Here is a 101,708-nt window from a genome sequence, read left to right as displayed (position 1 = left end):
TGCGTTTCCGACTCTATCAGACCGTTTCCCGATCCGATTTCCTCGGTGCTTTCCAGGTTTCCGCTTTCGCGTTTCCCTTTCCGGCGACTCCGACTTTATCAGAGATTCTGAGTCGGAATTTCCGCCCCGCTCGGGGTGGTCCCTGGCACACGGTCGTACCGGGTTCCCGTTCAGGCGGAGCCGTAAACGTACTGGAGCGGGGCGCCCCGATGCAAATCGAGGGGCCCCGCTCCGGAGTTGGCGCGTGCGAGGGGTCAGACCTCGACGACGACCGGCAGGATCATCGGGCGGCGGCGGTAGTTGTCCGAGACCCACTTGCCCAGCGTGCGGCGGATGAGTTGCTGCATCTGGTGGGGCTCGACCACGCCGTCCTGGGCCGAACGCTCCAGGACCTCCGTGACCTTCGGGATGACGTCCGCGAAGGCGGAGTCGTCGATACCCGAACCACGCGCGTGGACGTGCGGGCCGGCGGTGATCTTGCCCGTACTCGAGTCGATCACCACGAAGACCGAGATGATGCCCTCGTCCCCGAGGATCTTGCGGTCCTTGAGCGCCGGCTCGCCCACATCACCGACCGAGAGGCCGTCGACGTACACGTAACCCGCCTGGACCTTGCCGGAGATCTTCGCCTTGCCCTCGATGAGGTCGACGACGATTCCGTCCTCGGCGATCACGATGCGGTCGTGCGGGACGCCGGTGAGGGCGCCGAGCTCGGCGTTGGCGCGCAGATGGCGCCATTCGCCGTGGACCGGCATCAGGTTCCGCGGCTTGCAGATGTTGTAGAAGTACAGCAGCTCGCCCGCGGAGGCGTGGCCGGAGACGTGCACCTTGGCGTTGCCCTTGTGGACGACGTTGGCGCCCCAGCGGGTGAGGCCGTTGATGACGCGGTAGACCGCGTTCTCGTTGCCCGGGATGAGCGACGAGGCCAGAATCACCGTGTCGCCCTGGACGATCCGGATCTGGTGGTCCCGGTTGGCCATCCTCGACAGGGCCGCCATCGGCTCGCCCTGCGAGCCCGTGCAGACGAGAACGATCTCGTGGTCCGGGAGGTCGTCGAGCGTCTTGACGTCCACCACGAGGCCCGGCGGGACCTTCAGATAGCCCAGGTCGCGTGCGATGCCCATGTTGCGGACCATCGAGCGGCCGACGAAGGCGACCCGGCGGCCGTACTCGTGGGCCGCGTCCAGGATCTGCTGGATGCGGTGGACGTGACTGGCGAAGCTCGCCACGATGATCCGCTTGCGGGCGCTCGCGAAGACCGTGCGCAGTGCGTTCGAGATGTCGCGCTCGGGCGGGACGAAGCCCGGGACCTCGGCGTTCGTGGAGTCGGAGAGGAGAAGGTCGATACCTTCTTCGCTCAGACGTGCGAACGCGTGCAGGTCGGTGAGGCGATTGTCCAGCGGGAGCTGGTCCATCTTGAAGTCGCCGGTGTGGACGACCATGCCCGCGGGGGTGCGGATGGCGACCGCGAGGGCGTCCGGGATGGAGTGGTTGACCGCCACGAACTCGCAGTCGAAGGGGCCGATGCGCTCGCGGTGGCCCTCCGCGACTTCGAGGGTGTACGGGCGGATGCGGTGCTCCTGGAGCTTCGCCTCGATGAGAGCGAGGGTCAGCTTGGAGCCGATCAGCGGGATGTCCGGCTTCTCGCGCAGGAGGAACGGGACAGCGCCGATGTGGTCCTCGTGGCCATGGGTGAGGACGATGCCCTCGATGTCGTCGAGGCGGTCCCTGATGGACGTGAAGTCCGGCAGGATCAGGTCGATTCCGGGCTGCTCCTCCTCGGGGAAGAGCACTCCGCAGTCGACGATCAGCAGTCGGCCGTCGTACTCGAAGACCGTCATGTTCCGGCCGATTTCGCCAAGGCCACCGAGCGGGGTGACCCGCAGGCCTCCCTTGGGGAGCTTCGGCGGCGGGCCAAGTTCAGGATGCGGATGACTCAAAAGACTCTCCTCACCACACGCGCCACGTACCTGGCAAGGCACGTGGCGCGCATGACGTTCGTGCAGTAGCAGTTGTCTGTGTGGGGTGCAGGCCCCTGGCCTGCGTTGTCGTGCATATTCAGTTGTGAAGTCTGTATTTAGAGTTCTACCCCGCCGGCAGCAAGATCGATCTTGAGCTGGGCGGTCTCCTCGGGCGACAGCTCGACCATCGGGGCGCGCAGCGGCCCGGCGGGCAGGCCCTGGAGGGCGAGCGCGGCCTTGGTCGTCATGACGCCCTGGGTGCGGAACATGCCGGTGAAGACGGGGAGCAGCTTCTGGTGGATCTCGGTGGCCTTCTGTACGTCGCCCGAGACGTACGCGTCCAGCATGGCGCGCAGCTCCGGGGTGACGACGTGGCCGACGACGGAGACGAAGCCGACCGCGCCCACGGAGAGCAGCGGCAGGTTCAGCATGTCGTCGCCGGAGTACCAGGCGAGTCCGGAGCGGGCGATGGCCCAGCTGGCTCGGCCGAGGTCTCCCTTGGCGTCCTTGTTCGCGACGATACGCGGGTGCTCGGCCAGCCGCACGAGGGTTTCGGTGCTGATCGGTACGCCGCTGCGGCCCGGGATGTCGTACAGCATCACCGGCAGCTCGGTCGCGTCGGCGATGGCCGAGAAGTGACGGTACAGGCCCTCCTGCGGGGGCTTGTTGTAGTACGGCGTCACGGTCAGCAGACCGTGCGCGCCGGCCTTCTCGGCGGCGCGGGCGAGCTCGATGCTGTGGTGGGTGTCGTTCGTGCCGACGCCCGCGACGATGTGGGCGCGGTCGCCGACCGCCTCGAGTACGGCTCGTACGAGATCCGATTTCTCCACGTCACTGGTGGTCGGTGACTCACCGGTGGTGCCGTTGATGATCAGGCCGTCGTTGCCTGCGTCCACCAGGTGGGTGGCGAGCCGCTGTGCGCCGTCGAGGTCGAGTGCGCCGTCCGCCGTGAAGGGCGTGACCATGGCGGTGAGGACCCGCCCGAAGGGGGTCTGCGGAGTGGAGGTCGGAGCCATGGGTAACACGCTACTCGCTGCTCAAGGCGTGGTCTGCCCTCGGGAGACACGACAAAGCGTGACAAATGCGGAGCCCGGCACTGCCTGCTCGGGGGTTCAAGCAGTGCCGGGTCCGTTTGATCAGGCTAGATGAACTTCTCGAAATGCCGCAATACGGACACCTCGCTCGGTTGATCCGCACATCTGTGCCGAGCGGCGCGCGGGAGCGCGTTACGGCGCCACGCGCCCGTTGGCATTGAAGGCCGCGTAGGTGAGCGGCATGAGCTTGGCCCACTCCGCCTCCATCTTCTCGCCGACCATCTCGATCTCCCGCTGCGGGAAGGACGGGACCTTGGCGAGCTCGTGCTGGGTGCGCAGACCGAGGAAGTGCATCAGGGAGCGTGCGTTGCAGGTGGCGTACATCGAGGAGAAGAGGCCGACGGGGAGGACGGCGCGGGCCACCTCGCGGGCCACACCGGCGGCCAGCATCTCCTGGTACGCCTCGTACGCCTGTCGGTAGGAATCCTCCATCACACGGCCTGTGAGCTCCTGCTGCGCCTGGGTGCCCTCGACGAAGACGTACTTGCCGGGGCGGCCCTCCTGGACCAGCTTGCGGGACTCGTCCGGGACGTAGAAGACCGGCTCGAGCTCCCTGTATCTGCCCGACTCCTCGTTGTACGACCAGCCCACACGGTGCCGCATGAACTCGCGGAAGACGAAGATCGGGGCGCTGATGAAGAAGGTCATCGAGTTGTGCTCGAAGGGGCTGCCGTGCCGGTCCCGCATCAGGTAGTTCAACAGGCCCTTGGAGCGCTCCGGGTCCTTCTGGAGCTCGTCGAGGGACTGCTCACCGAGGGTCGAGACGCGGGCGGCGAACAGCACGTCCGAGTCGGACGCGGTGTGCTTGACCAGCTCGACGGTGACATCGCTGCGGAAACTGGGCTTGAGGTCGTCGGCGGGGGTGTCGGTCACGGTGCGCAGGGTCCTTCCCATCACATCTCTCGGGCGGCGCCCACTCTACGGCCCGCCACTGACAACGGGGCGTTCGGTGCCGTGCCGAGACATTCGTCGGCGAACTTCAGCGAATTCGGTGATTCCGGGCACCTCTTGGGGCATTCGCTCGTCTGTATTGGTGACAGTGATCCGTTCGAGCCTCCAGAGGAGAAGCAACCCCCATGTTCCGTCGGCGCGAGCCCGTACCGTTCGCCTTCATCGCAGAAGCCGACCAGTTCCGCAGCAATGTCGCTCCCCCACCCCGCCGACGCTCGTCGGCCGGCGAGATATTCGGCCGCTGGCTCCTGGGCCTCACCGTGGTCGCCGGGCTGGTGGGCGCGCTGATCGTCGGGATGCCGGCCCTGTCGCTCGACCAGTCGTCCGCGACGACCCAGCATTCCGAAGCCTCCGACGGCCGCTGACCCTCCCCCGCTGCCCAAAGGGCGTGAGGGCACCCCCATGGCCCCCCAAGGGTGGTGAGCCGGGACCCCGCTCGATAGCCTCACCGGGCACAGCCCATGCGTGGATTGAGTGAGGATCAGTCGTGCCCCTGCCCTTCCTGACGGCGGACCGTGACTTTGACGAGGTGGCGGACGAGCTCGCCCTGCCCTTCGACGACCGCGGCCGCTGGCGGCGCCCCTACCGGCCCGGGCCGTGGCGGGTGGCCCTCGCCGCGCTCGTGCTGCTGCTCGCCTCCTACGTGCTCGTCGCGGCCGTGCTCGTCGCGCTCACGGGGAGCCGCTCCGCCGCCCTGCTCTGCTTCGGTGGGTCCGTGCTCGTCATCCTGTGCGCGTTGCGGCTGCTGCGGATGGGCGTCTGGGTGAGTGCGCGGGGGCTGCGCCGCGTGGGCTTCCTGAACACGAGTACGGCGTCCTGGGAGCAGGTCGTCGCCGTACGCACCGTCCAGCAGCCGGTGCGCTGGCTCGGGCTGCCGCGCACCGTGCAGGGACAGGCGCTGATCCTCGTACGCAAGGGCCGCGCGTCGGACACCCTGCCGCCGCTGCTCACCTCGCACAACTCCGACTTCCTGGCGCGCGCGGAGGCCTTCGACCGTGCGGCGGACGCCGTCGAGGTGTGGGCCGACGAGTACCGGCGGGATTGAGCCCCACCGGTCGTGGCGAGGCTACGTAGTATGGCGTCGCAGCCGGGCATCTCGTAGCAGGGCGAAGGGGCCGGTCCGCACTCCGCGGGCCGGCCCCTTCGACGTCCTTGTCGCCGTGCCGTCGTCGCACTTCTCGTGTGCGCCGTGGCTCTCAGACCTCGGCGGGGGGCCTGCCCTCGCGCAGGGCGATCGCCCGCTGCATCGCCTTGCGGGCGCGCGGCGTGTCGCGGGCGTCGTGGTAGGCGACCGCGAGGCGGAACCAGCTGCGCCAGTCGTCCGGGGCGTCCTCGGTCTCGGCCTTGCGCCTGGTGAAGACCTCGTCGGCCGAGTCACGGTCGATACGGCCGCCCGGGGTGCGCTTCAACTCGTCGACGGGCAGGCCGCCCTCGGCGTCGAGCTCGGCGGCGAGCCGGTTGGCCTTGCGGACGAACTGGGTGTTCTTCCACAGGAACCAGATGCCGATGACCGGCAGGATCAGCACCGCCACACCGAAGGTGACGGTGATCAGGGTGCCGTTCTCGATGAGCAGCACGCCTCGGCTGCCGACCAGGACGAAATAGACGACCAGGACGGCTGCCGTGACGGCGTAGGTGATCTTCGCACGCATGTCTGCCGGCTATCTGTTGTGCGTCCCTCGGCTCAGCCGAGGTCCAGGAAGTGTTCCAGGCCGAAGGTGAGGCCGGGGGCGCTCACCACACGGCGGACGCCGAGCAGGATGCCCGGCATGAAGCTGCTGTGGTGGAGGGAGTCGTGGCGGATGGTGAGGGTCTCGCCCTCGCCGCCGAGCAGGACCTCCTGGTGGGCGAGGAGCCCGCGCAGTCGGACCGCGTGCACCGGGACGCCGTCGACGTTCGCGCCCCGGGCGCCGTCCAGGGCGGTCGCCGTGGCGTCGGGCTGCGGGGCGCTGCCCGCGCGCTCCCGGGCCGCGGCGATGAGCTGGGCGGTGCGCGTGGCGGTGCCGCTGGGGGCGTCCACCTTCTTCGGGTGGTGCAGCTCGACGACCTCGACGGACTCGAAGTACGGCGCGGCGACCTCGGCGAACTTCATGGTCAGTACGGCCCCGATGGAGAAGTTGGGCGCGATGAGCACACCCGTCTCCGGGGACGCGGCCAGCGAGGTGTTGAGCTGCGCGAGGCGCTCGTCGGTCCAGCCGGTCGTGCCGACCACGGCGTGGATGCCGTGCCGGACGCAGAAGTCGAGGTTGCTCATCACCGAGTCCGGGGTCGTCAGCTCGACCACGACCTGGGTGCCGGTGGCGACCAGCGCTTCCAGCTGGTCGCCGCGGCTCAGCGCGGCCACCAGCTCCAGGTCCTCGGCGGCCTCGACGGCTCGTACCGCCTCGGCCCCGATCCGGCCCTTGGCACCGAGGACCGCCACGCGCAGCTTGCTCATTGCTTCGTTCCTTACCGAGACGGGAATTACGCGACCGCGTCGTGCAGACGGGAGGCCTGCTTGTCCTTGAGCGGGCCGATGACCGACAGCGAGGGCCGCTGTCCCAGGATGTCGCGGGCGACCGAACGGACCTCGTCCGGGGTGACCGACGCTATCCGGACCAGCATGTCGTCGACGGACATCTGCTCGCCCCAGCACAGCTCGCTCTTGCCGATACGGTTCATCAGCGCGCCGGTGTCCTCCAGGCCGAGGACGGTGGAGCCCTGGAGCTGACCGACGGCGCGGCCGATCTCGTCGTCCGAGAGGCCGTGCTCGGCGACGTGGTCGAGCTCGTCGCGGCAGATCTTGAGCACGTCGTGGACCTGGCTCGGCCTGCAGCCCGCGTACACGCCGAAGAGGCCGCAGTCGGCGAAGCCCGAGGTGTACGAGTACACGCTGTACGCCAGGCCGCGCTTCTCGCGGACCTCCTGGAAGAGGCGGGAGGACATGCCACCGCCCAGAGCGGTGTTCAGGACGCCCAGGGCCCAGCGGCGCTCGTCGGTGCGGGCGAGGCCCGGCATGCCGAGGACGACATGGGCCTGCTCGGTCTTGCGTCCGAGGAGCTCGACGCGGCCCGCGGTGCGGATGGCGCGGCGGCCGTCGCGCGGGGCGATCGGCTCGACGGCGCTCTCCTTGAGGGCGCCGGCCTTCTCGAAGGCGGCGCGGACCTGGCGTACGACCTTGTTGTGGTCGACGTTGCCCGCGCAGGCGACCACGAGGTGCGTCGGGTCGTAGTGCTTCTTGTAGAAGCGGCGGATGCGGTCGGCGCTGAGGGCGTTGACCGTGTCGACCGTGCCGAGGACCGGGCGGCCGAGGGGGGTGTCACCGAGCATGGTGTGCGCGAACAGGTCGTGCACGCAGTCGCCCGGGTCGTCCTCGGTCATCGCGATCTCTTCGAGGATCACGCCGCGCTCGGCGTCCACGTCGCCCTGCTCGATCAGCGAGCCGGTGAGCATGTCGCACACGACGTCGATGGCGAGCGGGAGGTCGGTGTCGAGCACACGCGCGTAGTAGCACGTGTACTCCTTGGCCGTGAACGCGTTCATCTCGCCGCCGACCGCGTCGATGGCGGAGGAGATGTCCAGGGCGCTGCGCCGGGAGGTGCCCTTGAAGAGCAGGTGCTCCAGGTAGTGCGTGGCGCCGTTCAGCGTCGGCGTCTCATCGCGGGAGCCGACGTGCGCCCAGATCCCGAAGGTGGCCGAGCGTACGGAGGGGAGGGTTTCGGTGACGATGCGCAGGCCGCCGGGGAGGGTGGTCTTACGGACCGTACCGATGCCGTTCTCGCCCTTGATGAGGGTTTGGGTACGGGCGACGGCCCGCGCCTCCGAAGAGGTGCGGGCCGTCGCCGTGGAGCTACGAGACGTCACTGGTCGGTGTCGTCCTTCTTGTCGTCGTCGCCTTCGCCCTCGATCACGGGGATCAGGGAGAGCTTGCCGCGGGAGTCGATCTCGGCGATCTCGACCTGGACCTTCTGGCCCACACCGAGGACGTCCTCGACGTTCTCCACGCGCTTGCCGCCGGCGAGCTTGCGGATCTGCGAGATGTGCAGCAGACCGTCCTTGCCCGGGAGCAGCGACACGAACGCGCCGAAGGTCGTCGTCTTCACGACGGTGCCCAGGTAGCGCTCGCCGACCTCCGGCATGGTCGGGTTGGCGATGCCGTTGATCGTGGCGCGGGCGGCCTCGGCGGCCGGGCCGTCGGCGGCACCGATGTAGATGGTGCCGTCGTCCTCGATCGTGATCTCGGCGCCGGTGTCCTCCTGGATCTGGTTGATCATCTTGCCCTTGGGGCCGATGACCTCACCGATCTTGTCCACGGGGATCTTGACGGTGATGATCCGCGGGGCGTTCGGGGACATCTCGTCCGGCGTGTCGATCGCTTCCATCATCACGTCGAGGATGTGGAGGCGGGCGTCGCGAGCCTGCTTGAGGGCCGCGGCCAGGACGGAGGCCGGGATGCCGTCCAGCTTGGTGTCGAGCTGGAGGGCGGTCACGAACTCCTTGGTGCCGGCGACCTTGAAGTCCATGTCGCCGAAGGCGTCCTCCGCACCGAGGATGTCGGTGAGGGCGACGTAGTGCGTCTGGCCGTCGATCTCCTGGGAGATCAGACCCATGGCGATGCCGGCGACGGGGGCCTTCAGCGGCACACCGGCGTTCAGCAGCGACATGGTGGAGGCGCAGACCGAGCCCATGGAGGTCGAGCCGTTGGAGCCGAGGGCCTCGGACACCTGACGGATCGCGTAGGGGAACTCCTCGCGGGTCGGCAGGACCGGCACGAGCGCGCGCTCGGCGAGGGCGCCGTGGCCGATCTCGCGGCGCTTCGGGGAGCCCACACGGCCCGTCTCACCGACGGAGTACGGCGGGAAGTTGTAGTTGTGCATGTAGCGCTTGCGGGTCACCGGGGAGAGGGTGTCCAGCTGCTGCTCCATGCGGAGCATGTTGAGGGTGGTGACGCCCAGGATCTGGGTCTCGCCACGCTCGAACAGCGCCGAGCCGTGCACGCGCGGGATGGCCTCGACCTCGGCGGCGAGCGTACGGATGTCCGTGACGCCGCGGCCGTCGATGCGGACCTTGTCCTTGATGACACGCTCGCGGACCAGCTTCTTGGTCAGCGCGCGGTACGCGGCCGAGATCTCCTTCTCGCGACCCTCGAACTGCGGGAGCAGCTTCTCGGCGGCGATCTCCTTGACGCGGTCCAGCTCGGCCTCGCGGTCCTGCTTGCCGGCGATGGTGAGCGCCTGGGCGAGCTCGCTCTTGACCGCGGCGGTCAGGGCCTCGAGGACGTCGTCCTCGTAGTCGAGGAAGATCGGGAACTCGGCGGTCGGCTTGGCGGCCTTCGCGGCGAGGTCCGACTGCGCCTTGCACAGGACCTTGATGAAGGGCTTCGCGGCGTCGAGGCCGGAAGCGACGACCTCCTCGGTCGGCGCCTCGGCGCCGCCCTTGACCAGCTGGATGGTCTTCTCGGTGGCCTCGGCCTCGACCATCATGATCGCGACGTCGCCGTCCTCCAGGACGCGACCGGCGACGACCATGTCGAAGACGGCGTCCTCGAGCTCGGTGTGCGTCGGGAACGCGACCCACTGGCCGTTGATCAGCGCGACGCGGACGCCGCCGACCGGGCCGGAGAAGGGCAGACCGGCCAGCTGCGTGGACGCGGAGGCGGCGTTGATCGCCACGACGTCGTACAGGTGGTCGGGGTTGAGGGCCATGATCGTGGCGACGACCTGGATCTCGTTGCGCAGGCCCTTCTTGAAGGACGGGCGCAGCGGGCGGTCGATCAGACGACAGGTGAGGACGGCGTCCTCGGAGGGACGACCCTCGCGGCGGAAGAAGCTGCCGGGGATCTTGCCTGCGGCGTACATCCGCTCCTCGACGTCCACCGTGAGGGGGAAGAAGTCGAGGTTGTCCTTGGGCTTCTTGGAAGCACTGGTGGCCGACAGCACCATGGTGTCGTCGTCCAGGTACGCCACGGCGGAGCCGGCGGCCTGCTTGGCCAGGCGGCCCGTCTCGAAGCGGATGGTGCGGGTGCCGAAGGAACCGTTGTCGATAACGGCCTCGGCGTAGTGGGTCTCGTTCTCCACTAGCGTTTTCTCCTCGTCTTCGTCCCGTCCTGCCCGTGTGGCAGGGGGACGGTGGCGGAGAGGCGCTCCGTCTGGTGCGGGCCGGTCTTCGATCGAAGCACCCGGGATCTCATTCCCCCGGGGGCCACTACCGAGGACCGGCGGCGGTGCGGTGCGCGTCTCCTCGTTCGTTGACGTGACGGTCCCTACCCGGCGGGTACGGAGCCATCACGCTGTGTCGTACGTGCTGTGTCCTGCGTATTGCGTTGTGCTACCACACTACAAAGCGTCGGTGACACTCCGCACGTACAGAGACGTACGGCAGTGCGTACGGCAATGCTCACGGCAGCGGCACGTACAGCAAAAGGAGCGGCTCCCAAGAGGTGGGAACCGCTCCCTTCACGGCGTCTTACTTGGCGCCCGCCGCACCGCGGCGGATGCCCAGGCGGTCGACCAGCGCACGGAAGCGCTGGATGTCCTTCTTGGCCAGGTACTGCAGCAGCCGGCGGCGCTGACCGACCAGGATCAGCAGACCACGACGGGAGTGGTGGTCGTGCTTGTGGGTCTTGAGGTGCTCGGTCAGGTCCGAGATGCGGCGCGAGAGCATGGCGACCTGGACCTCGGGGGAGCCGGTGTCGCCCTCCTTCTGACCGAACTCGCTGATGATCTGCTTCTTCGTAGCGGCGTCGAGCGACACGCGTACTCCTCGTAGTCTCTGAGTTGCCACCGAGTGCCCCTGGTCCACATCTCAGGGGAGCTTCCGTTACTCGGGAGGCGGGGATCCGCTGGGCGCGGCCTCCAGAGCGATGGGCTCCGGGGGTGCGTACACAAACGGCCGTCACACAGCGTACCAGCCTGGCCGGATGCGTCTGTCCGGGTCTTCGAACCTTCCTGGTGACGCGGGCCTGGCCACTAGGGTGACCGCACAGGTCATTCGTACGTGGGGAAGGGGCCGCTTGAACATGGCCGAGGCAGCGGACGCAGAGGGCGTAGCGGACGAGGACATCGCGGCGGAGACGGACGCCGACGTCAAGGCGCGCAAGGAGCGGGAGAAGGACGAGCTCTACGCCCTGGACATCTCCGACGTCGAATGGCACAGCGCGCCGGGCACGGAGGAGCACGAGGAGCGGGTCGAGATCGCGTACCTGCCCGAGGGCGCGGTGGCCATGCGTTCCTCCCTCGACTCGGACACGGTCCTGCGGTACACGGAGGCGGAGTGGCGGGCCTTTGTGCTGGGGGCGCGGGACGGGGAGTTCGATCTGGAGCCGGCGCCGCACCATGGGGGGCCGGCAGCAGGGTAGGCGACGTGCTGAGGGACAGAGACGGGGAGGGCGGTCGGCTGGTGAGCCGACCGCCCTCCCCGTTCTCGGCTCGGTGATCAGCTGGTCATGGACCGGGCCGCGCCGTACACGTCGAAGACCGCGAGGGCCAGCGGAATCAGGGTGAGCAGTACGAAGCCTTCGGCGACTTCCAGGAAGCGGCCCCAGAACGGGGTGAGGCCGCCGCGCGGCAGGATCAGGCCGAGCGCGGTGACCAGCGCTGCCGCCGCCCCGATCGCCGCGACGAGCCAGATCGTGCGGATGTCGAGGTCCGCACGGTCGCCGGTGAGGGCGTCGCGCATCAGAGCGTGCGGCGGGTTGAGCGCCAGACCGAGACCGAGCAGGACGAGAGCGCCGAGGCCCGCGGCCAGGACGGGCGCGACCTGCGTGGTGTAGCGGAAGAGGTGGGCGCGCATCAGCATGGCGACGCCGGTGGCGAAGGCGAGCAGCTGTCCCCAGACGTTGTCGGAGAAGCCGAGCACCACCGAGGCGCCGACGGCGAGCAGCGCGCAGCCGCCCACGAGCCCGACGAGGAGTTCGTGGCCGCGGCGGGCCTGCGCCTCGATGCGTTCGGCGTCGACCGGCTCCGGCGGGGCGGGATCGGCGGAGTACGCGCTGCGCGGAGTGGCGTTCGGCGGGTCGAAGCCGATCGGCAGGCGGGCGAAGCGCATGGACATGCCCGGCAGGAACGCCAGTGCCCCCACGGCGACGGGCGCGCACAGCGCGGCGATCTCGGTGGGTGTCCAGTGCACGAGCAGTGCCACGAACACCACGACCAGGGCGACGGCAGAGGCGAACACGAAGGCGACCAACGGGCCGTCGCCGCGCGGCGAGCACAGGGTGAGCACCACCGAGGCCACCAGCACCGCGGCGCAGGCGAGCAGGAACTGCAGCTTGCCGATGCCCTCGCCGCTCGCCAGTGAAAGCAGCCCGGAGCCCGCCACGCCCACGTTCGGGAGCGCGCCGAGTCCCAGCGCGACGGCGGAGGCCCGGTCGTCGTAGATCCGTGCGCGGATCGCGGCGAGGACGACAAGAAGTACCCCGGTGACGCCCGCGAGGATGCCGGGAAGGCTGTGCATGTCGTGGCGCGGATCGGCGGTCCAGGCGACGAAGGCGAGCAGCGTCGGCAGGACGCCGCCGCCGACGAGCCCCGCGGCGCGCGTCAGGTCGCCACTCCACAGGGTGCGTTCACGGGTGACCGCGGATGCGACCGCCTCTGACACGTCGTCGAAGACGGCGGGGGGCAGCGACTCGGAGAAAGGGCGCAGGGTGAGGAGTTCGCCGTCGAGAATCCGCTGCGCGGCGAAGGAGCGCGAGCTGTCGAGGACAGCGCCGTCGCGGCGTACGAGGTGGTAACCGACCGGAGCGCCCTGGGCGGGACTCTGCTGAGAGAGCCTGAGGATCTCCGGATAGATGTCGGCGACCGGGATGTCGTCGGGCAGCGCCACGTCGATCCGGCTGTCGGGCGCGACGATGGTGACCCGGCAGAAGCCGAGGCCCGTGCCTGCCCCGTGAGGGGCTCCGGGTCCCGGCCCTCCGGCTCCGGTGGTTGTCGCGGAGGCCGTCATGCTCACCTGCTGCTCCCCCTCAATGATGGTCCTGCGTCTGCGATCTCGGTCATGCTCGTGTGTCTGCGTCGGTTGCGCGGACGTGATGGCGCCGCGGCTGCGGTGGTTCTGCGGCCACGATGTGAAGGTCCTGCGTCTCTTTGTCCGGACCACCCGGCCGACGGTGCGGCAAGGCGGCGGAAAGAGGTCTGTGCGGCCGGTTCTTGGGTTCCGCACACCACCACATCGCGCGGAATGCCCTGTTTTTCCGGCCTCGTTCGCGTGTGCTCACGCGAACATCCGGCACCCTACCGCCCACCCGTCCCCCATGAAGTCAGTAGTAAGTCAGTAGGATCACGCGGCGGCCTGCGTCCGCCTGACACGGGGCGGCGGGCGGAAGACCCTGGGGCCGGCAAGGGAATTGGTGAGCAGTGAGCCAAATCATCGTCAAGCGCCCACCTCGGGCGCTGCCGTCCGAAGTGCCCACGGAAGAGGTCGTCCTGCAGCCGCCGCCGGAGCTTCCGCGCGGGCACCAGGAGGGCGTCCTCATGCAGTTGCTGCCGACGCTCGGCATGGGCGGCTCGGTGGTCTTCTTCTTCACGAACGGGCAACCGTTCATGAAGATCATGGGCATGGTCATGATCGCGTCGACGGTGGCCATGTCCGTCGCGATGATCGTCCGCTTCCGTCGCGGCTCCCAGGGCCAGCTCGCGGACATGCGCCGCGACTATCTGAGCTATCTGTCGCAGACCCGACGCACGGCCCTGGACACGGGGAAGGCGCAGCGCGACGCCCAGTACTACCTGCACCCTTCTCCCGAGCAGTTGTGGGCGCTGGTCGCCGAGGGCAGCCGGGTGTGGGAACGGCGGCCTGGGGACGAGGACTTCGCCCAGGTGCGCATCGGCCTCGGTCCGCAGTCGCTGGCCACCCCGTTGGTCTCCCCCGAGACAGGTCCGGTCGACCAGCTGGAGCCGCTGACCGCGGGCGCGATGCAGCGTTTCGTGGCCACCCACGGCGTCCTGGACGCGCTGCCGATGGCCGTCTCGCTGCGCGCCTTCTACCACGTCACGGTCAGCGGCGATCCTCAGTCCGTACGTGCCTCCGCGCGCGCTTTGGCCGGTTCGCTGGCCTCGCTGCACTCGCCCGAGGACCTGCTGATCGTGGTCGCGGCCGGGCGTGAGGAACTCTCGCACTGGGAGTGGGCCAAGTGGCTGCCGCACGTGCAGGTCTCCGACACGGTGGACGGCGCGGGCAGCCGCCGGCTGATCGGCAGCGACTCTCGCGAGCTGGAACAACTGCTGGCCACCCGGCTGACGGGGCGCCCACGCTTCCACCCGAACTCCACCCCGCTCCCGGACGAACCGCACATCGTCGTCGTACTCGATGGCCTGTCGCTGCCACCGGACTCCGTCCTGGCCACCCCCGAGGGACTCCAGGGGGTGACGATCGTCGAGGTCGTCCCCGAGGACTTGTCCGGAGCCCGCGGTGACCTCTCCATCGTCGTGCAACCGCACGCGCTGCACCTGGAGTCCGGGCACGGCATCGTCTACGAGGGCACACCCGACGCTCTCTCGTACGAGTCCGCGGAGGCGCTGGCGCGGCAGCTGGCGCCACTGCGCATGGCCTCGGGCGGCGACGACGACGAACCGCTGCTCGCGAACCTGGAGTTCACGGATCTGCTGAACCTCGGAGACGCGGCCTCGGTGGACACCAAGCGCACCTGGCGGGCGCGTTCGCTCGCCGAGCGGCTGCGCGTGCCGATCGGTGTCGGCGAGGACGGGCGACCCGTGATGCTCGACCTCAAGGAGGCCGCGCAGGAGGGCATGGGCCCGCACGGGCTGTGCGTGGGCGCGACGGGTTCGGGCAAGTCGGAGCTGCTGCGCACGCTGGTGCTGGGTCTGGCGGTGACGCACTCGTCGGAGACGCTGAACTTCGTCCTCGCGGACTTCAAGGGTGGTGCCACCTTCGCCGGGATGGCGCAGATGCCGCACGTGGCAGCCGTCATCACCAACCTGGCGGACGACCTGACGCTGGTCGACCGCATGGGCGACTCCATCCGCGGTGAACTCAACCGCCGCCAGGAGATGCTGCGCGACGCGGGCAACTACGCGAACATCCACGACTACGAGAAGGCGCGGGCGGCCGGGGCGCCGCTCCAGCCGATCCCGTCCCTCGTCCTGGTGATCGACGAGTTCAGCGAGCTGCTGACCGCCAAGCCGGACTTCATCGAGATGTTCGTGCAGATCGGCCGCATCGGCCGTTCGCTGGGCGTGCATCTGCTGCTGGCCTCGCAGCGCTTGGAGGAGGGCCGCCTCCGCGGTCTGGAGACGTACCTCTCGTACCGGATCGGCCTGCGGACGTTCTCCGCGGCCGAGTCGCGTGCGGCGCTGGGCGTCCCCGACGCGTACGAACTGCCGAACGTGCCCGGTTCCGGCTTCCTGAAGTTCGGCACGGACGAGATGGTGCGTTTCAAGGCGGCGTACGTCTCCGGGGTGTACCGCACGGGTCCGACCCGGTCCGCGCTCGGTGGCGCGCTGCCGGTGGACCGGCGGCCGGTGCTCTTCACCGCGGCGGAGGTGCCGGTGCGGTACGCCGCCGTGCCCCAGCAGCGTGAGGAGACGCCGGAGACGGACGACGCCCTGGCCGACACGGTGCTCGATGTGATCGTGCGCCGTCTGGAGGCACAGGGGCCGGCGGCCCACCAGGTGTGGCTGCCGCCGTTGGACAGCCCGCCGTCACTGGACGGACTGCTCCCGGGACTGGCCGCGGTGCAGGGGCGCGGGCTCACTCAGCCCGGCTACGAGGGGGCGGGACGGCTCGTCGTGCCCGTCGGTCTCGTCGACAAGCCGTACGAGCAGCGCCGCGACCCGCTGTGGGTCGACTTCTCGGGCGCGGCCGGCCATATGCAGATCGTCGGCGGTCCGCAGTCCGGCAAGTCGACGCTGCTGCGCAGCCTGATCGCCTCGTTCGCACTCACCCACACCCCGCACGAGGTGCAGCTCTACGGCCTCGACTTCGGCGGTGGCGGCATGTCGGCCGTGGCCGGACTGCCGCACGTCGGCGGGGTGGCCTCGCGCCTCGACCCGGAGAAGGTGCGGCGTACGGTCGCCGAGGTGTACGGCGTCATGACGCGCCGCGAGGAGTACTTCCGCTCCTCCGGCATCTCGTCGATCGCCGAGTTCCGCACGAAGCGGGCGCGCGGCCAGATCTCCCTGACCGACCAGCCGTGGGGTGATGTCTTCCTGGTCATCGACGGCTGGGGCAACTTCCGCGCGGACTACGAGGCCGTGGAGGGCGTCGTCCTGGACATCGCCGCACGGGGTCTCGGCTACGGCATCCACCTCGTCCTGACCGCGTCCAGGTCGATGGAGGTCCGGGCGAACCTCAAGGACCACCTGATGAACCGCCTGGAGCTGCGCCTCGGCGACACGATGGACTCGGAGCTGGACCGCAAGGTGGCCGTGAACGTCCCCACGGGCGTGCCTGGCCGCGGCCAGGCGCCGGGGAAGCTGCACTTCATGGGTGCCGTTCCGCGCATCGACGGTCTGACGTCGGACACGGACCTCGCCGACGCGACAGCGGCGCTGGCGACGGAGGTGTCCCGCCACTGGCAGGCGCCCGGCGCCCCCGAAGTCCGGCTGCTCCCCCGCGAGTTCCCGGCGCAGCAGCTGCCTCCGGGTGACCACTCCCCGCAGCGCGGCGTGGCCTTCGCGCTCGACGAGGACAACCTCGAACCCGTCTTCGTCGACTTCGAGCAGGACCCGTTCTTCCTCGTTTTCGGAGAGAGCGAGTCGGGCAAGTCGAACCTGCTGCGCCTGCTGATCAAGCAGCTGACCGAGCGGTACTCGGGCGACGACTGCAAGCTGTTCGTGGTCGACAACCGGCGCTCACTGCTGGACGTCACCCCGTCCACGCACCTCGCCGAGTACATCCCCATGTCCAATGCCATGGACCACCACATGAGCGCGCTGGCGGAGCTGATGCAACGCCGGACACCCACGGCAGACGTGACCGCACAGCAGCTGCGGGAGCGGAGCTGGTGGCGCGGCCCGACGGTGTACGTCGTGGTCGACGACTACGACCTCGTGTCCACGTCGAGCGGGAACCCGCTGGGCGGTCTGACGGAACTGCTTCCGTTCGCGCGGGATGTGGGCGTGCGGTTCATCATCGCCCGGTCGACCGCCGGTGCGGGGCGCGCCGCGTACGAGCCGTTCATGCAGCGGATGAGGGAACTGGGTGCGCAGGGTGTGGTGCTCGCCGGCGATCCGGGCGAGGGAGACATCCTGGGCGGAGTGCGCCCTCGGGCAATGCCTGCGGGGCGGGGCGTCTTTGTCTCGCGCAGGCGGGGAAAGCCCTTGGTTCAGACCGGGTTGATGAGTGTGGAGTACTGATGAAGCACACGCGAAAGTCTTCGCACTCGACAGCTCTGACGCGACAGATCTGCTCCATTGGTACGTTGAAGTAGCCCGGCGGCCGTCGGTCCGACGGCCGCGCTCACGGGAACAACGGGGAGGATTCAGACGTGGCTTGGGACGAATGGGAGCAGCTGAAGAACCAGGCAGCGCACAAGCAATCCGCGCGCATGCAACTCAATCAGTTGCCGGCCGACGGTGGCGGTGGCAGCACCCCGCAGGGTGATCTGACCGTTGACCAACAGGATCTCGCCGCGATCGGCGACCGGGCATTCAAGCTGTGGGAAGACTTGGGCCGGTATGGGCGTGACGCCTGGTCCAGCAGCCAGACAGCGGCGTCGGATCTCAAGACCCAGGGCTTCACACTGGGCGGGGCAGTCGACCGCGTGCAGAGCCGCTGGGAAGAACAACTGACGTCGCTCCTCGACGCGTGTGCCCATATCTCCAACCATATGGACTTCACGAAGAAGGCCCATCAGGGCGACGAGTACTACATCGGCGGCCAGGTCAGCAGCATCTCCACTCTCGACAAGGGCTTCGACGGTGGGAAGGGGCACTGATGGATCTGGACACGCTCCGTTTTGGGAACTTCGCGTCGCTCGGTACTGCCATAGATGACTGGACTCGGGTTGTGGGGAACCTGGAGACCCTTGAGAAGAACGCCCGTGAAGGACTCAAAGGCCTGGCGGACAAGGCCAATTGGGCCGGGGTGAACGCCACTGTCTCGCGCGAGTTCATCACCAAGACGGCGGGCGAGTTCACCGACGCCCACACCGAGGCCAGCACCATCCGTAATATCCTCAAGGACACTCACGAGGAGCTCGTCAGCTACCACGAGCAGCTCAACGAGGCGATATCGCGCGGGCTCAAGAAGAACCTCACGGTGATGGACACCGGCAACGGCTCCTTCACCGTCACGATGAACATCCATCCCGATCGTGCGGCCAAGGGAACCACGGTCCCTGATCACAGCGAACAGGACGTGACCGAGCTGCGCGATGACGTCCAGCGCATTCTCGGCAGAGCCACGCACAGCGACGAGACCGCGTCCGAGGCGCTTCGCGCAATCGTCGAGCAAGCCGAGTACGGGTTCTCCGGCGCCTCGTACGGTGACCGGGATTCGGCGACCAAGGCCCTGGAGGACGCCGAGAAGTACGCGAATCTCATCAAGAACAAGGGAGATTCGATGTCTCCCCAGGAGTTTGATGAACTCAACCGGAATCTCGCCGGCTACAAGAACGACCCGCTCTTTCAGGAGAAGTTCGCCACCACCCTCGGCCCGAAGGGGACGTTGGATTTCTGGGCCGACCTCTCCGATCCCTCGGACGGCGGCGATCTGCAGCGGGCACGCCTCGATCAACTCGGCGACTTCCAAAAGAATCTCAGCCTCACTCTCGCAGGAGCGACACAGTCGGATTCCCCCGCGATGCGGAACTGGGAGAACGACATGGTCCAGCTGGGTAACGATCCCGTCCAGACCCGTGGAACACGGGTCTACGGTTTCCAGCTGATGAGCAACCTCATGCGAGTCGGGGATTACAACGACGCGTTCTTGAACAAGTACGGTGACGCCCTGGTGTCGACCGAGAAGAAGATGAAGCTGCCGGACCACTACTGGAACGGTGGCGTGGGCGGACCTGCCATGCCCAAGATGAACTTCATGGGCGACGAGTTCGGCCGGGATCCGATGACCGGATTCATGACAGCTCTCTCGAACAGCCCTGACGCTGCCACCGACTTCTTCAACAGCACTGATCCCCAGGACAACGCCGAGTGGGTCCTCAAGGATCGCCCCACCTTCGACGACACCCCCCTGAACAGCGACGACGCAAACCAGTCGCGTGACGCGACCGGGAATGCTCTCGTCGCCGCAGCCACGGGCGTCAATCCCAACGACCCCCACGCCGTTCCCGTGGAGCACACGGCCGAGAACCGGCACGTCCTCGATCGCTCTCTGCAGATCATCTCGGGTGTGGGCGACGACTTCGCTCCCGAGATGCGCGATGACATGGCCAAAGTGCTGGTGAACTATGGCGACGAGGTCAATCACACCGCAAGTTCCCTCGCGGACGATCACGGCGACCCGAGACAGCTCGATCGCCATCAGCTGTTGGAAGTGACGAAGCAGGTGTCACGTGATCAGAACGCCTACGGAATACTCAACGACGGCCTGAACCGGGAGATGGTGCGCGACATCTACGCGGACCATCCGAGCGACCCGAAGGAAACGCTGCTCCGGGCAGGCCACACCGTCGGCTTCCTCGAAGAGGCCCGCTATCAGGCCCTGAAGACGGACAAGCACGACCCTTCATGGGACGCCAAGTGGCTGTATCACGGCTTCGGTGGTGCCGTGAACTTCATCCCGGTTGTCGGTGATGCCGCGCAGCGAGGCGTCGACGCCCTCGCCTACCAATGGCAATTGGACGAGCAAGCACGCATCAACGAGGAGACCGCCCGGCAGAACGGCGAAGTCTTCACCGCGCGGGAGAACCAACTGCAGAAGCTGGCCGACCTGTGGATGGACGCCAACCCGAACCACGGCAACAACAGGTACACGATTACATCCGAGATCAACGGCGCCGCCTTCGACGGCAATGGCCGTGCTCAGGGACTGGCAGGTGATCAGTGAACAACGGTACTTCTCTGCTTCCGGGTCGGCCCGCGGTGCGTACGGCGGTACGTACCGCGGTGGGTACGGGAGGGTCTCAGCGCTGTACGCGAAGTGTCGCTGCTGCTGCTGTGACCGTGATCCTGCTGACGGCGACAGCTTGTTCGGGATCTCGCGACTACGCGGTCCCGGACAAGGCATGCGGTGTGGCCGTCGACTCCGACTCGCTGTCTCCCCTCCTTCCGAACGGCAAGAAACTCACCGAGAAGTCGTACGACGCCGGCCCGGAGAGTCCACGTTGCCGTCTGCTGGTGGACCAGAAGCTGGTCGTCTATCTTTCGGGAGATGTCGTTGCCGGCGACACCGATCCCATCAAGGTCCAGGATCGGGCACTCGTACGCCTGGGGAGTCCCGCCGCTGCCGACATCGGTGACGACGCCGTGATCGCCGACCGTGGAGCGATGGCGGTTGCCGGCTGCACCTACAAGGGAAAGCAGCAAAAGTTCGCCGTGCTGGTCCAGCTGCAGAAGAACGTTCCTGAGAAGGTTTCGGAACGGCGCGATGCCCTCCGCTCCTTCCTCCGTTCTTATTTCCCCAAGGCCATGGAGAAGCAGGGCTGCCAGTAACACCACGCGGTACGCCTTGGCCTCCGGACGCCGTCAACCAGTCCGGAGCGGGGTCGAGCGACGCCCTCGACCGGCCCGCGTCGACTTCATCCCGGCCGACCCGGCAGAGGCCCGCAACGCGCAAGCGAAGGGCATGAGCCCGGTCACCGCCACCCTCCAGAGACATGCGCCATGTTGTGGAGATCATGGTGAGCTATTTAGACTTCCTTGACTCAAGCTCACGGATCCGGCCAGTTTGTAGTTCGACGGATTCGAGGTAGCGGTCCCGTCCGGAGGACGGGCTTCACGGGGACGCGGGGAAGTGATCCAAAGGCATGGCGTGGGACGAGTGGGAACAGCTGAAGTCACAGGCGGCGGAGCGCCAGTCGGCACAGATGCAGCTGAACCAGGTGGAGCCCGGCGCGGGCGGCGGGGGCAACACCGCGGATCCCAGTCAGTACGGCGATCTCACCGTGCGCGAGGGTGATCTGGCGAAGATCGGCGACCACGCGTTCACGCTGTACAACGACCTGTGGAGCAAGGGACGCAGGGCGGTCCCCAGCAGCGACAAGGCCGCCGGGAACCTCTCCACACAAGGCTTCGCGCTCGGTGGCGGACTCCAGCACGTGTCGACCCGCTGGGACGAACAGCTGTCGTCCCTCAGGGACGCGTGCGCGCACATCTCGAACCACATGCAGGTCACCAAGAAGCTGCACGCGGGCGACGACCACTACATCCGGCGGCAGATGAGCAGCATCGACGTGCTGGACGCAGGCTTCGACGAGCGTGTGGGTGACCCCGGCAAGAAGAACCCGGTGTACGGCGACTCGGGTGAGAAGAAGGACAAGAACTGATGGACCTCGAAGCCCTTCGATTCGCCGACTTCACACTCCTCGACGACGCCGTGGAGGACTGGACGACGATGATCCGTGACCTCGACGACCTGAAGGAGTCCGCCGACAAGGGCCTCAGGGGCGCGGCCAACAAGGCCAACTGGGCGGGCGTCAACGCCACCGTCTCCAAGGAGTTCATCGGCAAGACCTCCGGCGAGTTCGCGGATGCCCACACCCAGGCGACATCCATCCGCAACATCCTGAGGGACACGCTCGGCGAGCTGAAGGACTACCAGAAGAAGCTCAACGCGGTCATGGAACGAGGCCTGAAGAAGAACTTGACGGTGGTGTCCACCACGGGTGGCTCGTTCACGGTCACGATGAACATCCACCCGGACCGGGCCGCGAAGGGGACGACCGTTCCCGAACACGACGCGAGTGATGTCACCGCCCTGCGGGACGAGGTCCAGAAGATCCTCAATGCCGCGACGGAGAGCGACAACTCCGCCAATACGGTGCTGCAGGCCCTCGTCGACCAGAGCCGGCTCGGCTTCGCCGACTCCAGCTATGCGGACCGGGACTCGGCGGCTGACGCCGTCAAGGAAGCCGATGAACTCGCCAAGCTGGCACAGAAGGATCCGAAGGACCTCACCGTCGAGGAGTTCGACAGGCTCGATGCCGGCCTGAAGAAGTACGCGAACGACGACCTGTTCGCGGAGCGCTTCGCCACCAGGCTCGGCGCCAAGGGGACGCTCGAGTTCTGGACGAAGCTCACCGAGCCGACCACGAACCCTGAGTTGTACCGCGCGAGGCGCGAGCAACTCGACGACCTGCAGCAGCACATCGGCCTCACCCTCGCCACCGCCACCCAGAGCGACACCGCGGCCATGACGGAGTGGAAGCGCCAGATGGTGGACCTCGGCGACAAGCCCGTCGGCAGGGGTGGTGGGTTCCCGTTCGGCGTCCAGGTCATGAGCAATTTCATGCGCTGGGGCGACTACGACGACCAGTTTCTTGGCGACTACGGCAAGAAGCTGATGGACACGGAACGGAAGCTGACGCACAACGGTCAGCACGTCGCCTGGCAGCAGATGGGCTTCGACCCGGACCTCAACCGTACGGGGACCGACGGCGGCTACGACCCGATGACCGGCTATCTGAAAGCACTGTCGAACAGCCCCGACGCGGCCACCGAGTTCTTCAACGACCAGTTCATCGGCAAGGACGAGGACCACAAGAAGGCCCTGTCCAACTTCGACTACCTCTTCGAGGAGCGTGACTGGCCGCAGGACCAGGACGACAAGGGCGATGCCAGCAACACGGGCCGGAACAACCTGGCGCTGGCTCTGGAAGCCGCGACCACGGGGCATCCGGCGGGTGAGCTGCCGACGCTCGACACCCCTTCCCACAACCCGGAGCAGACAAAGCTGATGGAGAGCCTCGTCGCCTCCATTTCGGACGACAACGAGCGCGTCACCAAGCATGGGTTCATGGGCGACAGCATCGGGCAGATCGCGTCGGAGTACCTTCCGGACCTCAACCGAGCCATGACCGATGACGGAGACGACGACACCGATCGGCTCTTCCCGATCGCAGGATCCGAGGCCGAGTTCAATCACCGGGACGTGACACGGTTCCTGTTCACCGTCGGACAGAATCCCGAAGGATACGCAGCGGTCGAAGTGGGCCAGAAGGCCTACATGGCCAACCTGATGGAATATCACTTGAATCCCGATCTCCCCGAGGATCAGCGCTACGCCAAAGACCCGCAATTCGTGGTCGAGCAGATCGCGAAGGGGTCCGGTGAAGTCTCGGGAACCCTTGCACAGGGCCGCGCGGAAGTCGTCGCGGGTGAGGCCGACGAGAAGGACAAGGCCTACGAGCACTCGGTGGCTCAGTGGAAGAACGCGATCTCCGGAACCGTCGGCACCATCACCGGCGTCGGTACGACCTTCATCACCAGCCCTGCCGGAGGGGCGGCGGCCGGCGGAATCGCGGGCACCGCGACGAGCATGGTCCTGGAGGAACTCTTCAAGGACGCCGAGGGGAAGGCCAAGGACGATGCCGGCCCTGTGATGGGCGAGCACTGGGAGTCCGGCCTGGACAGCAACAGCAAGTACACCGAGAAGGCCGCCGAGGCCGCGGCGAAGAACAACAACCGGTCCGATCTCCCGGACGTCGGGGAATGGGCGCGCGATGGCGCGCAACGCGGATTCAACGCGTCCGGGACGAATGTCATCGCCATGGCACCGGACCTCAAGACGGATGTCTGACGTCGAGCCGTCGAGCCGTCAGACATCCGTCTCGGACCTCGAACAACATTCACACTGACCAGAGAGGCATGCGACCTTGAAGTACTCTCGTCTCCGATCCTCACCGACACCCAGGAGAGCCGCTTTCCTGGCGACGGCCGTCGCCATGGGAATCGCGCTGTCCGGCTGCTCGACAGAAGAGGTACGGGAGTACGCGCTGCCAAAAACCCTGTGCGGCGTCTCCGTGAAATCCGACCTGGTATCGCCCTTCTTGCCACCTGGAAAGAAAATTTCCACACACCAAGAGTCGCCCAACGGTGGAACCGAGCGGTGCAAGGTCAGCGTCGATGGCAAAGTCGCCATGATCGCGGGTCAGTTGTGGTGGGAGAAAGAGGGCACCGTCATGGACGTTGCTGCCGTGCATGCACAGGTCGCCCCCGGGACCGTGACGGACGACAAAAGGTATCTTTACTCAGGAACCGGTGCAGTCGGTAAGGCCGAAGGCTGCAGTGATTCGACCCATCCGGACCAGTATTTGTTCACCGTCATGCAGGTGTTTGCGCCCGATCTCGATGACGCGGCCACGATGAAGCGTCTGATCGTCGACTACACCAAGCAGATCCAGGAGAAGAACAAGTGCGTCTGATATGAGCTCCGATAGGGGTGAGGACGCAGAACAGGGTGGGCACCTCCCGTGCGTGCCCACCCTGTCGACCCGTATCGACCTGTCCTACAGGTAGTAGCTGGCGGCCTTCTTGTCGCCGCCGTGGTAGTCGCCGCCGGCGCGGCCGACCACCTGCGCGATGGCCACCAGAGCCTGGTGGATGTCGCGCGCTTCCTTGTCCCACACGGCCTGCTGCTGCTTGTACATGTTGTGGGCTTCGCCTTCCCAGCCCGAAGCCACGCTGGCGACCATCTTCTTGATCTCTTCCAGGTCCTGCTCAAGCTGCTTGGCCTGGTTACCGATTTCGGTGGCCGCGGCGTCAAGGGCCCCGTATTTGACTACGAGTTCATCGTGGCTGTTGCCGGCCATGCCTACTCCATTTCATTCGTGATGTCGTCTCACCGAGCCCGACCTGCGAGCTCGGACAAGTCGGACTCAGAACCCGCTGAGGCTCGACTTCGGGGCACCGTCAAACACGTTGATGCTCTGCACGGCCGAACGGACTTCGTCCTCCGTACCGTCCTTGATCTTCCGGGTGGCGGTCATCGCCTCCAGGAACTTGGTGAGGACGTTGCCGATCCGCACCAGGGACGTGTTGATCTCGTACTGCTTGGTGTTGAAGGCACCGGCACCGATGCCCTTCCACTGCCCGGACTCAAGGCTGTCGATGGTGCCCTGAAGGCGGTGAACCTGCCCCTTGATCGACTCGAACTTGATAAGGATGTCCTTTTCGAGCTTGACTACTTGGGCGTCTGATAGCCGCTGACCGTCTGCCATGACTGAGATTCCCTTCCTGGACTGTCGTTGCAACTTACCGAGTTACGCATCGCCACAAGGTGGGAAGCGGAACCTGGCCTGAAAATAGGTCGAACCGTGCAGGGAGCCCTCAATTGCCGCGGCGGGCACGGAACACGGCGAAGCCGCCGCCTCCGATCACCACCACCGCCGCCGCTGCTCCGAGAACCACCCACAGCGTGTTGTCGCCGGACGACGACGAGCTTGATCCTGCCGCTGAAGTCAGGCCACCTGAACTGGATTTCGGGGGCTGTGACGAGGTTGATGCGGATGCGGAGGCCGAGGTACCGGTGCCTGCGGAGACGCCGGGTGTCTTCTTGTTGCTGACGGGATCGACGTCGGCGGGTCCGGGATCTCCCTTGCCCTTCAGGAGAACCTGCGCCGGCCGGATCGTTCCGTAGCCGAGGTACCGGCTCGGGGTGCTCTTCGGCCAGTCCCGGCCGGCGGTGTCGATCATCACGCGGAGGACCTGGTTGGCAGTCCACTTGGGGTGGGCGGCCCAGATGAGAGCGGCGGCGCCGGAGGTGATGGCGGCTGCTTGACTGGTGCCATTCCTCTGCGCGCAGTAGGACTTCAAGGCCTTGTCACACCAGGTCGGTACATCGACGCCAGGCGAGGCCAGATCCACATACGCGCCATCCTGCGAGAACTTGGCTACCTCGCCGTTTTCGTTGATCGCCGAGACTCCGACCACGCCGGGGTATTTGGCGGGATAGCCGATGTAGTTCTTGGCGATATCGGCAGCGTTACCCACAGCGGCAATGAGCAGCTTCCCCTTGCCCTGCGCGTACTGCACGGCTTCAAGTTCACCCTCGTCCTCGGAATACGTACCGAACGACATATTGATGATCTTTGCGTCGGAGTCGGCAGCGGCTCGGATGGCCTTCGCTGAGGTATCGCCCTGCTCCTCACCCTTCTTGCCGATTCCGAGGAGCACCGTGCGGATGGGGATGATCTTGGCTCCGGGTGCCACTCCCTTGAGCCCGCCACCACGGCCGGTCCCCGCGATCAGCTCGGCCATCGACGTGCCATGGCCGGCGTAGTCGTCCGTTTCGTCACCTGTGGTTCCCGTGGCGTCGACTCCAGGTAGCACCTGGCCCTTCAAGGAATTCGTGTCCGGGTTCACGCCCGTGTCGACCACCGCGACCGAAATACCCTTGCCCGTGCTGACTTTCCACAGCCCCTGGGCGTTCATCGCGTCCAAGTACCACTGCTGTGACTGGATGTCGTCGGCAGACGAGGCCGGGGCCAGCCCAACAGACATGACGGCCAAAGTACCCAGCGTCGCGCCCACGGTGGTCACATGTCTCCGGGCACGCCACGCCCACAACGCGGGGCGCGAACGGCGTACGCCAGTCCCTGACTTCATGCTTGTGTACGTCCTCGGTCGTTTCGGTCAGTCGGTCGCCGACGGCGTATCGCCCCGGCGCGCATCGTCACGCGCACGCTTCTTCTCCTCGGCAGGGCGCTGTTGACGCTGCGTTCTCCCGCCGGCGGCACGATCGGAGCTGTGGGCCTCCGCAGAGCCGGACGCCAGACCAGAGCCGCCAGACGCGGCTCCGTTGCCCCTGGCGCCGGTCCGCCCCGCGGGCGCACCGACCACACCGTCCGCATTACCTGGAGAGCGGCGCTGAGACTGTCCCTGCGCCGTGCCCGGCGCCGGGCTCTTCGCACCGATCACCCCGCGCTGCCCCGGCTTTTCACCCGTCGCACGAGCGCCGGTCGCACCCTCGCCGCCGATGACCGTGCCACGCGGAACCCTGGCGCCCGTCGCACGCGGGCCGGCTTCAGAAGCGGGCCTGCCACCGACCACGCCGCCCGTGCGCGCAGCACCCGTGGCTCCCGGGCCGGTCCGTGCCGCAGGTTGACCGGGAACGCCGCCGACTCGCCCGCCAGGCGCACCGCCGGTGCGTGAACTCGTCGTGCCCGCGTTTCTGGGCATGCCACCGGTGACGCCGCGCGCCATGGGTGACCTGCCCGTCGCGGACGCGGGCCCACGGGCAGCCTGCTGGCCAACCGCGGAAGCGCGGCCGATCGGTCCCGCGGGGCCGCGTCCTGTGCGGCCTCCGGCAGCGGTTCCCTCAGAGGTGGTGACCCGCCCTTGAGCCGAGCCCGGTGTCCTGCCGCCTGCTCCTCCACCAAGTCCGACAGCGCGCCCGACCGGCCCTCCGAAGGCAGGAGGTACCGCGCCCGTCCCCAAGGGGGGAAGCATTCCCCCAGAGGGTGCGCCGGGTCCCGTTGCCGTGGAAGGGGGGAACGTGGGCGCCGGCTTCGTGGTTTCCGGCGGCAGCGTACCAACGCTGTTGATCTCCGTACCGACAGTGGGGGGGCGATGCAGATCGACGTTCGTGTCCACGGCCGGATGCGTAGAGGGAAGTCGGCCGTTCCCGGAATCGCTGTGGGACGCATGGCTGGCTTCGCTCGCGACGGCAACCGTTGGGTGGACTGAGCTCAGGTTGGAGTGGTGCGTGGAACCATGGGTACCTCCGCTCGGTGCCTCGGACGCCGGCGGCATGCCCACATCCGGCATCGCCTCAAATGCCGGCGGCGCCTGCTTCTCCAGGTTCGCCAGTTGGGACCCGGACACCGAATAGAAGGAGGCGAGGCGATTCATCTGGTTGATCGCCTCTTGCCGGTCCTTCTCGACCTGGACCGCCTCGCCGTACTGCTTGTTGCCCTCGAACTGCTGGAGTACCGGGAGCTGCCCCGGCTTCTTCTGGTCGGCGGCAGGGCGGGGGTCCCGGGGCGGCAGGGAGCTGCGCACGGATGCGAGCCCCGTCGCGGCAGCCGCGACCTGCACCCCGGCACCGTCGGCGTACGTGGCCAGGCCCTCGGTGTGCGTGGCGAGCTTCTCTCCCCACTTCTGGAACGCCTCGCCGGCCACGCCCTGCCAGTCCTCACCCGCGTGCTTGAGGTGACGCCTGAGCTCCACGGCGGCGTCGCTGATCGCCTTGCTCGCCTTCGCCAACGTCTCGCCGGCATGCTCCAGATCGGCGGGGTTCGCCTGATGGACCAGGTCGATCATGGCGTTGAGCTTGTGGTCCTCGAAGTCCGTGACCTTCCCGTACGTCAGCAGGCGGACGCGCCTGAATCCGAACGCGTCGTGCATCACGTTCGACACCCCGGACACCGCGTCGACCTGGCCGACCTGAGCGTCGACGCGCTGCTCGTCAGTGAGCTCCTTCGGCGCCTTGTCGTCCCCGCTCACTACTGGAGTCCCTTCGTGGACTTCTTGGCGTCGCTCAGCTTCTTCTCACCCTCGCCGGACTTCTCCTGCCGGGCTTCGCTGTACAGGCGGTCGGTCTCGACCTGGATCTCCCAGAAACGGCGTCGCTGGTCATCGTCGAGGCTCTCGAAACCGTTCTGCGCGCCCTGCGTCGCGATGCCCATGGCCTCGATCTGGAGACCCAGCGTCTTGGAGAGCTGCGTGATGTGCTCGTGAACCTGCTCGTACTGAGCGAACAGGGCGTCCGCCTCATGGAAAGGGGTGCCGTGCCCACTGAGGGAGGTCCGCGAGACGCGGTGCGCACCCACCTTGGAAGCGCTGCCCGCCGAGTCCTCGAACTCGGACAAGAGCTTGTCGATGCGCTGCTTGAACGTCATCAGCACGCCGGCGCCGACCTTCAGGTCCGCAGCTGTGCTGGGCGACGCCCCACCTGTCATGTCCGCAGGAAGCATGACGCCTTCCCTCCCCGTTTTGTCGCCCGCTCCGGGCGACTGCACCCCTCAAGCGTTCATATCCGCAACGACATCACTCTAGTCGCTTCCTATGACAGTCCCAACTGCTATATGCAACAGCTGTGCTACCGCCCAGCGAAGCTTCACCGCTTCTTCACCGCGCCCTCGCGCTCGCCTGGGCCCGTGCCGCCACTCGACACTACGTGGCCCACAGCGCGACAGACCTGAGTACTCCTACTCATTCGGCGTTGCTGTGTAGCCATTGCGAACTCACAAGAGACAGCTGCCGCCTGACGACCTATCCGGCGCTCCCCACCCCGAGGACCAGCCACTCCCAGACCTTCTCCTTGGCATTGGTCGGCCCGTTCGCCTGCTTCGTGCCGAAGAAGATCCGTCCGTTCTGCACGACGATGTCGTTCAGTTCCTGGTCCGTGAGCGTCCAGGCTTCGGAGGGCAGATCGAAGTAGAGGTACGGGGTCTCCTTGCCGGTCCGCGGGTTCAGGCTGACGAGTGCCATGGGCGCGATGTGATCGCTGCTCTCGCGGAGGGCGAGGAGCTGATCGCCGCTCATCCGCAGGGGATACAGCAGTTGGTCCTTGCCCGACTCGAACTTCTTGACCGTCTTCCCCGTCGCCAGATCGAATCCGATGATCCAGTTGGAGTTGTTCACGATGGTTCCATCGGGGTCCTCCCTGCTCATCAGGAAGACCTGGCCGTCTCCGACCACCATCGACGGGCAGTCGTCCACCGCCCCGTAGTCCACTTCATCGACACACTTGGCGACGTAGTGGCCACCTTCGACGCGAATCGTGGCGCGGTACTTGCCATGTTCGTCGAGGGAGATCAGGTCGGTGATCTCGACGTCGCCGGCCGCCACGGCGAGGACGGCGGGTTCGGCGGACACCAGGTTGACGTCCTTGACGCCCTTGGCGACCTGGTACGTCCAACTCACCTTGCCTGTACGGGGGTCGACCTTCCGGATCCGATAGGTGGTGGTGATGGTCTTCGCGTCGAAGCAGTCGGTCCGGACGAGCAGGGCGCGCCCGCCGGCCAGTCCCCTGTCCCTGCACCCATCAGCGGGGGTGGTCGTCCAGAGGCTCTTCCCCTGGTCCATGTCGTACGCCCCCGTGCCTGCGCCCCACGCCACGGCCACCGTCGCTCGCGACATGGTCACACTCGGAGTGGCGTCCGCGGAGGCTGCCTTCTGCGTGGAGAACCGGGCCTCCCAGAGCTTCTTGCCCGTGTCGAGGCCGACGAAGGCCACACGGTCGCACACCGCGTCGCTGCCGGTACCGGACCGGAAGAGGACTGCCGTGCGGTCCCCCGCAGTCACATGACGCGTCGTGCCGCAGATCGGTCCGGCGAACCTGATGCTCCAGACTTCGTCGCCCGCGCGGGCATCCGCACCGATCTTGAAACCCACGAGGGTTCTGTTGATGCCTTTGGCAAGGATCTTGTCCGTCGCCCACATGCCCGGCATCTCGTGCGACTCGCCGGCCTGCATGTCGTCGGCGGAGAACCTGAAGGCCATGCGTCCAGCTACATTCGCGGGTCGCTGCTCGACCGTCTCCCTGATGTCCAGGGGACCTTGTTCCGCGGGGACCGCCTGCCTGGCGGCTGCCACGGCCGAGTCGTCACCGCGCCAGAAGAGCCAACTGCCCACGCACAGCGCGACGATCAGGAGGGATGCCACGCCACCGAACAGTTTCAGGCGGCGCTTCTTTTGTATGCCGTCCGCTGTCAGAGCGGACTGTGTGTACATGGAAGGAGGTGGGCCGAAGCTCACGCGGAAAGGTCCTTTCGATGACCGCGATACATGTCTGTCAAGTCAGCGACCAGGCAACGGAGATGTCGAGAACAGCCATGTTCCAGGCCGTCACTCCGCCCCCGCCACCCGCCGCTTCCTGCGCCGCGCGTCCCGCACCGCCACCGCCGTCCCGCTGAGCCCCGCCAGCAAGACCGCCGCCCCCACCGCCACATACGTAGCCAGTCGAGCGTTCCGTTCGTCCGGGGTTTCGCCCAGTTGCAGTTTTGCCGGGGTCGGGGCCTCGGCCTTCGAGAGGCCCTCGTGAGGGTCGGGGGACTCGATGGGATGGTCGTCCTCCGTCAGCGCGCGGACCGGGTCGACCACTCCCCAGCCGACCAGACGGTCATGGCCCGCCACCGAGCGTTCGGCGGTCTGTTCGATCTGGGCCACGATCTGCTGCTGGGTCCAGTCGTGGTGCTTCGCCTTGATCAGAGCGGCGACTCCGGCGACGTACGGGGCCGAGAAGCTGGTCCCGTTGTCGGAGCAGTGGCCGCCGTCGGGAACGGTGGAGATCATGTCCACGCCGGGGGCCGCCACGTCCACGAAGTCGCCGGACTGCGAGAAGGAGGCGCGTTCGTTGTTGCGGTCCGAGGCGGCGACCGCCAGGACGCCGGGGTACGAGGCCGGATAGGTGTCCTTGTCGTTGCCGCCCAGGCCGTCGTTGCCCGCCGAGGCCACGACCACGATGCCGGCGGCCAGCGCCTCGTCCACCGCCCGTTTCAGGTCCGAGGCCGGTTTCACCGCGTTCGAGGTGTCCTGGGAGATGTTGATGACGTTCGCCTTGGCCCGGATCGCTTCCCGGATGGCCCTGGCCAGCGTCTCCGCCGTGCCATGGCCCTCGGCGTCGTTCTGCTGGATGGGGATGATCGTCGACTCGGGAGCCAGGCCCACGAATCCGGTGCCGGAGAGGGGCCGGGCCGCGATGATGCCCGCCACGCGCGTGCCATGGCCGACGGTGTCCGTCGTGCCGTTCTCCTTGCCGCGTGCGATCGGGTCCCCGTTGTCGTCCTTCAGATTCTTCGGGAGGAGGTTGAGACCGGCCGCCGTGTCCACGGCGTGAGTGAGCTGTGGGTTCTTCACATCCACACCCGTGTCGATCACCGCCACCCGTACGCCCTTGCCTTTTGACTGGCTCCACAGTTCGTCCAGCAGGACACGTTGCAGCGCCCAAGGGCGGCCCGCGTACTTCTTGTTCGGGAAGGTGCACTGGTCCGTGGAGGTGTCCGCGGCCGCGAGCGGTGCGAGGGCGACGCCGGCAGTGGAAGCGAGCAGCGTCGCGGCCATGACGACCGCGCTACGAAGAGGCCTTGCGGCCGGTGCGTACGACATGGCCCCCCTTACGAGCCCTGCGGCTGGCGTGCCGCCGAAGTCGACAGACGGGGGCCCGTGGGCAGGAACTTGGACCAGGCGGCAGGGATGGGCGCCGGGTCCACGTCGGAGTAGCCCAGGCTGATCTGGGCCAGATGGGCCTCCTGCTCGAGTTGCTTGCGCTCCTTGGCCGTGGTGCCGATGCCCGCGTCGTTCGTGGCGCTGTCGTCGTTGGACTGCATCGCATAGCGCAGTCCGGTGTCGGTGACCAGGAAAACACCGCCCGCCGCGGTCTCCTCGCCCTGGAACTGGCGGTAGAGCTGCCCGGAGCCAGGCGTGACGTACGCGCTGGAGGACCCGGTCGGGAGGGTGGCCGGGAAATCCGTCCCCGCCCAAGTGCTGAGCGTCGTCCCGCCCTTGCCCTTGTCGACGTCGCGCAGGACGTTGCAGACGGTGTTGCGGTGCCCGTCCGACGCGTCCGCCTCGTTGACGGGAACGGGCATGCGGCTCGGCCAGGTATGGTCCGCGGCGAACCCGGCCGTACTGGGCACGAAGGCTCCGGCGCTGACGTCGAGAGCCGTGCCGGCCTGGCCGAGGCCGACCAGGGCGCTGCTGTTCAGAAGCAGCTTGGCGGTGAAGTCCGAGACGGGAGCCACCTTGCCCTGCTCGACGAGGTAGTACTGCTCGGTCGCGCCGTTGGGCGCCTTGAGCACCATGCCGACCTTGTTCGCTTCGGTGGACAGGCTGCCCTGGACACCGGCGGCGGTGCCGATCTGTCCCTCGACCTTCGGGAAGGTGATGGGGTCGCCCGGGTGCAGGGTCTCCAGCCACTCCTTGGACACCCGCTGTGGTTCGCGGCCGGAGCCGACAAGGGTGCGCAGCAGCAACTCGTCGTTCTTGTCGACCTCGTACGACGTTCCGCTCGCGTCGACGATGTAGCGGGTCTTGTCCGGGCCCACGACGTACAGCAGTTCGCCGCCCCCCAGCTTCTGCTTGCTGCCTTCGGTCTTGCCCATGTCGCGTGAGGCCAGGACGAACGCGGCCTTCTGGATGGACCTGCCGCCCGCGCTCGGGCGTTCGCAGACGGCCCAGCGCTTCGCGGAGCCCGCCTCGGACGCGGCGGGAAGCCGGTCGGGGGCGTAGGGGATGCCGATGGTGACCCCGCGCGGAATGGTGCCCCTGTCGAGGATGGACTCGTCGACGGTGACGACGTCACCCTTGCCCGTCTTGAGCAGGAGCTTCGCGGACGCCATGTTGAGGACCGGGTGCAGTTGGACCTTGCCGTCGGTCTTGAGGACCACGTAACGGGTGGTGGACTTGCTGGCGATGATCACCTTTTCGCCGACGGCGTTCCAGCCTTGCGGCGCGGTCGGTTTGAACATCCCCCACGCCCCGAACGCGGCCATGATGATCACGCCGACGAGGGTGCCCGGCAGCACGGCACGCAACGGGCGCGGCGCCCCTTCCTCCGAACCGTCGGGAGACGACTGGACGAAGGACGCGAGCATGCGTCGCTTCGCGAAGGTGTAGGCGTTGAGCTGGTCCCGCCGAGATGCCATGTGTGCCTGTTTCTCCCCGTGTATCGCCTGGCGGCGTTGGGGGGTACACCGTCCCCCGCCCTCCGTTGTCAGACCGGCCCCCTACTATGCCTGGTAAGGGATCGGTCTTGTGGAGCGGGTAGGGTATCGGGGCCTTCAAGGGCCCTGTGTGGTGGCGTTGTTCCAATGAGTTGTGAGGAAAACGGGGGGATGCAGTGATGGCTTCCGGAACGCGGTTCCGGTCGCGTGACCGGTCGCGGGAGCAGGGCTCCTCGGCACCCCGGTCGCAGCGGTCCGCGCCGCCCGCGCGGGCGCAGGGACAGACGGGGGCGCTGCATCTCAAGGTGCGTCCCGGGCAGTCGGGGTCGTTCCGGTTGCAACGGATCGTTCTGTTGGAAATCGCCGCCGCCGCGCTGCTCGTCGGGTGGATCGTCGGTCCGTTCGCGCTGATGCCGGCCGCTGTCGTCGCGGTCGCACTCGTCCTCCTCGCCTTCGTGCGACGCCGGGGCCGCTCGTTGCCCGAATGGCTCGCCACGGCACGGGCGTTGCGGGCGCGGCAGCGCCGCGCCGCGAGTACGCCGATACCGCCCGGGACGGAGCCCGGTCTCGCCCCGGCCGTGGAGTGCGATCCGGGCCTGCGGACCTCGGCGTACAGCGCGCGGGACCGACGGCCCGTCGGCGTGATCGGGGACGGTACGTTCGTGACCGCCGTCCTTCAGGTGGAGGCCGACGCGACCGCGCTGCGCGCCGAGCGGAGCCGGCAGCCGCTCCCCCTGGGGCTGGTGCGGGACACGCTGGACGTGGACGACATCCATCTGGAGTCGGCGCAGATCGTGCTGCACACGCAGCCCGCGCCCGCGCTGCACCTGCCACAGCAGTCCGTGGCCGTCAGCAACTACGCGCCGCTCCAGGAGCAGACCGGTGCACCCGCCGTGCGCATCACCTGGATCGCGTTGAAGCTCGATCCGGAGCTGTGCCCGGAGGCGGTGGCCGCGCGCGGGGGTGGACTCGTCGGCGCGCAGAAGTGCGTCGTGCGCGCCGCGGACCACCTCGCAAGTCGGCTCACGGGGGCGGGTTTTCGTACCACGGTGCTCAATGAGGAGGAGTTGACGGCCGCGGTGGCGACCTCGGCGTGCGCCAACCCTCTGGTGACGGCTGAGGCGGGACGCACCGACCTGCCCGCGCGGCGGACCGAGGAGTCCGGCCGCAGCTGGCGCTGCGACAACCGCAGACACACGACGTACTGGGTGCGGCGCTGGCCCCAACTGGGCGGTGGCGGCGGGCCCTCCCTGCCGCAACTCGTCGCGCTGCTCACGGCCGTGCCCGCACTGGCCACCACCTTCAGTCTGACGCTGCGGCGCGGAGAGCGCCAAGAGGTGTCGCTGTGCGGGCACATGCGGGTGACCGGTCGCAGCGACGACGAACTGGTCGCGGCGCGCCGCTCGTTGGAGCACGCCGCCCGCCAGGCCGGCACGGGGCTGGCCCGGCTCGATCGCGAGCAACTGCCCGGTGTGCTCGCCACGCTGCCTCTCGGGGGTGTTCGCTGATGGCCATGACCACAGGTGGAGCCACCGCCTCGGGGGCGTACGGGAGCGGGAATCCGGGTGGGTTCGGGGCTTCGGGCCCGTACGGCGCTTCGGGGGATCCGGGAGCTCGTGGAGCTTCGGGGGCCGGATCGGCCGGCTCCCCCGTCCCGGAGCCGGGGCGTGGGCGTCTGCGCAGCGGGTTCGGGCTGCTCGGGCCTCGGCACGGACGGCACTCGCTGTCCGTGGAGCAGATCGACTCGCTCGCGCTGCCCATCGGGGACGACGGGGTCGTCATCGGGGTGGACGCCGAGGGGCAGCCCGCCGTGCTGGGTCTCAACCGGCCGACGGCGTACGACGTCGTCCTGATCGGCGGTCTCTGGACCGCGCAGGTGCTCGCGCTGCGAGCGGCGGCCACCGGGGCGCGCGTGGCCGTGGAGACGGGGCGCGCGCCGGCCTGGATGCAGATGGTGCACGCCATGGGCGGCGGGCAGAACGGCATGAGCGTGCACGACGTGGGGCGGGTACCGCCGCAGGGCTCCTCGGCCGGCAACCCGGTGCTGGTGGTGCGTGACTGCGGGATGCGGCCGCCGCGCGGGCGTGTGGTCTCCGGGCCCTGGCAGTCGGTGCTGACGCTGTTGCCCTATCTCAGCCCGGTGGCCCCCCGGTTGCTGCGGCAGGCGCGGCTCGTCGGCGTACAGCGGGTCTCGCCGGACGAAGCCGCCGAAATCGGCCGGGCGTTGACCCTGCCCCGAGGCGATGTGGACTCACTGCCCACGCTCGCCGACGGGGTCACGCTCTGGTGCGCCGACCGCGACCGGCAGTACGTGATGACTCAGCCCACGGACGCCGAGACCGGATTGTTCGGTACGCCGCGCAGGATGGACTGACCGGGCGTCCCCGGGCATCGCCGACTCAACATCGGTCCGTAATTGGACCTTTGGGAATGATTTCCCCCTTGTCGTGCCCGGCTTGTTCACCACGATTGCCCGGTTTGTTAACTCCCTTGACGCGTGCGAACTCCGCTTCTGGGCAAGGTGTGACGGAGCGGACCCGTGCGGAGGGGCGGACGGGCCTGCCGTCGTGGCGCTCGTGGTGATTAGGCTGGGACCGGGCGCGACCCGTATCCCTCGACCCACTCGTCGACGGACCCGCCCGCGCTTCGCACGAAGAGACGCGAAGACAGACGCGAAGCGAACGGTCGCGCCAGCACGGCATTGAGGGTGCTTGACCACACCAGGAGGAATTGTGAACAGCGATCGGGACGGGATCCGCGGGGGCTGGGCCACACCCGGCGATGACCAGTCCGACGCGGAGTCCGCCGTCGAGGCGACGGGCGAGTTCACCATCGACTACGCGCCGCCCGCCTGGTACACGCAGAACGCGTCGGGCCATTCGGCCCAGGCCTCGCCGACCCCACCTCCCCCGGCTCCCCCCGCGCCGTCCGCTCCGCCGGTGTCGTTCGACCCGGCCGCGCACGTTCCGCCGACCGCACCGGCCGACGAGGCGGGTCCCGGGAACGGTGACATCGAGAGCGGCGCGACCATGCGGTTCTCCGCCGCCGCGCTCAAGCGTGAGTTCGCGGAGCGGGAGGCCGCGGCCCGAGCCGCCGAGGAAACATCCACAGGCCCGGCCGGGGACGCCGCTGTCGCCGAGGGCGCGCCGGCCGGTGACGGACCGGACGGCGAGGAAGAGACCGGCGGTGACTTCGAGCTGAGCGCGCCCGCCGTGCCGGCCGGGGAGCAGCAGTCCGCCGAGGCCTCCGGTGAGGCCGCGGCAGGCGGGGAAGCGCCCTCGCCGACGGAAGACGCGAACGCGGGCACGAGCGAGCACGACGGCGCCGGCGCCGCGGCTGCGGGCGACGGCACCGACGCCGCCCACTCCGCCGCGGGACACGGACAGGAGCCCGCGGACGTCGGGGCCGACGTGACGGACCCGACCGATGGTGAAGGCGGCCCGCACGGCGAGGTCGAGGCGTCGCAGGTGCCGGCCGACGCGGGCGACGACGACTCCGAGGACGCCACAGCCGCAGCCGCAGCCGCAGCCGATGGTGGCTTCGAGGAGCCCGCGGGTACCCCTGCCGGCGACATCGAGAGCGCTGAGGATGCCGCCGACGCGGAGGGAGAGCGGTCCGTTGCCGCCACGACGGCTCCCGACGCCCCCGTGTCCCAGGACGCGGCAGCGCACGAACCCGATGACTTCGACGACTGGCCCCAGAACATCGCGCCGGACACCTCGCCGGACGCCGGGACCGACGTACCGCAGGACGCGCGGACGGCCACTCCCGCCTGGGCTCCCCCGCCGATGCCGCAGGGCGGACTACCGCCGCTGCCGCCCGCCTACCAGCCCGCAGCCCCGGCCCCGGCGGCCCAGTGGCCCTCCCCCCAGCCGGTCGTGCCACCGCAGCCCGGGCCCCCTCAGCAGCCGCAACCGACGCCCGCCCAGGGCCAGGTACCCGTCCCGCCGCAGCCCTCGGCCGCGCAGGGACAGCCGACCATCCCACCGCAGCCGACCGCCGCACAGGGACAGCCGCCCCTGCCGCCCCAGCAGGGTGGCTACGGCTTCCCCCATCAGCAGCCCCAGCAGCAGCCCTACCCGGGGCCGCCGCCCGCCCAGCCGACGGCTCAGCCGACGGTCCCGCCGCAGCAGCCGGTCGCCCAGCCGCAGCCGCCGTTCCAGCCGCAGGCTCCGCAGCCCGCGCCCGCCGCGTGGCATCCGCAGGGCACACCGCCCGCGCCGGGCCCCGCGGCCCCTCCGGTCGCCGACGCTCCCGTACCCACGCCGCCCGCACCGCAGGACGGTTACGGCTTCCCGCACCCCGGGATTCCGGCTCCCGCCGCGCCCAACCCCCCGGCCCCGCCGACCGGTTACGGGTTCCCGCAGCCGAGCGCCCCCATCCCGCCCCAGCCGGGACCGCAGCAGAGCGGCTACGGCTTCCCGCAGACGGGCGCGCCCGCTCCACAGCAGACCCCACCGCAGGCCAACGCGCCCCAGCCCCCCGCACCGCAGGCCCCCGGCCCGCAGTCGGGCTACGGCTTCCCCCAGCCCCCGGCTCCCAACGCTCCCCAGGAGGGCGGCTACGGCTTCCCGCAGCAGCCCCACCCGGGACCGCAGCCGGACGCGCAGCAGGCGCAGCCCCAGCCGCCGGTGGACCCCCGTACCGGAGCGGCTTGGCCGCAGCCCATCCAGCACGACCAGCGTCAGCCCACCAACCCGGCCGCCGCCCCGCTCGGGTACACGGCCGCGGTGGAGTTGTCCTCCGACCGGCTGCTCAACAACAAGAAGCAGAAGGCCAAGAGCGGTCGCCCCTCCGGCGGCTCCTCGCGGTTCAAGCTCGGTGGGAAGAAGGAAGAGGCCGAGCGGCAGCGGAAGTTGGAGCTGATCCGGACGCCGGTGCTGTCGTGCTACCGGATCGCCGTCATCAGCCTCAAGGGCGGTGTCGGCAAGACGACGACCACCACCGCGCTCGGCTCCACGCTGGCCACCGAGCGGCAGGACAAGATCCTGGCGATCGACGCCAACCCGGACGCGGGCACGCTCGGGCGCCGGGTGCGCCGCGAGACCGGGGCCACCATCCGCGACCTCGTGCAGGCGATCCCGTACCTGAACTCGTACATGGACATCAGGCGGTTCACCTCGCAGGCCGCCTCCGGTCTGGAGATCATCGCCAACGACGTCGACCCGGCCGTCTCCACGACCTTCAACGACGAGGACTACCGGCGCGCGATCGACGTGCTGGGCAAGCAGTACCCGATCATCCTGACCGACTCGGGCACCGGTCTGCTGTACAGCGCCATGCGCGGGGTGCTCGACCTCGCCGACCAGCTCATCATCATCTCCACGCCGTCCGTCGACGGTGCCAGCAGTGCCAGTACGACACTGGACTGGCTGTCGGCGCACGGGTACGCGGATCTGGTCTCGCGGTCCCTCACCGTCATCTCCGGGGTGCGCGAGACCGGCAAGATGATCAAGGTGGAGGACATTGTCAGCCACTTCGAGACGCGCTGCCGCGGTGTCGTGGTCGTGCCGTTCGACGAGCATCTGGCCGCGGGCGCCGAGGTCGACCTCGACATGATGCGGCCCAAGGTGCGGGAGGCGTACTTCAACCTGTCCGCGATGGTCGCCGAGGACATCCTGCGCCACCAGCAGTCGCACGGGCTGTGGACGAACGACGGCAACCCGCCGCCGGTGGCCGCCCCGCCGATGCCGGGTCAGTACCCCTACCCGCAGGGCCAGGGCGTGCCGGGGGTGCCAGGAGCACCGATGCCGGGTCAGCAGCCCCATCCCCAGCAGCCGGGCCAGCCGTATGCCGGGCCCCCGCAGCCCGGCCAGCACTATCCGGGGCCTCCCCAGCCTCCGCAGCCGGGCCCGCAGTTCCACCCGGGCCAGCCCGGTCAGCCGGGTCAGCCCGGTCAGCCGGGTCAGATGGGGCAGCCCTATCCGCCGTACCAGGGCCAGCCCCCTCAGACCCCTCCCCCGCCCGCACCCCCACAGCAGTAACCGGACATCGACGCCGGACGTCGACAACCAGCCATCAATAACCCGATCGGGCCCTTCACGGGCACCGTTTCTCGCCGAGGCCCGCGCCCTGCCCCCAGGGTGCGGGCCTTCGCGTGTCCAGGCACGAAACAGGGCGTCACCCCCTGGCCAGGAGGGCTTCACCGGTCTGAACCAATGAGCGAAAAATCCGCGCCAACTCGTTATTTCCGCAGGCCACACGGGGTTCACGCGCCGTTGACGCGCCGAGACCGCCGCTGATAGACACACACATCAATCCCGCCGGCGTCCCCCGATCACCCTGATCCAGTAGGTCAACCAGCCATCCCTGTGCGAGCGATGACGCGAGGTCACCGACCCATGAACAGACACGATCAGCCCAACAGAGGACGTCTGCGCCCCCGGCTCCTCGCCGCCGCAGCCGCCGCCGCGCTCACCCTCACCGCCGGTCTCGCGACCCCGCTCAACCCGGCCCCGCAACAGGCCCAGGCCAAGGGGAGCCAGCAGGCCAAGGAGGGCAAGAAGGTCCTCACCGTCGCGGTCGCGCAGAGCGTCGACTCGCTGAGCCCCTTCCTGGCCTCGCGCCTGCTCAGTACGAGCATCCACCGGCTCATGTACGAGTACCTGACCAGCTACGACCCCGCGGACAACCACACCGTCCCGGGCCTTGCCACCAAGTGGGAGCCGTCCGCCGACAAGCTCACCTGGACCTACACGATCCGCTCGAACTCCAAGTGGTCGGACGGCCGGCAGGCCACCGCCGCGGACGCGGCGTGGACGTTCAACAAGATGATGACGGACCAGGGCGCGGCCACCGCCAACGGCAGTTTCGTCACCAACTTCAGGAAGGTCACCGCCCCGAGCCCCACCCAGCTCGTCATCGAGCTGAAGAAGCCGCAGGCCACGATGGGCGCGCTCGATGTGCCGATCGTCCCCCAGCACATCTGGGAGAAGGTCAAGGACTTCTCGAAGTTCAACAACGACCAGAGCTTCCCGATCGTCGGCAACGGGCCGTTCGTCCTGACCGACTACAAGCCCGACAGCTATGTACGGCTGAAGCCGAACAAGACCTTCTGGCGCGGCGCCCCCAAGTTCGACGAGCTGGTCTTCAAGTACTTCAAGGACCAGGACGCCGCGGTGGCCGCCCTGCGCAAGGGCGAGGTCTCCTTCGTCGCGGGCTCCCCCGCGCTGACCCCGGCCCAGGCGGCGTCCCTCAAGGGCGAGCCGAACATCAAGGTCAACGACGCTCCGGGCCGTCGCTTCTACGCCCTCGCCACCAACCCCGGCGCCCAGTCCAAGGACGGCAAGCACTTCGGTGACGGCGCCGAGTCGCTGCTGAACCAGAAGGTGCGCCAGGCGCTCTTCATGGCGATCGACCGGAAGACCATCATCGACAAGGTCTTCCAGGGCCACGCCGTCGAGGGCGAGGGATACATCCCGCCGCGCTTCTCCACGTACTACTGGAAGCCGTCGGCGAGCCAGGAGCTCGTGTACGACCCGGCCAAGGCGGCCCAGCTCCTCGACGCGGCGGGCTACAAGAAGAACGCCGACGGCAAGCGCGTCGAGAAGAACGGCAAGCCGATCGACTACCGAATCCTCTGCCACGCCACCGACCCGAACGACAAGGCGGTCGGGCAGTACGTGAAGGAGTGGTTCGGCAAGCTCGGCATCGGCGTCACTCTCAACTGCCTCGACAACGTGACCGACCCCTGGCTGGCCGGCAAGTACGACCTGGCGTTCGACGGCTGGTCCGTCAACCCGGACCCGGACTTCGTGCTGTCCATCCACACCTGCGGGGCGCTGCCCGCCACCCCCAAGGACACGGGCGCGACGGACAACTTCATCTGCGACAAGAAGTACGACGAGCTGTACGACCAGCAGCTGGCCGAGTACGACACCGCCAAGCGGGCGGACCTCGTCAAACAGATGGAGTCGCGGCTCTACGACACCGGGTACATGAACGTCATGGCGTACCCGAACGCGGTCGAGGCCTACCGCACCGACCAGATCAAGTCGATCGAGACGATGCCCAGGGCCGCGGGCAACATCTACGGCCAGGACGGTTACTGGAGCTGGTGGTCGGCGGTTCCGGCCGACGCCTCCGGTGCGTCCTCCGACGGTTCGAGCTCGACGGGCGTCATCATCGGCATCGTCGCGGGCGTCGTCGTTCTCGTGGGCGTCGGGGCGTTCTTCGCGATGCGACGCCGCGCCACGGCCGAGGACCGCGAGTAGACCTCCCCGTCCGCCGTCCCCGTATCCCGTCGCCCGACGCCCACGGGGACCCCATGAACGTACGAGCGAATGAGTAGTTCATGACCGCTGAGGCAACACCCTCGCTGGTCGAGGCGACCGACGGTCCGGCCCAGGCCGGGCCGTCGGTCCGCGGGCCACGGGCGCGCACCACCACCGCGTATCTGCGGTATGTGGCGGGCAAGTTGGGCGGCGCGGCCGTCTCGCTGCTGGCCGTCCTCGTCACCAGCTTCTTCCTCTTCCGGCTCATCCCCGGCGATCCGGTGAAGTACATGACGGGCGGCCGTCAGGTCTCCGCCGGGCAACTCGCCCACTACCGCGAGGAGTTCGGGCTCGACCTGCCGCTGTGGCAGCAGTTCACCGACTACTGCGGCAAGGCCCTCACCGGCGACCTGGGCACCTCGTACCAGTTCCGGGCCCCCGTCATCGACAAGATCTCCGAGGCGCTGCCGAACACCCTCCTGCTCACCGGCACGGCGTTCGTCCTGTACACCGCGCTCGGCATCTTCCTCGGCACCCGCTCCGCCTGGCGCAACGGCGGCAGGAGCGACCGCCTCAACACCGGTCTGGCCCTGACGCTGTACTCGATCCCGTCCTTCTGGCTCGGTCTGCTGCTCATCATCGTCTTCTCGGTGGGCATGGGGCCGATCCCGGGCCTGTTCCCGACCGGCGGCATGGAGTCGGGGGGCAAGGAGGGCTTCGCGTACGTCCTCGATGTCGCCCACCATCTGATCCTGCCGGTGGTGACGCTGGTCGCCGTCGAGTACGGGCAGACCCTGCTGGTCACGCGCTCGGCGCTGCTCGACGAGATGGGCAGCGACTATCTGACGACAGCGCGCGCGAAGGGCCTTCGGGACGATCTCGTCCGCCGTCGGCATGCCGTGCCGAACGCGCTGCTGCCGACCGTCACCCTCATCTTCATCAACCTCGGCCGGACGGTCGCGGGAGTGATCCTCGTCGAGACCGTCTTCTCCTGGCCGGGCCTGGGCGGGCTCTTCTACCAGGCGCTGAGCGTGCCCGATCTGCCACTGGTCCAGGGGCTGTTCTTCGTCTTCGCCTCGGCGGTGATCGTGATGAACACCCTGGCCGATCTGATCTATCCGCTGCTGGACCCACGGGTGGGCCGATGACCACGACCGAGTCGGACGGGCCGATGACAACCGAAGCAACCCCGCAGGTGGCCGCAGTCGGCCCGCGCACCCTCGCCTGGCAGCGCCGCCGCCACTCCGCCGTCCGCTTCTGGCGGCAGTACCGCACCCACCGGGCGGGCGTCTTCGGACTGGCCGCCCTCGCCCTCTTCGCCCTGATCGCCCTTTCCGCGCCGCTGACCGTCGGCTCCGACGTGCAGAGCGTGACCGACGCGCCGGGCGGCCCGATGGAGAGCCCCAGCGCCCGATTCCCGCTCGGCACCGACCAGTTCGGGCGCAATCTGCTCGGGCTCGTGGTGTGGGGTGCCCGGGTCTCGCTGCTCGTCGGGCTGCTCGCGGCCGTGCTCTCCGTCGCGATCGGCGCGCTCATCGGGATCACCGCGGGCCACTTCCGCGGCTGGTACGCGACCGTGATCATGCGGATCACGGACTGGTTCCTGGTGATGCCGACGCTGGTGCTCGCGATCGCGCTCATGACCGTGATGTCGCGTTCGATCGGCACGATCATCCTGGCGATCGGCGTCACCACCTGGCCGACGACGGCCCGGCTGGTGCGGGCGCAGACCCTCGCCGTGGAGTCACGGCCCTACATCGAGCGGGCGAAGGCGCTCGGCGGCGGGCACTGGCACATCATGTCCCGGCACGTGCTGCCCAATGTGATGCCGCTGGTGCTGGCGCAGACCACCCTGATCATCTCCTCCGCGATCCTCGCCGAGGCGACCCTCGCCTTCCTCGGCCTCGGTGACCCGACGGTCGTGTCCTGGGGCGGACTGCTCCAGGACGCGCGGGAGGCGGGCGCGGTCAGCGCGGGCAAGTGGTGGTACCTGGTGCCGCCGGGGGTCGCGATCGCGGTGGTGGCGCTGGCGTTCACGCTGTGCGGACGCGCGGTCGAGTCGGTCCTCAACCCCAAGCTGGGGGTGACCCGATGAGCACTCCGGCGAAGCGGCGTCTGCTGGAGGTCAGGAACCTCGAGGTGACGTACGCGGGCGGCGCGGCCGCCGTGCGCGGCGTGGACCTCTCCCTCGACGCGGGCCAGAAGCTCGGTATCGCGGGTGAGTCCGGCTGTGGCAAGTCCACACTGGCGCTCGCGCTGCTGCGGCTGCTGCCCACGGGCACCCGTACGAGCGGGGAGATCCTGCTCGACGGCGAGGACGTACTGACGATGAAGTGGGGCCGGGTGCGGGCGGTCCGCTGGGCGGGCGCCTCGATCGTCTTCCAGGGCGCGATGCACTCCCTCAACGCCGTGCACCGCATCGGCGACCAGATCGCCGAGCCGATCCTGCTCCACAAGAAGGCGACCCCGACGGGCGCGAAGAAGAAGACCGGCGAGCTGCTGGAACACGTGGGTCTGCCCGCCGCCCGCGCGAACGCCTACCCGCACGAGCTGTCCGGCGGGCAGCGCCAACGCGTCATGATCGCCATGGCCCTGGCCTGCGACCCCCGGCTCGTCATCGCCGACGAACCGACCACGGCCCTCGACGTGATGATCCAGGCCCAGATCCTGCGCCTGATCGAACAGCTCGTCGCCGAGCAGGAGTTGGGCCTGATCATGATCAGCCACGACCTCGCCGTGCTCGCCGACACCTGCGACCGGCTCGCGGTGATGTACGCGGGCCGTGTCGTCGAGGAGGGGCCGGCCCGGCAGGTGTACGAGGCGGCCCGGCACCCGTACGGCCAGGCGCTGTCGGCGGCGTTCCCGCGCATCGGCGACGCCGCCTCGCGGTTCGCGCCGCGCGGACTGCCGGGCGATCCACCGGACCCGTCGGCGCTGCCGTCCGGCTGTACGTTCCATCCCCGCTGTGCGGTGGCCCTGGACAGCTGCGCCACCGAGGATCAGGCACTGCGGGAGGCGGGTGCGGGGCGGTGGGCCGCCTGTGTGCACGCCGGCGCGACCGTCCACGAGCCGGGCACCCCGGCGGAAGAAGCCAGGAGCAGTGCCCCATGACCACCACCCCTGTGACCTCGCCCCCCGTCACCACGGCTCCCCTGCTCCGGGCCGAGGGCCTGCACATCGCCTTCCCCGGACGTCACGGCGCCGCCCGCGCGCGTGCCGTCGACGGGGTCGACCTCGACATCCGCCCCGGCGAGATCGTCGCCCTGGTCGGGGAGTCCGGCTGCGGCAAGACGACGCTGGCCCGCTCCCTGCTCGGTCTGGTCCCGCCGACCGACGGCCGCGTCACCTTCGACGGGGCGCCGCTCGACTACTCCGCACGCGCCCTCAAGGCCTACCGCAAGCGCGTGCAGCTGGTCCTGCAGGATCCCAGCGGCTCGCTCAACCCCCGGCACACGGTGTACGACGCGGTGGCCGAGGGGCTGCGCATCCACAAGTACGGCGGCGACGAGCGGGCGGCGGTCGCCGAAGCCCTCTCCCGGGCCGGTCTGCGCCCGCCGGAGCGCTTCTTCCTGCGCTACCCGCACGAGCTGTCCGGCGGCCAGCGTCAGCGCGTCGTCATCGCGGGCGCGCTGGTCCTGGAGCCCGAACTCATCGTCGCCGACGAGCCGGTGGCCTCCCTCGACGCGTCGGTACGCGGCGAGATCCTCGCCCTGCTCCTGCGGCTGCGCACCGAACTCGGCCTGTCCGCCCTGGTGGTGACCCACGACCTGGGGCTGGCGTGGAACATCGCCGACCGGGTCGCCGTGATGTACCTGGGCCGGATCGTGGAGACCGGCGAGGTGGAGAAGGTCCTGACCGCGCCCCGGCACCCGTACACCCAGGCCCTGTTGTCCGTCCTCCCGGAGGCACCGGGCGACCCCGTGGTCCTCACCGGCGAACCCCCGGACCCCTCCCGCATCCCCGCCGGCTGCCGCTTCCACGCGCGCTGCCAGATCCTGGCGAGCGGAGAGGCCGAACGGGCGGGCGTCGCGGACGCGTGCCGAGGCGAGGACCTGGAGGTACTGAACGGCGGCGGCGAGGCACAGGTGGCGTGCCACTGGGCACGGCTCGATACGTGAAGCGGGCGGCGCGGGGACGGACGCTCAGTACGTGAAAAGGGGCGCCCGGTGCCTTTGAGAGCACCGGCGCCCCTGTCCCGTACGACGGGTCACTCCCCGTCGTACGCCTCGATCAGCTCGCGCGAGCGCTTCACATCGTCGGCGATGGCTTCCAGCAGCGCCTCGATGGAGTCGAACTTGGCCATGCCGCGGACGTAGGCGAGGAAGTCGACGGCGACGTGCAGGCCGTACAGGTCGAGGCCGACGCGGTCGATGGCGTACGCCTCCACCGTGCGCTCGGTGCCGTCGAACTGCGGGTTCGTGCCGACGGAGATCGCGGCGGGCATCGCCTCGCCCTCGACGTGCAGCCAGCCGGCGTAGACGCCGTCGGCGGGGATCGCGGTGTGCGGGAGGGTCTCGACGTTGGCCGTGGGGAAGCCGAGCTCGCGGCCGCGCTGGGCGCCGCGGACGACGATCCCCTCGACGCGGTGCGGGCGGCCCAGGATCTCGCGCGCGCCCTCCACGTCGCCCTCGGCCACCAGCCGCCGGGTCAGGGTCGAGGAGAACGGCTGACCGCCCCCGGCGGAACCGCTCACGTACAGCTCCACCACCTCGACGTCGAAGTCGTACGTCTTGCCCTGCTCGCGCAGGAAGTCGACGTTGCCGGCCGCCTTGTGGCCGAAACGGAAGTTCGGGCCCTCGACGACGGCCTTGGCGTGCAGCTTGTCGACGAGCACCTTGGCCACGAAGTCGGCGGGCGACAGCTTCGAGAACTCGGTGGTGAAGGGGAGGATGAGCAGCGCGTCCACGCCCAGATCGGCGCACAGCTCGGCGCGCCGGTGGTGCGGGGCGAGCAGCGGGGGGTGGCTGCCGGGGCGCACGACCTCGCTCGGGTGCGGGTCGAAGGTCACCACGACGGAGGGAACGCCCAGCTCACGGGCGCGGTCCACGGCATGCTTGATGATCAGCTGGTGTCCGCGGTGCACCCCGTCGTAGGAACCGATGGTGACGACGCTGCGCCCCCAGTCCTCGGGGATGTCCTCCAAGCCACGCCAGCGCTGCACTGTGACCGCTCCTTGTCGAACCCGTGTCCATGATTGCCTCATTCGCAGCTCTAAGGGTGCCATGCCGAGTGCGCTCGGTTCGCATCGGCATCGGGGTGTGACGCATCGCGCACGGTTCAGGCCGGAACCCGTGGCCCGGAGAGGTTCTCGATCATGCGGCGCGTGCTCGGGCCGACCACCCCGGCCCACTCGTCGGGAGAGCCGGTCAGCCAGCGCGCCACCAGGGTCGCGAAGCCGGGAACCCCACGGGCCAGCTCGACCAGACAGCGGTCGAACCCGGTGGCTCCGGCCGGGGTGCGGACGAGGAGCAGGCCCGTGCGGTGCACCAGCTCCCGGGTGGGTTCCTCGCCCCGGCGAGCCGCGCCGTCCGCGGCGGCCCGCAGCAGGGTGTCGAGAACGGCAGGGTCCTGCTCGTGCGCGAGCAGCAGGTCCAGCAGCTCGCGCCGCAACGGGCCGCACTCCCGGCTGTCCGGCGCCGCCAGGACGGCCGCGAGGGCCGCCCGCACCGGAGCCGGGCAGCCGACCAGCAGACCGGTGACCAGCGGGAAGAGGACGGATCGTGCTGCGGAGCCGTGTTCGAGGCGCCGGTCGACATACGCGGCCACGTGCGTGGCGGCCTCGGGACACAGCTCCACCACTTCCCTGACCAGCACCCCGACGCGGCGGGCGAGCGCGGGCGTGGTGACGTCGGCGAGGGTGCGCAGCGCCTCCGAGGTGTCCGCGCCCGGCTGTCGCAGCCGGACCCGGAAGGCTTCGAGCACCGGGTCGGGATGCGTGTTCAGGGCCGCGACCAGCGCGCTGGCGGGCAGCCGCGGATCGCCCGCGGCGAAGCGCTCCAGCGCCTGCGGCAGGTACCGGGCCCGCGTCCACGGGTCCCGTACGAGCAGGGCGAGCGCGCCGCCGTGCAGCGTGCAGTCGGCGGGGCGGGCGAGCAGGGTCAGCGCCGCGTACCGCAGCAGCTCGCGGTCGGCCTCGGTGCGCACATGCGGCGCAGCGCGCAGCCCGTACGCCATCGCCGCCACCCGCCGGGCCGGGCGCTCGTCGTGCGCCCACCGGTCCACCGCCCGGCAGACGGCCGAGGGCTCCTCCTCGGCGAGCGCGGCCAGCAGCTCGTCCCCGCGCCGGTGGGCACGGTCGACCAGGGCCTCCGCGAGGTCGTCCAGGGCGCGCCGCCGGTGCGCGTACAGCAGGGCCTGCGCGGCGGTCGCCACGGTCGCGTGGGGCGTCGCGGGCAGCGGCCGGTCGTCGTCGAACCAGGGGGTGAGGTGGGGCTGTACGGCCTTGGGGTCGGCGGCGAGGAGCCGGGCGACGGCGTCCAGGTAGCGCGGGGCCTCGGGGGGACGGCGGCGGTGGGCGCCGGAGGCGGTGCGGGACCCTTCGGCCGGGCTCGCCTGTCGCGGCGCCCCGTCCACCACGACCAGGCGCCTGAGCAGGTCGAACCGCTCCGCCTCCGGCAACGGCAGCGCCTCCCAGAAGGAGGGCCCGAACTCCGCCGGCACACCCCGGCCTTCGGTCCGCCACGCCACGATCCGCTCGGCGAGCAGCCTCAGCACCCGGGTGTACGGGGTCGCGTCGGGCACGCGCACCAGGACGTCGGCGAGGAGGTGGGTGGCCCACCAGGTGCCGTCCCCGGCCGGGCCACCGTCCTCGGCCGGGCCACCGTCCTCGGCCGGGCCACCGTCCTCGGTCGGGGCGGACTCTTCCGCCTGCAGGTCCTCGACGGCCTCGACGAGGTCTTCGAGGCGGCGGGCCAGCGCACCGGCGCCCTGGTGCCGGGCCAGCAGGAGGAGGGCCTGCACGACAGGGCCGATGCGGTGACGCGGGACGGGCACGGATCGGCTCTGGGCGGATGGGCGTACGGGCGTGCGCTGGGCCGGTACCCGTTCGGAACGCCAGGCTTCGCGGCGCCGGTGGACCAGGGCGTGCAGGGCCGGATCCAGGTCCAGGTGGGTGCCCTGGATCCAGTCGGCGAGCTCCTCGTGGGCGAAACGGTAGCCGCTCCCGGCGGGGATCAGGAGGCCCTCGGTGAGGACGGCGCAGGCCCAGCCGGAGATACGCCCAGGGCGGCCTCCCGGGGCGGGGCCCCAGGGGAAGACGGCCTCGAAGGACACGCGGTCCAGCTGGCCCTGGCCGGGCCCCAGACAGCGCCGCGCGGCCTCGTGCACCTGGCCGGAGACCTGGGCCGCGAGCCTTCGTACGGCCGTGCCGCGCAGTCCGTTCGCCGCCGCGAGCCGGACCGCGACGCGCAGGCACATCAGGTCCAGATGGGCGGCGAAGACCTCGTCCCGGTCGAGTGGCCGGGGCGGCGGGTCCGGCAGCGCGGCGCGCACCTCCGCCAGCAGCCGCAGCGTCAGCGGATGCCGCGCGTCGGCGGCCACCAGCGCGTCCTCGGGGATCCCGGCCCGCGACCGCAGCCGCCGCGCCTCCTCCTCGGTCAGCTCGCCCAGCCGGACGCAGGGCGGAAGCGACGGCTCCGGGTCGGCGTCGGCCCGGTGCAGCGACTCCGCCGGGAATCGGGTCCCCGCCTGCTCCCAGTACTCGGCACGGCAGGCGACGACGAGCCGCGCCCCGCTCGCCCGCAGCCACTCGGCCGTGCCCGCGGTCCACTCGGGCAGGCGGTGGGCGAGGTCGGGCGGCATCTCCTCCGGTCCGTCGAGCAGGAGCAGCAGTGGCCGTCCGGCGGCCCGTGCCAGCCGGGCCAGCCGGTCGGGACCGATGTCGCCGAGCTCTCCGTCGTACCCGCCGGGCGGCAGCACCCCCGGCTCCCGGTGCGCCCCCTCCTCCGGGGCCGCCACGATCCGCCCCGCCCGCTCCAGCGCCCGGGTGGCCGCGTCGGCGACGGAGGTGTCCGTGGCGAGGAGGTCGGCTCCGCGCAGCCAGAGTGTGGGGGCCGGCTCGGCGCTGCGGGTGCGGCGGGCGGCGAGCGCCGCGAGCTCCGTCGTGCGGCCGCTGCCGGGTGGGCCGACGAGTCCGAGGACGGCGGCCGGGCCGCTCTCGAAGGCCGCGAACTCCCGTACGAAGGCGGCCCGTTCGACGGCGGCGGGTGCCGCGCCCTCGATGCCCGGGGAGGTCGCGGCTCCGGGGCCGTCCGAGCCCACCGAGGTCGCCGTGAGTTCGAGTACGCCTGCCGGATTGAGATCGGCCCCGTACGCGGGGACGGTGGTGGCGTTGCGGTCGAGGAGTTCGGCAAGCGGACCCGTGACGCCGGGAGTGCGCAGGAGGACCGCGAAACCCGCGGCCCGGTGCTCGGTGTGCAGCGCGGTGCCGAGCACTCCGACGACCGCTCCGGTCGCGGCGTCGAGGACCGGCCCCCCGGCCGCCCCGCCACCCAGCCGGAGCGCGTCCGCGCCGGCCGTGCCGATCGCCAACTCCAGCACCTCGTCGAGGAGATGGAAGCGATCGGTCGCCGTGTACGTCACGGTGGTGCTGCCCAGAACACGGGCCTCGCGCCAGCCGCCCGCGGGGATGCGGACATACGTGCCGGTCTCGACCCGCTCGCGCACGGTGACGGGGAGCGGGTCGAGGCCGAGGCCCTCGGTGCGTACGAGCGCCAGATCGGTTTCGGGGAGCGGGGTCACGGCGTCGGCGGTCACCACACAGCTGCGGTCGCCGGGCGCGTGCAGCACGAGGCGGGCCAGACCGTCGACGGCCTCGTGGCTGGTGATCACCGTGCCGTGGTGGTCGGCGACGAAACCCGTGCCGCGCGGACGTCCGGCCAGGTCGCAGACGCGCACCAGAATCTCGTCCCGCGCGCGGCCGGCGTCCTCCGGTGTCTGCTCGTGCCCGGTCCGCGGGCCCCGTCCCGCCATGCTCGAACCTCCCCGCCGTGCTCTTTCTTCCGACGGTAGGCGCCAAATGATCAGCGGGACAGATCACGCGAGAAACGCGCCCCCTTCTGCTCCCTCGGTTCACTCCGAGCGCCTGCCCGAAGGGGTGAATAGGGCAGGGCGGATGGATACACCCTTGGGTGGGGGAACCGAGGGGGGACCGTGGAGCGGCGGGCACGAAACCCCGTGACCGCCGCTCCACGGGCAGGCGCCCGAGCATGAAGGGGCTTCGGCCTGAGCCTCAGCCTTGTCCTCAGCCGAACACGGCGAGGCTCTTCGCCTTGCCCTTCTCTTCCTCCACCAGCGCGAGGAACCGGCCCTCGGCGTCGAACACGGCCACCGCGCCGACCCCCGCGTACTCCTCGGGGATCTCCAGGCGTACGCCGTTGAGCAGCAGCCGGGCCCGCTTGGCGTCCACGTCCCAGCGCGGGAACGCGGCCGCGGCGGCCTCGGCGATCGGCATCACGGTCAGCTCCTCCTGGAGCTGGTCGAGGGTGCGCGCGGAGTCGAGCTTGTACGGGCCGACGCGGGTGCGGCGCAGAGCGGTGAGGTGACCGCCGACGCCCAGGTCCGCGCCCAGGTCCCGGGCGAGCGCCCGGATGTACGTCCCGGACGAGCAGACCACGGAGACGACCAGGTCGAGCACCGGCGTGCCGTCCTCGGCCACGGCGTCCCGGATGTCGTACACCGCGAAGGAGGAGACCGTCACCGGGCGGGCCGGGATCTCGAAGTCCTCTCCCTCGCGCGCCCGCTTGTACGAGCGCACGCCGTCGATCTTGATGGCGCTGACCTTGGACGGCACCTGCATGATCCGGCCGGTGAGCTTGGCGACCCCGGCGTCGATGGCCTCCCGGGTCACCCGAGAGGCGTCGGTGGACGAGGTGATGTCGCCCTCGGCGTCGTCCGTCAGCGTGTCCTGGCCGAGCCGGATGGTCCCCAGATACTCCTTCTCGGTGAGCGCGAGGTGCCCGAGGAGCTTGGTCGCCTTCTCGACACCGAGGACGAGCACGCCCGTCGCCATGGGGTCGAGGGTGCCGGCATGTCCGACGCGGCGGGTCCTGGCGATCCCGCGCATCTTGGCGACCACGTCGTGCGAAGTGAAGCCCGACGGCTTGTCGACGATGACAAGCCCGTCGGGCGTCTTGGTCTTCTGCGTCATTCCGCGGCGTCGCCGTCCGTCTCGTCGTCCTCGCCCGGCTTCTTGTACGGGTCCGCGTCACCGGCGAAGGTGGCACCGGCCGAGACCTCGCGCACCTTCGCGTCCGAGGCCCGCGCCTTGTCGAGCAGGTCCTCGATCGTCTTGGCGGTGTCCGGCAGGGCGTCCGCGACGAAGGTCAGCGTCGGTGTGAACTTCACGCCCGCCGCCGCGCCGACCGCCGAGCGGAGCACGCCCTTGGCGCTCTCCAGGCCCGCGGCCGCGGCCGCGCGCTCCTCGTCGTCCCCGTAGACCGTGTAGAAGACGGTCGCCTCCCGGAGGTCCCCGGTGACCCGGGTGTCCGTGATGGTGACATGGGTGCCGAGCCGCGGGTCCTTGATCCCACGCTGCAGCTTCTGGGCCACCACCTCTCGGATGAGGTCCGCCAGCCTCTTGGCACGCGCGTTGTCGGCCACTGGTCCGTCTCCTTCTTCGCCTTGCTTGTTCCGTCAGTCTTCGTCTGTATGAAGTCTGCGCCGTACCGACAGCAGCTCCACCTCCGGTCGCGCCGCGACGAACCGCTCGCACCGGTCCAGTACGTCGGTGAGGTGCTCGGTGTCTCCGGAGACCACCGCCAGGCCGATCTCGGCCCTGCGATGAAGGTCCTGGTTGTCCGTCTCCGCCACGCTCACCGCGTACTTCCGCTGGAGTTCAGCGACGATCGGCCGGACGAGAGAGCGTTTCTCCTTGAGCGAGTGCACATCGCCGAGGAGCAGATCGAAGGACAGCGTCCCCACATACATGTGTAACCGGATGTCCCGCCGGTACGGGATAGATGGCCTGCCAATGCGCTTGGCAGGGACATCAGAACCGTACAACGAACCCCTGGCTCGCTCGACGGAGTTTCGCCCCCGCACCGGCGAGGGCCGTTCGCGCAGTTCCCCGCGTCCCTGAAAGGGGCGCGGGGAACTGCGCGAACTCTTAAACGGCAAGCTGGCCGACGATGAGTAATCACCGTCGGCCAGCTCGAGCCACTGCGTTACGCCCGCGGCTTCTCGCGCATCTCGTACGTCGCGATGACGTCGTCGACCTTGATGTCGTTGAAGTTTCCGAGGTTGATACCACCCTCGAAGCCTTCGCGGATCTCGGTGACGTCGTCCTTGAAGCGACGCAGCCCGGAGATGTTGAGGTTCTCCGCGATGACCTTGCCGTCGCGGACGAGGCGCGCCTTCGTGTTGCGCTTGACCTCGCCCGAGCGGACCAGGACACCGGCGATGTTGCCCAGCTTGGACGACTTGAAGACCTCGCGGATCTCCGCCGTGCCGAGCTCGACCTCCTCGTACTCCGGCTTGAGCATGCCCTTGAGGGCCGCCTCGATCTCCTCGATGGCCTGGTAGATCACCGAGTAGTACCGGACGTCGACGCCCTCGCGCTCCGCCATCTGCGCCGCGCGGCCCGCAGCGCGGACGTTGAAGCCGATGACGATCGCGTCGGAGCCGGTCGCCAGGTTGATGTCCGACTCGGTGACCGCACCCACACCGCGGTGCAGGACACGGATGTCGACCTCGTCGCCGACGTCGAGCTGGAGCAGCGAGGACTCGAGAGCCTCCACCGAACCGGACGCGTCGCCCTTGATGATGAGGTTGAGTTCCTGCACCAGACCGGCCTTGAGGGCCTCGTCCAGGTTCTCCAGGGAGAACCGGACACCCCGGCGGGCGAAGTTGGCGTTGCGCTCACGCGCCGCGCGCTTCTCGGCGATCTGACGCGCCGTGCGGTCCTCGTCGACAACCAGGAAGTTGTCGCCGGCGCCCGGGACGTTGGTGAGACCGAGGACGAGGACCGGGGTCGAGGGACCCGCCTCTTCCACGTTCTCGCCCTTGTCGTCGAGCATCGCGCGGACACGGCCGTACGCGTCGCCGACCACCATGGTGTCGCCGACCCGCAGGGTGCCTCGCTGGACCAGGACGGTCGCGACGGCGCCGCGGCCACGGTCGAGGTGGGACTCGATCGCGATGCCCTGCGCGTCCTGCTCCGGGTTGGCCCGCAGGTCGAGCGAGGCGTCCGCGGTCAGGACCACGGCCTCCAGCAGCTCCTCGATGTTGAGGCCCTGCTTGGCGGAGATGTCGACGAACATCGTGTCGCCGCCGTACTCCTCGGCCACCAGACCGAACTCGGTGAGCTGACCGCGCACCTTGGTCGGGTCGGCACCCTCGACGTCGATCTTGTTGACCGCGACCACGATCGGCACGTCGGCCGCCTTGGCGTGGTTCAGCGCCTCGATCGTCTGGGGCATCACACCGTCGTTGGCCGCCACCACGAGGATCGCGATGTCGGTCGACTTCGCACCACGGGCACGCATGGCGGTGAACGCCTCGTGACCCGGGGTGTCGATGAAGGTGATCTTGCGCTCTTCGTCGTTGACCTGAGTCGTGACCTGGTACGCACCGATGTGCTGGGTGATACCGCCGGCCTCGCCCGCGACGACGTTCGTCTTGCGGATGGTGTCGAGAAGGCGGGTCTTACCGTGGTCGACGTGACCCATGACGGTCACGACCGGCGGACGCGCGACGAGGAACTCCTCGCCACCCTCGTCCTCGCCGAACTCGATGTCGAAGGACTCGAGCAGCTCGCGGTCCTCCTCCTCGGGGCTGACGATCTCGAGGACGAAGTTCATCTCGTCCGCGAGGAGCTTCAGCGTCTCGTCGGAGACGGACTGCGTGGCAGTGACCATCTCGCCGAGGTTCATCATCACGCCGACGAGCGACGCCGGGTTGGCGCCGATCTTCTCCGCGAAGTCGGTGAGGGACGCACCGCGCGACAGGCGGACGGACTGTCCGTTGCCGCGAGGCAGCATCACGCCGCCGACCGACGGGGCCTGCATGGCCTCGTACTCCTGGCGCCTCTGCCGCTTCGACTTGCGACCACGACGCGCCGGACCGCCGGGACGGCCGAACGCACCCTGCGTGCCACCACGGCCACCGGGACCACCCGGACGACCGCCGAAGCCGGGACGGCCACCGCCGCCACCGCCGGGACCACCGGGACGACCGGCGAAACCGCCACCGCCACCGCCGGGACCGGCCGGACGACCGGCGAAACCGCCACCGCCGCCACCGGGACGACCGGCGAAGCCGCCGCCACCCGGACGACCGCCGCCGCCACCGGGACCACCGGGACGACCGCCGCCGCCACCGGGACCGCGGCCGCCGGGGCCACCGCCGGGACGCGGGCTGCCCGCAGCGGGACGCTGCGGCATCATGCCGGGGTTGGGACGGTTACCGGCGGGGCCACCGCCGGGACGCGGAGCGCCGCCCTGCGGACGAGGCATGCCGCCCGGAGTCGGACGGGCACCGCCCGGACCGCCCTGCGGGCGCGGAGCGCCGCCGGGACCGCCCTGGGGACGGGGACCACGGTCCTGACCCGCGCCCTGCGGACGCGGAGCGCCGCCGGGACGGTCACCACCGGGACGCGGGGCACCGCCCGGACGGGGCGCCTGCGGGCGCGCCATGCCGGTGGAGCCACCAGAGGTGAACGGGTTGTTGCCCGGACGCGGGCCGGCCGGACGAGCGCCGGGACGCGGGGCCTGGCCGCCGGGACGCGGGGCGCCCTGACGGTCGCCGCGCTCGGGACGGTCGCCGCGACCCTGACCACCCTGGCCGGGACCGCCGGCCGGACGGGCACCGCCGGGACGCGGAGCCTGGCCGGCGGGACGCGGGGCGCCCGGACGGGGACCTGCGGCGGGAGCCGCGGGAGCCGACGGGGGCGCGGTGAACTCGGCCGCGACCGGAGCCGGAGCCGCCGGAGCGGGCTTCGGGGCGGGCTTGGGACCCGGGGTCGGGCGCGGACCCGCAGCAGCCGGGGTGACGGGAGCCGCCGGAGCTGCCGGAGCAGCGGCGGGGCGCTCGGCCACGGCCGGCTTCGGGGCCGGCGGGCGCGGGGCGGCCGGACGGGCAGCCTGCGCCGGAGAGGGGGCACCCGGCTTCGCCGGGGCAGCCTTACGTGCGGGGGCGGGCTTGCCGCCACCGCTGCCCTGCTGCAGGGCGTCAGTCAGTTTGCGTACAACGGGCGCCTCGATCGTCGAGGACGCCGAACGGACGAATTCACCGAGCTCTTGGAGCTTGGCCATGACGACCTTGCTCTCAACCCCGAACTCCTTGGCGAGTTCGTATACCCGGACCTTAGCCACTTCGCTCCTTTTAGGTCCGGGTTGCGTCCGGACCGTCGCTACTTCATGGGCGTACTCATCGCGTGCTCATCGAGTGCTCATCGCAATCTCGACCTACTTCCAACTCGCGGGGTACCAGGGCCGCACGGGGGTTCCGTACGACGCTCCTTACGGTGTTGCCTGCTCGACGTAGAGGCGCAACGCCGCTGTGTCGAGCGGTCCCGGGGCACGCAGCGCCCTTGGGAACGCCCGGCGGCGTACCGCCAGGTCGAAACAGACCAGGGCGGGGTGCACATAAGCGCCCCGGCCGGGCAGCGTACCGCGATGATCGGGGACGCATTCGCCCTCGACCGCCACGGTCCGCAGCAGATCAGTCTTGGCCGCTCGCTCCCGGCACCCCACACAGGTGCGTTCAGGGCATGCGCGGGCTCGCGTCCGGCCAGACACTCTTAAGTCTACCTCCCCGCACCGACCTCACCCCTTTGGGGCAAGAATCGAACGGCTGTTGTCGTGATCTAAGCCACCTACGGCTCAGAACTATTCCCGGTGCTGGTCCGCGCCGCGCCGAGCGCTCTCGTCGGAGGGCTGCTCGGTGTCCGGACGGATGTCGATGCGCCAGCCGGTGAGGCGGGCCGCGAGGCGGGCGTTCTGGCCCTCCTTGCCGATCGCCAGCGACAGCTGGTAGTCCGGGACGGTCACGCGCGCGGAGCGGGCCGCGAGGTCCACGACCTCGACCTTGGAGACGCGGGCCGGGGAGAGCGCGTTCGCCACCATCTCGGCCGGGTCGTCCGACCAGTCGACGATGTCGATCTTCTCGCCGTTCAGCTCGGCCATCACGTTGCGCACCCGGCCGCCCATCGGGCCGATGCAGGCACCCTTGGCGTTCAGACCCGAACGGGTGGACCGGACGGCGATCTTCGTACGGTGACCGGCCTCGCGTGCGATCGCGGAGATCTCGACGGACCCGTCGGCGATCTCCGGAACCTCCAGCGCGAAGAGCTTCTTCACCAGATTGGGGTGCGTGCGCGACAGGGTGACGGACGGACCGCGTACGCCCTTCGCCACCCGAACGACGTACGAGCGCAGCCGCAGCCCGTGCTGATACGTCTCTCCTGGGACCTGCTCCTGCACCGGCAGGATGGCCTCCAGCTTGCCGATGTCGACGAGCACGTTCTTGGGGTCGCGCCCCTGCTGCACGACACCTGTGACGATGTCGCCCTCACGCCCGGCGTACTCACCGAGCGTCGCGTCGTCCTCGGCGTCCCGCAGGCGCTGCAGGATGACCTGCTTGGCGGTGGTCGCGGCGATCCGGCCGAACCCCGACGGGGTGTCGTCGAACTCGCGTGCCTCCTGCCCCTCCTCCAGGTCCTCGGGGTCCTCCTTCGCCCACACGGTCACATGGCCGGTCTCCCGGTCGAGCTTGACGCGCGCGTGGCGGCGGCTTCCCTCGGTGCGGTGGTAGGCGATGAGGAGGGCCGACTCGATCGCCTCGACCAGCAGGTCGAAGGAGATCTCCTTCTCCCGTACCAAGCCCCGCAGGGCACTCATGTCGATGTCCACGGCTACGCCTCCTCTGCGTTCTCTTCGTTCTTGTTCTTACGGTTGAACTCGACCTGGACGCGGGCCTTGGCGATGTCTTGGAAGACGAGCCGCTTGGCGGTGGGCTTGCGCCCCTTCACGCCCGGCACCTCGACATCGACTCCCTCTTCGTCCACGTCGAGGATTCTCGCGACCAACTCGCCGCCGTCCGCGAGCTGGAACTTCACCAGGCGGTCCGTGGCGCGTACGTAGTGACGGTGCTCCTTGAGCTCGCGCTCGGCACCGGGGGTTCCGACCTCGAGGGTGTACTCGCCCTCGCCCATCGCGTCCGTCTCGTCGAGCTTCGCCGAGAGCGCGCGGCTCACATCGGCGATCGCGTCCAGATCGGCGCCTTCGTCCGAATCGACGACTACACGCAGCACACGCTTGCGTCCGACCGAGTCCACTTCGACCTCTTCGAGGTCGAGTCCCTGAGAGCTGACGAGCGGTTCCAGCAGTACTCGCAGCCTCTCGCTCTGGGTGGTGCTCATCCGGGTGACTCCTCGGCCGCGTGTGCTGTTGTGGGTTGGTCGTGTGTCTGGTCAAAGGGTATCCGGTCGCGGAGGGTGTTGCCGTCCACCGTCCCCGCTCCCGACGGGGCTCTCCCAGGGCGCGCGGGGAACCGCGCACCCGACGAGTCCGGGGCCGAGCGGCGGTGGCGAGCCCCTGGGGGTCGATCGCGTGGGGCACGGGTACCGTGATCACGGGCGTGCCGCCCTCCCTTTCGTACGAGCCTTCCGAGGACGTCTGCCGTGCCGTTCACCCTGCCGCCGCGCACCCCCTCGGGGCCGCGCCGAAGGAGCCTGCTCGCCTCCGCCGCGGGCGCCTTCGTGCTCGTGGGCTGTTCCGCCCCCGAGCCGTCCACCGACACCACGGTCCAGAGCCCCTCGGCCGCGGACCGCGCGCGCGCACGTGCGGCCCGCGACAGCGAGTCGCTCGCGGCACGCTACGCCGCCGTGATCACCGCTCATCCCCCGCTCGCGGCCCGGCTGGAGCCACTGCGGGCGGAGGTCGTACGGCACATGCAGGCGTTCGGGGGCAGCGGCACCGCCGGCAGCCGGCCCTCCGGCTCGGCCTCGGCTTCTGATTCTGCTTCTGCTTCTGCTTCTGCTTCTGCGCACCCCAGCCCCTCCCCCACCGTGCCCGCCCAGGAGAAGGACGCCCTCGCCGACCTCGCGACCGCCGAGCGCACCCTGGCCGACCAGCGGACGAAGGCCCTGCTGACGGTCCCGGGCGAGCTGGCCAGGCTGCTCGCCTCGGTGGCCGCGGCCGGAGCCGCACACGCGTTCCTGCTGACGGAGGGTGCCAAGTGAGCACGACCAAGGACACGAAAAGCACCAAGGACGCCGAGCCGGCCGAGCTCGGCGCGTTGCAGGCCGCGCTCGCCGCCGAGCACGCCGCCGTCTACGGGTACGGAGTCGTCGGCGGCAGGATCGACCAGGCACGCCGGGGCGAGGCCCGGTCGGCGTACGACGCCCATCGGGCGCGACGCGACGAACTCGCGCGCGCCGTACGGGACCTGGGCGGCAGGCCGGCGGTCTCCGCGGCGGCGTACGCGCTGCCGTTCGACGTGAAGGACTCCGCCGCGGCCGTCCGGCTCGCTGCCGATTTGGAGGAACGCGTGGCCGGGGTGTACTCCGACCTCGTACGAGCCTCCTCGGGCGATCGGCGGCGCTCGGCCGCCGAGGCGCTGCGGGAGGCGGCAGTGCGGGCGGTGCGCTGGCGCGGCGAGAGCGTAGCCTTCCCTGGTCTCGCCGAGCGTGCGGCCCCCTCGGCCACCCCTGCCGCGGCGACGCCGTCGCCCTCGTGACGCGCCCCTGACGGCCCGGACGAGACGACCCGGACGACCTGGACGACTTGGACCAGCTGGAAAGGAACACTTCGCGCAATGGACTCGCGCATGGCCTTCGAACCGCCGCGGCGCCTGGTACGGGCACTCGGCGAGACGCAGCGGAGCGGGTCCAACGGATCCGGCGGGTCCAACGGGACGGGCGAGTGGCTGGACAGGCTGCCCGTGCTGGCGCAACAGGCGGTCGATCTACGCGAGTTGACCGTGGAGCGGGTGCAGGCACCCGGCGGTCGAAGCAGCCTTGTCCTGCTCGTCAGGCAGGCCGACGGGACGCCCGCCGTGCTGAAGCTGGCGCCGCCACGGGCCCGTCCGGAGAGCGAGCGGGCCGCGCTCGCCCACTGGGACGGACGGGGCGCCGTACAGCTCCTCAACCCCGCGGACGCGCAGGGCGACACCCACGGCGTACTGCTGTTGGAGCGCTTGCGTCCCGATCTGTCCGTACGTTCGCTGCCGGAGGCGAAGGCTCTGCTGGAGGCCGCCGGGACGCTGCGGCGGCTGTGGGTCGAACCGCCCGCCACCCATGTCTTCGAGACCGTCGCCGAGCGGACCGGGCGGCAGGCCGAGGCGATGCGGGCGGCGGCGAGCGTCGACACCGAGGTCGCGCCACTGGTCGACGCGGCGCTCGCGGCCCGCGAGGAACTCCTCGCCGGACCGCCCGAGGAACGGCTGCTGCACGGCACGTTCCGGCAGAGCAAGGTGCTCGCCGGTGAGCGCATGCCGTGGCTGGCGGTGGGCCCGGACCCGGTGGTCGGCGAGTGCGCCTTCGACCTGGCCCGGCTGGTCCGGGACCGGGTGGAGGACCTGATCGCGTCCCCTTCGGGGTCGTCGATCACACGGCGACGGGTGAAGCGGCTCGCCGAGTCCCTGGAGGTGGACCAGGAGCGGCTGCGGGGCTGGACGTTGTTCCGGGCGGTCGAGTCCGGCGTACGGGCGGGGCGGGTCGGGCGGCCGCAGGACGCGGAGCTGTTGCTGGAGTTCGCCAGCTGGCTCTGACCGCCCGGACCCCTAACTTCCCTGTGCGGTGGCGAGTTTGAGGGCCAGGAGCGGGCAGTCGGCGGCAGCTCTGCGGGCGCGTTTCAGGGTGGTGGGCGGAAGGGGGGCCTCGCTCAGGAGCGGGTAGCCCCACTCGTCGAGCGTGATGTGTTCGGGGAGGAGTTCCGCGCACAGGCCGTGGCCCTGGCAGGCGGTCCAGTCGACATCCAGGCGGTGCGTGCGGTCGGTGCGGTGGGCGTGGCGGGCCATGTCAGTTCCTGTTCGCGGGGACGGGCAGCAGCGGGGAGTGGTCGGTCGCCGTGCAGTGGCCCGCGGCGTGCGCGTCGAGTTCGGCGGCGAAGGTCGCAAGTGCGCTGCGCACCAGGCGGACCGTGCCGTCGGGGTGGTGGCAGGCGCCGCGGCCCTCGACGAGTCCGGCCCAACGGGCGATGTCCTCGCGGGTGCCGCCCTGCGGCCCCGGTGCGGCCAGGGTCTGGAAAGCGGCCGCGATACGGGGCAGACCGTTGAGGCAGGGTCCGCACTGGCCCGCCGATTCGAGGGCCAGATAGCGCAGCACACGGCCGGTCTCGGCGAGGCCGCAGCGGTTCAGGGGCAGCGCGGCAAGGACACCCGCGCCGAGGTCGGCGACGGTCAGCGTGCGGGTCGCGGCCTCGGCGGCCGGGATCCAGGTGCCGTGGTAGCCGCCGACCAGGACCGCGCCCATGCCGTCGAGCGGGAGGAGACGGCGCAGCGGCATGCCGAAGGGGGCTTCGACGACCCGCACCTCGCGGCCTGGCACATGCACCGTGCACAGGGCGCTGCCCGGTTCGGCCGGGGTGCCCACCGAGCGGAACCAGTCGGCGCCGTAGCGGGCGATCAGGGCGAGATGGGCGAGCGTCTCGACGTTCTGGACGAGCGTCGGCGCGCGGTGCGCGCCCTGCTCGCGCACCGGGGGCCGCTGGTGGCGCGGCAGGGCCGCGTGTCCGGAGACGTACTGGGTGAGGGCCGAGGACTGGCCGGACAGGAAGCGCTTCGGGACGCGTACGGTGCGCACCCGTAGCGGGTCACGTCGCTCGGCGAGCGCTGCTTCGAGGGGCGTGGCGTGGTCCTCGACCGCGAGATACGCCTCCCGCGCGCCGACCGCCTCGGCCACCAACTGCAGCCCGTCCAGGACGAGATGGGGTGACAGTCGCAGCAGGGTCTTGTCTTTCGCGCTCGCTGGCTCGCCCTCCGCGCCGTTGGCGACGACGACCGGGGTGCGACCGGTGCGGCGGCCCGCCTCGGCGACCGAGACCAGCTTGCGGTACGTGGGGAAGGCGGCGCCGCCGCGGCCGGTGAGCCCGGACTCGGCGAGCGTGCGCAGCAGTGGGGCCGGGTCGCCGTGCGCCACGGGGCCGTAGCGCTGCTCGTGGGTGGTGAAGCCGGCCGGGGCGCCGCCGGGGGCGAGCAGGCGCGGCGGCATGTAGATGTCCGCAAAGGTGCCGGCCATGGCCGTCGTCCCGGTCGCCGTCGTGGTCGTGGTCATGGGCGGGCTCCTTCGGGCGTACGGGCTTCGGCCGTACGGAGCAGGGTGGACGGGGTTCGCCCGGAGGCGCGGGCCGCGTGGGCGACGCGGATGCCGAAGGCCGTGAGGACCGCGGCCACACACGAGATCGTCAGCCACAGCATCCAGCCAGCGCCGGTGTCCGTGCCGATGCCGATGCCGTGGATGAGCGCGATCGGCCAGGAGGCCCAGGCCAGCCAGTGGACGGCGCGCCAGGCGCGGTGCCCGATGCGGGCGCGGAGCAGGCTGGTGATCAGTACCGCGAGCATCAGATCGAGGGCCACCGTGCCGAGGCCCAGCCAGAGGGGTCGGTAGGTGGAGGCGAACGGGACGAGGACGTCGAGGAGGCTGATGCTCACGTAGCTGTCGACGGCCGCGGCCGTGATGTGCAGGGCCAGGAAGACGAGGGCGGAGAGGGAGAGGGTGCGGTGCAGTTGGACCGTCCCGAACCTCGGGAGGCCGGGGAGTCTGCCGCGCAGGCGTACGGCGATGCCCAGGAGTACGACGACGGTGAACAGGACCAGGCTGACCGCGCCGGTCGCTCTGTTGGCGTACCAGAGGAGGGAGGAGTCGCTCATGCGGCGGCCCCGGGTCCGGACCAGGCCGGGGCGGAAGCCGGCCAGCCCGGTGTCGTCACCACGGTGCCGTCGTTCGCCACCAGACGTGCGGGCAGGCCGAGCCCTGCCAGCCACCGTTGCGCGCCCTCGCCCTTGACCAGGGCCGCCGTGCCGGCCGCGTTGGCGTCCGCGCAGGTCGCGGCGGCCACGGAGACCGTGCGCCAGGGGGTCTCGGCGGGCAGGCCGGTGTACGGGTCGACGATGTGGTGGAGGTCGTGGACGCCCCGGCGCCAGCGCCGGGCCGTCGTGCCGGAGGTCGCGAGGCCGCCGCTCCGGATGGCGACCGTGGCGTACGTGCCCGGCGCGGGTGTCTCGTCGACCGGGCCCGTGGCGTCCTGGACGCGGATGCGCCAGCCGCCCGCCGGGGGTTCGCCGGCCACGGCCGTGTCGCCGCCGAGGCTCACCAGGACTCCGCAGCCCGCCGCCTCGGCGAGCAGGTCGGCGGCTTTGTCGGCGGCCCAGGCCTTGGCCGTGGCGCCCAGGTCGAGGCGGACCCCGGCCGGAACGGTGACCGTGTCGGTCGCGCGGTCCAGGGTCACCGCGCGCCGGCCCGGGACCGGGCGGACGGTGAGCCGGATCGGGCGGCCGTCGTCCTGGACCAGCCGGAAGTCACGGTCGTAGCCGAGGGCGGCGATGGCCGAGCCGACCGTGGGATCGACGGCCCCGTCGGTCGCCGCGGCGGCGCGCAGGGCGACGGCCAGTGCCTCGGCGAGCAGCGGGCTGACCCTGACCGGGCGGCCCCGCGCCTGGTCGAGGGCCACCAGCTCCGAGTCCGGACGGAACCGGCTGCACGCGGCGTCGACCTCGGCGAGGTGCCGGGCGAGCAGCAGGTTGCAGGAGTCCAGCAGGGCCGGGTCGGTGGTGACCAGGCGGACGCTGGTGCCGAGGGCGCGCCAGTCGGCGGCGGCCGTGGTGCGGTGGGTCGCAGTGGCCGTCACGACGCCCCCGAAGTGGCGTCGGCGGAACCACCGTTGGAGGTCGTGGGATCGGCGGACGGCGACTGGAGGGTCGAGTCCGAGGAGGAACTCGACGCAGACGCAGTGGATGACGTCGATGACGTGGATGCCGAAGTGGATGACGTGGATGAGGTGGTCGCCGAGGAGTCCGTGCCGCTGCTCGAACTCGACGAACCCGTTCCCGTCGTACTGCCGCTCGCCGTCGTGTCCGCGTCCGCGTGCATCGCGCCGACCAGGGCGAAGACCCCGGCCGCCGCCGCCAGCGTGACCGCCGCCGCGGCGGCCGCCGTACGCCGTGCTCCTCTGCGGACCGCCGCGGCGGCCCCCCGCTCGCTGCCTGTCATGGCTGCTCCCCTCCGAATGACGCTCTGTCACGTCCTACGGTCGGGGAGCAGCCTGAGAGAAGTCTGTGAGGCAGCCGTACGCCTCGGAAGAAGTCTCTGAGAGACGTCTTTGATTTCAGACTTCAAGCAGTTTGGCTACTCGGCCGGTTCTGCTACTCGGCCGCCAGGCGGGCGATCGCCTCGTCCACGGTCAGTTCCTCGCGCTCGCCGGTGCGGCGGTCCTTCAGCTCGAGGACGCCCTCGGCCGAGCGGCGCCCGGCCACCAGGATCTTCGGTACGCCGATGAGCTCGGCGTCCGTGAACTTCACGCCCGGGGAGACGCCGGCGCGGTCGTCCACGAGGACGCGTACGCCCGCCGCGCGGAGCTTCTCCGACACGTCGAGGGCCAGCTCGGTCTGCAGGGCCTTGCCGGCGGCGACGACGTGGACGTCGGCAGGAGCGATCTCCTTGGGCCAGCACAGCCCCTGCTCGTCGGCCGACTGCTCGGCGAGCGCCGCGACCGCGCGGGAGACACCGATGCCGTACGAGCCCATGGTCACGCGGACCGGCTTGCCCTGCTGGCCGAGGACGTCGAGCTGGAAGGTGTCGGCATACTTGCGGCCGAGCTGGAAGATGTGGCCGATCTCGATGGCGCGGTCCAGCTTGAGGCCGGTGCCGCAGTTGGGGCACGGGTCGCCCTCTTCCACCACGACGACGTCCAGGTAGTCGTCGACCTCGAAGTCGCGGCCGGCGACGACGTTCTTCGCGTGCGTGTTGACCTTGTTGGCGCCGGTGATCCAGGCGGTGCCGGGGGCCACCCGCGGGTCGGCGATGTAGCGGACCTTCTCCAGGCCCTGCGGGCCGACGTAGCCGCGCACGAGGTCGCCGCGGCCCTCGAAGTCCTCAGCGGTGACGAGTTCGACGACGGCGGGGGCGAGGTGCTCGCCCAGCTTGCCGAGGTCGACCTCGCGGTTGCCGGGGACGCCTACGGCGACGATCTCGCCGTCGACCTTGACCAGGAGGTTCTTGAGGGTGGCGGAGGCGGGGACACCGAGGTGCGCGGCGAGCGTCTCGATGGTGGGGGTGTCGGGGGTGTCCAGCTCCTCGACCGGGCCGACGCCTGAACCGTCCACCGGCTTCAGGGCGAAGGTGACGGCTTCCGTGTTGGCCGCGTAGTCGCAGGACGGGCAGTCCACGAACGTGTCCTCACCGGCCGCGGCGGGGGCGAGGAACTCCTCCGACGCCGAGCCGCCCATGGCGCCCGAGACGGCCGACACGATGCGGTAGTCCAGGCCCAGACGGGCGAAGATCTTCTGGTAGGCGGCGCGGTGCAGCGCGTACGACTCCGCGAGGCCCTCGTCCGTCGTGTCGAACGAGTACGAGTCCTTCATCTGGAACTCGCGGCCGCGCAGCACCCCGGAGCGCGGGCGGGCCTCGTCACGGTACTTCGTCTGGATCTGGTACAGCATGACCGGCAGGTCCTTGTAGGACGCGACCTGGTCCTTCACGATGAGCGTGAAGATCTCCTCGTGGGTCGGGCCGAGCAGGTACTCGCCGCCCTTGCGGTCCTTCAGACGGAAGAGGAGGTCGCCGTACTCCTCCCAGCGGGACGAGGCCTCGTAGGGCTCCTTGGGCAGCAGGGCCGGCAGGAGGACCTCCTGCGCCCCGATGGCGTCCATCTCCTCGCGTACGACGCGGGAGATGTTGTCGAGGACCTTCTTGCCGAGCGGCAGCCAGGTCCAGATGCCGGCGGAGTTGCGGCGCACGTAACCGGCGCGGACGAGCAGCTTGTGGTTGAGCGTCTCGGCGTCCGCCGGGTCGTCACGCAGTGTCTTGACCATCAAACGGGACATGCGCTGGACCTGGGCCATGATTCTCGACTCCTGCTGCGTAAGGGTGATGGCTAGGAGGTTAGCCGGGCGGCCCATCCCGGTGGAAATCGGTTAGCGCCCGGCCGGAGGGCGGACCCAGGCGCTCAGCGCCTGCGGAGGGGCAGTGGGGCGCCCATGACGGCGTACGGCTTGGGTGCGCTGGGGAAGAGAACCTGCCGCGCGAGGTCCTCGTACCCGAGCGAGTGGTAGAGGCCGCGGGCCGGGCTGTCGGTGTCGATGGCGGAGAGGATCGAGCGGGGCTCGGTGGCGCTGTCCGTGATGCCGGTGATCAGGGACCGGCCCACGCCGTGGTTCTGGTAGTGCGGGTGGACGTGCAGTTCGGTGATCACGAAGGACTGGTCGAGCCAGGCGTCGCGTCCCTGGGCGCGCAGATACGGTTCCACGACGGTGGACCACCAGTGGGTGCGGTCGTTGGGCATGCCGTAGACGAAGCCGACGAGCCGTCCGCCGACCGTCGTCGCGCCGAGTGCGCGGGCTCCCGGGTAGGTGAGGTGACGCAGCACGATCTGCCGGCGTACGGCGACCTCGTCGGCGCCGAGCCCGAAGGCCAGGGCCTGCACGGCGAGCGCCTCGTCGACGCGCGCCGCGAGATCCAGCGGGCCGACGACCACGTCGTCGGGGTTGCGGGGGCCCTGACCGGGAAAGCGCAGCATGCCGGGGAGACTACCCGGGCGCTTCGCCGGATCGCGCCGGGACTACGGGGGGTTGCGTCGGGTGCGGGTGGGCCGGGGGCCGATCGGGAGTCGGTCCGAGGCCGGTCGAGGAGTTCCCCCGGCCCCTGCCGGCCCTAGAACAGCACGCTCATGAACGCGCCGATCTCCTGGAAGCCGACGCGGTGGTACGTCGCCCGGGCCGGGGTGTTGAAGTCGTTGACGTAGAGGCTGACGAGCGGGGCGACGTCGGCGAGGGCGTAGCGCATGACGGCCGCCATGCCGGGGGCCGCCAGACCCTGTCCCCGGTACTCGGGGGCGACCCACACCCCCTGGACCTGGCAGGCCTGCCGGGTGGCGGCGCCGATCTCGGCCTTGAAGACGACCTTGCCGTTCTGGTCGAGACGGGCGAACGAACGGCCGGTGCCGACGAGTTCGGCCACCCGCGCCTGGTAGAGCAGGCCGCCGTCACCGGCGAGCGGTGAGACGCCCACCTCCTCGGTGAACATCGCCACGCACGCCGGCATGATCGTTTCCATCTCGTCCTTGCGGATGCGACGGACGTACGGATCCGGGGCGATGTCGGCGGGGAGGCGGTCGGTGACCATCAGCGGCTGGTGGGCGCGGACCTCGCGGGCCGGGCCCCAGCTGGGTTCGAGCAGCCGCCACAGCTGGGCGGTGGCCTCGACGGGGCCGACGATCGAGGAGCAGCGGCGGCCGGCCCTTCGCGCCCGGTCCGCGAAGCCGCGGACGGCACGGGGGGTGGCGCAGATCGGGACCAGGTTGGCGCCCGCGTAGCAGAGGGACCGCAGCATGCCGTCCTCGTACCAGCCCCACATCTCGCCGCCGAGCCGCCAGGGGTCGAGGCCCGCGACCTGCACCCGGGACGCGACGAAGGCGTTGGCGACCGGGTCGCGGTCGAGGACGGCGAGCGCGGCGTCCAGGTCACTCGGTTCGAGGACCCTGGTGGTGGTCTGGGTCAACAACGGGACGACTCCATCACTCCTTGCGGGCAACGACAGCGCGTCGCGCACCCTGTTAGCGTCGTCGTGTGCTCGTTTGTGGGCACCGGTCAGGGCTTGACCGTCGCATCACTGCGAGAAGCCCCCCAGGGCGTAGTCACACGGTCTGCTGATCTCCGTACTTTAGCCGGAGATACCAAGCAGCACCGCACGCAAGGGACCCGGGCGCCACCTCCGGAGGGGCACCCGGGTCCCTTGCGTCACAAGGTGGGTCAGTCCGCCACCGACACCGAGGGCTCGCCGGAGGCGATACCTTCCGCCTCCATCTGCTCGGCGAGCTTCATCGCTTCCTCGATGAGCGTCTCGACGATCTTCGACTCGGGGACCGTCTTGATGACCTCGCCCTTGACGAAGATCTGCCCCTTGCCGTTGCCGGAGGCGACGCCGAGGTCGGCCTCGCGGGCCTCGCCCGGACCGTTCACGACGCAGCCCATGACGGCGACGCGGAGGGGGACCTCCATGCCGGTGAGACCGGCGGTGACCTCTTCCGCCAGCTTGTACACGTCGACCTGGGCACGCCCGCAGGACGGGCAGGAGACGATCTCCAGGCCCCGCTGCTTGAGGTTCAGCGACTCCAGGATCTGGAGACCGACCTTGACCTCCTCGACGGGCGGCGCCGACAGCGACACCCGGATCGTGTCGCCGATGCCCTCGGAGAGCAGCGCTCCGAACGCCACCGCCGACTTGATCGTGCCCTGGAAGGCGGGGCCCGCCTCCGTCACACCGAGGTGCAGGGGGTAGTCGCACGCCGCCGCCAGCTGGCGGTACGCGTTGACCATGACCACCGGGTCGTTGTGCTTGACCGAGATCTTGATGTCCCGGAAGTCGTGCTCCTCGAAGAGGGACGCCTCCCAGAGGGCGGACTCCACGAGCGCCTCGGGGGTCGCCTTGCCGTACTTCTGGAGGAGCCGCTTGTCGAGCGAGCCCGCGTTGACCCCGATCCGGATCGGGGTGCCGGTGTCCTTCGCGGCCCGCGCGATCTCCTTGACCTGGTCGTCGAACTGCTTGATGTTGCCGGGGTTCACACGGACGGCCGCGCAGCCCGCGTTGATCGCCGCGAAGACGTACTTCGGCTGGAAGTGGATGTCCGCGATGACCGGGATCTGGGACTTTCGGGCGATCGTGGCGAGCGCGTCGGCGTCGTCCTGGGTCGGGCACGCCACCCGCACGATCTGGCAACCGGAGGCCGTCAGCTCGGCGATCTGCTGCAGCGTGGCGCCGATGTCCGACGTACGCGTGGTCGTCATCGACTGCACCGAGACGGGTGCGTCTCCACCCACGGCCACGGTTCCGACCTGGATCTGCCGGCTCTTCCGACGCTCGGCGAGCTTGGTCGGAACGGACGGCATGCCGAGAGAAATCGCAGTCATCTGCTGTGCAACCCCAAGTTGTGGATCAAGGTCCCGGAATCGTGGGCTCCAGGCTCCGAGATTACGGCACCGGCGCACGCCCGAGCACATCACGCCCCTAAACCCACCCAACGGATGGCGGCCGGACACCCAGGGTGCCCGGCCGCCACGAACGGTGTCCCGCCACGAGACCGTCTAGGAGATTTTCACCGGGTTAACAACGTCCGCGATGAAGACGAGGATCGTGAAGCAGACGAAGATTCCGGCCACCACATAGGCCACCGGCATCAGCTTCGCCACATCGAACGGGCCCGGGTCCGGCCGCCTCAGCACCTTCGCCGCGTTCCGCCGCAGCGACTCCCACAGCGCGCCCGCGATGTGACCGCCGTCGAGCGGGAGCAGCGGAAGCATGTTGAACAGGAACAGGGAGAGGTTGAAGCCCGCCACCAGCAGCAGCATCATCGCGACCTGCTGCGACGCCGGGATGTCGAGGGTGAAGACATCACCGCCGATACGAGCCGCGCCGACCACGCCCATCGGGGAGTCCGCCTTGCGCGGGCCGTCGCCGAAGGCCGCGTTCCACAGGTCGGGGATCTTGCCGGGCAGCGAGACCAGCGACTCGACACCGTTCTGCATCATGTCGCCCATGCGGTTCACGGACTGGCCGAACGACTGCTGGACGATGCCGGAGGCGGGCGTGAAGCCGAGGAAGCCGGCGTACACGTACTTGCCCTCGACATAGCCGCCGTTGCCGTCGGTCTTGCTGACCTGGTTCTTGATCAGGTGAGCGGTCAGGTCGACCTTCTGGCCCCCCCGCTCGACGGTGAGCGTGACGTCCTTGCCGGGGTTGGAGCGGATGTCGGACTGCAGCGCCGACCAGTCGTCGATCGCCTTGCCGTTGAACGCGACGATCTTGTCGCCGCCCTTGAGCCCGGCGGCCTTGGCGGGCGCGGCCTGGTCGCTCGCCGCGCACTTCGACCGGTTCTCGCTCTGCTGGATGACACAGTCCGAGACCTTGCCGACCGTGGTGGTCTGGGTCTGCACCCCGAACGTCATCATCACGCCGAGGAAGATCGCGACGGCCAGGATGAGGTTCATGAACGGGCCCGCGAACATCACGATCACGCGCTTCCACGGCTTGCGCGTGTAGAAGAGGCGGGTCTCGTCGCCGGGCTGGAGCTCCTCGAAGGCCGCCGACCTGGCGTCCTCGATCATGCCCCGGAAGGGGGAGGTGGAGCGCGCCTCGATACGGCCGTCCGGGCCGGGCGGGAACATCCCGATCATGCGGATGTAGCCGCCGAGCGGAACCGCCTTCACCCCGTACTCGGTGTCGCCCTTCTTCCGTGACCAGATGGTCGGCCCGAAGCCGACCATGTACTGCGGCACCCGGATACCGAAGAGCTTGGCCGTCGACAGATGTCCCAGCTCGTGCCAGGCGATCGAGATGAGCAGGCCGACCGCGAAGACGACTATGCCGAGGATCATCATCAGGGTCGTCATGCACGAGCCTCCGCGGTTGTCGTCTGTGCCATTGGCGCTGTCGGTGCCGTCTGTGCGGTCAGTTCACGGGCCCGGGCGCGCGCCCAGGTCTCCGCTTCGAGGACGTCCGCCACGGTCAGGGAAGTTCCCGTTCCGGGTGTGCCGTGTTCCTCGACCACCCGGGTGACAGTCTCCATGATCCCGTTGAACGGCAGGGCGCCGTTCAGGAACGCGTCCACGCACTCCTCGTTGGCGGCATTGAACACCGCCGGGGCCGTGCCCGCGAGCTGCCCCACGTGCCGGGCGAGCCCGACGGAGGGGAACGCGTCGTTGTCGAGCGGGAAGAACTCCCAGCTCGACGCCTTGGTCCAGTCGAAGGCGGGCGCCGCGTCCGGGACGCGTTCGGGCCAGCCGAGACCGATGGCGATCGGTCCCCGCATGTCGGGGGGCGTCGCCTGGGCCAGTGTCGATCCGTCTGTGTACTCAACCATCGAGTGGACATACGACTGCGGGTGCACGACCACCTCAATCCGATCGAAGGGAATGTCGTAGAGGAGGTGCGCCTCGATGACTTCCAGCCCCTTGTTGACCAAGGTCGCGGAGTTGATGGTGATCACCGGGCCCATGGCCCAGGTGGGGTGCGCGAGCGCCTCGGCCGGAGTGACGTTCGCCAGCTCCGCCTTCGTACGCCCCCGGAAGGGTCCGCCGGAGGCGGTCACGACCAGCTTGCGCACATCGGCGCGCGTACCGGCCGCCAGTGCCTGGAAGAGCGCCGCGTGCTCGGAGTCGACCGGGATGATCTGGCCGGGCTTGGCCAGCGCCTTCACCAGCGGGCCGCCGACGATGAGCGATTCCTTGTTGGCGAGCGCGAGGGTGCGGCCCGCTTCCAGGGCGGCGAGGGTGGGGGCGAGGCCGATGGAGCCGGTGATGCCGTTGAGGACGGTGTGGCAGTCGGAGGCGGCGAGCTGGGTGGCGGCGTCCGCGCCGGCCAGGATCTCGGGAAGGCTCTCGCCGGGTGCGTACTCGGCCGTGAGCGCCTCCCGCAGCGCCGGTACGACGTCCTCGCGCGCGACCGCGACCGTGCGTACGCGCAGCCGGTGGGCCTGCTCCGCGAGCAGTCCGACCCTGCCGCCGGCGGCGGAGAGCGCGGTGACCCGGAACCGGTCGGGGTTGCGCAGCACGAGGTCGATGGCCTGGGTGCCGATCGAGCCGGTGGAGCCGAGGATCACGACGTCCCGGACTCCGTCCACGGGGTCGAAGACGAGATGCGGATCAGCGAGGGGGGCTGGACTGTCGCTCATCCCCCCATTGTGGCCGCTGCGCGACCCGCGCAGGACAGGGCTCCCCACTTCTCCTCGCTTCTCCTCTTTTCTGGCCCCATTAGCACCCCGACGTACCGGAGGAAGCGAAATCACCCTTTGTGAAACCTGCGTGAAGATCATGTGATAGCACTTCATGCACGTCGTCACTCTCACTGGCCGGTGGACGACCGGCCGGGGGGCGACACCCTGGGGGGTTCTCATGCGGATACGCGCTGCCCTGCCCGCGCTCGCGGGCGCCGTGGCACTGACGGGCACGTTCCTTCTCAGCACTCCGGCGCAGGCGGCCGGCGGTGTGACCATCTACCACGTCTGGTTCGACAGCCCCGGTTCGGACAACCGCTCCAACGCGAGCCTCAACGCCGAGTGGGTGCAGATCAAGAACACCAGTTCGGCATCGATCTCGCTCAAGGGCTGGATCCTGAAGGACGTCTCGAACCACAGGTACACCTTCCCGAACGTGAAGATCGGGGCGCACAAGACCATGAAGGTGCACACGGGCAGCGGCAGGGACACCGCGGGGGACAAGTACCAGAACCGCCGCGCGTACGTCTGGAACAACACCAGCGACACCGCCACGCTCACCAAGGCGAACGGCGGCAGGGTCGACGCGTGCTCGTGGACGACCCGGGACCCCAGCGACAAGTACTGCTAGTCCCTGCCACCGCCGCCGGCCCCCGCGTCCTCAGCGCTTGCGGCGGCGCCGCGCCTTGGACCTGCCGGGGCGCGAGCCGCCGCGTGGGGGCGCGGGAGCCGGCGCGGCGGCAGTCGCGGGCGCGTCGGCGTCCGCCGGGGAGAAGTCACCCTCGACCACACCCTCCGCCGTGTCCATGGTGGGGGCCGTGAAGTGCAGGTCCTCGACCCGGTCACGGCGTTCGAGGGTCCCGGGCGCACCGCTGGAGGCGTCCAGGTTGAAGACGTAGCCGACGGACTCCTCCTTGATGGCGTCGGTCATCGCGCCGTACATGTCGAAGCCCTCACGCTCGTACTCCACGATGGGTTCCCGGCCGAGCGTCCAGCGCAGACCGATGCCGTCGCGGAGGTAGTCCATCTCGTAGAGGTGCTCGCGCCATTTGCGGTCGAGGACGTTGAGGACGACCAGGCGTTCGAGGTCGCGCAGGGCGTCGGCACCGAGTTCGGCCTCACGGTCCTCGTAGCGGTCGTGGATGTCCCGGGTCACGGCCTCGACCAGGTCCTCGGCGGTGAGGTTCGCACGGTCGTCGGCCGCCTCCTCCAGGTCCTCGATCGTGACCCGTGCCGGATAGAGCTGCCTGAAGGCGCCCCAGAGCCGCTCCAGGTCCCATTCCTCGGGGAAGCCCTCACTGGTCTCCTGTCCGATGTACGCCCGCACGGTGTCGTCCATGAAGTGCAGGAGCTGTTCGCGCAGATCCTCCCCGGCCAGGACACGGCGGCGCTCGGCGTAGATGAGGGTGCGCTGCCGGTTGAGCACCTCGTCGAACTTCAGGACGTCCTTGCGGGACTCGAAGTGCTGCTGCTCGACCTGGGCCTGGGCGGAGGCGATGGCGCGGGTGACCATCTTGTTCTCGATGGGGATGTCGTCGGGGACGTTCGCCATGGCCATCACGCGGTCCACGACCTGGGCGCGGAACAGGCGCATCAGGTCGTCCTCCAGGGAGAGGTAGAAGCGGGAGGCGCCGTTGTCGCCCTGGCGCCCCGAACGGCCGCGCAACTGGTTGTCGATACGGCGGGACTCGTGGCGCTCGGTGCCCAGCACATAGAGCCCGCCGAGCTCCTTGACCTCCTCGTACGCCGCCCCGACCGCGGCGGTGACGCGCTCGCGCACCTCGCGGCAGGCGTCGGGGTGCTCCTCCTCGGTGAGTTCGCTCTTCTCCAGCTCGGCGGCTATGAGGGACTCGGGATTGCCGCCGAGCATGATGTCGGTGCCGCGGCCCGCCATGTTGGTGGCGACGGTGACCGCGCCCTTGCGGCCCGCCTGGGCCACGATCTGGGCCTCGCGCTGGTGGTTCTTGGCGTTGAGCACCTCGTGCCGGATACCGCGTTTCCTGAGCAGCGCGGAGAGCAGTTCGGACTTCTCCACCGACGTGGTGCCGACGAGGATCGGCTGCCCCTGGGCGTGCCGCTCGGCGATGTCCTCCACGATCGCGGCGTACTTGGCGTCCGCGGTGCGGTAGATCTGGTCGGGGTCGTCGGCGCGCTTCGGGGGCCGGTTGGTCGGGATCGGCACGACCTGGAGCTGGTAGATCTGGTGGAACTCGGCGGCCTCGGTCATCGCCGTGCCGGTCATACCGGCGAGCTTCTCGTAGAGGCGGAAGAAGTTCTGCAGGGTGATCGTGGCGAGGGTCTGGTTCTCGTCCTTGATCGTCACCCCTTCCTTCGCCTCGATCGCCTGGTGCAGCCCCTCGTTGTAGCGGCGGCCCGCGAGGATGCGGCCGGTGTGCTCGTCGACGATCAGCACCTCGCCGTCCACGACCACGTAGTCCTTGTCCTTCTTGAAGTGCTCCTTGGCCTTCAGGGCGTTGTTGAGGTGCCCGATGAGGGAGGTGTGGTCGGACTCGTACAGGCTCTCGATGCCGAGCTGGTCCTGGAGGTACTCGACGCCCCGGTCCAGGATCGCGACGGTGCGTTTCTTGGGGTCGTACTCGTAGTCGTACGTGGCCCGCAGCGCCGCCAGTTCCTCCTTCTCGGCCGGCCGGGTGAAGAGCTCCTCCTGGACGCGGACACCCTTCATCCGTCGTACGAGCCCCGCGAACGCCTCGTACCACTGGGTGGGCTGGTCGGCGGGACCGGAGATGATCAGCGGGGTGCGGGCCTCGTCGATGAGGATGGAGTCGGCCTCGTCGACGATCGCGAAGTGGTGGCCGCGTTGCACGAGTTCGTCACTCGACCAGGCCATGTTGTCGCGCAGGTAGTCGAAGCCGAACTCGGTGTTGGTGCCGTAGGTGATGTCGCAGGCGTACTGGGCGCGGCGTACGGCGGGTGTCGACTCGGACTTGATGACACCGACGGTCAGGCCCAGGAAGCGGTAGGCGCGGCCCATCCACTCGGCGTCGCGCTCGGCGAGGTAGTCGTTGACCGTGACGAGGTGGACTCCCTTGCCCGCCAGGGCGTTCAGATAGACGGGGAGGGTGGCGACGAGGGTCTTGCCCTCCCCCGTCTGCATCTCCGCGATGTTGCCGAGGTGCAGCGCCGCGCCGCCCATCACCTGGACGTCGAAGTGACGCATGCCCAGGGTCCGCCGGGCCGCCTCGCGCATCGTGGCGAAGGCCTCAGGCAGCAGGTCGTCCAGGCTCTCGCCGTCGGCGTGGCGCTGTGTGAACTCCGGGGTGAGGGACTGGAGTTCCTCGTCGGACAAGGCCCTGAACTCCTCGTCCAGGGAGTTGACCTGATCGACGACGCGCTGGAGCCTGCGCAGCACCCGTCCCTCGCCGGCCCGCATGATCCTGCCGGTGATGACGTCCAGACCTTTGCCCGGCATAGGAATTCCCCCAGAGCTAAACGGCGTCCGCGAGCAGCCGAATCCAGTAATTGGCTCGTTGCAGAATGTGGACGCCTTGCTGATTCGCTTTGATCACCTCGCGCAGGACGGGATCGTCGACCACGTCGAGCGCGCTCTTGAAGAGTTGCTGGATGACGGGCCGTTCCCCCGGCCGCCCGGCGTCCAGCAGACCGTCGACGTCACGGAGGTCGATGCGCCGGATCCGTACGGCGTCGAAGGAGGGCGCCGGGGGGCGTGGCTCCGTGTCGACCAGGGCGAGCGCGCAGTCGTTGAGGAGAACCGCGAGGGCGTCGCGGTGCGCCTCGAAGGTCTCGGGCGCGACGTCGCGCAGCTTCTGCGCCAGCGGCCGCACTTCTTTGCGGACGGTCCGCAGGGCCCGTACGCGATCCGGTTCGTCGAGCTGAAGCCGGGCCTCGGTGCGGGCGCGCGTCAGCTGCGCGGAAAGGCCGTGACCGTGTTCTTCCCCGATTCCTTGGCGCATCTGCCGTCCCCGTTCGCCATTCTCCTCATTGTTGACGCACATATTCGGTGCGGCAAGCGGCGGAATGGCGAACCGGGACGGCAGTGAATTCCTGGGGAAAAGGTCAGCGAATGGGGCGGTGGACGTTTTCCTTCCGGCTCGGTCCTGGCGTCGCGTCGGCGATCCAGGGGCCCTCACCCGACGGGTCGATCACGCCCTGCTCCAGCCATTCGTACGTGCCCGCCAGGACGCCCTTGACGACCTTGCGGTCGAGGTCGTCGGTGTTGCTCCACAGGCGGCCGAAGAGTTCGTCGACGCGGATGCGGGACTGGCGGCAGAAGGCGTCGGCGAGCTGGTAGGCCTCGCGGCCGTGCTGCCCGGTGAGGCGCAGGTGTTCGGCGCGCACACAGGCCGCGCTCATCGCGAAGAGCTCGGCGCCGATGTCGACGATCCGGCCCAGGAAGCCCTGCTTGGTCTCCATCCGGCCCTGCCAGCGGGACATGGCGTAGAAGGTGGAGCGGGCGAGCTTGCGGGCGTTGCGCTCGACGTAGCGCAGGTGCGGGGAGAGATCCACGTGCCGGTTGAACTCGCCGTACGAGCGCGGGAGCTGACCTGGGCCCGCGACCAGTTTCGGCAGCCACTTGGCGTAGAAGACACCCGCGTTCGCGCCCGCCTTCGCCTTGTCCGAGGGGGATTTGTCGGGGTCGATGAGGTCACCGGCCACGGAGAGGTGGGCGTCCACGGCCTCACGGGCGATCAGCAGGTGCATGATCTCCGTCGAGCCCTCGAAGATGCGGTTGATGCGCAGGTCGCGCAGGATCTGCTCGGCGGGCACCGCCCGTTCGCCGCGCGCCGCCAGCGACTCGGCGGTCTCGAAGCCGCGGCCACCGCGGATCTGGACCAGTTCGTCGGCCATCAGGCAGCCCATCTCGGAGCCGTACAGCTTCGCGAGGGCGGCCTCGATGCGGATGTCGTTGCGGTTCTCGTCGGCCATCTGCGACGACAGGTCGACGACGGCCTCCAGCGCGAACGTCGTCGCCGCGATGAAGGAGATCTTCGCGCCGACGGCCTCGTGGAGGGCGACCGGCTTGCCCCACTGCTCGCGGGCCGCCGACCACTCGCGGGCGATCTTCAGACACCACTTGCCCGCGCCGACGCACATGGCGGGCAGCGAGAGACGGCCGGTGTTGAGGGTGGTGAGGGCGATCTTCAGGCCCGCGCCCTCCGGGCCGATCCGGTTCGCCGCGGGGACCCGGACCTGGTGGAAACGGGTGACGCCGTTCTCCAGGCCGCGCAGCCCCATGAAGGCGTTGCGGTTCTCGACGGTGATGCCCTCGGAGCCGGCCTCCACCACGAACGCCGTGATGCCGCCCTTGTGGCCCTCGGACTTCGGGACGCGCGCCATGACGACGAGCAGATCGGCGACGACGCCGTTGGTCGTCCAGAGCTTCACCCCGTCGAGGACGTAGTCGTCGCCGTCCGGGACGGCGGTCGTGGCGAGCCGCGCCGGGTCGGAGCCCACGTCCGGCTCGGTGAGGAGGAAGGCCGAGATGTCGGTGCGGGCGCAGCGCGGCAGGAAGACGTCCTTCTGCTCCTGGGTGCCGAAGAGCTTCAGCGGCTGCGGTACGCCAATCGACTGGTGCGCGGACAACAGGGCGCCGATCGCCGGGTTCGCGGAGCCGACGAGGGCGAGCGCCTTGTTGTAGTACACCTGGGTGAGGCCGAGGCCTCCGTACTTGGTGTCGATCTTCATGCCGAGGGCGCCGAGGTCCTTGAGCCCGTCGATGACCTCGTCGGGGATCTGCGCCTCGCGCTCGATACGGGCCGCGTCGATCTTCGTCTCGCAGAAGTCGCGCAGCTTGGCGAGGAACTCCTCGCCGCGCTGTACGTCGTCCTCGGCGGGCATGGGGTGCGGGTGGATCAGGTCGAGGCGGAAGCGGCCGAGGAACAGTTCCTTGGCGAAGCTGGGCTTGCGCCAGTCCTGTTCGCGGGCCGCCTCCGCGACCTGTCGTGCCTCACGTTCAGTGACGGTGGGCTGGTGGGGTGTTGCGGACATGAGGCTCACCTCGCCGCGCATAGGGATCTTGGGGACCTTCGTTACTGATCGGTGCTACTCGATCGTATTTACCCGAATACGGGTGACCCCACCAGTCCTCGCGCGCGTTCGCGTGAACGTGTACCCCAGAGGTTTGAGCCGATGCCGGCCGGTACCGGCCGATCTCAGCCGATGTCGACGGAGTACGCCTTGGTGTCCAGCCGTCCCGAACCGCGGAAGACCTCGCTGCCCGACTCGATGCCGGAGAGGTACTTGTCGTTGCCGAGCAGCTTGCGGCGGACCAGGGCCTGGGTGAAGTCGTCGAGGTCGAGGGAGGCCTTGGTGGTGTTGGCGCGGCGGACGAAGGAGTACACCTTCCAGCCGATGTCGCCCTGGTAGATGTCCCACATGGCGCCGTCGAGGCTCACACTGCCGTACTTGGTGCCGAGGGGGCCCGCACCGCCCTGCCGGTTGAGCCAGACCATGATTTCGTCGGTGGGCCGGTCCTGCCAGTCCGCGTTGTTCTTGGCGTGCAGCCACAGGTCGTACGAGACGTTCATGGTGCCGGGGCCGGAACTGACCGAGAACTCCCAGCTGGTTCTGACCGGCTTGCGGTCGCCGACCCGGACGGGCAGTTCGGTGGCCGCCTTGTCGGTCTTCCAGCCCCAGTGCCAGCCGAGCACGGTACTGGCGTACGACTTGACGCTGTTCTCCTTGCCGGCCTTGCTGGTCCAGGAGTAGTTCGTGCCCCAGCCGATGGTGTCGCCGGAGCGCGAGGTGTCCCAGACGCACTGGGTGCCCGTGCCGTCGTCCTGCCCCCAGAGGTTGTTGTTGACGTAGTACTTGCCCATCGTGACGGTGTCGAAGGCGCCGCACTTCTTGCCGGTCTCGCCCGCCTGGGCGACGGTGACGCCCGCGGCGGCCGCGAGCGCCACCGTTCCCGCGAGCATCGTCTTCGCCCTCTTGGACAGGCGCGGTCGGCGGTGTTGCATCGGGGGTCCTTCCGGAAAACGGTCTGCGTACGCCTTCTCAGTGACCACCGGCCCGCAAAAGGTTGCCGCCGCACGGCGAAGTCCGGCGCGGAAGACGCACCGGCGCACGACACTGGAAACACGCCCGAGCACGGCACCGCGAACGTGCCGTCGCGCGGCACGACAACGGCTCCCAGCCCGCACCGCAAGAAACCTGTCGAAGCGCTTCGACAACCTATGGACACCCACCACCCATCGAGCTACTGTCGAGCCACCCTCACACACCCTTATCCGCACTGCGCACTGTCGAAGCGCTTCACACAATGCTTGGAGAGCTGGATGGTCACCCTCGCCGAGGTCGCCCAGCACGCCGGAGTCTCGGCGAGCACGGTGAGCTATGTCCTCAGCGGCAAGCGGTCCATCTCCGCGGGCACCCGGCAGCGGGTCGAGCGGAGCATCCAGGAGCTCGGATACCACCCGAACGCGGGCGCCCGGGCCCTGGCGAGCAGCCGGTCCAACATCATCGCGCTGATGGTTCCGCTCCGTACCGACATGTACGTACCTGTGATGATGGAGATCGCCATCGCGGTGGCGACCCACGCCCGCACGCACGGCTACGACGTGCTTCTGCTCACCGGCGAGGAGGGTCCCGACGCCGTGCGCCGCGTCACCGGCAGCGGGCTCGCCGACGCGATGATCCTGATGGACGTGGAGCTCGACGACGAACGGCTCCCGCTGCTGCGCCAGACGGACCAGCCCTCCGTACTGATCGGCCTGCCCGCCGACACCTCCGGCCTGACCTGCGTCGATCTCGACTTCGGCGCGACGGGCGCGCTGTGCGCCGAGCACCTCGCGCTGCTGGGCCACCGTGACATCGCTGTCATCGGCGAGGCCCCCGCGGTCTACGAGCGGCACACCGGCTTCGCCGAGCGCACCCTCGACGGACTCCGGTCCCGTTCGCGGGAGTTGGGCCTGCGCGTGCTGCACCGCCCCTGCGAGGGCGGGTACGACGCGATGGCCCTGACCCTCGCCCGCATCCTCGACGAGCGCCCCGGCACCACGGGCTTCGTCGTGCAGAACGAGTCCGCGGTCGAGCCGCTGCTCGCGCTGTTGCGCCAGCAGGGCCGGGCCGTCCCCGAGGACGTGTCGGTGATCGCGATCTGCCCGGACCAGGTCGCGACACAGGCCTCGGTGCGGCTGACCTCGGTCGCCATCCCGGCGCAGGAGATGGGCCGGCTCGCCGTGGAGCATCTGATCGCCAAGCTGGAAGGGCACGGCAAGGACGAAGTCGTGCTCATCGCACCCGAGTTGACGGTACGGGCGAGCACGGGCCCGGCGCCGACCGCCGCCTGACCGGGGACCGGCCACCCCACTCCCCGTCCCCCCTTCACCGCACCGCATCACACCGCACTGCCCCAGCCCCAGCCCCAGCCCCAGCGTTGTGCCCTCCTCGCCGGGCACCCCCATGTCTGCATGTCTGCATTCCTCATGTCTGCATTCCTTCAGGAGCGCCCCCGTGAATCAGCCTGCCGAAAACCAGACCCAGTCAGGCGCGGTCAGCCTCGCGCAGTCCTCCCCGACCGTCGGCACGTTCCGTGAGCGGGACGGCGCACTGGAGTGGAGCGGCCGTCAGGAGACCGTCCGTATCGAGCCCTGGGGCCCGGACGCCGTCCGGGTCCGCGCGCGCCTGGGCGGCCCGGTCCTCGAAGGCCTCCCCGGCGCGCTCCTCGACGAGCCGCAGGTGACCGAGAGCACCGTCAAGATCCAGGACGGCGAGGGCCGGCTGACGGTCGGCGCACTGACCGTCGAGGTCGGCGCCGAGGGCCAGGTCCGCTTCCTGCGCACGGCCGACGGCACGGAACTCCTCGCCGAGGAGCGCGCCCACTTCTGGTGGCCCGGCCCGCGCCTGTACACCCCGACGGGCAACGGCCACCACCGCCTGGAGCAGCGCTTCGCCGCCTACGAGGGCGAGAAGCTGTACGGCCTCGGCCAGCATCAGCACGGGCTGTTCGACCAGAAGGGCGCGGTCCTGGACCTGATCCAGCGCAACGCCGAGGTCACCGTCCCGGTGCTCACCTCCAGCCGCGGCTACACCTTCCTGTGGAACTCCCCCGCGATCGGCCGGGTCGAGCTCGCGGGCAACGGCACTCGCTGGGTCGCCGACTCGGCCCGCCAGCTCGACTACTGGATCACCGCGGGCACCCCGGCCGACGCCCAGCGCCGCTACAGCGCCGCCACCGGCCGTACGCCGATGCTGCCCGAGTGGGCGGCAGGCTTCTGGCAGTGCAAGCTGCGCTACCGCACGCAGGACGAACTCCTCGCCGTGGCACGGGAGTACAAGCGCCGGGGCCTGTCCCTGTCCGCCATCGTCTGCGACTTCTTCCACTGGACCCACCTGGGCGACTGGAAGTTCGACCCGGCGGAGTGGCCGGACCCGGCGGCGATGCAGCGCGAGCTCGCCGAACTCGGCGTCAAGCTGGTCGTGTCCGTGTGGCCGTCGGTCTCCCCGCTGTCCGAGAACCACCCGCTCATGGAGCAGCGCGGCTACTTCATCGGCACCCAGTACGGCCCGATGGCCCACGCCGACTGGCCCGACAAGGAGGTCGCCTCCACCGTCCAGGTGGCGTTCTACGACGCGACGAACCCCGAGGCCCGTGACTTCCTGTGGTCGCGCGTGAAGGACAACTACCTGGACCCGTACGGCATTTCCGCCTTCTGGCTGGACGCCTGCGAGCCGGAGCTGAAGCCGGGCTTCCAGGAGAACCTGCGCTACCACGCGGGTCCGGGTCTGGAGGTCGGCAACCTCTACCCCCGCGAGAACGCCCGCACTTTCTACGAAGGCATGCTCGCGGCGGGCGAGACCGAGGTCGTCACCCTCAACCGCTCGGCGTGGGCGGGCAGTCAGCGCTACGGCGCCGCCCTGTGGTCCGGCGACATCGGCACCGACTTCGCGACCCTGCGCCGCCAGATCGCCGCGGGCCTCAACACCGCGCTCTCCGGCATCCCCTGGTGGAACACCGACATCGGCGGCTTCCACGGCGGCGACCCCGACGACCCGGCGTACCGCGAGGTGATGGTCCGCTGGTTCCAGTTCGGCGCGCTCTCCCCGCTGATGCGCCTGCACGGCTTCCGCGACCCCGGTATGCCGCTGGGCCCCGACATGACCGGCGGTCCGAACGAGGTCTGGTCGTACGGCGAGGAGGCCGGCGCGATCCTGGAGAAGTACCTACGGCTGCGCGAGCGGCTGAAGCCCTATGTGCTGGACGTCATGCGGGAGGCCCACGAGGAGGGGCTGCCGGTGATGCGCCCGCTGTTCCTCGAGTTCCCCGAGGACCACGCGGCCTGGTCGGTCGACGACTCCTATCTCTTCGGCTCCGACCTCCTGGTCGCGCCGGTGCTCACGGCGGGCGCGACGGTGCGTACGGCGTACCTTCCGGCGGGCGCCTGGTGGACCGACGCGTGGACCGGTGAGACGTACGAGGGCGGCACGGCCGTCACCGTCGACGCCCCGCTGGACCGCATCCCGCTGTTCCTGCGGGACGGGGCGCGGCTGCCGGTGGCGGAGTAGCCACGCGCGTGTGGGGGAGGCCGGGGCGGCCTCCCCCACCTTGAGGCAGCGGTCAACTACTGGTGACCGAGAGGCTGTTGGTCGCGAAGTCCAGGCCACCGGACGAGGACGTGATCTCGAAGCCGAACTGGAGGTCGCCGATGGTCACGTTGCCGAACCAGCCCTTGGTGTCCTTGATCCACTTGAGGATCGGCAGGACGTCGACGGTGCCAGAGGTGGAGTTCGAGGTGCGCACGAAGGAGAAGACGTCGTTGGATCCGTTGTTGCCCTTGTAGACGGTCCAGGTGTGGCCGCCGAGGGTGAGGGTGCCCTGCGAGGTGCCCAGCGGACCGACGGCTCCGGTCTTGTTCACCCAGAGCATGACCTCGTACTTGTAGCCGGTGTCCCAGATGTCGTAGGACGTGTTGTACGCGCCGGACGACGGGACCGTGACGTTGTAGCCGCTGGTGAGCGAGCCGAGCGAGGTGATCGACTTGTTGATCACCTTCTTGGCGTTCGGGTACGACTTGATGCCGCCGGTGTTGGGGTGGTTGGCCCACACTCCCCAGTTGGTGCCGGAGTTGGCCCAGATGCACTGGCTGCCCGCGCCGGAGCCCCAGATGTTGTTGTAGAGCGTGTACCCGTTGAGACTGGTGTTCCCGTACTGCTCGCAGGAGTTCCAGACGGCCGCCTGGGCGGGGGCGGAGGCGAGGCCGACGGTGGCACCGAGCGCGAGCGCGGGGGCCAGCAGGGCCTTGGCTGCCCTGCCGAGTGTCCGTGTTGCCATGGTGTCCCTTCCATGGGTGGGGGGGAACTGCGGGTGCTACTGCGGCCCCAGGGTGAGGACGCAGTCTTCTCCGGCGCTCAGGGAGAGCGGTCGCGCGCCGGCGGAAGTCCTGAGATCGATCCGCGTGCTGCGGGCGGGGCGGATGACGGCCGTGCGCTCCTGCGGGCTCCAGGTCAGGTCGACCACGGCGCCGAACCGGGTGCGGATGCCGTGGATCCGGCCGCTCGGGTACGCCGTGGGGAGCGCGGGGAAGAGGACCAGCCGGCCGGGCGTGGAGTGGACGAGCATCTCGATGAGCACGGCGGGGAGCGTGTGGGCGGCGTCCGCGTTGTAGACGTGCCGGTTCGGGTAGTGGCCGCTCATCAGGGAGACGTGGAAGAAGTCCCCGGCCAGGACGTTGCCGAGGGCCCCCGCCACCCGCGCCGCGTCCCGCAGCCGGGCCGCCACCAGGGCGTGGTGGAGGTGGCCGTGCGCGGAGTCGTTCTCCGCGCCGCGCAGTACGAGGGCGCGGTGGGCCGCCGCGGCGAGCTCGGGGGTGTCGTACGGGTTGATCTCGTCGAGCGGCCAGACGCCGTAGAGGTGGCTGAGGTGCCGGTGGTCGTAGGTGTCGTCGAGGCCGGGCCAGGCCCACTCGGCGAGTGCCCCGTCGGCGTTGACGCGGTGCGGCGGCAGCCGCTCGGCGAGCGCGCGCCAGCGCTCGGCGTCGGCTCCTGGGTGGTGGTCGGCGGCCGTGCGCAGGGCGTGGCGCGCCGCGGAGAGATCCATGGCGGCGTTGAGGGTGATCCAGCGCGCGGTGGCGGGCCGGTTCTCCGGCGAGTACGACGGCACGATCACGACATGGCCGTTCTCGTCGGTCCGGGTGAGGAAGTCCTCGTAGAACCGCGCCACTTCGGCGAGCGCGGCGGCCAAGCGCGGGTCGCGCGCGCCGCGTGTCTCCTCGTGGTCCACGAGGGGTTTCAGCAGCCAGTCGGCGCCCGCGGTCCACACGTGCAGCGGGTACTCGCGGCTGAGGTGGTAGATGTACCCGGACTCGCCGTCGGTGTGCGCGGGGGCGACGACACCCCGGGCGCCGAAGATCGCCCGGGCGTTGTCGCGCCAGTCCGGCAACTGGCCGTGGATCAGGGCGGCATGAGCCTCCGACACCTCCGGGAGTGCTGCCGCGGCGGCCGACGCCGTCTGGAGATTGACGTTGGCGTCGGTGGTGAAGGCCCCCGACCAGGCGGTGTCCCAGTCGCCGGTCCACAGCCCGGTCAGCCGTGGCGGCAGCAGTCCGGCGGCGGACAGCAGGTGGTAACGACCGGCCGCGAAGAGCCGTTCGAGCAGGGCAGTGCTCTTCGGACGGCGGACCAACTCCGATCCCGGGAGCGCCCGTTCGGCCGGTTCGGCGCCCAGCTCCAGGCCCGCCCGCAGGTAGGCGGGGCGGTGCAGGGCGGTGTGCCGGGCGAGGAGACGGCCGTACGCGTCCTCGTCGCCGTCGGGCAGCAGGGCGCGCAGCTCACGGGCCTCGGCGAGCGTGTCCCACTCCCCCTCGTGCCGCCGTACCCGCGTGAGCAGCAACACCGAACGCGCGCCCTCGACCCGGATCCCGGGCGGCGCGGTGAGCGTCCGGCCCCCGGTGACCACGGCGAGCGTCACGCCGGTGTACGCACGCTCGCTGCCCGGATAGCGGGCTCGCAGGGTGAGGAGAGCACCTTCGGGCGTGCGCACGCAACCGTGGCCCACCGCCAAGTCGGCGGGTACGCCCGGCAGTCGGTGATCGAGCGTCACGTCGACGGTGAGGTCGGCCTCCGTCACGTACTGGACGATGACGTCGTCCGCGCGTGACACGAAGACCTCGCCGCGCCGGCCCCCGCACTCGGCGCGGACGACACCGGTGGTGAAGTCGACCTCGCGCCGGTACGCGCGCGGCTCCCGTGGCGCCCGGCGCAGCCGTACCTGGAAGGCCGGGTGGAAGGGCTGCACCCACAGCAGCGCTCTCCCGTCGGTGAAGTCCTCCCCGGCGTCGACGTCACCGGCCAGCAACCGGTCCTGGACGCTCTTCAGCCGTTCGGCCAGCTCGGGCGGCCGGGCGTGCTCACTGCCGTTCGGGCGGACCAGGGAGTGATGGTTGACGATGACCCGGTCGTCGTTCGGATCACCGAACACCATGACGCCGTGTCGGCCGTTCCCGCTCAGGAAGGCGTCCTCCCAGCAGGCGGCGGGGGCGGGCTCCCAGGTGCCGTGGACGGGCTCGCTCATGGCGCTGCCTCCAGTACGACGACCCCGTACCGCCCCAGCTCCACGGCATCGAGGACGTCCTCGCCGGTCAGCAGGTCGCGGTGGCGTCCCGGCACCGGCACGGTCACCGTGTCCCGCCCGTGGTGGAGCAGGAACAGCAGTTCGCCCCGGCGTACCGCCTCCACGTCCGCCGGGAGGTGGTCGAGTGGCGGCCGCACGCCCGCGTCCTCGGCGATCCCGGCGAGCAGCGGCCACAGCGCCTCGGGCTCGGGGAGGGTGGACAGGTACCAGGCGCGGCCCTTGCGCAGTACGGCCGGAAGACCGTCCAGCTCACCGCCCTTGTACCGGACGACCGCGTAGGTGTCGTCCGCGGCCTCGATCTCCTCGGACCACAACGTGCCGCGGAAGCCCTCGGCCTCGACCTTCTCGTCGGCGTCCAGCGGCCACCACTCGTGCAGGGTGCGGATGCCGAAGAGTGCGCGCAGCCGCTCGTCCATGCCGCCGGGCCGCACCCGGTCGTCCTGGTCGGCCACGCCGGTCAGGAAGCCGGAGACGAGGGTGCCGCCGCCGCGTACGTACCCGACGAGGTTGTCGATCGCCCTGTCCGTCAGCAGGTACAGCTGCGGGACGACGACCAGCTTGTACGCCGACAGCTCGTGCTCGGGGTGGGCGAAGGAGGCGGTGATGTCCGCCTCCCACAGGGCGCGGTGCCAGGCGCGTACGACGCTCTCGTGGTCGAACTCGGAGGACGGCCGCCCGTCCTGCTCACTCGCCCACCAGGCGTTCCAGTCCAGCAGTACGGCGACGTCGGCGCCGACGACCCGCGTGCCAGCCACCCTCTCACTCAGCAGGGCGAGTTCGGCCCCGATCCGCTTGACCTCCTGGAAGGTGCGGCCGCGCTCCCCCGCGTGGCTGACCATCCCGGAGTGGAACTTCTCGGCGCCCTGCCGGGACTGCCGCCACTGGAAGTAGCAGACGGCGTCCGCGCCGCGCGCGACGGCCTGGAGGGACCAGAGCCGGTTGAGCCCGTGGGGCTTCGGGTGGTTCACGCCACGCCAGTTCACGGGCCCCGCCGCCTGCTCCATGACCATCCAGGGCCCGCCGCGGGCCTGTGAGCGGGTCATGTCGTGGATGAGCGCGCCGTACTGGGCGCCGAGCGGGTCGCGCGGGTCCGGATAGATGTCGACGGAGACCACGTCTTCCCGCTCGGCCCAGGTCCAGGCGTCCTGGCCCTGCCAGAACGGCATGAAGTTGGTGGTCACGGGGATGTGCGGGGTGTGCCGGGCGACGATGTCGCGTTCGGCGAGATAGCACTCCAGGAGGGCGTCGGAGGTGAAGCGCTTGAAGTCGAGGACCTGGGTGGGGTTGTTCATGTAGTGGGCGTGGCGCGGCGGGAGAACCCCTTCCCAGTCGTCGTAGCCCTGGCTCCAGAAGGCGGTGCCCCAGGCGGTGTTGAGGGCGTCGAGCATGCCGTACTTGCCCTGGAGCCAGCGCCGGAAGGCGGCGGCCGCCTCGTCGCCCCAGTCGTAGGTGCAGTACTCGTTGTTGATGTGCCACATCCTGAGGGCGGGATGTCCGCCGTAGCGTGCGGCGAGGGCCTCGGTGATGGCGGCGGCGTGGCGCCGGTAGACGGCGCTGGAGTGGGCGAAGTGCTGGCGGCCGCCCCACCACTCGACACGGCCGTCCGCGTCGCGGGGCAGGGTCTCCGGATGGAGTCTGCCCATCCAGGGCGGGGGCGAGGAGGTGGGGGTGGCGAGGACGACCCCGACGCCGTTCTCGTGCAGCAGGTCCATGAGCCGGTCGAGCCAGCCGAACTCCCGGGCGCCGGGCGTCGGTTCGAGCTTGGCCCAGGAGAAGACGCCGACGGTGACGGAGTTGACGCCGGCCTCCTTCATGAGCCGTATGTCCTCCTGCCAGAGCTCCTCCGGCCACTGCTCGGGGTTGTAGTCGCCGCCGAAGAGGATGCGGCCGCGGGTGGCGTCGCCGAGACCCGGTCCCTGGCGGGTCGGCGTCGGATTCTTGTGTGTCGGCATCAGACCGGCTCCCCGTACTGGATGCCACGCCCGTTCGTACCGAGGTACACGCGGCCGTACACGCGCGGGTCTCCGGTGATGACCTCGCCGGTCCAGCCCCACTGGTGGGCGTCGTCGTTGATCCGCACCCAGGTCCCGGCCGCGTCGTCGGAGCGGTAGACGGCGGTGATCGTCTCCGTGGAGCCGACCTGATAGACGGCCGGGTAGTCGGCGCCGTCGGCCGCCTTGCCGAAGCCGAGGGTGTACGAGGCCCAGCAGCTGGCGACCTTGGCGAAGGTGACTCCACCGTCGGTGGACCGGTAGAGACCGTTCCACTTCACGCTCAGCCACAGGTCACCGCTGCGCCCGGGTGCGGCGGCCAGCTGGAACTGGTCGTCCCCGGAGGGCAGTCCATCGGCACGCGCAGTGAAGGAATGGCCACTGTCGGTGCTGGCGTACAGCGTTCCTGTGGCGGTGTCGTACGCGTAGAAGAGCGTCGGGTCGGCCGGGTCGGCGACCGGCGTGGCGCCCTTCGGGAAGGAGGAGACCTCGGACCAGGTCGCGCCGTTGTCCGCCGAGCGGTGAGCCGCGTACTTCGTGCCGTCCCAGTGCACGAAGGACCACAGCAGCGTGCCGCCGTCGACGCTGGTGGCGATCGGCCCCGGTGCGTTCTTGGCGATGTCGGGCTGGGTCGTGAAGGGCGCCCAGGTCCGCCCGCCGTCGTGGGAGTACGCGCCGTTGCCGTGGTCGCCCCAGCCCGTCCGGACGACGTACGACGGCTTGGCCGCGGCCTGCGCGAGTCCCGTCGCCGACCCGAACACGGGGTTCGTCGCCATGCCGCGCGACGGAGACGCCGTGAGCCGCTCGTGGTACATCACGCCGATGTCCCCGAGTCCGCTGATCAGATGTGCCTCCCCGGCCGGGGGCGAGATCAGCCGGCGCACGGCCGTCTCCTCCAGACCACGGATCCGTGGCGCCCAGCGTCTGAGGTCGCGGGTGCCGTAGAGGGTCGCGCCGGTCCCGTAGACGAGGTGCTTCGAGTCGTACGGGTCGAGGGCGAGCGCCTGGATCCACCAGCCGAACTTCGGCTGGTCCTCACCCCAGTCGAGGAAAGGAGTCTCAGACACGTCGAAGACCGCCACGTCCCTCAGGGACGCCCAGGTACGGCCACCGTCGGTGGACCGGAACACGGTGTCGCCGTCGGCCCACCGGTTGTTGGTGGAGACGACGACGGTGCCGGCGCGGCGGGCGTCGGTCGCCACGCCCCCGTAGGCGAAGGTGTCCGCCGAACCCTCGCCGGTCGTGCCGCCCGGCTTCACCGGGGTGACCTCGGTCCAAGCCCCCGTGACGGTGCGCAGCTTGTGCACGCTGCCGTCGGACTGACCGCCCGGGCCGGGCGCGTCGCCGTAGGTCACGTACAGCTCGCGGGTGAGCCTGTCGTAGGCGGCGCGGAGCGGGACCTTGGCGGCGGTGTTGGACGGCTGCCCGGGGACGGCCTCCCAGGTCGTGCCGTCCAAGGTGCGGTACAGGTTCGCCGTGCCCGTGGTGCCGTCGCCGTCGCCCCAGCCTGCGTAGACGGCACGCCCGGCCGCGACGAGGAACGTGATGCCCTGCCCGGCGGAGTTCGCCTGCGCCGGGAAGGCGCTCACGCCTGCCCAGGTGGCCCCCCGGTCGGTGGACTTGAGCAGCCCGTCGTGCCTGGTCCCCAGCCACAGGGTGGCACCGTCGCGCGGGTCGACGAGGAGCCGCTCACCGGCCCCTCGTCCGTCCTCGTTGGCGCCGAGCTTCACGTTCAGGTCGGTGCGGGTCCAGGTGGCGCCGCGGTCGTCGGAGCGCAGGACCGCGCCGTTGCCGGCCCACGCCTGGGCGTAGGTGCCGAGGGCGAGGTAGAGCCGGTCCGGGTGCGCGGGGTCGACGGCGAGCGACTCGACACCGAGCAGGTTCCAGTCGTCCCAGCCGAGGTGGTCGGTGAGCGGGGTCCAGCGGGCGGCTCGCTCGTCCCAGCGGTAGGCGCCGCCGATGTCGGTCCGGGCGTAGGCGAGCCCTCGTACGGCCGGGTGGAACAGCACACCGGTGATGAATCCGGTACCGCCGATGACGGCGTTGCGCCAGTGGTAGGAGGGGGCGGCGGTGACCTCGGCGGCGTGCGCGCGGCCCTGGAGAGGCGCCACGGTGGTGAGCGCGGCGGTGGCCGCAGTCCCGGCGAGAACGGCCCGGCGGCTCAGTCGGGACGCGTGCATGACATACCTCGCTCTACGGAGAGACGGTCGGGGGAGTTACCTGAGGGGCGCGGGGAACTTCGAGGGGCGCCGGTCAGCCCTTCACCGCGCCCGTCAACATGCCCTTCTTGAAATGCCGCTGCACGAACGGCGACAACACGGCCACCGGCAGCAACGCCATCACCATGACGGCCATCTGCACCGCCAGGCCGGACAGTTGGCCGGTCTTGATGGCCTGGCCGAGGCCCACCGGGGCCTCCTGCTTCTGCACGAGCTGGATCATGACGTTCTGCAGCGGCATCATGTCCTGGTCGTTGAGGTAGAGCGAGGCGTTGAACCAGGCGCTCCAGTACCCGACGGCGTAGAACAGGGTGATCACCGCGAGGACCGCGCGGGAGAGCGGCATGACGATCTGCCACAGAATGCGGACGTCACCGGCACCGTCGATGCGGGCGCTGTCGATGAGTTCCTGCGAGATGCCCATGAAGAAGCCGCGCAGCACCAGGATGTTGAAGACACTGATCGCGCTCGGGAGGATCAGCGCGAGATAGCTGTCGGTCAGGCCCAGCGACTGCACCAGCAGATAGGTCGGGATGAGACCGGCGCTGAAGAACATGGTCGCCAGCAGCGCCAGCAGGATCCAGCGGTGGCCGAGCGAGCCGATGCGCGAGAGGCCGTAGGCGCACAGGACGGACACCGCCATGGAGAACAGCGTGCCGACGAGGGTGATCAGGATGCTGATGACCGAGGCGCGGGTGACCTGGCCGCCGCTGAGGAGTTCCTTGTAGGCGACGAAGGTGATGCCCTTGGGCACCATCACCAGGCCGCCGGCCTCGTCGATGGTCTTCCGCGAGGAGAGGCTGGTGACGATGACGATCCACAGCGGGAAGAAGATCCCCAGGCAGGCGAGGGTCAGCACGAGTCCCTTGCCCGCGAGGCCGGCCTTGCTGGGCTCCTCCTCCCACGTCGGCCGGGGCGGCGCCGCCCAACGGCCTGGGCCGCGCACGGATTTGTCGATGACGGCGGTCACTTCTTGTACACCCCCTGCTCGCCCATGAGATGGGCCACCTTGTTCGCGGCGAGGACCAGGCCGAGGCTGACCACGCCCTTGATCAGACCGGCGGCCGCCGCGTAGCCGAAGTCCTGGTTGCGGACGCCGTTCCACCAGACGAAGGTGTCCAGGACCTCCGCCGCTCCTGGTCCGACGGCGTCGCGTTGGAGCAGGATCTGTTCGAAGCCGACGGTGAGGGCGTCACCCACGCGGAGCACCAGCAGCAGGGCGATCACCGGGCGCAGCGCGGGCAGCGTGATGTGCCACATACGGCGCCAGCGACCCGCGCCGTCCATCGCGGCGGCCTCGTAGAGGTCCGGGCTGACCGAGGACAGCGCGGCGAGGAAGACGATGATCCCCCAGCCGGCGTCCTTCCACACGCTCTGCGCGGTGATCAGGAATTTGAAGGTGTTGGGGTCGGTCATGATGTCGAGACCGTCGTACCCGTGCTGCCGCAGCAGCTGCGAGAGGATTCCGGCGCCGCCGAAGAGCTGCTGGAAGACGGCAATGACCAGCACCCAGGAGAAGAAGTGCGGCAGGTAGAGGATCGCCTGTGAGAGCGCCCGGACCCTGGGCCTGACCACGCTGTTGATGAGCAGCGCGAGCACGATCGGGATCGGGAAGTACAGGACGAGCTGGAGGAAGAACAGCACGAGGGTGTTCTGCACGGCATCCCAGAACGCCGAGTCCGCGAAGACCCGTTGGAAGTTCTCGATGCCCACCCAGGGGCTGTGCAGCATGGAGACGATGCCGTTGTCGCTGATGTACGGGTCGTAGTCCTGGAAGGCGACGATGTTGCCGAGGATCGGCACATAGTTGAAGAGCAGGACCAGCAGGACCGCCGGCAGCGTCATCAGGAGCAGGACGCGGTCGCGTCTGAACCTGAGCCGCAGGCTCACCTTCCCGGAGGGACGTTTCTCCCGGGAGCCGGTGGCGCCGCCGGACGCCACCGGGGTTTTCTCTGTCGTGTCGGCCTCGGTCCCGCTCCGAGGCACCGTGCTGTGGGACACGGCCGTTCTCCTTGCCTCGGTGCCCGGTCAGCTCGCCGCCGGGCCGTTCTCGTCGAGCAGCTTCTTGTACCAGTCGCGCAGGTTGTCGCCGCCCTTGCTCTTCCAGTCGGAGACGGCCTGCTGCATGTCGCTGATCTTCTTGCGGCCGCGGACGATGTCGTCCTCCAGCTGCTCGAAGTCGTTGGAGAGGTTGGTGTAGCGGCTGGGTTCGGTGATCTGCATGCCGTAGAAGGAGGACTTCTTGGTGAAGGCGCCCATCCGCTGCTGCCACTCGACCTGCGCCTTGGCGACCTCGGGGAAGTCGGGGTGGGCGACGGTCGCGGTGGGGCTCGCGACCATGACGTAGGCGTTGACGACCTCGTTGTTGCCCTGGTCGGTCTTGGTGGGAACGCCGTTCTTGACGGTGTAGTGGGTGCCCTCGACGCCGTAGTTGGTGAGCATGTACTCCTTGGTGCCGTACGGCGCGGCGGTGACGTTCGCGACGGCCAGCACGTCACGGATGACGGACTCGGAGGCCTTCTTGCTGACGAAGGCGAAGATGCCGGCCGGCTGCTCGGCCCAGAGGGTCGGGGCACCGCCGTCGTGGCCGAAGATGTCCATGCCCCAGATCTTGTAGTCCGGGTTCTGGGTGGCCTGTTCGGCGGTACGGCTCCACCACTGCGAGATGTTCTGGGCGTAGATGAGGAACTCGCCGGCCGCGAACTTGGGGCCCGGGTCGGTGGCCGCGCTCTTGCCCAGCTTGGCGTCCGGGTGGACGTATCCGGCGGCGAACAGCTTGCGGGTCCACTCCAGCGCTTCGAGGTATTCCTGGGTCTCGATGCGGTAGACCATCTTGCCGTCGACGAGGTTCCAGCCGAGCGGCTTCTCACTGCCCGAGAGCACACCGAAGGACTGGAAAGCGGTCCACTTCATGTCCAGGCAGGCCCACCGCTTGGCCTTGGCGTTGGTGATCTCCTTGCAGAGCGCCATGAACTCGTCGGCCGAGGTGGGGACTTGGTACCCCTCCTTGTCGAAGATGTCCTTGCGGTACAGGGGCACGATGCCGGTGACGTACGGGGACGGCTGCGGCAGGCCACGCAGCTTGCCGCCGAAGAGCGAGCGCTGCCAGGCGTCCGTCGGGATCGCCGCGAGGTTCGGATACTCCTTGATCGCGTCCCCGGAGAGGTACGGGCCGAGGTCCGCGAACTTGCCGATGATGGCGCTGGGTATCTTGCCGCCCATGTTCCAGCCGGGGATGACCACGACGTCCGGGATGTCGCTGGAGGCCAGGACCGCGCCGAGCTTCTGGTCGTAGGTGTTGCCGTCCTGGTTCTGCCACTGGACGTCGACACCGATCAGGTCGTTCATCGCCTTGTAGTAGGCGTTGTCCGACTTCGGCGGGGAACCCCAGAACGGCGACATGATGCTGACCTTGCCGCCCTTGCCGAGCTTCTTCGGCACCGAGGTCTTCAGGGAAGCGATGTCGAGCTTGCTGGTGAAGCCGACCGCGGAGCCGTTCTTGGCGGCGATGTCAGGGGTCACCACGTTGGTCGCGACGTAGGCAGGCAGCAGCTTCTTGGCGCTCTTGTCCGCCGACGTGCCCCCGCCCGAGCCGCTGTCCGAGCCGCCGCAGGCGGCGAGCAGCGGCATCCCTCCCGCGACCGCCGCGGCGGCGACCGCCGTGGAGGCGAGGAAGCTTCTCCGACTGGGAGCGGAGGGGGCGGAGGTGGCGGTGTTCGGCGTCATTGCGTCAACCCTTCGTGGCGCACAGCAGGACACCCGGCGGTGGAGCCGTCGGCTGCGGTGTCTTGAGTGGAACTGGCTGAGCTGAAGCGGTTCTCGGAGGACTGCGTGGAAGTCTGCGTGCCCCGAGGGAGCCGCTCCACTAGTCGAAGCGCTTCGATGTTGCTGCGAGGTTAAGTGAACACCTGGGGGTGCACAAGAGCCGATTCCAAGATTCCTCGGAGGTGTGGAGGACTGGACCGGCCTCCTCGGGCGCCTGAAATGCCAATGAGGAAACGGAGTTGTTGCGTCGAGGCGTCTTGACACCCGCCCCTCGGGCGATCGAGCATCGAAGCGCTTCGAAAGTGCCCCGTCGCTCCACCGCAAAGGGATCACCACGTGACCGCACAAACGCCGCCTACGCCGCCTTTTCGCGATCCGCAGCTGCCGTTCGCGAAGCGCATCGACGATCTGCTGGCGCGGCTCACGCTCGACGAGCGCATCGCGTTCCTGCACCAGTTCGCGCCCGCCGTGGAGCGGCTCGGGGTGGCCGCGTTCCGCACCGGCCAGGAGGCACTGCACGGTGTGGCGTGGATGGGCCCGGCGACGGTCTTCCCCCAGGCCGTCGGCCTCGGCGCGACCTGGAACGACGCACTCGTACGCCGCGTCGGCGAGGCGGTCTCGGCCGAGGTCCGCGCGATGCGCGCCCGCGACGACCGGGTGGGCCTCAACGTCTGGTCCCCCACGGTCAATCTGCTGCGCCACCCGCTGTGGGGCCGCAACGAGGAGGGCTACTCGGAGGACCCGAAGCTCACCTCCGCGATCGCCACGGCGTACACCCGGGGCCTGCGCGGCGACCACCCCGACTACTGGCGCACGGCCCCCGTCCTCAAGCACTGGCTCGCCCACAACAACGAGACGAACCGGGACACCACCTCCTCCTCGGTCCGCCCGCGCGTGCTGCACGAGTACGACCTGCGGGCGTTCCGCGCGACCGTCGAGGCGGGCGCGGTGGCGGGTGTGATGCCGGCGTACAACCTGGTCAACGGCCGCCCCAACCACGTCTCCCCGTACCTCGGGGAGCACCTGCGCACCTGGACGGACCAGGACCTCCTGGTCTGCTCCGACGCGGGCGCCCCCTCCAACCTGGTCGACTCCGAGCACTACTTCGACACCCACGAGGAGGCCACCGCCGCCGCGATCCTCGCCGGGGTCGACAGCTTCACGGACCACGGCACGGACGGTTCGAAGATCGTGGACCGGGTCCGAGGGGCCTTGGAGAAGGGCCTGTTGAGCGAGGCGGACATCGACGCGGCGGTCCGCCGCCAGCTCGCGATCCGCTTCCGGCTCGGCGAGTTCGACCCGCACTCGGACCCCCATGGCGACACCTCGGACTTCGACACCCCGGCCCACCGCGCGCTCGCCCGGGAGGCGGCCGAGCAGGCGATCGTCCTCCTCAAGAACGACGGCCTGCTGCCGCTCGGCCCGGGCGTGCGCGTCGCCGTCGTGGGCCTCCTCGCCGACGAGTGCAAGCTCGACTGGTACAGCGGCACTCTCATCCACCGCTCCACACCGCTGGAGGGCCTGTACGAGCACTTCGGCGCCGAGCACGTCGACTTCGCCGAGGGCGTGGACCGCGTACGCCTGAGGACCTCCTCCGGTACGTATCTGTCGGTGCCCCTCGCCGGGGACGCGGACGACGCGGTGCGCGGCGCCGAGGGTGCGCTGGACCCGGCCCTGCTCGCGGGCCGCACGGACCTGCCGCCGCTGACCACCGACGCCGCCGGCACCGATCTCGCGCTGATCGACTGGGGCGAGGGGCTGCTGACCCTGCGGGCCCCCGACGGCCGCTATCTGTCGGTCGCCGAGGACGGTTACCTCCGCGCGTCCGCCGACCAGCCGGGCGGCTGGGTCGTCCAGGAGACGTTCCGGCTCGAACCGGCGGGTTCCCGCTCCGGATCCCATGGGAGCGGCCACCTCCTGAGGCACGTCGGGACGGGTGGGCATCTCCGTGTCGCCGCCGACGGCGTCAGGGTTGCCGACGACGCCCCGGAGATTTTCGAGCTGGAGTTCACCGAGCGCGGCGAGGACGCCGTGGCCCGCATGGCGCAGGCGGCCGACGTCGTCGTGGTCGTGGCGGGCAACGACCCGCACATCAACGGCCGCGAGACGGAGGACCGCACCACCCTCCGACTCCCCGCCCACCAGGAGCGCCTGCTGCGCGCCGCCCGCGCCGCGAACCCGGACACCGTCCTCGCGCTGGTCTCGGCGTACCCCTACGCGGTGGACCCCACCGACCTCCCCGCCGTCCTGTGGACCGCGCACGGCGGCCAGGCGGCGGGCACCGCCCTGGCCCGCGTCCTGGCCGGCGACGTGTCCCCCGCCGGCCGCCTCCCGCAGACCTGGTACGCCTCCGACGCGGACCTGCCCGACCTGCTCGACTACGACGTGATCGGCGGCCGCCAGACGTATCTGTACTTCGAGGGCAGCCCGCTGTTCCCGTTCGGCCACGGCCTCGCGTACACGACGTTCGCGTACCAGGATCTGGAGGTCACCGAGGCGCAGGCCGCACTGAAGGTCTCCTTCACGGTCACCAACACGGGCGAGGCGCCGGCGGACGAGGTGGCCCAGCTGTACGCGCGCGCCGTGGACCCGTCGGTGCCGCGACCCCGTCGCGAACTGCTGGCCCACCGGCGCTGCCACCTCTCTCCCGGCGCTTCGGAGCGCCTGACCTTCGTACTCCCCCTCTCCGCGCTGGAGTTCTGGGACGTGGCGGTCGGCAGGCCCCGTCTGGAGCCGGGCGCGTACGAACTCCTCGCGGGCGCGTCGAGCGAGGACATCCGGCTGCGCACCACGATCACTCTCACCGGCGAGCCCGCCACCCTCCGCCCGGTGCGCGAACGGGGCCTGAACGCGGTCGACTTCGACGAACAGCGGGACACCGAGATCGTCGACCGTACGAAGGTGTCGGGTGACGCGGTGACGCCGAGAGCCGGCGCGACGGGCGAACTCGTCTACCGCGGCTGCGACTTCGCGACCGGTGTCACACGGGTCGAGGTCGAGGCGTCGGGCGAGGGAGTCGTCGAGGTGTCGCTGGACGGGGGTCCCTCACTCGCGACGGTCACCTTCGGCGGGACGCGGGGCCCCTACGACTACACCACCGTCGGCGCCGAGTTCGCGGCCCACGGTGTGCACGACCTGCATCTCAGGCTGCGCGGCCCACTGCGGCTCGCGCGGGTGGGCTTCTCCGGTTGAGGGTCCGGACAGGCCGACCACCAGGGGCCCGGCACCGGAAGGCATCGGTGCCGGGCCCCTTCGGGAGACTATCTGAAAATGATTGTCGTTAGTTAAGAGGTGGCGCGGAGCGCGCCGCCCCCTAGAGCGCGAGGCCCGTCAGGACGAGGACCCGCTCGTAGGTGTAGTCGTCCATCGCAAACTTGACGCCCTCGCGGCCGACACCGGACTGCTTCACACCGCCGTACGGCATCTGGTCGGCACGGTAGGACGGCACGTCGCCGACGACCACGCCACCGACCTCCAGCGCGCGGTGGGCGCGGAAGGCGACCTGGAGGTCGTGCGTGAACACGCCCGCCTGGAGGCCGTACTTGGAGTCGTTGACGGCGGCGAAGGCCTCCGCCTCCCCGTCCACCCTGCGAACGGTGAGGACCGGTCCGAAGACCTCCTCGCAGGAGATCGTCGCCTCGGCCGGTACGTCGGCGAGCACGGTCGGCGCGTAGGAGGCGCCGTCGCGCTTGCCGCCGGTGAGGAGGGTGGCGCCGGACCGGACGGCCTCGTCGACCCAGGACTCCACGCGCTGGGCGGCGTCCTCGCTGACCAGCGGGCCGACGTCCGTCTTGTCGTCGGACGGGTCGCCGTTGACCTGGGCCTCGACGGCGGCGACGATGCGCGGCAGCAGCCGGTCGTAGACCGACGCGTCGGCGATCACGCGCTGCACGGAGATGCAGGACTGGCCGCCCTGGTAGTTCGAGAAGGTGGCGATGCGGGTCGCGGCCCAGTCCAGGTCCTCGTCGCTCGCCCAGTCGGCGAGGACGACGGCCGCGCCGTTGCCGCCGAGCTCCAGGGTGCAGTGCTTGCGCGGCACCGAGTCCATGATCGCGTAGCCGACCTTCTCGGACCCCGTGAAGGAGATGACCGGGAGCCGCTCGTCCTGGACGAGGGCCGGCATCCGGTCGTTGGAGACCGGAAGGATCGACCAGGAGCCGGCCGGCAGCTCGGTCTCGGCGAGCAGGTCACCGATGATCAGGCCGGAGAGCGGGGTCGCGGGCGCCGGCTTCAGGATGATCGGCGCGCCGGCGGCGATGGCCGGGGCGATCTTGTGGGCGCACAGGTTGAGGGGGAAGTTGAAGGGCGCGATGCCGAGGACGACACCCTTCGGGAAGCGGCGGGTGAGGGCCAGGCGGCCCTGGCCACCGAGGTCGGTGTCGAGGCGCTGGGCCTCGCCGCCGTTGAAGCGGCGGGCCTCCTCGGCGGCGAACCGGAAGACGGACACCGCGCGGCCGACCTCGCCCCGGGCCCACTTGATCGGCTTGCCGTTCTCGGCGGAGATGAGCTGCGCGATCTCCTCGGTGCGCTCGACGAGGCGCTTGCTGACGTGGTCGAGGGCGGCGGCGCGGACGTGGGCGGGGGTGGCGGCGAACTCGTCGCGCACGGCGTACGCGGCGGCGACGGCCTCCTCGACCTGTGCCTCGGTCGGGACGCTGACCTGTCCGACGACCCGGCCGTCCCACGGCGAGGTGACATCGAAGGTGGTCTCACCGGTGGCCTGGCGGCCGGCGAGCCAGAAGGCGTGGGTGGAAGTCATGTCGAGTCCCGGCCCTTCCGAGGTTGAGGAGTCCTTGGCGTTCGTGGTCCACGGTAGGGCCGGGGCGGCGGGAGGTCGTTTGTCCGGGGCGTAGCAGTGGCGGGGCGTGGCACTCCGCTTTGGCACGATCGAGGTGCCCGCCACGTTTCCCTCGCCCCCGCCGCCCCTACCCGTCCCATCCCCGGGGGCTACGCCCCCGGCCCCCCAGAAGCCCGCGCACTTCCCCGCGCCCCTGAACCCGGGGCAGGCGGGGATGCGGGGCGGGGGAACTACGCGAGCAACCCCGACCCACCCGCAGCCGAACAGACGAGCCCGATCGGGAAATCCGGAGCGCACCCCCGCCCCAGGCACGCGGAGAACTGCGCAACCAGCCCCCACCAACCCGCAGCCGAACCAATCCCAGCCGCCGAAGCACTCGGAGCACAGCCCCACCCCAGGCACGCGGAGAACTGCGCAACCAGCCCCCACCAACCCGCAGCCGAACGAACCCCAGACGCCGAAGCACTCGGGGCGCAGCCCCGGCCCAAGGGGCACGGGGAACTGCGCGACCAGCCCCCGCCAGGCCGGGGACGAAGAACCCACCGGGGGCCGGGGGCGGAGCCCGCAGGTCGGCGGCGGCCCGTGCCGGCCCGGGGCGGGGAACCCGCCCGGGGTTCCTACTCCCCCGCCGCCGCCGTCGCCTTCAGTGCCAGCCAAAGTTCCATGCGGACGTCGGGGTCGTCGAGGGAGCGTCCGAGGATCTCCTCGACGCGTCGCATCCGATAACGCAGGGTGTGCCGGTGCACACCCAGGTCGGCGGCGGCGGCGTCCCACTGACCGTGCCGGGACAGCCACGCCCGCAGCGAGGCGACCAGATCCCCCCGCCCGGTGGCGTCGTGCTCGTTCAGCGGGCGGAGCAAACCGTCCGCGAACGCCCGCACCGCGTCATCGGCGAGCAACGGCAGCACGGACCCCGCGGCCAGCTCCTCGTGCTCGACCAGCGACCGCCCCCGCCGCCGGGCCACGGACAGCGCCTGCTCGGCCTGCTTGTACGCGGCGGCCGCGGCGATCGGCCCGGCGGGGGCCGACAGTCCGACGACCAGTTCGTCCTCGTCGCCGACGGGCTGCTCCCTGGTGGCGATCCGCGCGGCGTCCAGCGCGGCCGCGTACTCCCCGCACGCCGTCACCGCCGCGCCTCCGTCCACGGCGAGCACGACCAGCCGCTCCCCGTCGGGCACGACGAGCACGGACTCACCGGAGCGGGCGGCGGCGGACTCGACGATCTCGGCGAGCCCGCCGAGCGGGTCGCCGTTCGTCGGGTCCGGCACCACGACGGGCGCCTTGGACGGCTTCGCGGCGGCCACGCGCGCGTGCCCGTCCGCGTGCGCCCGCGCCGCCGAAGCGGACGCCGACTCGGCGAGGATCAGCCGGAAGGGCGCGTCGAGCAGTTCCCCGTAGAGGTCTCCGGCCACGGTGCGCGCGTGCTCGGGCTGCCCGGCGAGCAGCATGCGCAGCACCGCCGCCCCGATGCGCTGCTCGGCGGCGTGCAACGACCGTGAGCGTTCGGTGGTCAGGGTCAGCAGTGCGATCGCGGAGTGCACGGCGTAGCGCTCGGCGGTGCCGAGGGCGGCGGCCGTTCCGACGGCGAGCGCGGCGCGGGGACGGCGGCCGGTGCCGAGGGAGTGGAGTTCCACGCGGTCCTCGCCGCCGACGACGGAGCTGGCGGGCGCGGGGCGCTCACGCAGCCGCTCCACGTCGGGGGTGATGCGTGCGGCTCGCCGCCCGGCCCACTCGGGCGCGGTGGCGACGACGGCGCCGGACGCGTCGTACAGGGCGGCCCAGCCGTCCACCTGTCCCGCGAGCGCCGACAGCAGCCCCTCGGGACCGTCGTTCAGGGCCTGCTTCGTCAGTTCGCGCTGCGCGGCGAAGCCCGCCGTCACGGCCCGGTACTGGTCCGCGGCGATCGCGGCCGACACCGCCTTGCTGATGGCCAGGAAGGGGGTGCGGCGGGGGACCTCCAGGAGCGGCAGGCCCTCTTCCTCCGCCGCGTCGACCAGGGCCTTCGGGATCTCGTCGTAGTTGACCCCGACGGCGAAGCCGAGCCCGACGACGCCGGCTCCCACCAGCCGCTTCACATAGCGCCGCATGACGTCCGGATCCTCCGCGTCCAGCTGGAGCGCGGTGATCAGCAGCAGTTCCCCGCCCTCCATGTACGGCACGGGGTCGGCGAGCTCGCTGACGTGGGCCCAGCGGACGGGTACGTCCAGACGGTCCTCGCCCGCCCGCACGGTCAGTTTGAGCGCGGAGTGGTGGACGATCGAGGCGAGCGTGGGGCGCATGGGACCTTCAGGTCTTCACAGAATCTTCGACGGTCACGGGCAGTGTGATCTTTTGGCCGCAACGTATGAACGACCTATGTCGATTCTGCCTCACCGTACGGTCAGCCGGTGACCTTGCGTCCAGACGCGCTAGCTCCGTAGATCCACCAGCAACGGCGGCGCGTGTTCTCCGCCCACCGTGGTGAGCGACAGCACCGCGTGTCCCGGGGGGACCTCGTGCGCCAGCTCGGACGCCGACCAGCGCTCCCGCTCGACCTTCCTTATGGTCACCGCGTCCGTGGTGACGGCCTTTCCGGTGACCAGCTTGCGCAGGGCGTGGATGGCCCGGGTCATCGGCTGGTCCGCGAAGACGGTGTGCTTGGCCACGTCACGGGTCTCGACCCACTCCGTGCCCCAGGCGTGGGCGAAGCGGCTGCCGTCCCAGGTCGTGACGCCGGAGAACGCCATCCGGCAACCCACGGCCCCGTACAGCGGCCCGTGCAGCGCCTCGGGGATGTCGCCGATCGTGCGCAGGGCGAGCACCACCCCCGCGTTCTGGGAGCGCAGGCGCTGGATGCGGCGTACGGAGTCGGGGGTCAGCGTTCCGGTGGCGTCGTCGAGGACCAGGCAGACGAAGTGCGGGCGCTCGCCGCCGCGTACGACGGCGGTGAACTGGGCCAGGACGAGCCGGGCGAGCAGCCGGGCGGCCTCCTCGTGTCCGTGCTCGGGCAGGTCGATCCGTACCCGCAGCGGGTGGTGGGCCACGGCGCGCAGCGAGAAGGCGCGGGTGGCGCCGCCCGCGCCGAAGAAGTCGGCGAAGGCCGGCCGGTCCAGGAGCGCCAGCCGGTCGGCGAGCGCCGGACCCGCGTCGGCCGGGCTGCCGACCTGCCGCATACGGGCTTCCAGTTCGCGGCGCATCCCGGCGTGCTGCGGCCCGGAGAGGGCTTCGTGCAGGGCGGTCAGGGCCTCCGGTACGCCCTCCAGGAGTTCCCGCAGGACGGGCATGGGCGGGAACGTGCCGTGCACCGCCCGGTAGGGGCCGAGGAGTTGGGCGAGCGCGGTGGTGGCCCGCTGGCCGGCCACCGCGTCGAGGTCCCCGGCCAGCCCTTCGGCGAGGAAGGAGGCCGCTTCGTCGGGGTCGTCGGAGTCCGCGTACAGATCGAGGTCGTGGACGGAGGCGGGGTCGCCGATCTTCACCACGACGTCGAAGGCCGAGTCCGGGCCGAGCGGCGTCCCGGCGGCGGCGACCGCGACGACGGCGCACCGCCCGGTGAGCGCCTGCAGGGCGAGCGACTCGACGACGGGTCCGACCAGGTGCCGGGTCTTCCCGGAGCCGGACGGCCCGACGGCGAGCAGGGAGGTGCCCAGGGCCTGGGGATCGAGGGCCGCGCCCCCGCCGTCGTAGGCCTCCGGGGTACGGTCCCCGGTCGTCCACCGCCCGATGCGCACCTGTCCCACGAGCACGTCGTGCGCCGCGGTGCGCGCGGGCAGGTCCCGGGCCCCGGAGGGATGCGTCCAGGCCGCCCCGCCCCGTCGCAGCACGGTGTCGACGAAGGCGGCCAGGCGCGTGGCGTCCCACTTCGCCGTGGTCCACGCGCGCCGCAC

76 protein-coding genes (1 of these 76 only partly in view) are annotated in these 101,708 nt (G+C 70.0%); 26 read left to right on the top strand and 50 right to left on the bottom strand.

Annotation, left to right across the window (positions count from 1 at the left end; all coding sequences use genetic code 11):
* Positions 1-254: 254 nt before the first annotated feature.
* The 3 genes from ACZ7M2_RS47110 to thyX all read right to left on the bottom strand — a co-directional run bounded on the left by ACZ7M2_RS47110 (position 255) and on the right by thyX (position 3,928).
* Positions 255-1,940, bottom strand: a complete 1,686-nt coding sequence (locus ACZ7M2_RS47110) for a ribonuclease J (RefSeq protein WP_075031322.1) — start codon at positions 1,938-1,940, stop codon at positions 255-257.
* Between the two features lie 137 nt (positions 1,941-2,077).
* On the bottom strand, positions 2,078-2,977 hold the full coding sequence (gene dapA / locus ACZ7M2_RS47105; protein ID WP_067371314.1) for a 4-hydroxy-tetrahydrodipicolinate synthase: 900 nt from the start codon (positions 2,975-2,977) through the stop codon (positions 2,078-2,080).
* Between the two features lie 210 nt (positions 2,978-3,187).
* On the bottom strand, positions 3,188-3,928 hold the full coding sequence (gene thyX, locus ACZ7M2_RS47100; protein ID WP_067371413.1) for an FAD-dependent thymidylate synthase: 741 nt from the start codon (positions 3,926-3,928) through the stop codon (positions 3,188-3,190).
* A gap of 203 nt (positions 3,929-4,131) precedes the next feature.
* Here thyX and ACZ7M2_RS47095 point away from each other — a divergent pair, with 203 nt between their 5' ends.
* Both ACZ7M2_RS47095 and ACZ7M2_RS47090 read left to right on the top strand, forming a co-directional pair.
* On the top strand, positions 4,132-4,371 hold the full coding sequence (locus ACZ7M2_RS47095; RefSeq protein WP_352052494.1) for a hypothetical protein: 240 nt from the start codon (positions 4,132-4,134) through the stop codon (positions 4,369-4,371).
* A gap of 122 nt (positions 4,372-4,493) precedes the next feature.
* Positions 4,494-5,051: a hypothetical protein gene (locus ACZ7M2_RS47090; RefSeq protein ID WP_471600509.1), complete on the top strand. Its 558-nt coding sequence runs from the start codon at positions 4,494-4,496 to the stop codon at positions 5,049-5,051.
* A gap of 151 nt (positions 5,052-5,202) precedes the next feature.
* Here the strand turns inward: ACZ7M2_RS47090 and ACZ7M2_RS47085 are convergent, their stop codons facing one another.
* The 5 genes from ACZ7M2_RS47085 to rpsO form a co-directional block, all read right to left on the bottom strand.
* Positions 5,203-5,658: a tetratricopeptide repeat protein gene (locus tag ACZ7M2_RS47085; RefSeq protein ID WP_471600508.1), complete on the bottom strand. Its 456-nt coding sequence runs from the start codon at positions 5,656-5,658 to the stop codon at positions 5,203-5,205.
* A 32-nt stretch (positions 5,659-5,690) separates the two neighbouring features.
* Positions 5,691-6,443, bottom strand: coding sequence for a 4-hydroxy-tetrahydrodipicolinate reductase (dapB, locus tag ACZ7M2_RS47080; RefSeq protein ID WP_352052491.1), 753 nt, complete (start codon positions 6,441-6,443; stop codon positions 5,691-5,693).
* Positions 6,444-6,469: 26 nt separating this feature from the next.
* A complete protein-coding gene (locus ACZ7M2_RS47075; RefSeq protein WP_471600507.1) occupies positions 6,470-7,849 on the bottom strand; it encodes a M16 family metallopeptidase in 1,380 nt (459 codons plus the stop codon).
* Positions 7,846-10,062: a polyribonucleotide nucleotidyltransferase gene (locus ACZ7M2_RS47070; protein WP_067371302.1), complete on the bottom strand. Its 2,217-nt coding sequence runs from the start codon at positions 10,060-10,062 to the stop codon at positions 7,846-7,848. The genes ACZ7M2_RS47075 and ACZ7M2_RS47070 overlap by 4 nt, the downstream gene beginning before the upstream one ends.
* Before the next feature lie 388 nt (positions 10,063-10,450).
* Entirely contained in the window at positions 10,451-10,738 is a 288-nt protein-coding gene (gene rpsO / locus ACZ7M2_RS47065; RefSeq protein WP_037741887.1) for a 30S ribosomal protein S15, read from the bottom strand.
* A 265-nt stretch (positions 10,739-11,003) separates the two neighbouring features.
* Here rpsO and ACZ7M2_RS47060 point away from each other — a divergent pair, with 265 nt between their 5' ends.
* Positions 11,004-11,342: a DUF397 domain-containing protein gene (locus ACZ7M2_RS47060; protein ID WP_471600506.1), complete on the top strand. Its 339-nt coding sequence runs from the start codon at positions 11,004-11,006 to the stop codon at positions 11,340-11,342.
* Positions 11,343-11,419: 77 nt separating this feature from the next.
* Here ACZ7M2_RS47060 and eccD read toward each other — a convergent pair whose 3' ends face one another.
* Positions 11,420-12,928, bottom strand: a complete 1,509-nt coding sequence (gene eccD / locus ACZ7M2_RS47055; RefSeq protein ID WP_471600512.1) for a type VII secretion integral membrane protein EccD — start codon at positions 12,926-12,928, stop codon at positions 11,420-11,422.
* A 410-nt stretch (positions 12,929-13,338) separates the two neighbouring features.
* Here eccD and eccCa point away from each other — a divergent pair, with 410 nt between their 5' ends.
* The 7 genes from eccCa to ACZ7M2_RS47020 all read left to right on the top strand — a co-directional run bounded on the left by eccCa (position 13,339) and on the right by ACZ7M2_RS47020 (position 24,263).
* Complete coding sequence (gene eccCa, locus ACZ7M2_RS47050; protein ID WP_471600505.1) at positions 13,339-17,298, top strand: type VII secretion protein EccCa; 3,960 nt, start codon at positions 13,339-13,341, stop codon at positions 17,296-17,298.
* 131 nt (positions 17,299-17,429) lie between these two features.
* The gene (locus ACZ7M2_RS47045; protein ID WP_471600504.1) at positions 17,430-17,879 is read left to right on the top strand and encodes a hypothetical protein; all 450 of its coding nucleotides are present in this window, start codon (positions 17,430-17,432) and stop codon (positions 17,877-17,879) included.
* Positions 17,879-19,948, top strand: a complete 2,070-nt coding sequence (locus ACZ7M2_RS47040) for a hypothetical protein (RefSeq protein ID WP_471600503.1) — start codon at positions 17,879-17,881, stop codon at positions 19,946-19,948. The genes ACZ7M2_RS47045 and ACZ7M2_RS47040 overlap by 1 nt, the downstream gene beginning before the upstream one ends.
* A gap of 110 nt (positions 19,949-20,058) precedes the next feature.
* Entirely contained in the window at positions 20,059-20,553 is a 495-nt protein-coding gene (locus ACZ7M2_RS47035; RefSeq protein ID WP_471600502.1) for a hypothetical protein, read from the top strand.
* Between the two features lie 314 nt (positions 20,554-20,867).
* Positions 20,868-21,386 (top strand): hypothetical protein, encoded by a 519-nt coding sequence (locus ACZ7M2_RS47030; RefSeq protein WP_075031312.1) that lies wholly within the window; start codon positions 20,868-20,870, stop codon positions 21,384-21,386.
* Positions 21,386-23,638 (top strand): hypothetical protein, encoded by a 2,253-nt coding sequence (locus ACZ7M2_RS47025; protein WP_471600501.1) that lies wholly within the window; start codon positions 21,386-21,388, stop codon positions 23,636-23,638. The genes ACZ7M2_RS47030 and ACZ7M2_RS47025 overlap by 1 nt, the downstream gene beginning before the upstream one ends.
* Before the next feature lie 145 nt (positions 23,639-23,783).
* Positions 23,784-24,263 carry a hypothetical protein gene (locus tag ACZ7M2_RS47020; protein WP_471600500.1) on the top strand — a complete coding sequence of 160 codons (480 nt, stop codon included), beginning with the start codon at positions 23,784-23,786 and terminating at the stop codon, positions 24,261-24,263.
* An 84-nt stretch (positions 24,264-24,347) separates the two neighbouring features.
* Here the strand turns inward: ACZ7M2_RS47020 and ACZ7M2_RS47015 are convergent, their stop codons facing one another.
* The 8 genes from ACZ7M2_RS47015 to eccB all read right to left on the bottom strand — a co-directional run bounded on the left by ACZ7M2_RS47015 (position 24,348) and on the right by eccB (position 33,428).
* Positions 24,348-24,650, bottom strand: coding sequence for a WXG100 family type VII secretion target (locus ACZ7M2_RS47015; protein WP_075031309.1), 303 nt, complete (start codon positions 24,648-24,650; stop codon positions 24,348-24,350).
* Between the two features lie 66 nt (positions 24,651-24,716).
* The gene (locus tag ACZ7M2_RS47010) at positions 24,717-25,058 is read right to left on the bottom strand and encodes a WXG100 family type VII secretion target (protein ID WP_075031308.1); all 342 of its coding nucleotides are present in this window, start codon (positions 25,056-25,058) and stop codon (positions 24,717-24,719) included.
* A gap of 109 nt (positions 25,059-25,167) precedes the next feature.
* Positions 25,168-26,340, bottom strand: coding sequence for a S8 family serine peptidase (locus ACZ7M2_RS47005; protein WP_471600499.1), 1,173 nt, complete (start codon positions 26,338-26,340; stop codon positions 25,168-25,170).
* Positions 26,341-26,472: 132 nt separating this feature from the next.
* The gene (locus ACZ7M2_RS47000) at positions 26,473-28,284 is read right to left on the bottom strand and encodes a WXG100 family type VII secretion target (protein WP_471600498.1); all 1,812 of its coding nucleotides are present in this window, start codon (positions 28,282-28,284) and stop codon (positions 26,473-26,475) included.
* A complete protein-coding gene (locus tag ACZ7M2_RS46995) occupies positions 28,284-28,754 on the bottom strand; it encodes a hypothetical protein (RefSeq protein ID WP_471600497.1) in 471 nt (156 codons plus the stop codon). The genes ACZ7M2_RS47000 and ACZ7M2_RS46995 overlap by 1 nt, the downstream gene beginning before the upstream one ends.
* 298 nt (positions 28,755-29,052) lie before the next feature.
* A complete protein-coding gene (locus ACZ7M2_RS46990) occupies positions 29,053-30,516 on the bottom strand; it encodes an outer membrane protein assembly factor BamB family protein (protein ID WP_471600496.1) in 1,464 nt (487 codons plus the stop codon).
* 114 nt (positions 30,517-30,630) lie between these two features.
* Entirely contained in the window at positions 30,631-31,845 is a 1,215-nt protein-coding gene (gene mycP, locus ACZ7M2_RS46985; RefSeq protein ID WP_471600495.1) for a type VII secretion-associated serine protease mycosin, read from the bottom strand.
* 53 nt (positions 31,846-31,898) lie between these two features.
* Positions 31,899-33,428, bottom strand: coding sequence for a type VII secretion protein EccB (gene eccB, locus ACZ7M2_RS46980; RefSeq protein ID WP_471600494.1), 1,530 nt, complete (start codon positions 33,426-33,428; stop codon positions 31,899-31,901).
* 197 nt (positions 33,429-33,625) lie between these two features.
* Here eccB and eccE point away from each other — a divergent pair, with 197 nt between their 5' ends.
* The 8 genes from eccE to ACZ7M2_RS46940 all read left to right on the top strand — a co-directional run bounded on the left by eccE (position 33,626) and on the right by ACZ7M2_RS46940 (position 45,777).
* Positions 33,626-34,954, top strand: a complete 1,329-nt coding sequence (gene eccE / locus ACZ7M2_RS46975) for a type VII secretion protein EccE (RefSeq protein ID WP_082417217.1) — start codon at positions 33,626-33,628, stop codon at positions 34,952-34,954.
* On the top strand, positions 34,954-35,820 hold the full coding sequence (locus ACZ7M2_RS46970) for a hypothetical protein (RefSeq protein ID WP_471600493.1): 867 nt from the start codon (positions 34,954-34,956) through the stop codon (positions 35,818-35,820). The genes eccE and ACZ7M2_RS46970 overlap by 1 nt, the downstream gene beginning before the upstream one ends.
* Positions 35,821-36,178: 358 nt before the next feature.
* A complete protein-coding gene (locus tag ACZ7M2_RS46965; protein ID WP_471600492.1) occupies positions 36,179-39,430 on the top strand; it encodes an SCO5717 family growth-regulating ATPase in 3,252 nt (1,083 codons plus the stop codon).
* 357 nt (positions 39,431-39,787) lie between these two features.
* Entirely contained in the window at positions 39,788-41,659 is a 1,872-nt protein-coding gene (locus ACZ7M2_RS46960) for an ABC transporter substrate-binding protein (protein WP_471600491.1), read from the top strand.
* Between the two features lie 80 nt (positions 41,660-41,739).
* On the top strand, positions 41,740-42,807 hold the full coding sequence (locus ACZ7M2_RS46955; protein WP_471600490.1) for an ABC transporter permease: 1,068 nt from the start codon (positions 41,740-41,742) through the stop codon (positions 42,805-42,807).
* Between the two features lie 23 nt (positions 42,808-42,830).
* On the top strand, positions 42,831-43,754 hold the full coding sequence (locus tag ACZ7M2_RS46950; protein WP_471600511.1) for an ABC transporter permease: 924 nt from the start codon (positions 42,831-42,833) through the stop codon (positions 43,752-43,754).
* Positions 43,751-44,770 (top strand): ABC transporter ATP-binding protein, encoded by a 1,020-nt coding sequence (locus ACZ7M2_RS46945; RefSeq protein ID WP_471600489.1) that lies wholly within the window; start codon positions 43,751-43,753, stop codon positions 44,768-44,770. The genes ACZ7M2_RS46950 and ACZ7M2_RS46945 overlap by 4 nt, the downstream gene beginning before the upstream one ends.
* A complete protein-coding gene (locus ACZ7M2_RS46940; RefSeq protein WP_471600488.1) occupies positions 44,767-45,777 on the top strand; it encodes an ABC transporter ATP-binding protein in 1,011 nt (336 codons plus the stop codon). The genes ACZ7M2_RS46945 and ACZ7M2_RS46940 overlap by 4 nt, the downstream gene beginning before the upstream one ends.
* An 89-nt stretch (positions 45,778-45,866) precedes the next feature.
* On the opposite strand, the gene ACZ7M2_RS46935 is transcribed toward ACZ7M2_RS46940, so the two are convergent.
* From ACZ7M2_RS46935 to rimP, 9 genes are all read right to left on the bottom strand, one after another.
* Positions 45,867-46,820: a bifunctional riboflavin kinase/FAD synthetase gene (locus tag ACZ7M2_RS46935; RefSeq protein WP_352052468.1), complete on the bottom strand. Its 954-nt coding sequence runs from the start codon at positions 46,818-46,820 to the stop codon at positions 45,867-45,869.
* A 116-nt stretch (positions 46,821-46,936) separates the two neighbouring features.
* A complete protein-coding gene (locus tag ACZ7M2_RS46930) occupies positions 46,937-50,629 on the bottom strand; it encodes a trypsin-like peptidase domain-containing protein (protein ID WP_471600487.1) in 3,693 nt (1,230 codons plus the stop codon).
* Positions 50,630-50,900: 271 nt separating this feature from the next.
* Complete coding sequence (gene truB / locus ACZ7M2_RS46925; protein WP_054232826.1) at positions 50,901-51,806, bottom strand: tRNA pseudouridine(55) synthase TruB; 906 nt, start codon at positions 51,804-51,806, stop codon at positions 50,901-50,903.
* Positions 51,803-52,258, bottom strand: a complete 456-nt coding sequence (gene rbfA / locus ACZ7M2_RS46920) for a 30S ribosome-binding factor RbfA (RefSeq protein ID WP_054232827.1) — start codon at positions 52,256-52,258, stop codon at positions 51,803-51,805. Before rbfA ends, truB begins: the two co-directional genes overlap by 4 nt.
* Positions 52,259-52,291: 33 nt before the next feature.
* Positions 52,292-52,585, bottom strand: a complete 294-nt coding sequence (locus ACZ7M2_RS46915) for a DUF503 domain-containing protein (RefSeq protein ID WP_099920380.1) — start codon at positions 52,583-52,585, stop codon at positions 52,292-52,294.
* 236 nt (positions 52,586-52,821) lie between these two features.
* Entirely contained in the window at positions 52,822-55,968 is a 3,147-nt protein-coding gene (gene infB / locus ACZ7M2_RS46910) for a translation initiation factor IF-2 (protein WP_471600486.1), read from the bottom strand.
* A 147-nt stretch (positions 55,969-56,115) separates the two neighbouring features.
* Positions 56,116-56,394 carry a YlxR family protein gene (locus tag ACZ7M2_RS46905; protein ID WP_082417223.1) on the bottom strand — a complete coding sequence of 93 codons (279 nt, stop codon included), beginning with the start codon at positions 56,392-56,394 and terminating at the stop codon, positions 56,116-56,118.
* A gap of 90 nt (positions 56,395-56,484) precedes the next feature.
* Complete coding sequence (gene nusA, locus ACZ7M2_RS46900; RefSeq protein ID WP_352047885.1) at positions 56,485-57,507, bottom strand: transcription termination factor NusA; 1,023 nt, start codon at positions 57,505-57,507, stop codon at positions 56,485-56,487.
* A 2-nt stretch (positions 57,508-57,509) separates the two neighbouring features.
* Positions 57,510-58,016 carry a ribosome maturation factor RimP gene (gene rimP, locus ACZ7M2_RS46895; RefSeq protein WP_471600485.1) on the bottom strand — a complete coding sequence of 169 codons (507 nt, stop codon included), beginning with the start codon at positions 58,014-58,016 and terminating at the stop codon, positions 57,510-57,512.
* 261 nt (positions 58,017-58,277) lie between these two features.
* Between rimP and ACZ7M2_RS46890 the strand changes: the two genes are divergently transcribed.
* The 3 genes from ACZ7M2_RS46890 to ACZ7M2_RS46880 all read left to right on the top strand — a co-directional run bounded on the left by ACZ7M2_RS46890 (position 58,278) and on the right by ACZ7M2_RS46880 (position 60,367).
* Positions 58,278-58,838, top strand: coding sequence for a hypothetical protein (locus ACZ7M2_RS46890; RefSeq protein WP_471600484.1), 561 nt, complete (start codon positions 58,278-58,280; stop codon positions 58,836-58,838).
* Positions 58,835-59,335, top strand: a complete 501-nt coding sequence (locus ACZ7M2_RS46885; RefSeq protein ID WP_471600483.1) for a ferritin-like domain-containing protein — start codon at positions 58,835-58,837, stop codon at positions 59,333-59,335. Before ACZ7M2_RS46890 ends, ACZ7M2_RS46885 begins: the two co-directional genes overlap by 4 nt.
* Positions 59,336-59,425: 90 nt before the next feature.
* Positions 59,426-60,367, top strand: coding sequence for an aminoglycoside phosphotransferase family protein (locus ACZ7M2_RS46880; protein ID WP_352047891.1), 942 nt, complete (start codon positions 59,426-59,428; stop codon positions 60,365-60,367).
* 12 nt (positions 60,368-60,379) lie between these two features.
* Here ACZ7M2_RS46880 and ACZ7M2_RS46875 read toward each other — a convergent pair whose 3' ends face one another.
* The 4 genes from ACZ7M2_RS46875 to ACZ7M2_RS46860 are packed head-to-tail and all read right to left on the bottom strand — an operon-like array spanning position 60,380 to position 63,444.
* Entirely contained in the window at positions 60,380-60,616 is a 237-nt protein-coding gene (locus tag ACZ7M2_RS46875) for a ferredoxin (RefSeq protein WP_471600482.1), read from the bottom strand.
* Position 60,617: 1 nt separating this feature from the next.
* Positions 60,618-61,871, bottom strand: a complete 1,254-nt coding sequence (locus ACZ7M2_RS46870; RefSeq protein WP_471600481.1) for an NADH-ubiquinone oxidoreductase-F iron-sulfur binding region domain-containing protein — start codon at positions 61,869-61,871, stop codon at positions 60,618-60,620.
* The gene (locus tag ACZ7M2_RS46865) at positions 61,868-62,467 is read right to left on the bottom strand and encodes a ferric reductase-like transmembrane domain-containing protein (protein WP_471600480.1); all 600 of its coding nucleotides are present in this window, start codon (positions 62,465-62,467) and stop codon (positions 61,868-61,870) included. Before ACZ7M2_RS46865 ends, ACZ7M2_RS46870 begins: the two co-directional genes overlap by 4 nt.
* Complete coding sequence (locus ACZ7M2_RS46860) at positions 62,464-63,444, bottom strand: FAD:protein FMN transferase (protein ID WP_471600479.1); 981 nt, start codon at positions 63,442-63,444, stop codon at positions 62,464-62,466. Before ACZ7M2_RS46860 ends, ACZ7M2_RS46865 begins: the two co-directional genes overlap by 4 nt.
* 42 nt (positions 63,445-63,486) lie before the next feature.
* Between ACZ7M2_RS46860 and ACZ7M2_RS46855 the strand changes: the two genes are divergently transcribed.
* Positions 63,487-63,906, top strand: a complete 420-nt coding sequence (locus tag ACZ7M2_RS46855; RefSeq protein ID WP_471600478.1) for a hypothetical protein — start codon at positions 63,487-63,489, stop codon at positions 63,904-63,906.
* A 52-nt stretch (positions 63,907-63,958) separates the two neighbouring features.
* Here ACZ7M2_RS46855 and ACZ7M2_RS46850 read toward each other — a convergent pair whose 3' ends face one another.
* The 6 genes from ACZ7M2_RS46850 to dxr form a co-directional block, all read right to left on the bottom strand.
* The gene (locus tag ACZ7M2_RS46850; protein WP_471600477.1) at positions 63,959-65,656 is read right to left on the bottom strand and encodes a proline--tRNA ligase; all 1,698 of its coding nucleotides are present in this window, start codon (positions 65,654-65,656) and stop codon (positions 63,959-63,961) included.
* Between the two features lie 104 nt (positions 65,657-65,760).
* Positions 65,761-66,330, bottom strand: coding sequence for a GNAT family N-acetyltransferase (locus ACZ7M2_RS46845; protein ID WP_352047875.1), 570 nt, complete (start codon positions 66,328-66,330; stop codon positions 65,761-65,763).
* Positions 66,331-66,464: 134 nt separating this feature from the next.
* Positions 66,465-67,313 (bottom strand): GNAT family N-acetyltransferase, encoded by an 849-nt coding sequence (locus tag ACZ7M2_RS46840; RefSeq protein WP_075031337.1) that lies wholly within the window; start codon positions 67,311-67,313, stop codon positions 66,465-66,467.
* A gap of 248 nt (positions 67,314-67,561) precedes the next feature.
* Complete coding sequence (gene ispG / locus ACZ7M2_RS46835; protein WP_471600476.1) at positions 67,562-68,719, bottom strand: flavodoxin-dependent (E)-4-hydroxy-3-methylbut-2-enyl-diphosphate synthase; 1,158 nt, start codon at positions 68,717-68,719, stop codon at positions 67,562-67,564.
* Between the two features lie 174 nt (positions 68,720-68,893).
* Positions 68,894-70,198 carry a M50 family metallopeptidase gene (locus tag ACZ7M2_RS46830; RefSeq protein WP_471600475.1) on the bottom strand — a complete coding sequence of 435 codons (1,305 nt, stop codon included), beginning with the start codon at positions 70,196-70,198 and terminating at the stop codon, positions 68,894-68,896.
* On the bottom strand, positions 70,195-71,478 hold the full coding sequence (gene dxr, locus ACZ7M2_RS46825; RefSeq protein ID WP_471600474.1) for a 1-deoxy-D-xylulose-5-phosphate reductoisomerase: 1,284 nt from the start codon (positions 71,476-71,478) through the stop codon (positions 70,195-70,197). Before dxr ends, ACZ7M2_RS46830 begins: the two co-directional genes overlap by 4 nt.
* Before the next feature lie 220 nt (positions 71,479-71,698).
* On the opposite strand from dxr, the gene ACZ7M2_RS46820 reads away from it, so the two are divergent.
* Positions 71,699-72,151: a lamin tail domain-containing protein gene (locus ACZ7M2_RS46820; RefSeq protein ID WP_471600473.1), complete on the top strand. Its 453-nt coding sequence runs from the start codon at positions 71,699-71,701 to the stop codon at positions 72,149-72,151.
* Between the two features lie 30 nt (positions 72,152-72,181).
* Here ACZ7M2_RS46820 and secA read toward each other — a convergent pair whose 3' ends face one another.
* The 4 genes from secA to ACZ7M2_RS46800 form a co-directional block, all read right to left on the bottom strand.
* Positions 72,182-74,953, bottom strand: coding sequence for a preprotein translocase subunit SecA (gene secA, locus ACZ7M2_RS46815; protein WP_471600472.1), 2,772 nt, complete (start codon positions 74,951-74,953; stop codon positions 72,182-72,184).
* A 16-nt stretch (positions 74,954-74,969) separates the two neighbouring features.
* Positions 74,970-75,455, bottom strand: a complete 486-nt coding sequence (locus ACZ7M2_RS46810) for a hypothetical protein (RefSeq protein ID WP_471600471.1) — start codon at positions 75,453-75,455, stop codon at positions 74,970-74,972.
* A gap of 103 nt (positions 75,456-75,558) precedes the next feature.
* On the bottom strand, positions 75,559-77,490 hold the full coding sequence (locus ACZ7M2_RS46805; RefSeq protein ID WP_471600470.1) for an acyl-CoA dehydrogenase family protein: 1,932 nt from the start codon (positions 77,488-77,490) through the stop codon (positions 75,559-75,561).
* A gap of 164 nt (positions 77,491-77,654) precedes the next feature.
* Positions 77,655-78,461 (bottom strand): GH12 family glycosyl hydrolase domain-containing protein, encoded by an 807-nt coding sequence (locus ACZ7M2_RS46800; protein ID WP_471600469.1) that lies wholly within the window; start codon positions 78,459-78,461, stop codon positions 77,655-77,657.
* A gap of 318 nt (positions 78,462-78,779) precedes the next feature.
* Between ACZ7M2_RS46800 and ACZ7M2_RS46795 the strand changes: the two genes are divergently transcribed.
* The gene (locus ACZ7M2_RS46795) at positions 78,780-79,793 is read left to right on the top strand and encodes a LacI family DNA-binding transcriptional regulator (protein ID WP_060901179.1); all 1,014 of its coding nucleotides are present in this window, start codon (positions 78,780-78,782) and stop codon (positions 79,791-79,793) included.
* 163 nt (positions 79,794-79,956) lie between these two features.
* Positions 79,957-82,008: a glycoside hydrolase family 31 protein gene (locus ACZ7M2_RS46790; RefSeq protein ID WP_471600468.1), complete on the top strand. Its 2,052-nt coding sequence runs from the start codon at positions 79,957-79,959 to the stop codon at positions 82,006-82,008.
* Positions 82,009-82,060: 52 nt separating this feature from the next.
* On the opposite strand, the gene ACZ7M2_RS46785 is transcribed toward ACZ7M2_RS46790, so the two are convergent.
* The 7 genes from ACZ7M2_RS46785 to ACZ7M2_RS46755 form a co-directional block, all read right to left on the bottom strand.
* A complete protein-coding gene (locus ACZ7M2_RS46785) occupies positions 82,061-82,774 on the bottom strand; it encodes a glycoside hydrolase family 12 protein (RefSeq protein WP_471600467.1) in 714 nt (237 codons plus the stop codon).
* 36 nt (positions 82,775-82,810) lie between these two features.
* Positions 82,811-85,012, bottom strand: coding sequence for a glycosyl hydrolase family 95 catalytic domain-containing protein (locus ACZ7M2_RS46780; RefSeq protein ID WP_471600466.1), 2,202 nt, complete (start codon positions 85,010-85,012; stop codon positions 82,811-82,813).
* Positions 85,009-87,024, bottom strand: coding sequence for a beta-galactosidase (locus ACZ7M2_RS46775; RefSeq protein WP_471600465.1), 2,016 nt, complete (start codon positions 87,022-87,024; stop codon positions 85,009-85,011). Before ACZ7M2_RS46775 ends, ACZ7M2_RS46780 begins: the two co-directional genes overlap by 4 nt.
* Positions 87,024-89,243, bottom strand: coding sequence for a 1,4-beta-glucanase (locus ACZ7M2_RS46770; RefSeq protein WP_471600464.1), 2,220 nt, complete (start codon positions 89,241-89,243; stop codon positions 87,024-87,026). Before ACZ7M2_RS46770 ends, ACZ7M2_RS46775 begins: the two co-directional genes overlap by 1 nt.
* A gap of 73 nt (positions 89,244-89,316) precedes the next feature.
* A complete protein-coding gene (locus ACZ7M2_RS46765; RefSeq protein ID WP_471600463.1) occupies positions 89,317-90,252 on the bottom strand; it encodes a carbohydrate ABC transporter permease in 936 nt (311 codons plus the stop codon).
* Entirely contained in the window at positions 90,249-91,283 is a 1,035-nt protein-coding gene (locus tag ACZ7M2_RS46760) for an ABC transporter permease (protein WP_471600462.1), read from the bottom strand. Before ACZ7M2_RS46760 ends, ACZ7M2_RS46765 begins: the two co-directional genes overlap by 4 nt.
* Before the next feature lie 27 nt (positions 91,284-91,310).
* Positions 91,311-93,008 carry an extracellular solute-binding protein gene (locus ACZ7M2_RS46755; RefSeq protein WP_471600461.1) on the bottom strand — a complete coding sequence of 566 codons (1,698 nt, stop codon included), beginning with the start codon at positions 93,006-93,008 and terminating at the stop codon, positions 91,311-91,313.
* Positions 93,009-93,383: 375 nt separating this feature from the next.
* Here ACZ7M2_RS46755 and ACZ7M2_RS46750 point away from each other — a divergent pair, with 375 nt between their 5' ends.
* Entirely contained in the window at positions 93,384-96,239 is a 2,856-nt protein-coding gene (locus ACZ7M2_RS46750) for a glycoside hydrolase family 3 C-terminal domain-containing protein (RefSeq protein WP_471600460.1), read from the top strand.
* A 121-nt stretch (positions 96,240-96,360) separates the two neighbouring features.
* Here the strand turns inward: ACZ7M2_RS46750 and ACZ7M2_RS46745 are convergent, their stop codons facing one another.
* From ACZ7M2_RS46745 to ACZ7M2_RS46735, 3 genes are all read right to left on the bottom strand, one after another.
* Positions 96,361-97,806, bottom strand: a complete 1,446-nt coding sequence (locus ACZ7M2_RS46745) for an aldehyde dehydrogenase family protein (protein ID WP_352047858.1) — start codon at positions 97,804-97,806, stop codon at positions 96,361-96,363.
* A gap of 656 nt (positions 97,807-98,462) precedes the next feature.
* On the bottom strand, positions 98,463-100,124 hold the full coding sequence (locus tag ACZ7M2_RS46740; protein ID WP_095852321.1) for a PucR family transcriptional regulator: 1,662 nt from the start codon (positions 100,122-100,124) through the stop codon (positions 98,463-98,465).
* A gap of 129 nt (positions 100,125-100,253) precedes the next feature.
* On the bottom strand, positions 100,254-101,708 hold the 3' portion of the coding sequence (locus ACZ7M2_RS46735) for an ATP/GTP-binding protein (protein ID WP_471600459.1). Its footprint extends 999 nt past the window's final position; 1,455 of the gene's 2,454 nt are visible here — the last part of the coding sequence; its start codon lies off the right edge, out of view; it ends in the stop codon at positions 100,254-100,256.

Source organism: Streptomyces sp. NPDC111507 (assembly GCF_055638955.1).
This window is presented reverse-complemented; position numbering and strand designations above follow the sequence as displayed.

What these genes read in the sequence shown, in the direction of transcription:
- dapA (WP_067371314.1), bottom strand. Translation starts at nt 2,977, where the DNA reads ATGGCTCCGACCTCCACTCCGCAGACCCCCTTCGGGCGGGTCCTCACC.
- ACZ7M2_RS47095 (WP_352052494.1), top strand. Translation starts at nt 4,132, where the DNA reads ATGTTCCGTCGGCGCGAGCCCGTACCGTTCGCCTTCATCGCAGAAGCC.
- ACZ7M2_RS47085 (WP_471600508.1), bottom strand. Translation starts at nt 5,658, where the DNA reads ATGCGTGCGAAGATCACCTACGCCGTCACGGCAGCCGTCCTGGTCGTC.
- dapB (WP_352052491.1), bottom strand. Translation starts at nt 6,443, where the DNA reads ATGAGCAAGCTGCGCGTGGCGGTCCTCGGTGCCAAGGGCCGGATCGGG.
- ACZ7M2_RS47060 (WP_471600506.1), top strand. Translation starts at nt 11,004, where the DNA reads ATGGCCGAGGCAGCGGACGCAGAGGGCGTAGCGGACGAGGACATCGCG.
- eccD (WP_471600512.1), bottom strand. Translation starts at nt 12,928, where the DNA reads ATGACGGCCTCCGCGACAACCACCGGAGCCGGAGGGCCGGGACCCGGA.
- ACZ7M2_RS47040 (WP_471600503.1), top strand. Translation starts at nt 17,879, where the DNA reads ATGGATCTGGACACGCTCCGTTTTGGGAACTTCGCGTCGCTCGGTACT.
- ACZ7M2_RS47030 (WP_075031312.1), top strand. Translation starts at nt 20,868, where the DNA reads ATGGCGTGGGACGAGTGGGAACAGCTGAAGTCACAGGCGGCGGAGCGC.
- ACZ7M2_RS47025 (WP_471600501.1), top strand. Translation starts at nt 21,386, where the DNA reads ATGGACCTCGAAGCCCTTCGATTCGCCGACTTCACACTCCTCGACGAC.
- ACZ7M2_RS47020 (WP_471600500.1), top strand. Translation starts at nt 23,784, where the DNA reads ATGGGAATCGCGCTGTCCGGCTGCTCGACAGAAGAGGTACGGGAGTAC.
- ACZ7M2_RS47015 (WP_075031309.1), bottom strand. Translation starts at nt 24,650, where the DNA reads ATGGCCGGCAACAGCCACGATGAACTCGTAGTCAAATACGGGGCCCTT.
- ACZ7M2_RS47010 (WP_075031308.1), bottom strand. Translation starts at nt 25,058, where the DNA reads ATGGCAGACGGTCAGCGGCTATCAGACGCCCAAGTAGTCAAGCTCGAA.
- ACZ7M2_RS47005 (WP_471600499.1), bottom strand. Translation starts at nt 26,340, where the DNA reads ATGTCTGTTGGGCTGGCCCCGGCCTCGTCTGCCGACGACATCCAGTCA.
- ACZ7M2_RS46995 (WP_471600497.1), bottom strand. Translation starts at nt 28,754, where the DNA reads ATGCTTCCTGCGGACATGACAGGTGGGGCGTCGCCCAGCACAGCTGCG.
- ACZ7M2_RS46990 (WP_471600496.1), bottom strand. Translation starts at nt 30,516, where the DNA reads ATGTACACACAGTCCGCTCTGACAGCGGACGGCATACAAAAGAAGCGC.
- mycP (WP_471600495.1), bottom strand. Translation starts at nt 31,845, where the DNA reads ATGGCCGCGACGCTGCTCGCTTCCACTGCCGGCGTCGCCCTCGCACCG.
- eccB (WP_471600494.1), bottom strand. Translation starts at nt 33,428, where the DNA reads ATGGCATCTCGGCGGGACCAGCTCAACGCCTACACCTTCGCGAAGCGA.
- eccE (WP_082417217.1), top strand. Translation starts at nt 33,626, where the DNA reads ATGGCTTCCGGAACGCGGTTCCGGTCGCGTGACCGGTCGCGGGAGCAG.
- ACZ7M2_RS46970 (WP_471600493.1), top strand. Translation starts at nt 34,954, where the DNA reads ATGGCCATGACCACAGGTGGAGCCACCGCCTCGGGGGCGTACGGGAGC.
- ACZ7M2_RS46960 (WP_471600491.1), top strand. Translation starts at nt 39,788, where the DNA reads ATGAACAGACACGATCAGCCCAACAGAGGACGTCTGCGCCCCCGGCTC.
- ACZ7M2_RS46955 (WP_471600490.1), top strand. Translation starts at nt 41,740, where the DNA reads ATGACCGCTGAGGCAACACCCTCGCTGGTCGAGGCGACCGACGGTCCG.
- ACZ7M2_RS46950 (WP_471600511.1), top strand. Translation starts at nt 42,831, where the DNA reads ATGACAACCGAAGCAACCCCGCAGGTGGCCGCAGTCGGCCCGCGCACC.
- ACZ7M2_RS46945 (WP_471600489.1), top strand. Translation starts at nt 43,751, where the DNA reads ATGAGCACTCCGGCGAAGCGGCGTCTGCTGGAGGTCAGGAACCTCGAG.
- ACZ7M2_RS46940 (WP_471600488.1), top strand. Translation starts at nt 44,767, where the DNA reads ATGACCACCACCCCTGTGACCTCGCCCCCCGTCACCACGGCTCCCCTG.
- ACZ7M2_RS46930 (WP_471600487.1), bottom strand. Translation starts at nt 50,629, where the DNA reads ATGGCGGGACGGGGCCCGCGGACCGGGCACGAGCAGACACCGGAGGAC.
- truB (WP_054232826.1), bottom strand. Translation starts at nt 51,806, where the DNA reads ATGACGCAGAAGACCAAGACGCCCGACGGGCTTGTCATCGTCGACAAG.
- ACZ7M2_RS46915 (WP_099920380.1), bottom strand. Translation starts at nt 52,585, where the DNA reads ATGTATGTGGGGACGCTGTCCTTCGATCTGCTCCTCGGCGATGTGCAC.
- rimP (WP_471600485.1), bottom strand. Translation starts at nt 58,016, where the DNA reads ATGAGCACCACCCAGAGCGAGAGGCTGCGAGTACTGCTGGAACCGCTC.
- ACZ7M2_RS46880 (WP_352047891.1), top strand. Translation starts at nt 59,426, where the DNA reads ATGGCCTTCGAACCGCCGCGGCGCCTGGTACGGGCACTCGGCGAGACG.
- ACZ7M2_RS46875 (WP_471600482.1), bottom strand. Translation starts at nt 60,616, where the DNA reads ATGGCCCGCCACGCCCACCGCACCGACCGCACGCACCGCCTGGATGTC.
- ACZ7M2_RS46870 (WP_471600481.1), bottom strand. Translation starts at nt 61,871, where the DNA reads ATGACCACGACCACGACGGCGACCGGGACGACGGCCATGGCCGGCACC.
- ACZ7M2_RS46865 (WP_471600480.1), bottom strand. Translation starts at nt 62,467, where the DNA reads ATGAGCGACTCCTCCCTCCTCTGGTACGCCAACAGAGCGACCGGCGCG.
- ACZ7M2_RS46850 (WP_471600477.1), bottom strand. Translation starts at nt 65,656, where the DNA reads ATGGCCCAGGTCCAGCGCATGTCCCGTTTGATGGTCAAGACACTGCGT.
- ACZ7M2_RS46845 (WP_352047875.1), bottom strand. Translation starts at nt 66,330, where the DNA reads ATGCTGCGCTTTCCCGGTCAGGGCCCCCGCAACCCCGACGACGTGGTC.
- ispG (WP_471600476.1), bottom strand. Translation starts at nt 68,719, where the DNA reads ATGACTGCGATTTCTCTCGGCATGCCGTCCGTTCCGACCAAGCTCGCC.
- ACZ7M2_RS46830 (WP_471600475.1), bottom strand. Translation starts at nt 70,198, where the DNA reads ATGACGACCCTGATGATGATCCTCGGCATAGTCGTCTTCGCGGTCGGC.
- dxr (WP_471600474.1), bottom strand. Translation starts at nt 71,478, where the DNA reads ATGAGCGACAGTCCAGCCCCCCTCGCTGATCCGCATCTCGTCTTCGAC.
- ACZ7M2_RS46820 (WP_471600473.1), top strand. Translation starts at nt 71,699, where the DNA reads ATGCGGATACGCGCTGCCCTGCCCGCGCTCGCGGGCGCCGTGGCACTG.
- secA (WP_471600472.1), bottom strand. Translation starts at nt 74,953, where the DNA reads ATGCCGGGCAAAGGTCTGGACGTCATCACCGGCAGGATCATGCGGGCC.
- ACZ7M2_RS46810 (WP_471600471.1), bottom strand. Translation starts at nt 75,455, where the DNA reads ATGCGCCAAGGAATCGGGGAAGAACACGGTCACGGCCTTTCCGCGCAG.
- ACZ7M2_RS46805 (WP_471600470.1), bottom strand. Translation starts at nt 77,490, where the DNA reads ATGTCCGCAACACCCCACCAGCCCACCGTCACTGAACGTGAGGCACGA.
- ACZ7M2_RS46800 (WP_471600469.1), bottom strand. Translation starts at nt 78,461, where the DNA reads ATGCAACACCGCCGACCGCGCCTGTCCAAGAGGGCGAAGACGATGCTC.
- ACZ7M2_RS46795 (WP_060901179.1), top strand. Translation starts at nt 78,780, where the DNA reads ATGGTCACCCTCGCCGAGGTCGCCCAGCACGCCGGAGTCTCGGCGAGC.
- ACZ7M2_RS46785 (WP_471600467.1), bottom strand. Translation starts at nt 82,774, where the DNA reads ATGGCAACACGGACACTCGGCAGGGCAGCCAAGGCCCTGCTGGCCCCC.
- ACZ7M2_RS46780 (WP_471600466.1), bottom strand. Translation starts at nt 85,012, where the DNA reads ATGAGCGAGCCCGTCCACGGCACCTGGGAGCCCGCCCCCGCCGCCTGC.
- ACZ7M2_RS46775 (WP_471600465.1), bottom strand. Translation starts at nt 87,024, where the DNA reads ATGCCGACACACAAGAATCCGACGCCGACCCGCCAGGGACCGGGTCTC.
- ACZ7M2_RS46770 (WP_471600464.1), bottom strand. Translation starts at nt 89,243, where the DNA reads ATGCACGCGTCCCGACTGAGCCGCCGGGCCGTTCTCGCCGGGACTGCG.
- ACZ7M2_RS46755 (WP_471600461.1), bottom strand. Translation starts at nt 93,008, where the DNA reads ATGACGCCGAACACCGCCACCTCCGCCCCCTCCGCTCCCAGTCGGAGA.
- ACZ7M2_RS46745 (WP_352047858.1), bottom strand. Translation starts at nt 97,806, where the DNA reads ATGACTTCCACCCACGCCTTCTGGCTCGCCGGCCGCCAGGCCACCGGT.
- ACZ7M2_RS46740 (WP_095852321.1), bottom strand. Translation starts at nt 100,124, where the DNA reads ATGCGCCCCACGCTCGCCTCGATCGTCCACCACTCCGCGCTCAAACTG.